Annotated in this window: 111 protein-coding genes, 2 tRNA genes and 1 pseudogene (1 of these 114 running past the window's edge); 56 read left to right on the top strand and 58 right to left on the bottom strand. The window is 64.5% G+C overall.

What is annotated here, in order from left to right; genetic code table 11:
* The 5 genes from FJ425_RS03355 to hslV all read right to left on the bottom strand — a co-directional run.
* Positions 1–73 carry the start of a DUF1402 family protein gene (locus FJ425_RS03355; RefSeq protein WP_140633671.1) on the bottom strand. Its footprint begins 887 nt before the window's first position, so only the first 73 of its 960 coding nucleotides appear in the window; it begins with the start codon at positions 71–73; its stop codon lies beyond the left edge, outside the window.
* Between the two features lie 540 nt (positions 74–613).
* The gene (gene hslU / locus FJ425_RS03350) at positions 614–1,924 is read right to left on the bottom strand and encodes an ATP-dependent protease ATPase subunit HslU (RefSeq protein WP_140633668.1); all 1,311 of its coding nucleotides are present in this window, start codon (positions 1,922–1,924) and stop codon (positions 614–616) included.
* Positions 1,925–1,928: 4 nt separating this feature from the next.
* Entirely contained in the window at positions 1,929–2,528 is a 600-nt protein-coding gene (locus FJ425_RS03345; protein WP_140633665.1) for a DUF2585 domain-containing protein, read from the bottom strand.
* 4 nt (positions 2,529–2,532) lie between these two features.
* Positions 2,533–3,057, bottom strand: a complete 525-nt coding sequence (locus tag FJ425_RS03340) for a GNAT family N-acetyltransferase (RefSeq protein ID WP_140721724.1) — start codon at positions 3,055–3,057, stop codon at positions 2,533–2,535.
* A 66-nt stretch (positions 3,058–3,123) separates the two neighbouring features.
* On the bottom strand, positions 3,124–3,675 hold the full coding sequence (gene hslV / locus FJ425_RS03335; RefSeq protein WP_140543275.1) for an ATP-dependent protease subunit HslV: 552 nt from the start codon (positions 3,673–3,675) through the stop codon (positions 3,124–3,126).
* 215 nt (positions 3,676–3,890) lie between these two features.
* Here hslV and hisB point away from each other — a divergent pair, with 215 nt between their 5' ends.
* The 11 genes from hisB (at position 3,891) to FJ425_RS03280 (ending at position 13,178) form a co-directional block, all read left to right on the top strand.
* The gene (gene hisB, locus FJ425_RS03330) at positions 3,891–4,487 is read left to right on the top strand and encodes an imidazoleglycerol-phosphate dehydratase HisB (RefSeq protein WP_140633659.1); all 597 of its coding nucleotides are present in this window, start codon (positions 3,891–3,893) and stop codon (positions 4,485–4,487) included.
* Between the two features lie 4 nt (positions 4,488–4,491).
* The gene (locus tag FJ425_RS03325; protein ID WP_140633656.1) at positions 4,492–4,965 is read left to right on the top strand and encodes a DUF2628 domain-containing protein; all 474 of its coding nucleotides are present in this window, start codon (positions 4,492–4,494) and stop codon (positions 4,963–4,965) included.
* 1 nt (position 4,966) lies between these two features.
* A complete protein-coding gene (hisH, locus tag FJ425_RS03320; protein ID WP_140633653.1) occupies positions 4,967–5,617 on the top strand; it encodes an imidazole glycerol phosphate synthase subunit HisH in 651 nt (216 codons plus the stop codon).
* Between the two features lie 2 nt (positions 5,618–5,619).
* Entirely contained in the window at positions 5,620–5,910 is a 291-nt protein-coding gene (locus FJ425_RS03315) for a DUF1330 domain-containing protein (protein WP_140633650.1), read from the top strand.
* A 3-nt stretch (positions 5,911–5,913) separates the two neighbouring features.
* Positions 5,914–6,660, top strand: a complete 747-nt coding sequence (gene hisA, locus FJ425_RS03310) for a 1-(5-phosphoribosyl)-5-[(5-phosphoribosylamino)methylideneamino]imidazole-4-carboxamide isomerase (RefSeq protein ID WP_140543270.1) — start codon at positions 5,914–5,916, stop codon at positions 6,658–6,660.
* Positions 6,657–7,496 (top strand): arginase family protein, encoded by an 840-nt coding sequence (locus FJ425_RS03305; protein ID WP_140633647.1) that lies wholly within the window; start codon positions 6,657–6,659, stop codon positions 7,494–7,496. Before hisA ends, FJ425_RS03305 begins: the two co-directional genes overlap by 4 nt.
* Positions 7,496–8,287 (top strand): imidazole glycerol phosphate synthase subunit HisF, encoded by a 792-nt coding sequence (gene hisF, locus FJ425_RS03300; protein ID WP_140633644.1) that lies wholly within the window; start codon positions 7,496–7,498, stop codon positions 8,285–8,287. The genes FJ425_RS03305 and hisF overlap by 1 nt, the downstream gene beginning before the upstream one ends.
* Before the next feature lie 9 nt (positions 8,288–8,296).
* On the top strand, positions 8,297–8,620 hold the full coding sequence (locus tag FJ425_RS03295; RefSeq protein WP_140633641.1) for a phosphoribosyl-ATP diphosphatase: 324 nt from the start codon (positions 8,297–8,299) through the stop codon (positions 8,618–8,620).
* A 72-nt stretch (positions 8,621–8,692) separates the two neighbouring features.
* Positions 8,693–9,652 (top strand): type I pantothenate kinase, encoded by a 960-nt coding sequence (gene coaA / locus FJ425_RS03290; protein ID WP_140543266.1) that lies wholly within the window; start codon positions 8,693–8,695, stop codon positions 9,650–9,652.
* A 246-nt stretch (positions 9,653–9,898) separates the two neighbouring features.
* Positions 9,899–11,449 (top strand): hypothetical protein, encoded by a 1,551-nt coding sequence (locus FJ425_RS03285; protein ID WP_140633638.1) that lies wholly within the window; start codon positions 9,899–9,901, stop codon positions 11,447–11,449.
* 130 nt (positions 11,450–11,579) lie between these two features.
* Positions 11,580–13,178 carry a hypothetical protein gene (locus FJ425_RS03280; RefSeq protein WP_140721722.1) on the top strand — a complete coding sequence of 533 codons (1,599 nt, stop codon included), beginning with the start codon at positions 11,580–11,582 and terminating at the stop codon, positions 13,176–13,178.
* 250 nt (positions 13,179–13,428) lie between these two features.
* Here FJ425_RS03280 and FJ425_RS03275 read toward each other — a convergent pair whose 3' ends face one another.
* The 5 genes from FJ425_RS03275 to FJ425_RS03255 all read right to left on the bottom strand — a co-directional run bounded on the left by FJ425_RS03275 (position 13,429) and on the right by FJ425_RS03255 (position 18,126).
* Complete coding sequence (locus FJ425_RS03275) at positions 13,429–14,604, bottom strand: glycosyltransferase family 87 protein (protein ID WP_246677864.1); 1,176 nt, start codon at positions 14,602–14,604, stop codon at positions 13,429–13,431.
* A gap of 113 nt (positions 14,605–14,717) precedes the next feature.
* Complete coding sequence (locus tag FJ425_RS03270) at positions 14,718–15,335, bottom strand: alpha-ketoglutarate-dependent dioxygenase AlkB (RefSeq protein ID WP_140633632.1); 618 nt, start codon at positions 15,333–15,335, stop codon at positions 14,718–14,720.
* 104 nt (positions 15,336–15,439) lie between these two features.
* A complete protein-coding gene (gene lysM, locus FJ425_RS03265; RefSeq protein ID WP_140721719.1) occupies positions 15,440–15,880 on the bottom strand; it encodes a peptidoglycan-binding protein LysM in 441 nt (146 codons plus the stop codon).
* A 115-nt stretch (positions 15,881–15,995) separates the two neighbouring features.
* Positions 15,996–16,433 (bottom strand): alternative ribosome rescue aminoacyl-tRNA hydrolase ArfB, encoded by a 438-nt coding sequence (arfB, locus tag FJ425_RS03260; RefSeq protein ID WP_140633630.1) that lies wholly within the window; start codon positions 16,431–16,433, stop codon positions 15,996–15,998.
* Positions 16,434–16,515: 82 nt separating this feature from the next.
* The gene (locus FJ425_RS03255) at positions 16,516–18,126 is read right to left on the bottom strand and encodes a phosphoenolpyruvate carboxykinase (protein ID WP_140721716.1); all 1,611 of its coding nucleotides are present in this window, start codon (positions 18,124–18,126) and stop codon (positions 16,516–16,518) included.
* Positions 18,127–18,467: 341 nt separating this feature from the next.
* Between FJ425_RS03255 and FJ425_RS03250 the strand changes: the two genes are divergently transcribed.
* The 15 genes from FJ425_RS03250 (at position 18,468) to FJ425_RS03175 (ending at position 37,665) form a co-directional block, all read left to right on the top strand.
* The gene (locus FJ425_RS03250) at positions 18,468–19,169 is read left to right on the top strand and encodes a response regulator transcription factor (protein ID WP_006201274.1); all 702 of its coding nucleotides are present in this window, start codon (positions 18,468–18,470) and stop codon (positions 19,167–19,169) included.
* 145 nt (positions 19,170–19,314) lie between these two features.
* Positions 19,315–21,099 (top strand): sensor histidine kinase, encoded by a 1,785-nt coding sequence (locus FJ425_RS03245; RefSeq protein WP_140546871.1) that lies wholly within the window; start codon positions 19,315–19,317, stop codon positions 21,097–21,099.
* Between the two features lie 13 nt (positions 21,100–21,112).
* Positions 21,113–21,574 carry an HPr kinase/phosphorylase gene (locus FJ425_RS03240; RefSeq protein ID WP_140633624.1) on the top strand — a complete coding sequence of 154 codons (462 nt, stop codon included), beginning with the start codon at positions 21,113–21,115 and terminating at the stop codon, positions 21,572–21,574.
* Positions 21,575–21,738: 164 nt separating this feature from the next.
* Positions 21,739–22,140: a PTS sugar transporter subunit IIA gene (locus FJ425_RS03230; protein WP_140546869.1), complete on the top strand. Its 402-nt coding sequence runs from the start codon at positions 21,739–21,741 to the stop codon at positions 22,138–22,140.
* On the top strand, positions 22,137–22,433 hold the full coding sequence (locus FJ425_RS03225; protein WP_095767997.1) for an HPr family phosphocarrier protein: 297 nt from the start codon (positions 22,137–22,139) through the stop codon (positions 22,431–22,433). Before FJ425_RS03230 ends, FJ425_RS03225 begins: the two co-directional genes overlap by 4 nt.
* 202 nt (positions 22,434–22,635) lie before the next feature.
* A complete protein-coding gene (gene ahcY / locus FJ425_RS03220; RefSeq protein ID WP_140686839.1) occupies positions 22,636–24,036 on the top strand; it encodes an adenosylhomocysteinase in 1,401 nt (466 codons plus the stop codon).
* A gap of 190 nt (positions 24,037–24,226) precedes the next feature.
* Positions 24,227–26,806 carry a PAS domain-containing sensor histidine kinase gene (locus FJ425_RS03215; protein WP_140721714.1) on the top strand — a complete coding sequence of 860 codons (2,580 nt, stop codon included), beginning with the start codon at positions 24,227–24,229 and terminating at the stop codon, positions 26,804–26,806.
* Positions 26,807–26,816: 10 nt separating this feature from the next.
* A complete protein-coding gene (tsaE, locus tag FJ425_RS03210) occupies positions 26,817–28,328 on the top strand; it encodes a tRNA (adenosine(37)-N6)-threonylcarbamoyltransferase complex ATPase subunit type 1 TsaE (protein ID WP_140721711.1) in 1,512 nt (503 codons plus the stop codon).
* Positions 28,325–29,047, top strand: a complete 723-nt coding sequence (locus tag FJ425_RS03205; protein ID WP_140721708.1) for a nucleotidyltransferase family protein — start codon at positions 28,325–28,327, stop codon at positions 29,045–29,047. The genes tsaE and FJ425_RS03205 overlap by 4 nt, the downstream gene beginning before the upstream one ends.
* Positions 29,044–32,163, top strand: a complete 3,120-nt coding sequence (gene addB / locus FJ425_RS03200) for a double-strand break repair protein AddB (protein ID WP_140721705.1) — start codon at positions 29,044–29,046, stop codon at positions 32,161–32,163. The genes FJ425_RS03205 and addB overlap by 4 nt, the downstream gene beginning before the upstream one ends.
* A complete protein-coding gene (addA, locus tag FJ425_RS03195) occupies positions 32,160–35,672 on the top strand; it encodes a double-strand break repair helicase AddA (RefSeq protein ID WP_140721702.1) in 3,513 nt (1,170 codons plus the stop codon). The genes addB and addA overlap by 4 nt, the downstream gene beginning before the upstream one ends.
* Positions 35,673–35,746: 74 nt before the next feature.
* The gene (gene trxA, locus FJ425_RS03190) at positions 35,747–36,070 is read left to right on the top strand and encodes a thioredoxin (protein ID WP_095767992.1); all 324 of its coding nucleotides are present in this window, start codon (positions 35,747–35,749) and stop codon (positions 36,068–36,070) included.
* Positions 36,071–36,201: 131 nt separating this feature from the next.
* Complete coding sequence (locus tag FJ425_RS03185) at positions 36,202–36,483, top strand: cupin domain-containing protein (protein WP_027166948.1); 282 nt, start codon at positions 36,202–36,204, stop codon at positions 36,481–36,483.
* A 54-nt stretch (positions 36,484–36,537) separates the two neighbouring features.
* Complete coding sequence (locus FJ425_RS03180; protein WP_140721699.1) at positions 36,538–37,302, top strand: sulfite exporter TauE/SafE family protein; 765 nt, start codon at positions 36,538–36,540, stop codon at positions 37,300–37,302.
* Between the two features lie 96 nt (positions 37,303–37,398).
* Complete coding sequence (locus tag FJ425_RS03175) at positions 37,399–37,665, top strand: type II toxin-antitoxin system VapB family antitoxin (protein ID WP_140633600.1); 267 nt, start codon at positions 37,399–37,401, stop codon at positions 37,663–37,665.
* A 196-nt stretch (positions 37,666–37,861) separates the two neighbouring features.
* Here FJ425_RS03175 and FJ425_RS03170 read toward each other — a convergent pair whose 3' ends face one another.
* The 6 genes from FJ425_RS03170 to FJ425_RS03145 all read right to left on the bottom strand — a co-directional run bounded on the left by FJ425_RS03170 (position 37,862) and on the right by FJ425_RS03145 (position 43,616).
* Positions 37,862–38,182, bottom strand: coding sequence for a VOC family protein (locus tag FJ425_RS03170; RefSeq protein WP_246673450.1), 321 nt, complete (start codon positions 38,180–38,182; stop codon positions 37,862–37,864).
* A 53-nt stretch (positions 38,183–38,235) separates the two neighbouring features.
* A complete protein-coding gene (locus FJ425_RS03165; protein ID WP_140633597.1) occupies positions 38,236–39,561 on the bottom strand; it encodes a folylpolyglutamate synthase/dihydrofolate synthase family protein in 1,326 nt (441 codons plus the stop codon).
* Between the two features lie 254 nt (positions 39,562–39,815).
* Complete coding sequence (gene accD / locus FJ425_RS03160) at positions 39,816–40,742, bottom strand: acetyl-CoA carboxylase, carboxyltransferase subunit beta (RefSeq protein ID WP_140633594.1); 927 nt, start codon at positions 40,740–40,742, stop codon at positions 39,816–39,818.
* Positions 40,743–40,837: 95 nt separating this feature from the next.
* A complete protein-coding gene (trpA, locus tag FJ425_RS03155) occupies positions 40,838–41,677 on the bottom strand; it encodes a tryptophan synthase subunit alpha (protein WP_140633591.1) in 840 nt (279 codons plus the stop codon).
* A 2-nt stretch (positions 41,678–41,679) separates the two neighbouring features.
* Positions 41,680–42,930: a tryptophan synthase subunit beta gene (gene trpB, locus FJ425_RS03150; protein ID WP_140721696.1), complete on the bottom strand. Its 1,251-nt coding sequence runs from the start codon at positions 42,928–42,930 to the stop codon at positions 41,680–41,682.
* Between the two features lie 26 nt (positions 42,931–42,956).
* Positions 42,957–43,616: a phosphoribosylanthranilate isomerase gene (locus FJ425_RS03145; protein WP_140633803.1), complete on the bottom strand. Its 660-nt coding sequence runs from the start codon at positions 43,614–43,616 to the stop codon at positions 42,957–42,959.
* A 110-nt stretch (positions 43,617–43,726) separates the two neighbouring features.
* Here FJ425_RS03145 and FJ425_RS03140 point away from each other — a divergent pair, with 110 nt between their 5' ends.
* A complete protein-coding gene (locus FJ425_RS03140; protein WP_140633585.1) occupies positions 43,727–43,942 on the top strand; it encodes a hypothetical protein in 216 nt (71 codons plus the stop codon).
* Between the two features lie 316 nt (positions 43,943–44,258).
* Here FJ425_RS03140 and FJ425_RS03135 read toward each other — a convergent pair whose 3' ends face one another.
* The 4 genes from FJ425_RS03135 to FJ425_RS03120 all read right to left on the bottom strand — a co-directional run bounded on the left by FJ425_RS03135 (position 44,259) and on the right by FJ425_RS03120 (position 47,649).
* The gene (locus FJ425_RS03135) at positions 44,259–45,017 is read right to left on the bottom strand and encodes a M48 family metallopeptidase (protein ID WP_095767984.1); all 759 of its coding nucleotides are present in this window, start codon (positions 45,015–45,017) and stop codon (positions 44,259–44,261) included.
* Between the two features lie 120 nt (positions 45,018–45,137).
* The gene (locus tag FJ425_RS03130) at positions 45,138–45,617 is read right to left on the bottom strand and encodes a DUF2852 domain-containing protein (protein ID WP_140633582.1); all 480 of its coding nucleotides are present in this window, start codon (positions 45,615–45,617) and stop codon (positions 45,138–45,140) included.
* Between the two features lie 116 nt (positions 45,618–45,733).
* Positions 45,734–46,876 (bottom strand): benzoate/H(+) symporter BenE family transporter, encoded by a 1,143-nt coding sequence (locus FJ425_RS03125; protein WP_140633579.1) that lies wholly within the window; start codon positions 46,874–46,876, stop codon positions 45,734–45,736.
* Positions 46,876–47,649 (bottom strand): alpha/beta hydrolase, encoded by a 774-nt coding sequence (locus FJ425_RS03120; protein ID WP_140633576.1) that lies wholly within the window; start codon positions 47,647–47,649, stop codon positions 46,876–46,878. The genes FJ425_RS03125 and FJ425_RS03120 overlap by 1 nt, the downstream gene beginning before the upstream one ends.
* Positions 47,650–47,862: 213 nt before the next feature.
* Between FJ425_RS03120 and infC the strand changes: the two genes are divergently transcribed.
* From infC to FJ425_RS03080, 8 genes are all read left to right on the top strand, one after another.
* Positions 47,863–48,399, top strand: coding sequence for a translation initiation factor IF-3 (infC, locus tag FJ425_RS03115; protein WP_095767981.1), 537 nt, complete (start codon positions 47,863–47,865; stop codon positions 48,397–48,399).
* Between the two features lie 124 nt (positions 48,400–48,523).
* Positions 48,524–49,171 (top strand): isoprenylcysteine carboxylmethyltransferase family protein, encoded by a 648-nt coding sequence (locus tag FJ425_RS03110; protein ID WP_140633573.1) that lies wholly within the window; start codon positions 48,524–48,526, stop codon positions 49,169–49,171.
* Positions 49,172–49,505: 334 nt separating this feature from the next.
* Positions 49,506–49,709: a 50S ribosomal protein L35 gene (gene rpmI / locus FJ425_RS03105; protein ID WP_027166935.1), complete on the top strand. Its 204-nt coding sequence runs from the start codon at positions 49,506–49,508 to the stop codon at positions 49,707–49,709.
* Positions 49,710–49,746: 37 nt separating this feature from the next.
* A complete protein-coding gene (gene rplT / locus FJ425_RS03100) occupies positions 49,747–50,148 on the top strand; it encodes a 50S ribosomal protein L20 (protein WP_140633570.1) in 402 nt (133 codons plus the stop codon).
* 146 nt (positions 50,149–50,294) lie between these two features.
* The gene (pheS, locus tag FJ425_RS03095) at positions 50,295–51,392 is read left to right on the top strand and encodes a phenylalanine--tRNA ligase subunit alpha (RefSeq protein ID WP_140546769.1); all 1,098 of its coding nucleotides are present in this window, start codon (positions 50,295–50,297) and stop codon (positions 51,390–51,392) included.
* The gene (locus FJ425_RS03090) at positions 51,389–51,826 is read left to right on the top strand and encodes a GFA family protein (RefSeq protein WP_140721693.1); all 438 of its coding nucleotides are present in this window, start codon (positions 51,389–51,391) and stop codon (positions 51,824–51,826) included. Before pheS ends, FJ425_RS03090 begins: the two co-directional genes overlap by 4 nt.
* Complete coding sequence (gene pheT / locus FJ425_RS03085; protein ID WP_140721690.1) at positions 51,823–54,231, top strand: phenylalanine--tRNA ligase subunit beta; 2,409 nt, start codon at positions 51,823–51,825, stop codon at positions 54,229–54,231. The genes FJ425_RS03090 and pheT overlap by 4 nt, the downstream gene beginning before the upstream one ends.
* Positions 54,232–54,270: 39 nt before the next feature.
* Positions 54,271–54,873, top strand: coding sequence for a nucleotidyltransferase family protein (locus FJ425_RS03080; protein ID WP_140721687.1), 603 nt, complete (start codon positions 54,271–54,273; stop codon positions 54,871–54,873).
* 231 nt (positions 54,874–55,104) lie between these two features.
* Here the strand turns inward: FJ425_RS03080 and FJ425_RS03070 are convergent, their stop codons facing one another.
* Positions 55,105–56,100, bottom strand: coding sequence for an aldo/keto reductase (locus FJ425_RS03070; RefSeq protein ID WP_140633558.1), 996 nt, complete (start codon positions 56,098–56,100; stop codon positions 55,105–55,107).
* Between the two features lie 96 nt (positions 56,101–56,196).
* Here FJ425_RS03070 and FJ425_RS03065 point away from each other — a divergent pair, with 96 nt between their 5' ends.
* Positions 56,197–57,087 (top strand): LysR family transcriptional regulator, encoded by an 891-nt coding sequence (locus tag FJ425_RS03065; protein WP_140633555.1) that lies wholly within the window; start codon positions 56,197–56,199, stop codon positions 57,085–57,087.
* 45 nt (positions 57,088–57,132) lie between these two features.
* Here the strand turns inward: FJ425_RS03065 and FJ425_RS03060 are convergent, their stop codons facing one another.
* Together FJ425_RS03060 and FJ425_RS03055 are read right to left on the bottom strand one after the other, a co-directional pair.
* The gene (locus tag FJ425_RS03060; protein WP_140633552.1) at positions 57,133–57,933 is read right to left on the bottom strand and encodes an aspartate/glutamate racemase family protein; all 801 of its coding nucleotides are present in this window, start codon (positions 57,931–57,933) and stop codon (positions 57,133–57,135) included.
* Positions 57,934–57,974: 41 nt separating this feature from the next.
* Positions 57,975–59,216, bottom strand: coding sequence for a D-amino acid dehydrogenase (locus FJ425_RS03055; RefSeq protein ID WP_140633549.1), 1,242 nt, complete (start codon positions 59,214–59,216; stop codon positions 57,975–57,977).
* A 252-nt stretch (positions 59,217–59,468) separates the two neighbouring features.
* Between FJ425_RS03055 and FJ425_RS03050 the strand changes: the two genes are divergently transcribed.
* Positions 59,469–59,756, top strand: a complete 288-nt coding sequence (locus FJ425_RS03050; protein WP_140721684.1) for a GIY-YIG nuclease family protein — start codon at positions 59,469–59,471, stop codon at positions 59,754–59,756.
* 160 nt (positions 59,757–59,916) lie between these two features.
* On the opposite strand, the gene FJ425_RS03045 is transcribed toward FJ425_RS03050, so the two are convergent.
* The 3 genes from FJ425_RS03045 to FJ425_RS03035 form a co-directional block, all read right to left on the bottom strand.
* A complete protein-coding gene (locus FJ425_RS03045; protein WP_140633543.1) occupies positions 59,917–61,086 on the bottom strand; it encodes a PLP-dependent aspartate aminotransferase family protein in 1,170 nt (389 codons plus the stop codon).
* A complete protein-coding gene (locus FJ425_RS03040) occupies positions 61,083–62,519 on the bottom strand; it encodes a pyridoxal-phosphate dependent enzyme (protein WP_140633540.1) in 1,437 nt (478 codons plus the stop codon). Before FJ425_RS03040 ends, FJ425_RS03045 begins: the two co-directional genes overlap by 4 nt.
* A 202-nt stretch (positions 62,520–62,721) precedes the next feature.
* Positions 62,722–63,120 carry a RidA family protein gene (locus tag FJ425_RS03035; protein WP_140633537.1) on the bottom strand — a complete coding sequence of 133 codons (399 nt, stop codon included), beginning with the start codon at positions 63,118–63,120 and terminating at the stop codon, positions 62,722–62,724.
* 170 nt (positions 63,121–63,290) lie between these two features.
* On the opposite strand from FJ425_RS03035, the gene FJ425_RS03030 reads away from it, so the two are divergent.
* Complete coding sequence (locus tag FJ425_RS03030) at positions 63,291–63,620, top strand: hypothetical protein (RefSeq protein WP_140542969.1); 330 nt, start codon at positions 63,291–63,293, stop codon at positions 63,618–63,620.
* Complete coding sequence (locus tag FJ425_RS03025) at positions 63,617–64,264, top strand: cysteine hydrolase (RefSeq protein ID WP_140633534.1); 648 nt, start codon at positions 63,617–63,619, stop codon at positions 64,262–64,264. The genes FJ425_RS03030 and FJ425_RS03025 overlap by 4 nt, the downstream gene beginning before the upstream one ends.
* A gap of 94 nt (positions 64,265–64,358) precedes the next feature.
* Here the strand turns inward: FJ425_RS03025 and FJ425_RS03020 are convergent, their stop codons facing one another.
* Entirely contained in the window at positions 64,359–64,712 is a 354-nt protein-coding gene (locus tag FJ425_RS03020) for a helix-turn-helix domain-containing protein (protein ID WP_140542967.1), read from the bottom strand.
* A gap of 112 nt (positions 64,713–64,824) precedes the next feature.
* On the opposite strand from FJ425_RS03020, the gene FJ425_RS03015 reads away from it, so the two are divergent.
* Complete coding sequence (locus tag FJ425_RS03015; protein ID WP_140633530.1) at positions 64,825–65,595, top strand: type 1 glutamine amidotransferase domain-containing protein; 771 nt, start codon at positions 64,825–64,827, stop codon at positions 65,593–65,595.
* A gap of 4 nt (positions 65,596–65,599) precedes the next feature.
* Here the strand turns inward: FJ425_RS03015 and FJ425_RS03010 are convergent, their stop codons facing one another.
* Both FJ425_RS03010 and FJ425_RS03005 read right to left on the bottom strand, forming a co-directional pair.
* Positions 65,600–66,940: an FAD/NAD(P)-binding protein gene (locus FJ425_RS03010; protein ID WP_140633527.1), complete on the bottom strand. Its 1,341-nt coding sequence runs from the start codon at positions 66,938–66,940 to the stop codon at positions 65,600–65,602.
* A gap of 477 nt (positions 66,941–67,417) precedes the next feature.
* Positions 67,418–67,603, bottom strand: a complete 186-nt coding sequence (locus tag FJ425_RS03005) for a hypothetical protein (RefSeq protein ID WP_140633524.1) — start codon at positions 67,601–67,603, stop codon at positions 67,418–67,420.
* Positions 67,604–67,913: 310 nt separating this feature from the next.
* Between FJ425_RS03005 and FJ425_RS03000 the strand changes: the two genes are divergently transcribed.
* The 4 genes from FJ425_RS03000 (at position 67,914) to FJ425_RS02985 (ending at position 71,152) form a co-directional block, all read left to right on the top strand.
* Positions 67,914–68,276, top strand: coding sequence for a septal ring lytic transglycosylase RlpA family protein (locus tag FJ425_RS03000; protein ID WP_140633521.1), 363 nt, complete (start codon positions 67,914–67,916; stop codon positions 68,274–68,276).
* Positions 68,277–68,714: 438 nt separating this feature from the next.
* A complete protein-coding gene (locus FJ425_RS02995; RefSeq protein ID WP_140633518.1) occupies positions 68,715–69,992 on the top strand; it encodes a polyhydroxyalkanoate depolymerase in 1,278 nt (425 codons plus the stop codon).
* A gap of 186 nt (positions 69,993–70,178) precedes the next feature.
* Entirely contained in the window at positions 70,179–70,796 is a 618-nt protein-coding gene (locus FJ425_RS02990; RefSeq protein ID WP_140633515.1) for a transglutaminase-like cysteine peptidase, read from the top strand.
* A 116-nt stretch (positions 70,797–70,912) separates the two neighbouring features.
* Entirely contained in the window at positions 70,913–71,152 is a 240-nt protein-coding gene (locus FJ425_RS02985) for a hypothetical protein (RefSeq protein ID WP_140633512.1), read from the top strand.
* A gap of 220 nt (positions 71,153–71,372) precedes the next feature.
* Here the strand turns inward: FJ425_RS02985 and FJ425_RS02980 are convergent, their stop codons facing one another.
* From FJ425_RS02980 to FJ425_RS02965, 4 genes are read right to left on the bottom strand one after another with little or no spacing between them, the layout of a single operon-like run.
* The gene (locus FJ425_RS02980) at positions 71,373–71,735 is read right to left on the bottom strand and encodes a helix-turn-helix transcriptional regulator (protein ID WP_140633509.1); all 363 of its coding nucleotides are present in this window, start codon (positions 71,733–71,735) and stop codon (positions 71,373–71,375) included.
* Positions 71,736–71,759: 24 nt separating this feature from the next.
* The gene (locus FJ425_RS02975; RefSeq protein ID WP_140633506.1) at positions 71,760–72,284 is read right to left on the bottom strand and encodes a Smr/MutS family protein; all 525 of its coding nucleotides are present in this window, start codon (positions 72,282–72,284) and stop codon (positions 71,760–71,762) included.
* On the bottom strand, positions 72,281–73,384 hold the full coding sequence (locus FJ425_RS02970; protein WP_140633503.1) for a murein transglycosylase A: 1,104 nt from the start codon (positions 73,382–73,384) through the stop codon (positions 72,281–72,283). Before FJ425_RS02970 ends, FJ425_RS02975 begins: the two co-directional genes overlap by 4 nt.
* Positions 73,385–73,407: 23 nt before the next feature.
* Entirely contained in the window at positions 73,408–74,115 is a 708-nt protein-coding gene (locus tag FJ425_RS02965; RefSeq protein ID WP_095767958.1) for a Tim44/TimA family putative adaptor protein, read from the bottom strand.
* Positions 74,116–74,316: 201 nt separating this feature from the next.
* Here FJ425_RS02965 and FJ425_RS02960 point away from each other — a divergent pair, with 201 nt between their 5' ends.
* Both FJ425_RS02960 and secB read left to right on the top strand, forming a co-directional pair.
* Entirely contained in the window at positions 74,317–74,811 is a 495-nt protein-coding gene (locus FJ425_RS02960) for an FxsA family protein (protein WP_140542957.1), read from the top strand.
* A gap of 487 nt (positions 74,812–75,298) precedes the next feature.
* A complete protein-coding gene (gene secB, locus FJ425_RS02955) occupies positions 75,299–75,802 on the top strand; it encodes a protein-export chaperone SecB (protein WP_140633500.1) in 504 nt (167 codons plus the stop codon).
* A gap of 199 nt (positions 75,803–76,001) precedes the next feature.
* Here secB and yidC read toward each other — a convergent pair whose 3' ends face one another.
* Genes yidC through rpmH form a run of 3 tightly spaced genes read right to left on the bottom strand, consistent with a single transcriptional unit; the run spans position 76,002 to position 78,349 of the window.
* Positions 76,002–77,831, bottom strand: coding sequence for a membrane protein insertase YidC (gene yidC, locus FJ425_RS02950; RefSeq protein WP_140633497.1), 1,830 nt, complete (start codon positions 77,829–77,831; stop codon positions 76,002–76,004).
* Between the two features lie 13 nt (positions 77,832–77,844).
* Positions 77,845–78,198, bottom strand: a complete 354-nt coding sequence (rnpA, locus tag FJ425_RS02945; protein WP_140633494.1) for a ribonuclease P protein component — start codon at positions 78,196–78,198, stop codon at positions 77,845–77,847.
* A 16-nt stretch (positions 78,199–78,214) separates the two neighbouring features.
* Positions 78,215–78,349: a 50S ribosomal protein L34 gene (rpmH, locus tag FJ425_RS02940; RefSeq protein ID WP_008833937.1), complete on the bottom strand. Its 135-nt coding sequence runs from the start codon at positions 78,347–78,349 to the stop codon at positions 78,215–78,217.
* Positions 78,350–78,624: 275 nt separating this feature from the next.
* On the opposite strand from rpmH, the gene FJ425_RS02935 reads away from it, so the two are divergent.
* Together FJ425_RS02935 and FJ425_RS02930 are read left to right on the top strand one after the other, a co-directional pair.
* Complete coding sequence (locus FJ425_RS02935) at positions 78,625–80,097, top strand: HAMP domain-containing sensor histidine kinase (RefSeq protein ID WP_246673448.1); 1,473 nt, start codon at positions 78,625–78,627, stop codon at positions 80,095–80,097.
* Between the two features lie 185 nt (positions 80,098–80,282).
* Positions 80,283–80,359, top strand: a tRNA-Arg gene (locus FJ425_RS02930).
* A 180-nt stretch (positions 80,360–80,539) separates the two neighbouring features.
* Here the strand turns inward: FJ425_RS02930 and FJ425_RS31920 are convergent.
* A pseudogene (locus FJ425_RS31920) lies at positions 80,540–80,908 on the bottom strand (VOC family protein); the annotation flags it as partial.
* Between the two features lie 230 nt (positions 80,909–81,138).
* Here FJ425_RS31920 and FJ425_RS02920 point away from each other — a divergent pair.
* From FJ425_RS02920 to FJ425_RS02910, 3 genes are all read left to right on the top strand, one after another.
* Positions 81,139–81,663 (top strand): hypothetical protein, encoded by a 525-nt coding sequence (locus FJ425_RS02920; protein ID WP_140542952.1) that lies wholly within the window; start codon positions 81,139–81,141, stop codon positions 81,661–81,663.
* 312 nt (positions 81,664–81,975) lie between these two features.
* Positions 81,976–82,557, top strand: coding sequence for a cation transporter (locus FJ425_RS02915; protein WP_140633491.1), 582 nt, complete (start codon positions 81,976–81,978; stop codon positions 82,555–82,557).
* A 2-nt stretch (positions 82,558–82,559) separates the two neighbouring features.
* A complete protein-coding gene (locus FJ425_RS02910) occupies positions 82,560–83,438 on the top strand; it encodes an alpha/beta hydrolase (protein WP_140633486.1) in 879 nt (292 codons plus the stop codon).
* 69 nt (positions 83,439–83,507) lie between these two features.
* Here FJ425_RS02910 and FJ425_RS02905 read toward each other — a convergent pair whose 3' ends face one another.
* Positions 83,508–84,038 (bottom strand): VOC family protein, encoded by a 531-nt coding sequence (locus tag FJ425_RS02905; RefSeq protein WP_140633483.1) that lies wholly within the window; start codon positions 84,036–84,038, stop codon positions 83,508–83,510.
* 112 nt (positions 84,039–84,150) lie between these two features.
* On the opposite strand from FJ425_RS02905, the gene FJ425_RS02900 reads away from it, so the two are divergent.
* Together FJ425_RS02900 and FJ425_RS02895 are read left to right on the top strand one after the other, a co-directional pair.
* Positions 84,151–85,032: a LysR family transcriptional regulator gene (locus FJ425_RS02900; RefSeq protein WP_140633480.1), complete on the top strand. Its 882-nt coding sequence runs from the start codon at positions 84,151–84,153 to the stop codon at positions 85,030–85,032.
* 320 nt (positions 85,033–85,352) lie between these two features.
* Entirely contained in the window at positions 85,353–85,883 is a 531-nt protein-coding gene (locus FJ425_RS02895) for a dihydrofolate reductase family protein (protein ID WP_140633476.1), read from the top strand.
* A gap of 123 nt (positions 85,884–86,006) precedes the next feature.
* Here the strand turns inward: FJ425_RS02895 and FJ425_RS02890 are convergent, their stop codons facing one another.
* The 3 genes from FJ425_RS02890 to FJ425_RS02880 are packed head-to-tail and all read right to left on the bottom strand — an operon-like array spanning position 86,007 to position 91,143.
* Positions 86,007–86,657 (bottom strand): 4'-phosphopantetheinyl transferase superfamily protein, encoded by a 651-nt coding sequence (locus tag FJ425_RS02890; RefSeq protein WP_140633473.1) that lies wholly within the window; start codon positions 86,655–86,657, stop codon positions 86,007–86,009.
* The gene (locus FJ425_RS02885; protein ID WP_246673447.1) at positions 86,654–87,133 is read right to left on the bottom strand and encodes a GNAT family N-acetyltransferase; all 480 of its coding nucleotides are present in this window, start codon (positions 87,131–87,133) and stop codon (positions 86,654–86,656) included. Before FJ425_RS02885 ends, FJ425_RS02890 begins: the two co-directional genes overlap by 4 nt.
* Complete coding sequence (locus tag FJ425_RS02880) at positions 87,130–91,143, bottom strand: Pls/PosA family non-ribosomal peptide synthetase (protein ID WP_246673445.1); 4,014 nt, start codon at positions 91,141–91,143, stop codon at positions 87,130–87,132. The genes FJ425_RS02885 and FJ425_RS02880 overlap by 4 nt, the downstream gene beginning before the upstream one ends.
* A gap of 949 nt (positions 91,144–92,092) precedes the next feature.
* Between FJ425_RS02880 and FJ425_RS02875 the strand changes: the two genes are divergently transcribed.
* Positions 92,093–92,503 carry a hypothetical protein gene (locus tag FJ425_RS02875; protein ID WP_140633468.1) on the top strand — a complete coding sequence of 137 codons (411 nt, stop codon included), beginning with the start codon at positions 92,093–92,095 and terminating at the stop codon, positions 92,501–92,503.
* Positions 92,504–92,579: 76 nt separating this feature from the next.
* On the opposite strand, the gene nuoB is transcribed toward FJ425_RS02875, so the two are convergent.
* The 11 genes from nuoB to FJ425_RS02820 all read right to left on the bottom strand — a co-directional run bounded on the left by nuoB (position 92,580) and on the right by FJ425_RS02820 (position 104,469).
* Complete coding sequence (gene nuoB / locus FJ425_RS02870) at positions 92,580–93,119, bottom strand: NADH-quinone oxidoreductase subunit NuoB (protein ID WP_140721682.1); 540 nt, start codon at positions 93,117–93,119, stop codon at positions 92,580–92,582.
* A 4-nt stretch (positions 93,120–93,123) separates the two neighbouring features.
* Positions 93,124–94,647, bottom strand: a complete 1,524-nt coding sequence (locus FJ425_RS02865) for an NADH-quinone oxidoreductase subunit C (RefSeq protein WP_140633797.1) — start codon at positions 94,645–94,647, stop codon at positions 93,124–93,126.
* Between the two features lie 20 nt (positions 94,648–94,667).
* Positions 94,668–96,119, bottom strand: a complete 1,452-nt coding sequence (locus tag FJ425_RS02860) for a hydrogenase 4 subunit F (protein WP_140633462.1) — start codon at positions 96,117–96,119, stop codon at positions 94,668–94,670.
* Entirely contained in the window at positions 96,116–96,778 is a 663-nt protein-coding gene (locus FJ425_RS02855) for a hydrogenase-4 component E (RefSeq protein WP_140633459.1), read from the bottom strand. Before FJ425_RS02855 ends, FJ425_RS02860 begins: the two co-directional genes overlap by 4 nt.
* Positions 96,778–97,734: an NADH-quinone oxidoreductase subunit H gene (locus FJ425_RS02850; protein ID WP_140633456.1), complete on the bottom strand. Its 957-nt coding sequence runs from the start codon at positions 97,732–97,734 to the stop codon at positions 96,778–96,780. The genes FJ425_RS02855 and FJ425_RS02850 overlap by 1 nt, the downstream gene beginning before the upstream one ends.
* Positions 97,725–99,743 (bottom strand): hydrogenase 4 subunit B, encoded by a 2,019-nt coding sequence (gene hyfB, locus FJ425_RS02845; RefSeq protein WP_140721679.1) that lies wholly within the window; start codon positions 99,741–99,743, stop codon positions 97,725–97,727. Before hyfB ends, FJ425_RS02850 begins: the two co-directional genes overlap by 10 nt.
* Entirely contained in the window at positions 99,740–100,051 is a 312-nt protein-coding gene (locus FJ425_RS02840) for a helix-turn-helix transcriptional regulator (RefSeq protein ID WP_140633450.1), read from the bottom strand. Before FJ425_RS02840 ends, hyfB begins: the two co-directional genes overlap by 4 nt.
* 306 nt (positions 100,052–100,357) lie before the next feature.
* Positions 100,358–101,254 carry an RNA polymerase sigma factor gene (locus FJ425_RS02835; protein ID WP_140721676.1) on the bottom strand — a complete coding sequence of 299 codons (897 nt, stop codon included), beginning with the start codon at positions 101,252–101,254 and terminating at the stop codon, positions 100,358–100,360.
* A gap of 49 nt (positions 101,255–101,303) precedes the next feature.
* Positions 101,304–101,624, bottom strand: a complete 321-nt coding sequence (locus FJ425_RS02830) for a hypothetical protein (RefSeq protein ID WP_246677863.1) — start codon at positions 101,622–101,624, stop codon at positions 101,304–101,306.
* Between the two features lie 163 nt (positions 101,625–101,787).
* On the bottom strand, positions 101,788–103,443 hold the full coding sequence (locus tag FJ425_RS02825) for an FAD-binding dehydrogenase (protein WP_140721673.1): 1,656 nt from the start codon (positions 103,441–103,443) through the stop codon (positions 101,788–101,790).
* Between the two features lie 39 nt (positions 103,444–103,482).
* A complete protein-coding gene (locus FJ425_RS02820) occupies positions 103,483–104,469 on the bottom strand; it encodes a Gfo/Idh/MocA family oxidoreductase (protein WP_140633441.1) in 987 nt (328 codons plus the stop codon).
* Positions 104,470–105,041: 572 nt separating this feature from the next.
* Between FJ425_RS02820 and FJ425_RS02815 the strand changes: the two genes are divergently transcribed.
* Together FJ425_RS02815 and FJ425_RS02810 are read left to right on the top strand one after the other, a co-directional pair.
* Complete coding sequence (locus FJ425_RS02815; protein WP_140633438.1) at positions 105,042–105,224, top strand: hypothetical protein; 183 nt, start codon at positions 105,042–105,044, stop codon at positions 105,222–105,224.
* 137 nt (positions 105,225–105,361) lie between these two features.
* Positions 105,362–106,102, top strand: coding sequence for a GNAT family N-acetyltransferase (locus tag FJ425_RS02810; protein ID WP_140633435.1), 741 nt, complete (start codon positions 105,362–105,364; stop codon positions 106,100–106,102).
* Between the two features lie 63 nt (positions 106,103–106,165).
* On the opposite strand, the gene FJ425_RS02805 is transcribed toward FJ425_RS02810, so the two are convergent.
* The 6 genes from FJ425_RS02805 to FJ425_RS02780 form a co-directional block, all read right to left on the bottom strand.
* Positions 106,166–106,498 (bottom strand): hypothetical protein, encoded by a 333-nt coding sequence (locus FJ425_RS02805; RefSeq protein ID WP_140633432.1) that lies wholly within the window; start codon positions 106,496–106,498, stop codon positions 106,166–106,168.
* 230 nt (positions 106,499–106,728) lie between these two features.
* A tRNA-Leu gene (locus FJ425_RS02800) sits at positions 106,729–106,813 on the bottom strand.
* 338 nt (positions 106,814–107,151) lie between these two features.
* Positions 107,152–107,772, bottom strand: coding sequence for a 2,3-bisphosphoglycerate-dependent phosphoglycerate mutase (locus FJ425_RS02795; RefSeq protein WP_140721670.1), 621 nt, complete (start codon positions 107,770–107,772; stop codon positions 107,152–107,154).
* 30 nt (positions 107,773–107,802) lie between these two features.
* Positions 107,803–108,624: a 4-hydroxy-tetrahydrodipicolinate reductase gene (gene dapB / locus FJ425_RS02790; RefSeq protein WP_140721667.1), complete on the bottom strand. Its 822-nt coding sequence runs from the start codon at positions 108,622–108,624 to the stop codon at positions 107,803–107,805.
* The gene (locus FJ425_RS02785) at positions 108,621–110,492 is read right to left on the bottom strand and encodes an ABC transporter ATP-binding protein (protein WP_140721664.1); all 1,872 of its coding nucleotides are present in this window, start codon (positions 110,490–110,492) and stop codon (positions 108,621–108,623) included. Before FJ425_RS02785 ends, dapB begins: the two co-directional genes overlap by 4 nt.
* Positions 110,493–110,612: 120 nt before the next feature.
* A complete protein-coding gene (locus FJ425_RS02780; RefSeq protein ID WP_140633419.1) occupies positions 110,613–111,632 on the bottom strand; it encodes a glucokinase in 1,020 nt (339 codons plus the stop codon).
* Positions 111,633–111,956: the final 324 nt, after the last annotated feature.

Here is a 111,956-nt window from a genome sequence, read left to right as displayed (position 1 = left end):
TGGTCGCGGCATCGGCGGTTGCCACCGCCGCCGCCAGGGCCATGCCGAGAAAAAGCAGGATAAGTTTCTTCATACGCCGCCGCCTTCGAATGCGCGGCAAACTAGGTAAAGCGCATGGCAGAGTCGAGAGAAGGCTTCGAGCTGTCAGCGAAAATGGTGGCCAGATGCTTCCATTTGGCCACACTTTGGATTGGAAGGGCGTTTTCAGGCGGGCCGGAAGCCGGGGCACCGGAGGGCCGTTTCGGGTCGGCTACGAGAGCCGGCCCGAACTAGTGGCACAACACAGGGATTTGACCGGTCGGCTCTGTTGCATTGGCAGGTGGCACGCGTTGGAGATTGGCCGAAACGCCCATCGCGATCGTCATTCCAGGGCGGAGCAGGAGCGAAGCTCCGTCGCGAAGACCCTGGAATCCATGCCGTTACCTTCGCCAAGGCGTGCAACGGAGCAGAATTCTGCACCGTGGCGACGCTTCCAAGTCGCGGCATTGATTCCAGGGTCTGCGCCGCGTCGCTTCGCTCCTTGCTCCGCCATAGAATGACGACGTTGGGGCGGCTTCAACCAATCCCCGGCGTTTGCGCTGATGTTCACTCCCTGTGTCGGGGAACTAGGAACTCAGAGGATGAACCGCGACAGGTCGGTGTTTCTAGACAGGTCGCCGACATGCTTCTCGACATAGGCGGCGTCGATGGTGACGGCCGTGCCGTGGCGGTCGGGTGCGTCGTAGGAAATCTCGTCCAGCACGCGCTCCATCACCGTCTGCAGGCGCCGGGCGCCGATGTTCTCGACGCTGGCGTTGAGGTCGACGGCGATGCCGGCGAGCGAATCGATGGCGTCGTCGGTGAAGGTCAGCTCGACGCCTTCGGTCTTCATCAGCGCGATATACTGCTTGATGAGGCTAGCCTCGGTCTCGGTGAGGATGCGGATGAAATCCGCCTTCTCCAGCGCGCGCAGCTCGACACGGATCGGCAGGCGGCCCTGCAGCTCGGGCAGCAGGTCGGACGGCTTGGAGACATGGAAGGCGCCCGAAGCGATGAACAATATATGGTCGGTCTTGATCGGCCCATATTTGGTCGCGACCGTGGTGCCTTCGACCAGCGGCAGCAGGTCGCGCTGCACGCCTTCACGCGACGGACCGCCCGAAATGTCGCTCCTGGCCGCGATCTTGTCGATCTCGTCGAGGAAGACGATGCCGTCATTCTCGGCCGATTCCAGCGCCCTGCGCACCACCTCGTCCTGATCGAGCAGCTTGTCGGACTCGTCGTTGACCAGCAGCGCATAGGAATCGCGCACCGTGGTCTTGCGGGTCTTGGTCCTGCGGCCGCCCATCGCCTTCGACAGCATGTCGTTGATGTTGAGCACGCCGACATTGGCGCCCGGCATGCCGGGAATCTCGAAGCCGGGCATGCCGCCGGTGCCGGTGTCGGCCACCTCGATCTCGATCTCCTTGTCGTCGAGCTCGCCGTCGCGCAGCTTCTTGCGGAAGGAGTCGCGGGTCGCCGGGCTCGCCGTCTTGCCGACGAGGGCTTCCAGCACGCGTTCCTCGGCGTTGATCTGGGCGCGCGCGGCGACGTCCTCGCGCATCTTCTCGCGCGCCAGGCCGATGGCGACCTCGACGAGGTCGCGCACGATCTGCTCGACATCGCGTCCGACATAGCCGACCTCGGTGAACTTGGTCGCCTCGACCTTGACGAAGGGCGCGCCGGCGAGCCGCGCCAGACGCCGCGAGATCTCGGTCTTGCCGACGCCGGTCGGGCCGATCATCAGGATGTTCTTCGGCATCACCTCTTCGCGCATCTGGCCTTCCAGTTGCTGGCGGCGCCAGCGGTTGCGCAAGGCAATGGCCACGGCGCGCTTGGCGTCCTTCTGGCCGATGATGAAGCGGTCGAGTTCCGAAACGATTTCGCGGGGAGAGAAGGTGCTCATTTACTCAAATTCCACTTTGCCACTGTTTGATGGACTCGAACGGATGCAGCAGCATGATCACGTTGAGCGTCAGATTGTCCCGGATGATGTAGCCCGTGCCGAGCTCGAAGATGAGCGCCAGGGCCACGATCACCCATATAGGTAGCTTTCGCGCCATCACAAATCCCAGCGCCATGAACAGCGTGTCGGACACCGAGTTGATGATCGAGTCGCCGTAATAGTTGAGCGAGATGGTGCCGGCGCGATAGCGGTCAATGATGAAGGGGCTGTTTTCGAGGATCTCCCAGCCGCCTTCGATGAGTACGACGAAGGCGAGCCTTAAGCCCACCGGCGAGCGCGGGAACAGCGCCCAGGCCAGCGCATAGAACAGGAAGCCGTGGATGATGTGCGAGAAGGTGTACCAGTCGGCGATGTGCTGAGAATTCTCCGAACTGTTGACCACGCCGTGCCAGAGCTTGACGTAGCCGCAGGTGCAGATCGGCGGGTGGCCCATGGCGTACAAGGCGCCTGCCTGGAAGATGATCAAAGCCAGCACGAGCAGCAGCCCCATGCGCCAGCTGTCTTCATAGGCCGAAAGCGTCTTGTCCCCTCCGGATGCGGTCATTCAATCAGTCCCCCAGATGTTCATCGTCGTCGGCCGCATCGACGGCCATCAGCACGACATCCCCATATTGCGAATGCCTGCGCCCGATCGCCCTGAAGCCGGCCTTCTCATAGGCGCGGATGGCGCGGCCATTGTCGGGATGCGGATCGATGATGACGCGCGGCGCGCCTTCCTCCAAAAGCTCCTCGACGAACTGGCGCACGATGGCCGAGCCATGGCCGACCCCGACCAGTTCCGGCGGGCCGATCGTGAGATCGATACCCACCGTGCCGAAGGGCTGGTCGGCATAGGGATGGTCGTCCTCCATATGCGGATCATAGCTCTGCAGATAGGCGATCGGCCTGCCGTCGAGCTCGACGACCAGCGGTTCCACCGAAACCGAATCGATATGCTCGCGGATCTCGGCGATCTCCTTGTCCGGAGCGTCCCACCATTGGGCGACATGCGGCTCGCGCAGCCAACCGGCGATCATCGGCAGGTCCTTTTCCGTGACCGGCCGAAAATCATATGTATCTGCTGGTTCGACCATGATCTTGTCCGAAAACCGGCGGCCACCTTTCGCTTTCGCGGTCCTTCGGTTCGGGGTCATGGTCGTTCAGGCGGCATCAAGCGTTTCGACGACGAAATTGTTGTTGGTGTAGACGCAGATGTCGGACGCGATCTGCATGGCCTTGCGGGCGATCTGCTCGGCATCCTTGTCGGTGTCGATCAGCGCACGGGCCGCGGCCAGCGCGTAATTGCCGCCCGAGCCGATGGCCATGACGCCATGTTCGGGCTCCAGCACGTCGCCATTGCCGGTCAGCGCCAGCGAGACCGACTTGTCGGCGACCAGCATCATGGCTTCCAGCCGACGTAGATAGCGGTCGGTGCGCCAGTCCTTGGCGAGTTCGACGCAGGCGCGCGTCAGCTGGTCCGGATATTGTTCGAGCTTGGCTTCGAGCCGCTCGAGCAGGGTGAAGGCGTCGGCGGTAGCGCCGGCGAAGCCGGCAATGACGCTGCCGTCCTTGCCGATCCGGCGGACCTTTCGGGCGTTGCCCTTCATGATCGTCTGGCCGAGGCTGACCTGGCCGTCGCCGGCGATCACGACCTTGTTGCCCTTGCGCACGCTGATGATGGTCGTGGCGTGCATGGTGAGTTCATTCGACATTTGAGCTCCGATGCGCGCTATCCCTTGAAAAGGCGATTGGCGCGGTACGAGTGAGTTTGATCGGTCATATGTATGCATAGGGCCAACGATTGCAAACCACCTCAGGCCCAGCCGATAGCGGCTGGAATGGCAACTGGCAATCGCCGGATCATGCTGATAGAAGGCTTTCGTTTTCAAGCCCTGGCGCCTCCAAGCAGGGCAACAAGGACAAAGCGATGACGCGTTCGGCCGAAGTCAGCCGCAAGACCAAGGAAACCGAGATTTCGGTCTCCGTCGACGTCGACGGCAAGGGAGAATCCGACATTTCGACCGGCGTCGGCTTCTTCGACCATATGCTCGACCAGCTGTCGCGGCATTCGCTGATCGACATGACGGTCAAGGCCAAGGGCGACCTGCATATCGACGATCACCACACGGTCGAGGACACCGGCATTGCGATCGGCCAGGCGCTGAGCGAGGCGCTGGGCGAACGGCGCGGCATCATGCGCTATGCCTCGATCGACATTGCCATGGACGAGACGCTGACCAGGGCGGCGATCGACGTGTCCGGCCGACCCTTCCTGGTCTGGAATGTGGGCTTTTCGTCGCCGAAGATCGGCACGTTCGACACCGAGCTGGTGCGGGAATTCTTCCAGGCGCTGGCGCAGAATGCCGGCATCACGCTGCATGTGACCAACCATTACGGCGCCAACAACCATCACATCGCCGAAACCTGCTTCAAGGCGGTGGCGCGGGCGTTGCGCGCAGCGCTTGAGCCCGATCCGCGCCAGCCCGACGCGGTTCCCTCCACCAAGGGGTCCCTGAAAGGATAGCCCTATGGCGATCTATGTCGTGATGGCGCCGCCGGCCGGCAACAAAGCCGAGGACGCAATTTTCGTGCGCGACAGCTTCACCTGGCTGGGTTTCCTGGTCGCGCCGCTCTGGCTTGCCTGGCACCGGATGTGGATCGAGGCGACCCTGACCTTCATCGTCATGGCGATCCTGTCGGGGGCTGGCGAAAGGCTCGGGCTCAAAGGAGCCGGATCGCTGCTGTCGCTGCTGGTCTCGCTCTATGTCGGCTTTGAAGGCCAGGGCCTGCGCATCGCCTCGCTGCGGCGGCGCGGCTGGCGCGAATGGGGCGTGATCGAGGCCGGCAATCTCGCCGATGCCGAGATGCGCCATGCGCTGGAAACCGGCGCGGAGAGCGAGGAGCAGTCAGCCCTGCCGCGCATCGTGCCGGACGCATCGCAGGCACGTCCGCCGCAGACAGGCATGGCGCTCGGCCTGACCCATACACCTGGAAGGCCCTGACATGCGGGTGGCAATCATCGATTACGGCTCGGGCAATCTGCGCTCGGCCACCAAGGCCTTCGAGCGCGCCGCGCATGAGGCGGGCCTTGCCGCGACGATCGAGCTGACGGCCGACGCCGAGCGCGTGCGTTCCGCCGACCGCATCGTGCTGCCGGGCGTCGGCGCCTATGCCGACTGCGCCGCCGGCCTGCATGCGGTGTCGGGCATGTGGGAGGCGGTGGAAGAGGTCGCGATCGTCAAGGGGCGGCCGTTTCTCGGTATCTGCGTCGGCATGCAGCTGATGTCGGAGCGCGGGCTGGAGAAGACCGTCACCAAAGGCTTTGGCTGGATCGCTGGCGACGTCAAGGAGATCACGCCGTCCGATCCGGCGCTGAAAATCCCGCAGATCGGCTGGAACACGATCGAACTCCAACGCAAGCACCCGCTGTTTTCCGGTATCGAGACCGGCCCGAAGGGGCTGCACGCCTATTTCGTCCATTCCTATCATCTGGACGCGAAGAACCCGGTCGAGATCGTGGCGACGACTGGTTATGGCGGCGCGGTGACGGCGGCCGTCGCCCGCGACAACCTCGCCGGCACGCAGTTCCATCCCGAGAAGAGCCAGGCGCTCGGCCTGGCCTTGATCACGAATTTCCTGAAGTGGAGGCCCTGACAATGAGCAAGAAGGGCTATTGGATGGCGATGATCGATGTCCGCGATCCGGACGTCTACAGGCGATATATCGAAGCGAACGCTGTCGCCTTCGCGAAATACGGCGCAAAGTTCCCGGTCCGCGCGGGACGCTACGAGAGCCCGGAAGGAGCGACCGGCAACCGTCACGTGCTGGTCGAGTTCGAGTCCTACGACAAGGCGATCGAATGCTATCATTCACCTGAATATCAGCATGCCTCGAAGTTCCGGCTCGCCTCTTCGACCGGCCATTTCGTCATTGTCGAGGGCGCCTGACCGATGATCCTGTTTCCGGCAATAGATCTGAAGGACGGCCAATGCGTGCGCCTGAAGCACGGCGACATGGCCACGGCCACCATTTATAACGACGATCCAGCGGCGCAGGCGAAAGCCTTCGAGGAGCAGGGCTTCGAGTGGCTGCATGTCGTCGACCTCAACGGCGCCTTCAAGGGCCAGAGCGTCAATTCGGCGGCGGTCGGCGCCATTCTGAAGGCGACGAAGAACCCGGTGCAGCTCGGCGGCGGCATCCGCACCTTGCCGCAGATCGAGGATTGGCTGGATCGCGGCCTGACGCGCGTTATCCTCGGCACCGTGGCGGTGCGCGAACCCGACCTGGTCAAGGAGGCCTGCAAGGCTTTTCCCGGGAAAATAGCGGTCGGCATCGATGCCAAGGGCGGCAAGGTCGCGGTCGAAGGCTGGGCCGAGGCCTCCGAGCTCGGCGTCATCGAGCTGGCGAAGAAATTCGAGGGCGCGGGCGTGGCCGCCATCATCTACACCGACATCGACCGCGACGGTGTGCTGACCGGCATCAACTGGGATTCGACCATCGACCTCGCCGAGGCCGTGTCCATTCCGGTGATCGCCTCCGGCGGCCTCGCCTCGATCGCCGACATCGTGCGCATGACCATGCCCGACGCGCAAAAACTCGAAGGCGCGATCTCCGGCCGCGCCCTATATGACGGCCGTATTGACCCGGCCGAGGCGCTGGCGATCCTGCGCGGCGAGCGGGCGGAGGCAAGAGCGTGAACATTTCGATCATCCTGGCGTCCTATGACAGCGGCCATTTCCACGGCGGCTGCGGCCAGGGCCCGGACGCGCTGATTTCGGGCGGGCTGGCCGAGGCGCTGAAGCTCGCCGGCCACGATGTCGAGGTGAGCGACATCGGCAAGGTGGTCGAGGACGAAGCCGAGCGCGAGATCGGTACCGGATTTGCCGTCTGCAACGCCGTTTCAGGCGAAGTCCGCATGGCGCTGGACAGGAAGCGGTTTCCGATCGTGCTGGCCGGCAACTGCCTGACCGCCGCCGGCGCCGTGGCCGGTGCCGGTGCCGACGCCATCATCTGGGCCGACCAGCATGGCGACCTCAACACGCCGGAAACCACCACAACGGGCTTTCTCGACGGCATGGCGCTGGCCACCGTGCTGGGCCTGTGCTGGCGATCGATAGCGGCGCAGATCCCGGGCTTCAAGCCGGTCGATCCGTCGCGCTGCGTTCTGGTCAATGCGCGCGACCTCGACAGCGCGGAAGAGGAACTGCTGGAAAAGCTGCCGATCATCCGGACCGAATGCCCGGACTGGAAGAGCGCCGCGCAAAGACTGAAGGCCGACGGCGCACGCCAGGTTCACATGCATGTCGACCTCGACGTGCATGACCCCGAGAAGCTGCAGGCCAATCGCTACACCACGCCCGGCGGTCCGGCGCCCGAGCAGCTGCGCACCGCCATGTGCGGTCTCGCCGGGCCGCTCGCCATCGCCGGGCTCACCATTTCCGCCTACGACCCGGCCTTCGATCCCAAGGGCGACGTGCCGCCGCTGGTCGGCGCGCTGGTGGTCGACCTGCTCTCGACGCTGGAGCGCAAGTGATGCTCAAGGCCCGCGTCATCCCCTGCCTCGACGTAAAAAACGGCCGCGTGGTCAAGGGCGTCAATTTCGTCGACCTCGTCGATGCCGGCGACCCGGTCGAGGCCGCCAAGGCTTATGACGCCGCTGGCGCCGACGAGCTCTGCTTCCTCGACATCACCGCATCGTCCGACAATCGCGAGACGATCTTCGACGTGGTTGCCCGAACGGCCGAGCAGTGCTTCATGCCGCTCACCGTCGGCGGTGGCGTGCGCCAGGTGGCCGACATCCGCAAGCTGCTCCTAGCCGGCGCCGACAAGGTGTCGATCAACACGGCGGCGGTGAAGAACCCGGATTTCGTCGCGGAAGCCGCCGATAAATTCGGCAATCAGTGCATCGTCGTGGCGATCGACGCCAAGAAGGTATCGGCGCAAGGCGACACCGGCCGCTGGGAGATCTTCACCCATGGCGGACGCGAGAAGACCGGCATCGACGCGGTCGAATTCGCGCAGCGCATGGTCGAGCGCGGCGCCGGCGAGATCCTTTTGACCTCGATGGACCGCGACGGCACCAAGGCCGGCTACGACATCGCGCTCACCCGGGCGATTGCCGACGCGGTGCGTGTGCCGGTGATCGCTTCCGGCGGCGTCGGAACGCTCGATCACCTGGTCGAGGGTATCCGCGACGGCCATGCGGGCGCGGTGCTCGCCGCCTCGATCTTCCATTTCGGCACCTACACCATCGCCGAAGCCAAGACGCATATGGCCAAAGCCGGCCTGCCGATGCGGCTGGACTCGGCCGCCCATCGGACTTAAACCGCTGCTATGGCTCAATTTTCACTCGCCGAGCTGGAAACGATCATCCATCAGCGCGCCCATTCCGGCGACGCCGACTCATGGACGGCGAAGCTGTTCGCCAAAGGCATCGACAAGGCGGCGCAGAAGCTCGGCGAGGAAGCCGTCGAGACGGTGATTGCCGCCGTCAAGGGAGACAAGAAAGCCGTCGTTTCGGAAAGCGCGGATCTTATATATCATTGGCTGGTCGTCCTTGGCATCGCGGGCATTCGGCTTGACGAGGTGCTGAAGGAGCTTGAGGGCCGAACCGGCCGCTCGGGTACCGCCGAAAAGGCATCCCGGCCCCAGGGCTGATCGAAAGAGAGAGCATGATGTCACCCGGCTTCGCACTTTTCGGCGGCACGCTCTAGGAGGGCAGGAAACCTGATGGACCAGCTGGCTCCGACCGAGAAGTATTCCCCTTATCGATTCTTCTCCGCCGAGCAATGGTCGCAATTCCGCGCCGACACGCCGCTGACGTTGACCGGGGACGAGATCGACCGGCTGCGCTCGCTCAACGACCCGGTCGACCTCGAAGAGGTCAAGCGCATCTACCTCTCGCTGTCCCGGCTGCTTTCGGCCCATGTCGAGGCAAGTCAGTTGCTGTTCCGGCAGCGCCAGGCCTTTTTCAACGCGCAGGACGTCGTCAAGACACCCTTCATCATCGGCATTGCCGGCTCGGTCGCGGTCGGCAAGTCGACCACGGCGCGCGTGCTGAAGGAACTTCTGGCGCGCTGGCCGTCGAGCCCGAAGGTCGACCTCATCACCACCGACGGCTTCCTGTTGCCCAACGAGATCCTGCGCCGCGAAAACCTCATGGAGCGCAAGGGGTTCCCCGAGAGCTACGACGTCGGCGCGCTGCTCAGATTCCTGTCCGGCATCAAGTCGGCGCAAAGCAGCGTCAGCGCGCCGGTCTATTCGCACCTGACCTACGACGTGATTCCCGGCGAGTTCGTCACCATCGACCGGCCGGACATACTGATCTTCGAAGGCATCAACGTCCTGCAGCCGGGCAAGCTGCCGAAGGACGGCAAGATCGTGCCGTTCCTGTCCGACTTCTTCGATTTCGCCATCTATATCGATGCCGACGAGAAGCTGATCCATCAATGGTACATCCAGCGTTTCATGCGGCTGCGCGAAACCGCCTTCCGCAACCCGGACTCCTTCTTCCACCGCTATTCGCAGCTCTCCGAGGATGCCGCGCGGGCCATCGCCGAGGGGCTGTGGGCCAACATCAACCTGAAGAACCTGCGCGAGAACATCCTGCCGACCAGGGCGCGGGCCGACCTCATCCTGCGCAAGGGCACCAACCACCTGGTCGAGGAAGTGGCGTTAAGGAAATTGTGACCCCTTAACGGCGCCTTAGGCAATCCCGACTAGCGTCGCCAGCCAAACTCCAGCGGGTGTCGGGAGGGAACCGGTGATCGATGCGGGCAATGCCGCGGGACGCGAGGTCCCGGTCTATTCACTGGTCATTCCGGACTTCAATGAAGAGGCCTTGCCGCCCCTGCTCGTGGCGTTGTGCAAGCCTGTCCTCGTGGGAGGCGTTCCCATCAACGCCAACGGCCCCCTCTGCCCCGAAGGACGGAGCCGATGACCGCCGTCCTCGACAGCCCGACGGCAGACGCGCCGATCAGCGACGCGCGCAACACGCGGACATGGACCGTGGTTTTTTGCCTTCTGGTGCTGGCGGCCGCCGTTCCCTGGCAGATGCGATGGGGCGTCATATCCGACACGAGCTGGGTGATCACCGTGTGCGAACGGATGCTTGCCGGATCACGGCTCTATGTCGATATTTTCGAAGTCAATCCGCCTTTCACGCTTTGGATGTTCATGCCGGCCGTGGCGCTCGCGCATAAGATCGGCATCTCGCCTGAAATCGCGGTTCATGCCTACAGCTATGCGATCTGCCTGGCGGGATTGGGCCTTGCCGCATGGATCGCCAGGCGGGCGGGTTTTGTCGAGAACCGCACCCTGTTTTCACTGCTGCCTCTTTTTCTGGCGCTGCTGGTCATCTTCCCCGGCAATGCCTTCAGCGAGCGGGAGCATCTCGGGATCGCGCTGTTTTTGCCGTTGCTCATGCTGACGGCCTGGCGCGCGGCGCCAATCGACGATCGAATGCCCAGCCTGCCGGTGGCCCTCCTTGCCGGATTGAGCGGCAGCATCCTGGTGCTGGTGAAGCCCTATTATGCCCTGGTCGTGCTCGTTCCGGCGCTCTACGCGGCCTGGAACCGCCGGTCGATCCGAACGCTTTTCGCCGTCGAGTACTGGACGATCGGCCTGATTTGCGTCGCCTATATCGTCGCCGTGCAGTATTTCCATCCGGAATTCCTAAGCGTCATCTACCCGGTGCTGGCCGACACCTACATGCGGATCCAGAATATGGAGGCGTTGCTGACGACCTATGGGCCGATCTACCTGATCGCGCTGCTGGCGCTGCGCTTTCTTCGCCCAGGATTGCCGTTGTCGCCGCTGATCATCGTGTTCACGCTTGCTTCGCTGGCTGCAACCGTGCCGCTGATCTACCAGGCCAAGGGCTGGGCCTATCACGCGTTTCCGGCCTTCAGCCTGATTCTGGCGGCGCTCCTGTTGAGGATGGCGCAAGCTGGCCCATCGACATACGAGTCGTCGGGCACGGCAACGGACCTGAGGCACAAGACGCTGCTGGCTGCCATCATTGCCGCCGCCGCCATCCCGTTCATGCAGACACAGAAGCTCAGTGCAGAGTTTGTCGCCAAGCTTAAGGCCGCGGCTCCTCAGCCGACCGTCGCGCTAGTCGGCGCCGACATCTCGGGGGGCCATCCGCTTACCCGGATGCTCGGCGGGACATGGATTTCACGCCATTGCAACGACTGGCTGGGTGAACAGGCGCTTTATCTTTCGGGCATCGCAAGCCGGGACGGCGACCAGGAGGCGGCATCCCACTACCGGCAGATCGCCGATCGCTACATCGAGAGCAAGATCGCCGAACTCGAGAACCAGAAGCCTGCCATGATAATCGTCGAGAAAATCGACAGGGACTGGAATGCGGAGCTTGCCCGGTGGCAGGACTACGTCAATTTCCTGCGAGGCTACCGGCAGATTGCCGAGAATGACGAACTTCAAGTGCTGCTGCGCAATGCAGGAACTGCCCAGGCAGAGTGATCCGCAGCCGTCCTTTTCGGGAGAGGTCGCGAGGAAAATTTTGAGCGGTGTCTGCCGGTTAAAGCGCGCTTAACTGCCGGTCCGTTAGAAACTAAGCCACAAACGCTGTACTGCTATTGAGGCTCCCGGCATGGATGCGCCATTGGTTGCTTCAGGCGAGCAGGCCGATCTGCGGCCCCGTCAGGCCGGAACTGCATTTCGTCTTGGCCTGCCGGCCGCCGCAACATTGTTGATCGCGCTCTATGCGATTGTCGTCTCGCGCGTCTTGCCGGGCAATGTCGACGTGTCGTGGCTGCTGACCGTCGGCGACCGCGTGCTGAGCGGCGAACGCCTATATGTCGACGTCGCCGAGGCCAATCCGCCCTTTTCCACCTGGCTCTATCTGCCATTCCTGATTCTTGAGCGGTTGACCGGGCTTTCGGCGGAGCTCTGGGTGGGGCTCGGCATGGTAGTGCTGGCAATCGGTTCGGTCTGGCTTTCAGCTCGAATCCTTGTACGTGCCGACCAAACGCTGACGCGATTCGTCTGGGCAGTTCCGGTTTTGGTGTTTCTTCTGCTTGCGCTGTCGCCGGCGGATTTCGGCCAGCGCGAACAAATCGCAGTCATCTGCCTTTTGCCTTGGCTGGCGCTGCTTGCGGCACGCGACCGGACAGCGGATTTCCGCGCCGGCAGCACGGCCGAGCGGCTTGCCGCAGGGCTTGGCGCCGCGATTTTCGTCATGATCAAACCGCCCTTCAGCGTGCTGGCGCTGGCTTGCCCGGTGCTGATCCTTGCCGCGCAGCGACGCTCGGCGCGGCCTCTGCTGACGACCGAGAATGTCTTCGGCGCTGTTTTGACCGTCGCCTATCTGGTCGTGCTTGTGATTTTCATGCAGCCCTTCTTCAGCGATGTCCTGCCTTTGCTGCGTGAGGTCTATTTGCCGATGCGCTTGCCGGTCGTCGACGTGTTGATGCTCTTGCCGGTGAAGATTTTCGTGGCCATGGCTGCGGCAACGTTGGCTATGGCCTACCCTGACCGGCCCCATCGCGATGCGAAGATTCTGCTGCTGGCAGGTGTTGGCTATGTCCCTGGGTTTGTCGTCTTGGGCAAAGGCTGGACCTATCAGGCGATGCCGTTCCTGACGCTCGGCATGTTGGCGTTTGTGCTCCAGTTCATCCGGTTGCGGCCACAGCGCGACCTGCCTGCGATGGCAAAGGCGGGTGTAGGGCTGGGTCTGCTTTTGTTCGTAACGACCGTCGCGCCACGGCAAGGCCTGGCATTCGTCGAACCGCGTGGCGATCTCGACGCGGCGACGGCCGCCATCAACCGGATCGCCGATCACCCGACCTTTATATCGATCGGCTCGGGGCTGCAGATCGGCAATCCGCTCGTCCGAATGACCGGCGCTCGCATGGTTGGGCGCCACCCGTCCGGCTGGATGGTCAATGATGCCCTAGTCCTAATCGAGTCCGGGCCGGATGCCGCGACCCGGCTTCGGCTCGAAGCCTTGCGGGCGGAATACACGCAGGCGATCGCCAGTGAGTTGACCACGAAACGGCCCGATATCGTTGCCGATGACGGAACCGCAGGACCGGACGTACCTATAAAGCTCCATCTGACGCAGCCGCACGCAACGGCGCCGTTGCGTGACAGCCCCTTGATCGCAAAGGCTTTGCGGGACTATCGTCTGCTCTATCAGAACGCCTCGGTAACCCTGTTCATCCGCAGCGATATCGCCGAAAACAATTAGGGCGGCACTGGTTAATCGAGATCAATTGGCGCTTGTCGGCGTCGCGCTTTTCCTGCCGCTGATGTCATAGATGGCGTGGTGCGCGCGGGGCGAGGTACGGGTGCTGCATCGCAACGCCGGAATTAGTCAGGCACGAGGACCCGCGACCGCCTCAAATCATATGGCCGCCATTCTTCATATTTCCTGCGGCGAACGGAGGGCTGCGGCGAAGCCGCCGAGCCTATCGCTGCGCACGGATCCTGGAATTGCTTCAGGCTAGGGACGGTTCTCCCGAGAGTTGAGTCTTCCGGCCTCTCGTCCGGATCGAATGCAGCATCCACGCGGCAAGAAAAAGCGGGATCAGGACAGCGACGCAATATCCGCCCCAAGTGAAAAAATGCGCGACGAAAGGCCCGAGCCAGCAAATCGCCAGGATCAGCCGAGGCGGCCTGGAAACCATCGCGGCGAGCATCGCCACCGCTACGGCCACACTGATCGTGTCGTAGGTGTAGCCATAGGGCGTGGCCAGGATTGCGAGGACAGCGGTAAGCACCACGCGTTCCTGATGGGAGACCACGCGGCCCGGCCGCCAGAGCCAGATCGCCGCGGCGATGGAAGCGATGGTTGCGACCGCCTGCACGCCATAGGCGGAGGTCACCCCGGCGCCGAAAGCTCTCGCCGTGAAGAACACCGTTATTGCGTTGTACTGATAGGGCTGCGGATAAGGCGCCTCCATGATCGCCGTCATCAAGGGGCGGGTTTCGGTCAGGAATAGGCGCCAGACATCGAAGCCAAAGAACAGGCCGGTGGCGAGGGCGATCACGACGCTGGTGCCGATGGCCGCGAGAATGGCGCGCCAGTTGCCGCTGGCTAGCAGGCAGAAGGGCACGAGAATGCCGAGATGCGGTTTGATCGTCAGCAGGCCGAACAGGATTCCGGCCAGCAGCGGACGCCTGGGCGCCACGGCAAGGCCTCCGATCAACAGCGCGGTGGTCAGCGCGCCGTTCTGGCCGAACACCGAGTTCCAGATGACGGCGGGGCTCAAGACAATCGCCAGTTCCAGGGCCGCTCCGAGCTTCAGCGGCCGGATCGCCAGCCACAGGCACAGCACGGTCCCGAACGTCCAGATCAGATAGGCGGGCAGAATCGGCAAGGTGGCAAGCGGAACGCCGAGCAGGAGGATGTTCGGCGGATAGCTCCATTCCTGATTTGGAAGGTCGGGTGAGAACATCGCGCGCAGCGCCGCGCGGTAGGCCTCCACGTCGAAGAGAACGGCAACGTGGCCCTCGATGGCCATGCGCGAGCCTGCCCAGAGGTTGGTGAAGTCCCAGTAGGGGAGCCTGTGCGACAGCGTGGAAAAGCCTCTGCTGTCCAAGGTCCACAGAAAGCTCAGGTAGAACCAAGTCATCCATGCGGCGATGATCGACACGACCGTGACGATGGCCACGTCCAAAAGGCTTCTGGTTCTGATCCAATCAGGTTGCATCGCGATCTCGGTTTCGCAACCGCGGTTGTAGCCCGGGTATGCTTAAGATCGCGTTGCCCCGACGCCAGGCATGCTCAGCCTGGCACCGTCACCCGCCGCAACGTCAGATTGATGCGGCCGCCATTCTTCAGCAGCGCCGATGTCGCCGGATAGATGCGGTCGACGCCGTGGAAGGCGAGGCGTCCTTCGCCGCCAAGCACGACGACGTCGCCGCTCTTCAGCCTGAACGACTTGGTGCCGCCTTCGCGCCTGTCCTGGCCGACCCGGAACAGGCAGTCGTCGCCCAGCGAAACCGATACCACGGGCGCGGCGAAATCCTGTTCGTCGCGGTCCTGATGCAGGCCCATTTTGGCATCCGCCGAATAGAAGTTGACCAGGCATGCCTCGGGCGGATGCGGATAGGCCGAGACCTCGCGCCATAATTCCAGCAGGGTTTCCGGGATCGGCGGCCAGGGCTCGCCGGTCACCGGATGCGTCGGCTGATAGCGATAGCCGCGCTCCTTGTCGGTCACCCAGCCAAGCGCGCCGCAATTGGTCATGCGCACGCTCATCTCCTTGCCGGTGCGCGGCATGGCCGGCACGTAAAGGGGTGCGGCCTGCACGACGCGCCTGATCTCCTCGACCAGCGCTTCCTGAGCAGGGCGCGCGAGGTAGCCCGGCATATGGCGGACGCCTTTGGGCAGAACGAGCATGGATCGATCCGGTTACCGATGCGGCTGACTGGCCGAGCATGCCACCGGCAAAAGAAAACGGCGACCCGAAAGCCGCCGTTTCCAGATTCCCGTGATATGGCCGGTCAAGCCTGGTCGATATCCGGTATGCGCAGCACCTGGCCGGGATAGATCTTGTCGGGATGCGCCAGCATCGGCTTGTTGGCCTCGAAGATGATGTTGTTCTTCGCGCCCTTCCCCTTGCCGTAGGATTTCTCGGCGATCTTCCAGAGGTTGTCTCCCTTCTGGACGGTATAGAGCGTCGGTTCCTTGGCCGGCGCCGCCGTGCCGGCCTCGGGCGCGACCTTCAGCTCGTCGGCTTGCACCTTGGAAACGCCCAGCGTGTTGCCGACGGCGATCACCGCCTTTTCGAAGACCGACTGATCGTTGACCGTACCCTTCAACACCGCAGTGTCGCCCTGGACGGTCACCTGGACGCCGTCCGTGCCCAGCTTGTGCGAGTCGAGTTCCTTCTTCGTTGTTGCAGCAATCGGAGCCTGCCATCTGCAACCCTGAATTGGAAGCAGCTAATCCAACCGTGCTTAGAGCGCTTCACCGTTTCACGGAAACGGCGAACCGCTCTGTCTCTTGTTTTGACGCAATTCCGGACGGAAAACCGCTCTCACTTTTCGTGGAATTGCTCTAATCGTTCTCGACTCGGCCGCGCAGCTTCTTCACCGTCGACCGGCCTGCCTTGCTCTTCAGGCGGCGCTCGACGGCGCCTTTGGACGGCCTGGTCTTCTTGCGCGGCGGCGGCGGCGGCTCGGCCGCCTTAGCGATCAGCGCGGTTAGCCGCGCCCGCGCGTCGGCGCGGTTCTGCTCCTGGGTGCGGAAGCGGCCTGCCTCGATGACGATGACGCCGTCCTTGGTGGCGCGCTGGCCGGCCAGCTTGATGGCGCGCTCGCGCACGCGCTCGGACAGGCCGGATGCGTTCGCCGCGTCGAAGCGCAGCTGCACGGCGGTCGCCACCTTGTTGACGTTCTGGCCGCCCGGACCGGACGAGCGGATGAAGTCCTCATGCAGGTCGCCAGGACGGATGACCGCTTCGCCGGAGATGATGATATCGTCGTCGCTCGCCATGCACGCACTCATGACGCGACGGCGGCAAAAAGAAAAGGCCCGGCGCGAGCCAGGCCCTGGAGGAAGACATTGGCAGTGACTGCTATTCAGCCGCTTCCTGCATCCGCGGCGCCGCGCCGAGGATGGTCGCGTCGACATGGCGTTCGAACTTCTCGAAATTGACGGCGAACATGTTGACCAGCTTCGCGGCCTGGCGGTCGTAACCGGCCTTGTCCGCCCAGGTCGAGCGCGGGTCGAGAATGGCGCCGTCGACACCGGGGACCGCCACCGGCACCTCGAAGCCGAAATTGGCGTCGGTGCGGAACTCGGCCGACTTCAACGAACCGTCGAGCGCTGCGCCCAGCAAGGCGCGCGTCACCTTGATCGGCATGCGGCGCCCGGTGCCGTAGGCGCCGCCGGTCCAGCCGGTGTTGACCAGCCAGCAGTCGACGCCGTGGCCGGCGATCAGCTCGCGCAGCAGATTGCCGTATTCGGACGGATGGCGCGGCATGAACGGGGCGCCGAAGCAGGTCGAGAACGTCGCCTCCGGCTCGGTGACGCCTTTTTCCGTGCCGGCAACCTTGGCGGTATAGCCCGACAGGAAATGGTACATCGCCTGCGCCGGCGTCAGCCTGGCGATCGGCGGCATGACGCCGAAGGCGTCCGCGGTCAGCATGATGATGTTCTTCGGATGCCCGGCGCGGCCGGTCTTCGAGGCATTGGGGATGAAATCCAGCGGATAGGCGCAGCGCGTGTTCTCGGTCAGGCTGCCATCGTTGAAATCCGGAACGCGGCCGGCGTCGAGCACCACGTTCTCCAGCACCGTGCCGAAGCGCTGCGTGGTGGCGAAGATCTCCGGTTCGGCCTCCGCCGACAGCCTGATCGTCTTGGCGTAGCAGCCGCCCTCGAAATTGAAGATGCCGTGCGGGCCCCAGCCATGCTCGTCGTCGCCGATCAGCGTGCGCGACGGGTCGGCCGACAGCGTCGTCTTGCCGGTGCCGGACAGGCCGAAGAAGACGGCCGCGTCGCCGTCCGCACCTTCATTGGCGGAACAGTGCATCGGCATCACGCCCTTTGACGGCAGCAGATAGTTCAGCATGGTGAAAACCGACTTCTTCATCTCGCCGGCATAGGAGGTGCCGCCGATCAGAACGATCTTGCGGGTGAGGTCGACCGCGATCACCGTTTCGGTGCGGGTGCCGTGACGCGCCGGATCGGCGCGGAAGGAGGGCAGGTCGATGATCGTAAGCTGTGGCACGAAATGCTCGATCTCCGCGGCTTCGGGACGGATCAAAAGATTGCGGATGAACAGCGAGTGCCAGGCGAATTCGGTGACGACCCGGGTCGGCAGCTTCAGATTGGCGTCGGCGCCGCCGACGAGGTCCTGCACGTAGAGGTCCTTGCCGGTTGCATGTGCCTCGAAATCCGCCAGCAGCGCTTCGAACTCACCCGGCGAGATCGCCTTGTTGTTGTCCCACCAGACCTGGCCGCCGGTCGCCTCGTCGCGCACGACGAATTTATCCTTCGGCGAACGCCCGGTGTGCTGGCCGGTCTCGGCGACCAGCGCGCCCTGCGCGGTCAACCTCGCCTCGCCGCGCCGGATCGCTTCCTCGTAGAGTTCGGCCGCGCCAAAATTATAGCGCACGATGCCCATTGTCTTCAGGCCGATCGCGTCGATGGCGCAGTCGGGGTTGCGTTTGCCGGCTTCCGACATCAAATTTCCTCTCTGGATTTGGCCGCATCTGACGGGTTACTTCCCGGAGCCCGCGCTGGGGCCGTCAGGTTCAGAACCAGAAAAGCCGAATGATATCAAATCATTAATCGATTTAAAAAATTTGAAAGTTGTTTAAATCGTTTATATATGCAAAAAACCGTAGAGGTTGCCCAAAGGATTGGCAGGCTCGGTTCGTCCAATCCCACTGTGGGTGCGATGGCGTGTGACGGCAGGCCGCCCGTGACTTCGGACAAGGCCCGTGCCACATTTTGTACCCAATTTGTCCTGCAAAAGCCCCTTCTCGACGACAGAAGGGACAGCTCATGAGGGAGCCGCTTGAAATGGCAACAATCGCGCTTGTCGACGACGACCGCAACATTTTGACCTCGGTGTCGATCGCGCTCGAATCCGAGGGCTATCGGGTCGAAACCTACACCGATGGCGCGTCGGCGCTGGAAGGCCTGGCGGCGCGACCGCCGAACCTCGCCATCCTCGACATCAAGATGCCGCGCATGGACGGCATGGAGCTGTTGCGCCGCATGCGCCAGAAATCGGACCTCCCGGTCATCTTCCTGACGTCGAAGGACGACGAGATCGACGAATTGTTCGGCCTCAAGATGGGCGCCGACGACTTCATCCGCAAACCGTTCTCGCAGCGCCTGCTTGTCGAGCGCGTGCGCGCCGTGCTGCGCCGCACCAGCGCCCGCGAGGCGGCGGCCAAGGCGCCCAGCCAGCAGGCCCGCTCGCTCGAACGCGGCCAGTTGGTGATGGACCAGGAGCGGCACACCTGCACCTGGAAGGGCGAGCCGGTGACGCTGACGGTGACCGAATTCCTCATCCTGCATTCGCTGGCGCAGCGCCCGGGTGTGGTAAAAAGCCGTGATGCGCTGATGGATTCAGCCTATGATGAACAGGTCTATGTCGACGACCGCACCATCGACAGCCACATCAAGCGGCTGCGCAAGAAGTTCAAGGCCGTCGACGACGACTTCGAGATGATCGAAACCCTTTACGGAGTCGGGTACCGGTTCCGCGAGGCATGAGATAGGCAGTAGGCAGTAGGGAATAGTCAGTAGTCAGTTTTGAATGATGCGAGCGGCCACTCATGCATAGCCGCGGTCAGCCAACATTATTCCTACTGCCTACTCACTACTCACTACTCACTAACCAAGCAGGGCCTGCTATTCGATGGCAGTGGAAGTAGAGCGAGGCAGACGGGCGGGCGCGGCAAGGCGTCCGCCGCGGATCGTGCCCGCCTTCGTTTCGAAAATCACGGTGCCGATGCGCCGGTTTCTCGGCCATCACATCTTCTCCAGCCTGACGCGGCGCATCCTGTTCCTCAACCTGGCCGGCCTCGCCGTGCTGGTCACCGGCATCCTTTACCTCAACACCTTTCGCGACGGGCTGATCGACGCGCGCGTCGAAAGCCTGATGACGCAGGGCGAGATCATCGCCGGCGCGATCGCGGCTTCGGCGACCGTCGAGACCGATTCGATCAGCATCGACCCGGAAAAGCTGCTGGAGCTGCAGGCGGGCGAAAGCCTGGGGCCTGGGTCGGACCAGCTCGACAACCTCGATTTCCCGATCAATCCCGAGCGCGTCGCGCCGGTGCTGCGACGCTTGATCTCGCCGACGCGCACCCGCGCCCGCATCTATGACCGCGACGCCAACCTGCTGCTCGATTCGCGGCATCTTTATTCGCGCGGCCAGATCCTGCGCTACGACCTGCCGCCCGTCGACGACGAACAGCCGGGCGTCGTGGAGCGAGTGGAGAAGTTCATCTTCGACTTCTTCCGCAACAAGGACCTGCCGGTCTACCACGAGCAGCCCGGCGGCAACGGCGCGGCCTTTCCCGAAGTGGTCAAGGCGCTGACCGGCAGCCCTTCGACCATCGTGCGGGTGAGCGAGCAGGGCGAACAGATCGTCTCCGTCGCGGTGCCGATCCAGCGCTTCCGCGCCGTGCTCGGCGTCTTGATGTTGTCCACCGAAGGCGGCGACATCGACAAGATCGTCGCGGCCGAGCGCAAGGCGATTCTGCGCGTGTTCGGGGTGGCGGCGCTCGTCACCGCGATCCTGTCGATGCTGCTCGCCTCCACCATCGCCAATCCGCTGCGCCGGCTTTCCGCCGCCGCCGTCAGGGTGCGGCGCGGCGTCAAGAGCCGCGAGGAAATCCCCGACTTTTCCGATCGTCAGGACGAGATCGGCAATTTGTCCATTGCCGTGCGCGATATGACGAATGCGCTTTACGCGAGAATCGAAGCGATCGAAAGTTTTGCCGCCGACGTGTCGCATGAGTTGAAGAACCCGCTGACGTCGCTGCGCAGCGCCGTGGAAACGCTGCCTTTGGCGAAAAACGATGCTTCTCGCGCGCGCCTGATGGAGATCATCCAGCACGATGTGAGGCGGCTCGACCGCTTGATCACCGATATCTCGGATGCGTCCCGCCTCGATGCGGAGCTGGCGCGCGACGATGCGGCGACCGTCGACCTGAAGAAGTTCATCACCGACCTCATCGCCGTCTCGCGCGAGACGACGCGCAACAAGAAGGCCGTCGAGATCGACCTCAAGGTCGCCAAGCTGCCGGCCGGCGCCAAAGGCTATTTCGTTGTCGGCCATGACCTCAGGATCGGCCAGGTCATCACCAACCTGATCGAGAACGCGCGTTCCTTCGTGCCGGACGAGCATGGCCACATAGCGATCTCTTTGGCGCGCGCGGGCAAGTTCAATATCATCACCGTCGACGACAACGGCCCGGGTATCCGCGCCGAAAAGATCGATCGCATCTTCGAGCGCTTCTATACCGACCGGCCGGCCGGCGAGGCGTTCGGCCAGAACTCCGGCCTCGGGCTGTCGATCAGCCGCCAGATCGTCGAGGCACATGGCGGCACGCTGACGGCCGAGAACATCCCCGGCACCAAGCCCGGCGAGATCAAGGGCGCGCGTTTCGTGGTGACGCTGCCGGCGGAAGGCTGATCGCCGAACCGACATGCCAGGCGCCGCCGCAAAGCCCCGCAACATCCATGGGACGGCCATACTGGTCGGCGAGCGCGGCGTGCTGATCACCGGGCCGTCGGGCGCCGGCAAGACGACGCTGGCGCTGGCGCTTGTCGATCATTGCCGCGCGCAGGGCCTTTTTGCCCGGCTGGTCGGCGACGACCAGTTGCTTGCGGCCGCGCATGGCGGCCGGCTGGTGTGCCGCACGCCGGCGAGCATCGCCGGCCTCGCCGAGGTGCACGGCATCGGACCGCGGCCGCTGGCTTTCGAACCGGCCGCCGTGATCGACCTTGTGGCGCGGCTTGTCGAACCGGCCGACATGACGCGTCTGCAGGACGAGACCACGGAGACGATCGGCGGATGCCGGCTGCCCCGCGTCGACATCGCCCAGCGAAATGTCACCGCCGCGCTGCCCATGCTGATGGCGCGGCTGTCGATCCAGCCTTTTTCATGATCCGCTCCGGTTTTTTTGCTGCGATGCGTCAAAATGGCCCGGGCCGCCGCAATTTTGGGCTTGTCAACCGGCCGTGCGTCGACAAGATAGCGCTCCCGCCGCCTGGAATGGCTGGCGAACATAAGATACGCCTGTGAAGCGGCGATGACGGGAGCCACCAGAGAATGATCGGACTCGTGCTCGTGACGCACGGTCAACTCGCTACCGAGTTCCGACATGCCGTAGAGCATGTCGTCGGGCCGCAAGACAGTTTTGAAACCGTGGCGATCGGCGCCGACGACGACATGGAGCAGCGCCGGGCCGACATCGTCGACGCGGTCGCGCGCGTCGACACCGGCGCAGGCGTCATCGTGCTCACCGACATGTTCGGCGGCACGCCTTCCAACCTCGCCATCTCGGTGATGGAATCCGGCCGCACCGAGGTCATCGCCGGCATGAACCTACCGATGCTGATCAAGCTCTCCTCGATCCGCAAGGGCGACAACATGGCAGCCGCGCTCGACGAAGCGCAAGCGGCCGGCCGTAAATACATCAACGTCGCCAGCCAGCTCCTGAGCAGCAAATGAACGCATCGGCGCCGCGGACGGATGAGGTGGTGCGGGAGTTCCCGATCATCAATCAGCGCGGCCTGCATGCGCGTGCTTCGGCCAAGTTCGTCCAGGTCGCCAGCGGCTTCGACGCCACCATCCATGTCGAGAAGGACGGCGTGAAGGTCGGCGGCACCTCGATCATGGGCCTGATGATGCTGGCGGCGAGCCCAGGCTATTCGATCCGCGTCATCGCCAGCGGCCCGGAAGCCGTGCCGGCCATGGATGCGTTGGAGCAGCTGATCGCCTCGCGTTTCGGCGAGGAAATCTAGTCACGCTTTTTGTTGGATGCATGTCGTCTTCCCAAAACCGTTCCGCGCTTTTGGACGACACGCAAGACATGCGCGCATAAAGATTTCTTTATGTCCCATTGTCGTGCGGCGACCGATCTGGTAGTCAAGCCGGCAACCGCGCCCTCCCATGCGCCTCCCGGCGTCGGCGCGCCTTGAGAAAAAATCACACCGGAGCACTGCCATGACGGGTAGCAAGGACTATGTGGTCGCCGACATCTCGCTTGCCGGCTGGGGCCGCAAGGAGATCGAGATCGCCGAAACCGAAATGCCGGGCCTGATGGCCTGCCGCGAGGAGTTCGGCGCCAAGAAGCCGCTGAAAGGCGCGCGCATCACCGGCTCGCTGCACATGACCATCCAGACGGCGGTGCTGATCGAGACGCTGAAGGCGCTGGGCGCCGACGTCCGCTGGGCCTCCTGCAACATCTTCTCGACCCAGGACCACGCGGCCGCGGCCATCGCCGAGGCCGGCATTCCGGTCTTCGCCATCAAGGGCGAGTCGCTGGAAGACTATTGGGACTACACCGACCGCATCTTCCAGTGGACCGATGGCGGTACCTCCAACATGATCCTGGACGATGGCGGCGACGCCACCATGTACATCCTGCTCGGCGCGCGCGCCGAGGCCGGCGAGGACGTGCTGTCCAATCCCGGCAGCGAGGAGGAAGAGATCCTGTTCGCCCAGATCAAGAAGCGCCTGAAGGCTTCGCCCGGCTTCTTCACCAAGCAGCGGGAAGCGATCCGCGGCGTCACCGAGGAGACCACCACCGGTGTCAACCGCCTCTATCAGCTGCAGAAGAAGGGCCTGCTGCCTTTCCCGGCGATCAACGTCAACGATTCCGTCACCAAGTCGAAATTCGACAACAAATATGGCTGCAAGGAATCGCTGGTCGACGGCATCCGCCGCGGCACCGATACCATGATGGCGGGCAAGGTCGCGGTGGTCTGCGGCTATGGGGATGTCGGCAAGGGCTCGTCGGCCTCGCTGCGCGGCGCCGGCGCCCGCGTCAAGGTCACCGAGGTCGACCCGATCTGCGCGCTGCAGGCGGCGATGGACGGCTATGAGGTGGTGACGCTGGAAGACGCTGCGCCCACCGCCGACATCGTCATCACCACCACCGGCAACAAGGACGTCGTCACGCTCGACCATATGCGGTCGATGAAGGACATGGTGATCGTCGGCAATATCGGCCACTTCGACAACGAGATCCAAGTGGCGTCGCTGCGCAATCTGAAATGGACCAACGTCAAGCCGCAGGTGGATTTGATCACCTTCCCGGACGGCAAGCGGATGATCCTCCTTTCCGAGGGCCGCCTGCTCAATCTCGGCAACGCCACCGGCCATCCGAGCTTTGTCATGTCGGCCTCGTTCACGAACCAGGTGCTGGCGCAGATCGAGCTCTTCAGCAAGCACGGCCAATACGAGAACCAGGTCTATGTGCTGCCCAAGCACCTCGACGAGAAGGTGGCGCGGCTGCATCTCGACAAGCTCGGCGCCAAGCTGACCGAGCTGTCCGGCGAACAGGCCGCCTATATCGGCGTGACGCCGCAGGGCCCGTACAAGCCCGAACACTACCGCTATTAACCAAAGCGAAATTATCTACCATATATTGAAGCCGGGTGGTTGACTTTCCATCCGGCTTTATTTTTTTGCGCCAATGATTCTTCACGCCGATTCCAGCAAGCGTTATTGTTGTGATTCGCGGTCCGGGGACATGTTGGGCCGGGGACGCATCAGGGCGGTCTTGCATTCAAGCGGCGAAGAGGACCAAGACATGCCGGGGGATTACCCGCCACGCGCGGGAAAGGCCGTTTCCGGCGGCCATGAGGATTCGAACGATGCCGGCCCCGGCGTGAGCCGCGGCGGTTTTCGTGCCGGCTCGCGGCTGGCCTTGCTGCTTGCGACCTCGACGCTTGCCGGCCCGCTGCTCGCCTTTGCCGCCCACGCCGAGACGGGCATTCCGGCAAAGGCCGCGGCGCCGGTCAGCACGCTCGAGGTCATGCAGCTCGCCATGTTCGTGGGCGTCATGGGCGCGGCACTGGTTTCGGCCATCTTCCTTATCCGCGAGCGCGCCCGCACCGCCTCGCAGAACCTGCAGCTCAGGGCCCGCATCGCGGACGTCAACGCTGCGCTGCAGCGTTCCGAGGCGCTGCTCAATCTGCGCGATCAGCGCCTGATCGTGTGGACGACGGACAACAAGAAACCCGAACTCATCGGCAGCCTGCCGCTGGAAAGCGGCGCGCCTGACGACAGGTCCGCCTTCCTCGCCTACGGCCGTTGGCTGATGCCGCGCTCGGCGGCGGCGTTGGAGCACGCGGTTGCCGCCTTGCGCGAGCAGGCGAAGACCTTCGATCTGGTCATCGAAACGCAGGCCGGCGTGCCGCTGGAGGTCCATGGCCGCAAGAGCGCGGCGCATGTGCTGGTGCGCTTCGTCTCGCTGTCGGAGACGCTGCGCAACCAGGCCAGGCTGAAGATCGAGAACCAGCGGCTCAGCGCCGACTACGACACCATGATAGGCCTGCTCGACGCGTTGAAGATGCCGGCATGGCTGCGTGGCGCGGACGGGCGATTGCAATGGGTCAACCGCGCCTATGCCGAGGCCGTGGAAGCAGGAAGCGCCGCCGCGGCCGTGCGCGACGCGACGGAATTCCTTGGCGGCCAGGCGCGCGATCAGATCGCCGAGCAGCACAAGTCGCGCCCGGTCTTCGAACAGACGCTTTCCACCGTGATCGAAGGCGATCGCCGCATGTTCGCGGTCACCGACTTCGCCGGCGCCGACGGTTCGGCGGGGCTCGCCTGCGACACCAGCGCTGCCGAGACGATCCGCGCCGAATATGAGCGGACCGTGCGCAGCCATGCCGACACGCTCGACCAGTTGAACACCGCCGTGGCGATCTTCGACACCGAGGAAAAGCTGCGCTTCTTCAACCAGGCCTTCCAGAAGCTCTGGGGCCTCGACTCGGGCTTCCTGCTCAGCGCTCCCTCCAACACGCTGCTGCTCGACAGGCTGCGCAGCGAAGGCAGGATCGCCGAGCAGCCGGAATGGCGGCGCTGGAAGGAAAACCTGCTCAGCGCCTATCGCGCCGTCGAATCGCAGGAACACTGGTGGCACCTGCCGGACGGCAAGACGATCCGCGTCGTGGCGAACCCGCAGCCGAAGGGCGGCGTCACCTGGGTGTTCGAGAACCTGACCGAGAAGATGGACCTCGAAAGCCGCTACCAGACCGCTGTGCGAGTGCAGGGCGAGACGCTGGATAATCTCGCCGAAGGCGTGGTGGTGTTCGGTCCGGACGGGCGGCTGAGGCTGTCCAATCCGGCTTTCGTCGCGCTGTGGGGGCTGACGGTGGAAGCGGTCAAGCCGAACGTCCATGTTTCGGCGATCCGCGACCTGTGCGACCAGCGTGCGGCGAACAGCCCCTGGGGCGGCTTCGTCGCCGCGGTCACCGGCTTCGACGACGAGCGCCGCGACCGCCGCGGCCAGATCGAGCTCGTCGACGGGACGGTGCTGAGCTACGCGGTGATCCACCTGCCCAACGGCCAGGTGATGATCACCTTCGTCGACGTCACCGACACCGTCAATGTCGAGCGGGCGCTGAAGGACAGGAACGAGGCGCTGGAGAAATCCGACCAGCTGAAGAACGAATTCGTGCAGCACGTTTCCTATGAGCTGCGCTCGCCGCTGACCAACATCATCGGCTTCACCGAGCTTCTGTCGCTGCCCGCGACCGGACCGCTGACGCCGAAGCAGCGCGAATATGTCGAGCATGTCGGCTCGTCGTCGTCGGTGCTGCTCACCATCGTCAACGATATCCTTGACCTGGCGACCGTCGATGCCGGCATCATGCAGCTCGACATCTCCGAAATGAACATCGACCGGACGATCGCCGCGGCCGCCGAGCTGGTCGCCGACCGGCTGGACGAGCACCGGATCAAGCTCGAGATCGATGCGGCGGAGGCGCCGGCGAGCTTCCATGGCGACGAGACCCGCATCCGCCAGATCCTCTACAACCTGCTCAGCAACGCGGCCAATTACGCGCCGGAGGCGAGCACGATCCGGCTTACCTGCCGCCGGCTGGCCGACGGCGTCGAGTTCTCGGTGCATGACGATGGCCCAGGCATGCCGCCGGACGTGCTGGAATCGGTCTTCCGCCGCTTCGAGCCGCGCGCCAATGGCGGGCGGCGGCGCGGCGCCGGGCTGGGGCTCTCGATCGTCAAGAGCTTCGTCGAACTGCATGGCGGAACCGTGCGCATCGAGACCGGCCAGGACAGGGGCACCACGGTGATCTGCACCTTCCCGGACAGGCCATCTGGAATCCCCGATACGCCGGCGGGCATCCGCGACGCGGCCGAGTAGCGCGACCCATATGGCAGGAACGGTGCTGGAGCGTTTTCTCGCCGACGAGGCGGCAACGGCAAGGCTTGGCGAGGACCTCGCCATGGCCTTGCGCGCGGGCGACGCGATCGCGCTGAAAGGCGATCTCGGCGCCGGCAAGTCGACGTTGGCCCGTGCGCTGATCCGGGCGCTTGCCGACGACGCCAATCTCGAAGTGCCGAGCCCGACCTTCACCCTGGTGCAGAGCTACGAGACGCGCGTTCCGGTGCATCATTTCGATCTCTATCGGCTGTCCGCTCCGGACGAGCTCGACGAGCTCGGCCTCGATGACGCGCTAAGCCAAGGCGCGGCGCTCATCGAATGGCCGGAACGGGCCGCAGACCGCTTGCCGGAAACGGCGCTGTGGGTCGATCTTGCCGAGCAGGGCGAAGGCCGCGTGGCGCGGCTTTCCGGGCAGGGACCAATCTATGACCGCGCCGCGCGATCGCTGGCGATGCGCGATTTCCTGGCCTCGGCCGGATGGGGCGACGCCAATCGCCGCCATTTCGTCGGCGACGCCTCCGCCCGCTCCTACGAGATCGTCGCGCTGCCCGGCCAAGCGCCGCGCGTGCTGATGAACTCGCCGCGGCTCGTGCTCGGGCCGCCGGTTCGCGACGGCAAGCCCTATGCGATGATCGCCCACACGGCGCAATCCGTCACCGCCTTCGTCGCCATCGACCGGGCGTTGCTTGGGGCCGGCGTCAGCGTGCCGGCGATTCATGCCCAGGATCTCGACCAGGGTTTTCTGCTCATCGAGCATCTCGGCTCGGAAGGTTTCCTCGGTCGCGACGGCCAGCCCATCGCCAAACGCTACGAGGCGGCGGCCGAATTGCTGGCCATGATGCATGGCAAGACTTGGCCTACGCGCTTGGAAGCGGCGCCCGGCGTGTTTCACGACGTGCCGCCTTTCGACCGGGAAGCCATGTTGATCGAGGCCGACCTTTTGGTCGACTGGTATGTGCCATGGATCACAGGCGAACCGGCAAACGACGCGTTGCGGGCAGGCTACCACGAGGTATGGAACGCGCTCCTCGATCGCCTGGCAGGCAGCGAATACACGCTGATGCTGCGCGACTTCCATTCGCCCAACATCATCTGGCGGGCCGAGCGCGTCGGCCTCGACCGGCTGGGCATCGTCGACGTGCAGGACGCGCTGATCGGGCCTGCCGCCTATGACGTCGCTTCCTTGGCGATGGATGCGCGCGTCACCGTCTCGCCCGAGATCGAGCGGCGGACGGTCGCGGCTTATGTCGCGGCGCGGCGCTCCGCCGGCGCTTTCGACGAGGCCGGCTTCGCCGAGGCCTATGCGATCATGGCCGCGCAGCGCAATTCGAAGATCCTCGGCATCTTCGTGCGGCTCGAAAAACGCGACGGCAAGCCTTACTATCTGAAACACCTGCCGCGCATCCGCGATTATCTGAGGCGGGCGCTGGCGCATCCGGCGCTTGCCGGCCTGAAGGATTTCTACATGGCCCACGGCCTGCTCGAGGAACGGGTCCCATGAAGCCGACGACCGCGATGGTGCTGGCTGCCGGGCTTGGCAAGCGCATGCGGCCGATCACCGACACGATGCCCAAGCCGCTGGTGAAGATCGCCGGCAAGACCCTGCTCGACTGGGGGCTGGACAGCCTGAAAGCCGCCGGCGTCGCCAAGGCCGTCGTCAATGTGCACTATCTGCCCGAGCAGATCGTCGCGCATGTCGCCCATAGGCGCGCACCGAAGATCGTCATCTCCGACGAGCGCGAGGCGCTGCTGGAATCGGCTGGCGGCATCGTCAAGGCGCTGCCGCTTCTGGGTGGCGAGCCCTTCTACATCATCAATGCCGACACCTTCTGGATCGACAGCGGTCAGCCCAGCCTCGAGCGTCTTGCCCTTGCATGGGACGCCGCGAGAATGGATATTCTGCTGATGCTTACCGATCTCGACTCAGCGACCGGGCATTGCGTCGGCACCGATTTCCTTGTTGCCCCTGGTGGAGCTCTACGGCGCTCGAAGGGCGATCCGGCGGGCCTGATCTATGCCGGCGCCGCCATCATCCACCCGCGCATCTTCAAGGATGCGCCCATGGGCTCGCATTCGCTCAATGTCTATTTCGACAAGGCGATCGCCACAGGGCGCCTGTTCGGCATGAAGATGAACGGACGCTGGATCACCGTCGGCACTCCGGACGCCATTCCGGCGGCCGAGGCAGCCGTGGCCGGCGCCCTAGCGAAGGCGGTATGAGCGGCACGCGCCGCGTCTTTTCCATTCCGCCCGGAGCGCCGTTCCTGCCGACGCTGGCGGGGGCGTTGCTCGACGGGCGCCTGATCCCCGGCTTCCGCTTCGACGGCGACCCGCTGGCGCTCGCCGACGTCACCATCTATGTGCCGACGCGCCGCGCGGCGCGGGCGCTGCGCGGCGCCTTCGTCGACGTTGTAGGAAAACGCTCCGCCATCCTGCCGACGGTGCGGCCGCTCGGCGAGTTCGACGAGGACGAGGCCGCCTTCGACGCGGAAGCGGCGCCGGCAATGGACCTCGCGCCGCCGATCGCCGCGCAGGAGCGGCTGCTGTTGCTGGCACCGCTGGTGCGCGCCTGGAAGGAAAGCCTGCCGGCGCACATAAGAGAGCGGTTCAACGAGGAATTCGTCGTGCCGACCTCGGCCGCCGACGCCATCTGGCTGGCGCGCGACCTTGCCCGGCTGATGGACGAGATCGAGACCGAAGGCACGGATTGGGCGAAGCTCGCGACGCTGGTCACCGGCAACCTTGCCGGATGGTGGCAGGTGACGCTGGATTTCCTCGGCATCGTCACCGACAACTGGCCGGAACTGCTCAAGGAGCGGGACCGCTCCAATCCAGCCGCGCATCGCAGCGCGCTGATCCGGCTGGAGGCGGCGCGGCTGAAGCGCACTCCGCCGGCCGGACCGGTGATTGCCGCCGGTTCCACCGGCTCCATCCCCGCCACGGCGGAACTGCTTGGCGTGATCGCCGGCCTGCCCAACGGCGCCGTCGTGCTGCCCGGGCTCGACCGCGACCTGGACGACGCATCCTTCGCGGCGATCACGGCGCCCGGCGCGCGCCCGGCAACGCTCGGCCACCCGCAATACGGCCTCGCCAAGCTGATCGGCGGCATCGGCATTCCGCGCCGGGACGTCGAGGACATCGTCGCCGCGCCACCGCCGCTTGCGTTGCGCGCCACCCTGGTCGGCGAGGCGCTGCGGCCGGCCGAAACCACCGAATACTGGACCGAGACACGGCCGCGCTTCACGGCACTCGACGTCGAACAGGCGCTTGGCGGCGTGACGCTGGTGGAAGCGGCGAACGAACGCGACGAGGCAGCGGCAATCGCAATCGCGCTGAAGCGCGCCGTGGAGGCTCCGGGCAAGCGCGCGGCGCTCGTCACCGGCGACCGCGCGCTGGCGCGGCGGGTTTCGGCCGAGCTTCTGCGTTTCGGCGTCGTCGCCGACGATTCCGGCGGCGCGCCTTTAGTCAACACACCGGCCGCCAGCCTGCTCAGGCTCGCGCTGAGCGCCGCCTTCCGGCCGGGCGATCCCGTCGGCCTGCTTGCCTTGCTCAAGCATCCGCTGCTCGGGCTCGGCCTCGAACGCCAGACCGTGCGCAAGGCGGCCGAGCTTATCGAGCTGGTGGCGCTGCACGGCGGCACCGGCCGGCCAGACGTCGCGTCGCTCGGCGCGCTTTTCGAGACGCGGCTGGCGGAGCTGAGCGGCGACACAAGGCAGCCTTTCTGGTTTTCGCGCCTGACCGTGCGCGGCATCGAGCAGGCGCGCGGAATGCTTAGCCGTCTTACCAATTCGCTCTTGCCGCTCACCGCGATCCGCGACGAGAAAGACGCCGACATCGCGACGCTGACACGCGCGAGCGTTGTCGCGCTGGAGGATCTGGGCCGCGCCGCCGACGGCGGCCTGGCGGAGCTCTACGCCGGCGATGCGGGCGAGAAACTTGCCGAGCTGCTGCGTGGGTTAGTGGCCGCGTCCTCGCCCTTCACTTTCGCCGCTTCGGAGTGGCCCGACGTAATGGAGGCGCTGATCGCGCCGGAGACGGTGAAGCCGGCGCAAGGCACCGATCGCAACATCGCCATCTGGGGCGCGCTGGAAGCCCGGCTGCAGAATGTCGACACGCTGGTCATCGGCGGGCTGAACGAGGGCGTGTGGCCGCGCAAACCCGAGAGCGACCGATTCATGTCGCGGCTGATGAAGACCGGCATCGATCTCGAGCCGCCGGAGCGGCGCATCGGCCTTGCCGCGCATGATTTCCAAATGGCGATGGGCGCCGGCGAAGTGGTGCTGACGCGCTCGGCCCGCTCCGGCGACGCGCCGGCGGTGCCGTCGCGCTGGCTGCAGCGCATCCTGACCTTCCTCGGCAAGGAGCCGGCGGCGGTACTGCGCGGCCGCGGCGACGCGCTGCTTGCTTGGGCGCGCGCGCTCGATGCCGGCGAGAAGAAGGATTTTGCCTCGCGCCCGCAGCCGAAGCCGCCGCTCAGCCTGCGCCCGCAGCATTTCTCGGTCACCGAGATCGAGACGCTGCGCCGCGACCCCTATGCGGTCTATGCACGGCGCATCCTCGGCCTGATGCCGCTGGAGCCTTTGATCCGCGATCCGGGCGCCGCCGAACGCGGCACGCTGTTCCACGAAATTCTGCATTTGTTCTCGCGTCGGGTCGAGGATCCGAGGGCTCCGAACGCGCTGGTCAGCCTCATCGACGCTGGCCGTGCCTGCTTTGCCGAGGCAGAGCTTCCGCCTGATATCGAGGCCATCTGGTGGCCGCGTTTCGAGAAGCTCGCCGAAAACATCATCGAATGGGAGCATGGCCGCGCCGATGCTGTTGCCAGGCGCTACGCCGAGGAGCGCGCCGAAAAGACCGTGGTCGGCCGCACCGGGGTGACGCTGTCCGGCTATGCCGACCGCGTCGACCTGCTTGCCGGCGGCATGGCCGACATCCTCGACTACAAGACCGGCTCCTCGCCCTCGAAAGCGCAGGCGCACACGCTGCTGTCGCCGCAGCTTGCGTTGGAGGGCGCGTTGCTCAGGCGCGGCGCCTTCAAGGAGCTCGGCATCCGCGAGCCCTCGCAGCTCGCCTTCGTGCGGCTGAAGCCGAATGGCGAGGTGTTCGAGGAATCGATCCTCGAATACAACCGCAAGCCGCGCACCGCCAACGACCTATCCGAGGAGGCCTGGGCGCGGCTGGAACGGCTGCTCTTCCACTATGCCGACCCGACCAGCGGCTATCTGTCACGCGCCCTGCCCTTCCGCGAGGGCGAGGCGGACGGCGACTACGATCATCTGGCGCGGGTGCTGGAATGGTCGGCCGGCGGCGCCAGCGAGGACGAGGCGGAAGGATGAAATATCCGATCCCCTCCGATACCGCCGCCAGCCAGGCGCGCGCCTCCGATCCCGCCTACTCCGCCTGGGTGTCGGCCAATGCCGGTTCGGGCAAGACGCATGTCTTGGCGCAGCGCGTCATCCGGCTCCTGCTCAACGGCACCGATCCGTCGAAGATCCTCTGCCTCACCTATACGCGGGCGGCGGCCGCCAACATGTCGAACCGCGTGTTCTCGACTCTGTCGGAATGGACGGCGCTGCCCGATACGGAACTGGCGATCAGGATCGCGGCGCTGGACGGCCGCGGCGCCGACCGCGACATGATGCGGCGCGCACGCCGGCTGTTTGCCGAGGCGCTCGAGACGCCGGGCGGGCTGAAGATCCAGACCATCCACGCCTTTTGCGAATCCGTGCTGCACCAGTTCCCGCTCGAAGCCAACATCCCGGCGCATTTCGAGATGCTCGATCCGCAGATGGAGGCCTCGCTGTTCGCGGACGCCCGCCGCGACATGATCTCGGGCGCAGGCGCCGGCGTCGAAGGGCTGGCGGAAGCCTTTGCCACCGTGCTGGAACGCGGCGGCGAGTTCGGGCTCGATACGCTGCTTGCCGAGATCGTCGGCAAGCGCGACGAATTGCGCGGTTTCATCGCCAAGTTCGGCAAGGATCGGGACTTCCGGCCGCTGTTCGCAGAATTCGGCTTCAGGCCTGAACAGACGGCCGAGGACATCGCTGCTTCGCTGTGGCCGCTGCCTGGCTTTTCGCCTGGCCAGTTCGCCGAATTTGCCCGCGCCGCCGAGGCAGCCGACGCCAAGCAGGTGTTGAACAATGTGCTGCCCTATGCGCAGAGCGCCTTTGCCGAGGCCGATCCGATCCGGCGGCTGCGCCTGCTCGCCAAAGCATTCCTGCGAGCGGACGGCGACCCCTACGATCCGCCCAAAATCTTCAGGAAGGCGCTGGTCGACCGCCTGCCCGACCTGCCGGACCGCTATTTGGTGGTGGCGAAGGCAATCCTCGACGCAACCGATCGGCTGGCGCTGTTCCGCATGCTGGAAGGGACAGCGGCAGCGCTCACCGTCGCTGGCTGGCTGATCGCGCGCTATGAGCAGTTGAAGCGCGGGCGGGGTTTCCTCGACTTCAACGATCTCATCACCCGCACGGTGAGCCTGCTGTCGCGGCCCGATGCCGGCCCCTGGGTGCAGTTCAAGCTCGACCAGGGCATCGACCACATCCTGCTCGACGAGGCACAGGACACCAGCCCGGACCAGTGGGAAGTGGTGAAGAAGCTGACGGAAGAGTTCTTTGCCGGGCTTGGCCAGCGCGAGGCGGTGCGCCGAACTGTCTTTGCGGTCGGCGACGAGAAGCAGTCGATCTATTCCTTCCAGGGCGCGGCGCCGGATTCCTTTGCCGAAAGCCGGCTATTGTTTGCCAGCCGCGTGCGCGACGCCGAGGCCGACTTCGCCAATCTCAAGCTCACCTGGTCGTTCCGGTCGAGCGACGACGTGCTGGCCGCGGTCGACCGCGTCTTCGCTGAACCGGGCGTCAGGCGCGGCATCAGCCACGATCCAGACCCTTTGACCCACAAGGCGATCCGCAATGACGCGCCGGGCTATGTCGAGGTGTGGCCCTCGGTCGGCGCCGAGATGGTCGAGGAGCCGGACGATTGGACGCTGCCGGTCAACCATGCCAGCGCGCCCGCGGTGCGGGTGGCCGAGCATGTCGCCACGACCATCCAGACCTGGCTGCGCAGCGGCGAGGTCATCGAAGGCAAGGGCAGGAAGCTGACCGCCGGCGACATCCTGGTCCTCGTGCGCAAGCGCGATCGTTTCGTCCATGCGCTGTCGCGCAGCCTCAAGAACCGGCAGATCCCGGTCGCCGGCGCCGACCGGCTGAGCCTGCCCGGCCATATCGCCGTGCAGGACCTGATCGCACTTGGGCATTTCCTGATCCAGCCGGAGGACGATCTTTCCCTGGCCGCCGTGCTGCGCAGCCCGATCTTCGAGGTTTCGGAGGAAAGCTTGCTGGCGCTGGCCGGCGGGAGGCCGAAGGGCCAGTCGCTGATCGCCTCGCTCAGGCAACATGCGGCCGAGGATGTGGCACTCGCCGCCGTCGTTAGCCGGCTCGACGGCTGGGCAACCGAAGTGGCCTTCAAGCCGGTGTTCGAATTCTATGCCGCGGCGCTGGCGCGCGACGGGTTGCGCCGCAAGATGACGGCGCGGCTGGGACCCGAAGCCGGCGACATCCTCGACGAGTTCCTGAGCTTTTGCCTGGCCGAGGAACGCACCGGCCTGCCGGGGCTGGAATCCTTCCTGTCGACGCTGGAAAATGCCGGTCCCGAGATCAAGCGCGAGATGGACCAGACGCGTGACGAGGTCCGCGTTATGACCGTGCACGCCGCCAAGGGTCTGGAGGCGCCGGTGGTTTTCCTGGTCGATGGCGGCTCGGCGCCGTTCAGCGACCAGCATCTGCCGCGGCTGATGCCCTTCGAGAGCTCGGGAACGCAGTGGAGGGGCAAAGGCTATCTGTGGCGCTCGGCCAGCGATGTCGCCAATGGCGTCTCGAAGGCGGCTTCGGTCCGGGCGCGCGAATTGGCAGACGACGAATACCGGCGGCTGCTCTATGTCGGCATGACCCGTGCCGAGGACCGGCTGGTCGTCTGCGGCTATCACGGCAAGCGGCAACCCAACCCCGGCACGTGGCATTCGATCGTCAGCCGCGCGTTGCTCGGCGCGCCCGAGAGTTCCGAGCGCCGGCATCCGGCGACCGCCGAGGTGGCGGTACATCGCTTCCACATGACCAGGCTGCCGCCGGTGGCATTGACCGGCATCGACGAGGCAGGGCCGTTCGAGCACACAGCGCCGCTGCCTGAAGACCTGTTCCGGCCGCTGCCGCCCTATGAGGAGCTGCCGCGGCCGCTTTCGCCTTCCGGCGCCTCGGCGCTGATCGACGAGGCGAAGGAAGCCGTCCCCGACACTCGCTCGCCGGTGCTCGACGCCGCCGCCGAACCCGGCTTTGCCATCATACGCGGTCTTGCCCTGCACAAATTGCTGCAGATGCTGCCCGGCATCGCGGAGGAGGAAAGGCAAGGCGCGGCCGAGCGTTACCTGGCGCGCGCTGGCGCCGGCTGGCCGGACGGCGAGCGCGACAAGGCGCTGGATGCGGTGCTCGCCATCCTGTCCGACAACCGCTTCGGCGCGCTGTTCTCGCCATCCTCGCGAGCTGAGGTGGCCGTCATGGGCAGCCTCGAGGTGAAGGGCAAGCTGCGCTCGATCTCCGGCAAGATCGACCGGCTGGCGGTCACGCCCGAAAAGGTGTCGATCGTCGACTACAAGACCAACCGACCGGCTCCCGGGAACCTGGCCGAGGTGCCGCCTGCCTATGTGCTGCAGCTTGCGCTCTACCGCGCGCTGCTTCAGCCGCTCTATCCGGGCCGCGAGGTGACTGCCGCGCTGCTGTTCACTGAGGCGCCGCGCCTGATCGAGCTGCCCGCCCCCGCCATGGATGACGCCCTTGCCCGACTCACGGCAGCGTGACACAAGAACTGCTTGAAGATCGCCGCCACTACCACCACATTTGGTGCAACCCGAGTTTTCGAAAGGATTTCAGCATGGCCACCGTCAAGGTCGACAAGGGCAATTTCCAGGCCGATGTGCTCAACGCCAAGGAGCCGGTCGTGGTGGATTTCTGGGCGGAATGGTGCGGCCCGTGCAAGATGATCGCGCCGGCGCTGGAAGACATCGCCAACGAGCTTGGCGCGAAGATCAAGGTCGCAAAGCTCAACATCGACGAGAACCCGGAGCTTGCCGCGCAGTACGGCGTGCGCTCGATCCCGACGCTGATGATCTTCAAGGGCGGCGAAGTCGCCGACATGAAGGTGGGCGCCGCGCCGAAGACCGCGCTGTCGCACTGGATCAACGGCAGCCTCGCCTGAGCCAATCTGAAGTTTTCAAGATCCAAGCCCGGCCATCGCGCCGGGCTTTTCTTTGGCGTCATGGCTCGTTGCGCTCTGGCTCTCGCCTGCGGGCACTCCGTGTTCTCTGTTCGCAGGAAAGGGAGAGCTCCATGACCGGAACCGCCAAGGCCACAGTTCACGTCGACAATGAGCGCGTCATCGTCACCGAATATCGCTTCGCGCCGGGCGCCAATACCGGCTGGCATCGCCATGGCCACGACTATGTCGTCGTGCCGCTGATGGACGGCAAGGTGAAGCTGGTGACCAAGGACGGCGAATCCTTCGCCGAGATGAAGCAAGGCGCGCCCTATTTCCGCCGGGAGGGCGTCGAGCACGACGTCATCAACGCCAATGACGGCGAATACGCCTTCATTGAGATCGAGCTGAAATAGGCCGGCCGTGATTGCCGGCTTGCACGTTTCCTTTCCGGCCTCGTGCGGGATGTCGTGACTGTAGCGCATCTCCTCGCCTTTGCCGGTTTTGCGGCCGTGGCCGCTTATGTCCAGACCCTGACAGGCTTCGCTTTCGGCCTGGTGATGATGGGCGCGATTGCGCTTGTCGGCTTGCTGCCGCTGCCCGACGCAGCCGCGATGGTCGGCATGCTGACCCTGGTCAACGCCACGCAGATGCTGATCCAGGGCGGCTGGCGCGAGATTGCGCGCCGGGAGCTGCGGCTTATCCTGGTCGCAAGCCTGCCTTCGCTGCTCCTGGGGTATGCTCTGTTGGAATGGCTGGCGGATACGCGGGCCGACCTGCTGAAAATCGGACTCGGCCTGGTCATCATGATGTCCAGCCTGCAACTGGCCATCAGGCCTGCCGGCTTGGCAAAACGGTCACCGGACGCGAGTTTCGTCGGCTTCGGTGTCGTTTCGGGCCTGATGAGTGGGCTGTTTGCGACCGGCGGCCCGCCGCTCGTCTATCATCTCTTTCGCCAGCCAATGCCGCATGTACAAATCCGCGAAACGCTGGTCACCGCTTTCGGCGCCGCGCAGGTGGTGCGGCTTATCCTGGTGGCGGCAAGCGGCAACCTGCCGGCCATGTCGCCTGTCGCGCTCGTCCTCGCCATACCGGCTGTAATGCTGATGACCTATTCGGCGCGCCGCTGGCCACCGTCATTGTCGCAAGGGACAATGCGAAAGATCGTCTTTGTCCTGCTCTTCCTGTCAGGGCTCTCGCTGGCGCTGCCCGCCGCTCTGCATCTTGCCGTTTAGGGCGCTCCAGGAAAGGCGGATGGTGGCTAGCAATCAATTGCCATTTTGATTGCGTGCTTCGGCGGGCCTATGTTTGGTCAAAACGGAGTTTCTCATATGGCCGAACCACGGCTCTCAGTCCGTAGCGCGAAAGCACGAGATCTTGCTCACCGACTTGCTCGTCGGGAAAATCGCTCCATAGCCGATGTGGTCGAACGCGCGCTTGAATCCTATGAAATCCGGGAAGCGGGACGCGAACCGGTGTCCAGTTTCTACGCTCGCCTGGCGACTGAGAGCGGCGCAGACATCGATCTGGACAAAATCATCCGAGAAGACCGCGAGTTGGCGCCGCCGGCAGAATTTGGACTGATCAACCAGCTATAGCGCACCGCGTTGAATCGGATGCAGGTGACGCCTCTAAGTCTTTGTTGATGCGTGTCGTTCTCCCAAAGCGCTGCTCACTTTGGTCGACATGCATTAGTCACCAGTCGGCGACATGGTCGCCGCCGGTGAATTGCGCGCTTTTGGCGGTGTATTCGAACAGCTCGATCTTCACGCCGTTGGGGTCGGCGAGCCAGGCCTAGTATGTGTCGTCGCAGGCGAGCTTTTTCGGCGTGACCGCGACGCCCTTCGACCGGATATGAAGGATCGCCGCATCGATATCTTCCACCTCGAGGCAGAAGTGGTTGATCTGGTTCGCCTCGCTGTAGCTGGATTCACGTTTCTCGAACACCTCGACATGGCTGCGGCCGCCGCAGTCGAGATAGAAGCCGAAGATCTTGCCGTCGCGCAGGAAATTGAACCGCGTGTCCATGCCGAGCACGTCACGATAGAAGCGACGCGTCGCCTCCAGGTCGTGCGCGAAGATGCAGACATGAGCGAGCTGCTTCACCTTGATCATGGCCGGTTCCTTTCGGCCCCCGCCGAAATCCGCGATGCTGTCCCGGTTTCGGCTCAGGTCGGCGGCGTGCCGTTCTGGGCCAGCACGGCGCCGGCGAAATAGAGAGAGCCGCCGATCAGGATGCGCGGCGCCGGGCCATCCCAAGAGTCGCGCAACAGCATCAGCGCGTTGGCGACGGAGCTGACCGGCTCGGCCGACAGGCCGGCCTCTTCGGCACGCAATGCCAGCTCGTCGTTGGGAACGCCGGCGTCGCTGCTGGTCACCGGCACGGTGTAGACATGGCGGGCAAGCCCCTTGAAGGCACTGAAATAGCCGGTCTGGTCCTTGGTGTTGATCATGCCGGAGATCAGGACCAGCGGCCTCGGGTTCTTTTCCTCCTGCTCGGCCAGCGCCTCGGCGACGACGATGCCGGCGCCGGGGTTGTGGCCGCCGTCCAGCCAGATCTCGGCGCCCTTCGGCGCCAGTTCGACCAGCTTGCCCTGGGTCAGCTTCTGCATGCGTGCCGGCCAGGCGACATGGGTCATCGCCCGCTCGGCGGCGCGGTGGCCGATCTCGAAGCCGGCCGCCTTGACGGCGGCGATCGCCGCCGCGGCGTTGGCGTATTGATGGCGCCCCGGCAGGCGCGGCGAGGGCAGGTCCATCAGCCCGTCCCCGTCCTGATAGACCATGCGGCCGTTTTCCTCGAAGGCGAGGAAATCCTGGCCATAAACCACGGTCGGGCAATCCAGCCGCTCGGCCGACTCGATCAGCACCTGAAGCGCGGTGTCGCTTTCCTGGGCGCCGATCACCACCGGGCAGCCGCGCTTCATGATGCCGGCCTTCTCGGCGGCGATCAGCTCGACCCGGTCGCCGAGATAGGCTTCGTGGTCCATCGATATCGGCATGATCACCGAAACCGCCGGCCGCTTGATGATATTGGTGGCGTCGAAGCGGCCGCCGAGGCCGACCTCGATAATCGCCGCCTCCGCCGGATGCTCCGAAAACAGGATGAAAGTGACGGCGGTGAGGATCTCGAAGACAGTGATCTTCTGGCCGCCGTTGGCCTCGGCGACACGCGCGATGGCCTCGGCGAAAATATCGTCCTCGACGAGCTTGCCGCCGCCTTCGGCCGCCAGCCGGTAGCGCTCATGCCAGTTCACCAGATGCGGCGAGGTGTGGACGTGGACAAGGTGGCCGGCGGACTCAAGCAGCGCGCGCGCGAAGGCGGCGCAGGAGCCCTTGCCGTTGGTGCCGGCAATGTGGATGACCGGCGGCAGCCGATCCTGCGGATTGCCGAGACGCTCGAGAAGCCCCGTGACGCGATCCAGCGAAAGGTCGAAGCCTTTCGGATGCAGCGTCATCAGATGTTCGATTTCGCGTTCGGCGGAAAGCGTTGTCATGATTGGAATCCTAGAGCGGTTCATCATCTCATGGAATGCAGAACCGCTCTCTCTTTTTTGTTGGCGCAATTCCGAACGGAAAACCGTTTCACATTTCCTGGAATTGCTTTGGCGGGCGGTTCCCGAAACCGGGAATCGGTTCGAACGAGCCGTGCGCAAATCAGAGGCTACAGCACGCAACAGGCGGCGCAACTCGCGGTTCGCGGCGAGCGATGTCGCGCCAAGCCGATATACCGCTTCAGGCCGACATCGCGTCAGGCTTGCGGCCGCGCCTCGGCATTGACCACCGCCGGCGGCAGGATCTCCGGCTCCAGCGGCTTCTCGGCCTCCGGCATCTTGAGCAGCATCTTCAAGAGACGGGAAATGGTCCTGCGCATCTCGAGGCGCGACACGACCATGTCGACCATGCCGTGCTCCATCAGATACTCCGCGCGCTGGAAACCGTCGGGCAGTTTTTCGCGGATGGTCTGCTCGATGACGCGGGGTCCGGCAAAGCCGATCAGCGCCCCAGGCTCGGCGATGTGAACGTCGCCCAGCATGGCGTAGGAGGCGGTGACGCCGCCGGTGGTCGGGTTGGTCAGCACCACGATATAGGGCAGGCCGGCTTCCTTCAGCCGGTCGACGCCGATCGTAGTGCGCGGCAATTGCATCAGCGACAGGATGCCTTCCTGCATGCGCGCGCCGCCGGAAGCAGCGAACAGGATCAGCGGCCGCTTGCGCTGCAGCGCGACCTCGAAAGCATGCACGATGGCTTCGCCGGCGGCCATGCCGAGCGAGCCGCCCATGAAGGCGAAGTCCTGCACCGTGACGATGACCGGCAGCCCGTCGATGGTGCCGGCCCCGTTGAGGATCGCATCCTCGAGGCTGGTCTTGGCCTTGGCTTCCTTCAGGCGGTCGGTGTAGCGCTTCTCGTCGCGGAACTTCAGCGGGTCCTGGACGACCTTCGGGTTTTCCAGCACCTCGTATTTGCCGTCGTCGAAGAAATATTTCAGCCGCTCCTTGGCTGAGATCTTCATGTGGTGGCCGGAAGCCGGGATGACGAACTGGTTGGATTCGAGATCCTTGTGGAAGACCATCTCGCCGGTCTCGGGATCCTTGATCCAGAGGTTTTCCGGCATGTCGGTGCGCCGGCCGAGCATCGAATTGATCTTCGGGCGGACGTAATTGGTGATCCAGTTCATGACTTCGGCTCCTGTCCTGGAAAGGACTTCAAGCAATTCCAGGGATAGTCTGTGGCGGTTTTCCGGCCGGAATTGCTCAAGAACAAATAGTCGGGCTATTCGGCCGCAGCAAGGCGGGCCGAACGGACGCCCTGGGCAAGACCGCTGACCAATGTGGCGACGGCTTCGGCGGGATCGGCTGTTTTCTCGCCCTTGGGCCCGAGCACATTGGCGACCGCATTGACAATCGCGGTGCCGACGACGACGCCGTCGGCATTGGCGCCGATCACACGCGCCTGCTCGGCGGTCTTGACGCCGAAGCCGACGCAGACCGGCAGGTCGGTGTGGCCCTTAATGCGGTTGACAGCCGCGGCTACCTTGCCCGTGTCGGCCAACGCCGAGCCGGTGATGCCGGTCATCGAGACGTAGTAGACGAAGCCGGAGGTGTTTTCCAAAACCTTGGGCAGGCGCTTGTCGTCGGTGGTCGGCGTCGCCAGGCGGATGAAGTTGACGCCGGCCTTCAGCGCCGGAACGCAGAGCTCCTCATCCATCTCCGGCGGCAGGTCGACGACGATCAGTCCGTCGATGCCGCTCGCCTTGGCGTCCGTGAGGAAGCGGTCGACGCCGTAGATATAGATCGGATTGTAATAGCCCATCAGCACGATCGGCGTCTCATTGTCGCCGGCGCGGAAGTCGGCCGCCAGCTTCAACGTCTTGACCAGGGTCTGGCCGCCCTTCAGCGCGCGCAGACCGGCGGCCTGGATCGCCGGGCCGTCGGCCATCGGGTCGGAGAAGGGCATTCCCATCTCGATAATGTCGGCGCCGGCGATCGGCAGCGCCTTCATGATCGATAGCGAGGTGTCGTAGTCCGGGTCGCCGCCCATGAAATAGGTGACCAAAGCCGGGCGGCCTTCGGCCTTGAGCTTGGCCATACGCCGGTCGATGCGGGTGGTCATTGTCAGATCTCCATGCCCAGCATGTTGGCCACAGTGTGCACGTCCTTGTCGCCGCGGCCGGACAGATTGACGATGACGATCTGGTCCTTGTCCATTGTGGGCACGATCTTCATCGCATGCGCGATGGCATGCGCCGATTCCAGCGCCGGGATGATGCCTTCGACCCGAGTGGTGAGCTGGAAGGCTTCCAGCGCCTCGTCGTCCAGGATCGGCTCATACTGGACGCGACCGGAATCACGCAGCCAGGAATGCTCGGGACCGACGCCCGGATAGTCGAGGCCGGCCGAGATCGAATGGCCGTCGAGAATCTGGCCGTCCGAGTTCTGCAACAGATAGGTGCGGTTGCCGTGCAGCACGCCGGGCTTGCCGGCATTCATCGAGGCGCAATGCTCGACGCCGTCGAGGCCGCGCCCGCCAGCCTCGATGCCGGTGATGCGGACATCCTTGTCGTCGAGGAAGGGATGGAAGAGGCCGATGGCGTTGGAGCCGCCGCCGACGGCGGCGACGATCACGTCCGGCAGCCGGCCTTCCTGCTCCAGAATCTGGGAGCGGGCTTCCGTGCCGATCACCGACTGGAAGTCGCGCACCAGCTCCGGATAGGGATGCGGGCCGGCGGCGGTGCCGATCAGGTAATAGGTGTCCTCGACATTGGTGACCCAGTCGCGCAAGGCCTCGTTCATGGCGTCCTTCAGCGTGCCGTGGCCGGCCGTGACCGGCCGCACCTCGGCGCCGAGCAGCTTCATGCGGAAGACGTTGGGGCTCTGGCGGGCGACGTCGGTGGCGCCCATGTAGACGACGCAAGGGTAACCGAAGCGCGCCGCGACGGTGGCCGAGGCGACGCCATGCTGGCCGGCGCCGGTCTCGGCGATGATGCGCTTCTTGCCCATGCGCTTGGCGAGCAGGATCTGGCCGAGGCAATTGTTGATCTTATGCGAGCCGGTGTGGTTCAGGTCCTCGCGCTTGAAATAAACCTTTGCGCCGCCCCCAAGGCCCTTGGCCGAGGAAACCTCACGAAGATGCTTTGTGAGGCCCTCGGCGAAATAAAGCTTCGACGGCCGCCCGGCATAGTGGGTCGACAGGTTCTGCAGCTCGGCCTTGAACTCCGGATCGGTCTTGGCCTTGTTCCACTGCTCTTCGAGATCGAGGATCAGCGGCATCAGCGTCTCGGCGACGAAACGGCCGCCGAAAATGCCGAACATGCCCTGCTCGTCGGGTCCGGTGCGGAAGGAATTGGGCATTGCCGGCTTGTTCATCGCCGATCTCCTGATGTGAATTGCATTCAGGCGGCGCGGTCGTCGCGCGCGGCCCTGGCGGCCCGGAAAAACTGCTCGATCAGCGCCGGATCCTTGACGCCCGGAGCGCTTTCCACGCCGGACGAAACGTCTATTCCGGGCGGATTGGCCTGTCTCAGGGCATCGCCGATATTGGCGGCGTTGAGCCCTCCGGAAAGCATGTATTCGAGCCCGGCGTCAAGGCCGGCAAGGATGCGCCAGTCGAAGGCGACGCCGTTGCCGCCAGGCAGTTGCGAGCCCTTCGGCGGCTTGGAATCCAGGAGGAAGCGATCGGCGATGCCGATAAAGGGTTTTATGCGATCGATATCCGCCGCCTCGCTGATGGGCAGCGCCTTCATCACCGGCAGGCCGTAACGCGCCTTGATCTCGGTAACGCGCTCAGGCGTTTCCGAACCATGCAATTGCAGCATATCGGGCTGCATTTTCGCGACGATCTCGTCGAGAAAGGCATCATCGGCGTCGACGCTGACGGCTGCCGCCAGGGCCTTGCCGCGTGCCGCTTGGCGCAAACGGCCGGCCTCGGCGGGCTCGACATAGCGCGGGCTCTTGGCGAAGAAAATAAAGCCGACATGGCTGGCGCCGCCGGCAAGCGCGGCGGCCATCGCGGCGTCGGTCTTCAATCCGCAGATCTTGATGTCGAGCGTCATGGCGCGGGCTTGGCACGAAACGGCTAAAGAGTCGAGAAAAAGCATGCTGTTGCCGGTTCTGCGGAAAACACTACGTTCATATAGAAACCACAGGCGGGAGCAGGATAATCATGGCCGACCGGACCGTCGCCGAACTCAAGCAGAAGATCGCGCAGGCGCGCGAGGTGATCGTGCATCTTATGGACAAAGCCGCCTTCAACGGCGCCGAGGCGCACCGCGCGCTGGAATATTTCGGAAGCGATGCCTTCGACCGGGATTTTCTGCCGTGGCCGCATACCGAGGAAGGGCTGCGGCCGGAAGAGCTGAACGCGGCGAATGATGATTGAGGGCTTTCGCCGGCGAGGAAACCGCGCGGTCGTCATCCTAGGGCGGAGCGACGCGAAGCGGCGCGCAGACCCTAGGATCCATTCCGTTACGCCGGCCGAATAGTGCCGCGGTCGAGAATAAAATGCCTTTCCGAGACGCCTACCTCAATGCAAAGCGACTTTTGGACCGTTGCGGCGCTCACGCGTCACGGCATGGATTCTAGGGTCTGCGCGCGTCGCTTCGCTCCTTGCTCCGCCCTAGAATGACGACGCTGAGATGACTCGGCTAATCTCCAGCGTTGCTCGGCTAGCGGCGGCGCCCCGCTCGCTAGCCACCCTACTCAAACACAATCGCCTGCAGCGCCCCGCCGTTGCGCTTCAGCCAATCCTTGCAGCGGTCGGTATCCGGGCAGAGTTTTTCGCACAGCTTCCAGAATTTCGGGCCGTGGTTCATCTCCTTGAGATGCGCCACCTCATGCGCCACAAGGTAGTTAATCACCGCCGGCGGCGCCATCATGATGCGCCACGAGAAGGAGAGATTGCCCTCCGAGGTGCATGACCCCCAGCGGCTGGAGGTATCCTTATACCTTATCGCTTTGGCACGCTTGCCGATCGTCTCGGTGTGCTTGATCACCAGCCTCTCGATTTCCTTCTTGGCCTCGCGCTTGAGGTAATCGCCGATGCGGCGCGGCAAATGGATGCGCTCGCCATGGACGATCAAGAGCGGGCCGCGATCGTCGCGCGCGACGGTGACGGTGCCGCGCCTCGAGGGCTCGTGCACGATGCGGTGCGGCACGCCGCGGATCGGGATCCGGATGCCGGGGCGAACCTGCGGCCTCGTCGGCACCTTGGCCAGCCGCTGCTCCAGCCAGTCCTGGTGGCGGTCGAGGAATTTCTCGACCTCGCCGCGGCGCAGGCCGGGCGGCACCGTGACGCGCAGGCCCTGGCCGCCGGAATCGATGCGCAGCGTGAGCCGCCGGGCCCTGGCGCTCTCAACGATCTTGAGCGGCAGCGTGCGGCCGGCGACGCAATGCTCGCGCTCGACGACAGGCGTGGGCTTTGGCTTGGTCAGATTGCGAAGGAAGCCGAGGGTCATGGCTGGACGATACGCGATTCGAAAAAAACGGCCAGTGGAGGGAAGCTACATAGGGAACAAAAAAGAAACGGCGCCGCTAAACGCGACGCCGCATATCATACCGAGACGTGTCGCCGGATCTCAGTCGTCGAGCAGGTTGGTACCTTTACCACCCTCCGGACCCGCCTTCTCGTTCGAGCCGGTCGAGGTTGGCGCGGTCGACTTGTTGCGGTTGGCCATGAAGCGGTCGAACTCTTCCTGGTCCTTGGCTCGGCGCAGTTCGCGGGCGTACTCGTCGAACTCGGAGAGCATCTCGTCGAGCTTGCGGCGCTCCTCGGCGAGGCGCTCCAGCTCCTTCTCGCGCCAATCGTCGAAGGCGACGTTGCCGGTGCGGGCCGAGCCGTGGCCCCAGCGGGCCGCCTTCTCGGAGCGACGACGGCAACCGGCGAAGATGCCGTCTGTGGTGCGGTTGACGTCGCGCTTGAAGCCTTCCAACCGATCGCCCCAGATGATGTAGGCGAGCATGGCCAAGCCGAGCGGCCAGAACACCATGAAGCCGATGACCATCAGCGCGATGGTGGCCGGCGTCCAGGCCGGACGGATCAATGCACTTGTGTTCATTTTCTCCCAATCCTTCCATTGGAGACAGCCAAACCGGCTGCGTGGAATCGAAATGGGAAGGCGAAATCGGCGATTCAAGGCAAACCCCGCCAAAACCGGCGAAGCATCTGAAATGATTATCGCTTTTTGAGCTTCTCGAGGAAAAGCACCGCCATTCCGGCGACGAGCCCCCAAAATGCGGCGCCGACGCCGAAGAGCGTGAGCCCCGAAGCCGTCGCGGCGAAGGTGACGGTGGCCGGCATGCGTTCGGCCTCGTCCTTCAGCGCGATCGACAGCGCGTTGGCCAAGGGCGCCGTCAAGGCGAGCCCCGCGACCAGCACGATCAGGCTTTGCGGCAGGACGGCGAAGATCGCCACCAGCGAGGCGCCGAAGATCGCGAAGATGAGATAGGCGAGCGCGTAGAACGGCCCGGTCTTCCAACGTTCGGCCGGGTCGGGATGGACATCGGGGCCGGTGCAGATAGCGGCCGAGATCGCCGCGAGATTGGTGGTCGCGGCGCCGAACGGCGCCGAGAGCAGCGAAAATAGACCGGTGACGCCGATCAGCGGACCGGGCTCCGGATGGTAGCCCGCGGCGCGCAGCACCGCGAGACCGGAAAGGTTCTGCGAGGCCATGGTGACGAGATAGAGCGGCAGGGCAAGGCCGATGATCGCCGATGCGGTGAATTGCGGCGCAATTAATGTCAATGTCGACAGTTCCGGCGCCGGCAGGTTGCCGACGCGGCCGGTGAGGAAAGCGGCGAGGCCGCCGCCGATCAGCACCACCAGCACCGATAGAGCCGGATTGAACAGGCGGATGATGAAGAAGGCGGCGATCAGCGGCAGGATCAGCCAAGGGTCGGCGGGAATAGCTTTCACCGCATTGACGGCGAAGCTGACAAGGATGCCGGCCAGCATGCCGGACGCGACCGAGGCCGGGATTTTCGCGATCAGCCTGGTCAACGGCTTGAACAGGCCGGTGGCGACCAGAAGGACGCCGGTGACCATGAAGGCGCCGACGGCCTGCGGCATCGTAAACCCGCTGGAGGCCGCGATCAGCGCCAGGCCGGGCGTCGACCAGGCGGTGATGACCGGCATCTTGGTGCGCCAGGAGAGCCACAGACATTCAACGACCATGGCCAGGCAGATCGCGGTCACGCCGCTCGCAGTCTCGATCTGCGTGGCGCCGACCGCCTTGGCGGCGGCGATGACCAGGGCCAGCGTGCCGCCGAAGCCGACGATCGCCGCGACGAAGGCGGATATCGGGATGGAGATGCGCATTATCCGGCCGCCCGCTTGACCATGTCGCCTACGGCCCGCTTGAGCATGTCGAGATCCTCGGGGCGGGACAGGCGATGGTCGCCGTCCGGGATCAGCGACAGCGTCACATCGTCGGCCGGCAGCATGGATGCGAGCTTCAAGGCATGGCCGGACGGCACGTCCGGGTCGGCCAGGCCCTGCAGGATGTGCACCGGGCAATGGGTGTCGATCGGCCCGGTCATCACCCGGTTGGCGCGGCCGTCCTCGATCAACGCGCGCGTGTAGATATAGGGCTCGTCCGAATAGTCGGACGGCTCGGCGAAGAAGCCTTTTTCCTTCAGATCCTGCCGCTGCGCGTCGGTCAGCACCGGCTCGATCAGCTCGACGGTGAAATCAGGCGCCGGGGCGAGCAGCACCAGGCCGGCAATCCTCGTGTCGCCCGCCTTGCGCAATTCCTGCGCCATGCGCAAGGCGATCCACGCCCCCATCGAGGAGCCGACCAATACCTGCTTGCCCTTGCTGAACCGGCGAAAGACGGCGAGGCTCTCGGCCAACCACTTCGAGATCGTACCGTCGGCGAATTCGCCGCCCGACTCGCCATGGCCGGAATAGTCGTGGCGCAGACAGGCGCGGCCTTCGCTCGCGGCCCAGGCGGCAAGCGTCTGCGCCTTCGTGCCCTGCATGTCGGACTTGTAGCCGCCGAGCCAGACCACGCCGGGCGTCGCGCCCGGCATCTGCCTGACGGCGATGCCCGACCCGTCCACATCGATGAAAACCGGAGCGCTGGCGGCCATGAGCTTGTCCTTCCCGCCGGTCTTTTGGCACAGGCGGTGGTTCAACGAAAAGTGCTCGCGGCGTTTCTTTGCTTGGTGCAGACAATTACCAGGCAGCAGGTGATTTTGCGGCGCGGCTATGCTATTGACTCACGCCCCGCGCTCCCCACATAGGCGCGTCCACCTACTTTTGTCTAAAGAACCCAGAACGAAACGGCCGAGGAGACCACGACCATTCGCAGACCTTTCAAAGCAGCGGCACCCACCAAGGACGGGCCGCGCTCCAACCGAGACATCCGGGTGCCCCGGGTCCAGCTTATCGACGCCGACGGCCAGAACCGAGGCGATGTTTCCATCAACGACGCGTTGCTGCTGGCCGAAGAGGCCGGGCTCGATCTCGTCGAGATATCGCCCAACGCGGTGCCGCCCGTCGTCAAGATCCTCGATCTCGGCAAGCTGAAATACGCCAACCAGAAGAAGGCGGCCGAAGCGCGCAAGAACCAGAAGGTCATCGAGATCAAGGAGATCAAGATGCGCCCGAACATCGACAGCCATGACTACGAGACCAAGATGAAGGCCGTGCGGCGCTTCTTCGAGGAAGGCGACAAGGTCAAGCTGACGCTGCGCTTCCGCGGCCGCGAGATGGCGCATATGGAGCTCGGCATGCAGCTTCTGAACAAGGTGCGCGAGGAAGTTGCGACGATCGCCAAGGTCGAGGCGGAGCCGAAGCTCGAAGGCCGTCAGATGATGATGGTTCTGGCGCCGCGCTAAATCCCGCCAAAATTAGGGTGCAAGGCGTCCCGACGATCGGCGGGGCGCCTGTTTTCTATCCGATCGCTCTCAAACTCGACGATCGGGTAGCCGATCGCGAGCAAATCGACGATCGGGTTTGGTCATGACCGATGAAGCGAAGTCCGAGCCCGCGGGGCAAACAGAAAGCCTTGGCGGCTATCAGCACATGCGCCGGATCGTGCTGGCGGTACTGATCGTAGTGCTGTTCTGCGCATTGCTGTTCGGCCAATCGAGCTTCCCACCCGAGACCTTGATGCATGAGTCGATCGAGATGTTCGGCGTGCTCTTGATCTTGCTCGGCATTGTCGGGCGGCTGTGGTCGACGCTCTATATCGGCGGGCGCAAATCGGCCGAGGTGGTCACCGGCGGCCCCTATTCGATCACCCGCAACCCGCTCTATCTGTTCTCGACCTTGGCTGCCGCCGGCGTCGGCGCGCAGATCGGCTCGTTCAGCGGCATAATCCTGTTTTCGCTTCTGTGCGCCGGCGCCTTCCACATCGTCATCCTGCGCGAGGAGCGTTACCTGAAGGAACTGCTCGGCGCGCCCTACCAGGGCTATCTGGCCAAGGTGCCGCGCTTCTTCCCGAACCTTGCGCTCTACCAGGAAGGCGATACCGGCAGCTTCAGGCCGCGCCTGCTCTTGAACACGCTGCTCGACGGCCTGGTGTTCCTGGTGGCGCTGCCCGCCTTTGAGTTGATCGATGGCATGCAGCAGTCGGGGATGCTGCCGGTGTGGTTCACGCTGCCTTAGGGTGGCCGATATTCAGGTGAGGCCGGCCTGCGAACAGCGCTTCCTACGCTTCCGGTGCTCACGTACTTGAACGTACGCTCCGCTCCGGTTCTCGGAATTCGCCGTTCTCGGCTCGGCCTGACCTGAATCTCGGCCACCCTACCGGCGGATCGGCAAACGGAACGGCGCGTTAGTTGAGGTGTTGCACGCCGGCCATCTTTGATCTATAGGACCGCCGTTCCAAGAAAACCGCCCGGCAGGGCATGCCGTGGCGGTTTCATTTGCTTTTCGGGCTTTGGTCGGCCCGAAGCGAGACAAGAAGCGCGATGGTGCGCCACCAATACGGAGTAGCAAAATGCCCAAGATGAAGACCAAATCGGCCGCCAAGAAGCGGTTCAAGATTACTGCCACCGGCAAGGTGCTGTCGGCTGCCGCCGGCAAGCGCCACGGCATGATCAAGCGTTCCAACAAGTTCATTCGCGATGCCCGCGGCACGATGGTTCTGGCTGAACCGGACGGCAAGAAGGTCATCAAGAATTTTCTGCCGAACGGCCTCTGAGCATTTCGGTCTGGACAGCGTTTAAGGAGATCATGACATGGCACGCGTAAAGAGAGGCGTTACCGCCCACGCCAAGCACAAGAAGGTCTTGAAGGCCGCCAAGGGCTTCTACGGCCGCCGCAAGAACACCATTCGCATCGCCAAGCAGGCGCTGGAGAAGTCGCTGCAATACGCCTACCGCGACCGCAAGAACCGCAAGCGCTCGTTCCGCGCGCTGTGGATCCAGCGCATCAACGCCGCGACCCACGAGCATGGCCTGACCTATGGCCGTTTCATCGACGGCCTCAACAAGGCCGGCATCGAAATCGATCGCAAGGTCCTTTCGGACATGGCCATCCACGAGCCGCAGGCTTTTGCCGCGCTGGTCGCCAAGGCCAAGGTCGCGCTCGAATATCTGAAGAACACCACGCCGAATGCTTTTGAGAGCGCTGTCGCCTAAGCCAGCGCTTCCCAAGCATACGCAATTCTGATTTGGGGAACCCGCGCTGGCACGGCTGGCGCGGGTTTTTCTTATGTCTGATGTAACCAAAAATGGCGACGACGAAACCGAAATGGTGGCAGTCGCCCGACCGAGAGAGCTTCGCCGTGAACGCCACTGCTGGAAATCTTGAAGCCCTGGAAGGCTCGTTGCTCGCCGAAATCGCGGCGGCGGCGGACGAGGCCGCGATCGAGGCGGTGCGCGTCTCTGCGCTGGGCAAGAAAGGTTCGGTCTCCGAAATGCTGAAGACGCTGGGCGCGATGAGCGCCGAGGAGCGCCAGGTGAAGGGGCCGGCGATCAACGGCCTGAAGAACCGCGTCACCGAAGCGCTCACCCAGCGCAAGGCGGAACTGAAGGATGTGGCGATCGCGGCCCGGCTCGCGGCTGAGAAGGTCGATGTCACGCTTCCCGTTCGCCAGTCGCCGGCCGAGCGCGGCCGCATCCATCCGATCAGCCAGGTGGTCGACGAGATCGCGGCGATCTTCGGCGACCTCGGCTTCGCCATCGCCGAAGGCCCGGATATCGAGACCGACTATTACAATTTCACGGCGCTGAATTTTCCTGAGGGACATCCGGCGCGCGAGATGCACGACACCTTCTTCTTCCAGCCGGACGAGAAGGGTGAGCGCAAGCTGTTGCGCACGCACACCTCGCCCGTGCAGATCCGCACCATGGAGAAGCAGAAGCCGCCGATCCGCATCGTCATCCCCGGCAAGACCTACCGGCAGGATTCGGACGCTACGCACTCGCCGATGTTCCATCAGGTCGAGGGGCTGGTGGTCGACAAATCAGCCAATGTCGCCAACATGAAGTGGGTGCTGGAGGAGTTCTGCAAGGCCTTCTTCGAAGTGCCGTCGGTCAAGATGCGCTTTCGTCCGTCCTTCTTCCCGTTCACCGAGCCCAGTCTCGAGGTCGACATCCAGTGCGACCGCTCGCGTCCGGGTGAAGTGCGCTTCGGCGAAGGCTCGGACTGGATGGAGATACTGGGCTGCGGCATGGTGCATCCCAACGTGCTGCGCGCCGGCGGGCTCGATCCCGACGAATATCAGGGCTTTGCCTGGGGCATGGGCATCGACCGCATCGCCATGCTGAAATACGGCATGCCGGACCTGCGCGCCTTCTTCGACGCCGACGTGCGCTGGCTGTCGCATTACGGCTTCCGGCCGCTCGACCTGCCGACGCTGTTCGGGGGGCTGTCGACATGACCGCACTCCACACCGGGGGCTGTCGCTGCGGCGCGGTGCGGTTCGAGGCCTCGGCCGAGCCGCACCACATCAGCTATTGCCATTGCGGCGATTGCCGGCGCGCCAGCGGCGCGCCGGTGTCTGCCTTTGTCGGCTTCATGGCCGATCAGGTCGCGCTCAACGGCAAATCGCTGAAAAGCTATCGCAACGGCCCGGTGGAGCGCACGTTCTGCGGCATCTGCGGCTCGCCGATCGCCTATCTCGATCAGCGGCTCGACAACCAGATCTATTTCATGCTCGGCGCCATGGACATGCCGGCCTATTTCAGGCCGACCGTGCATGCGCATGTGCGCGAGCAACTGCCCTTCCTGCACATGCCCGACGCGCTGCCGCGCGAGCTGAAGACCAGCGTGCCCAGACCTGATGGGCAAGGACCGAACGGAACAGAAGCATGAAATTCACCCTCTCCTGGCTCAAGGACCATCTCGAGACCGACGCCTCGCTTGCCGAGATCGTCGAGCGGCTGACGGCGATCGGCCTTGAAGTCGAGCATGTCGACGACAAGGCCGGCCTTAAACCCTTCGTCATCGCCAAGGTGCTGACCGCCGTGCAGCATCCCGATGCGGACCGGCTGCGCGTGCTGACCGTCGACACCGGCGACGGCAAGCCGCCTGTTCAAGTCGTATGTGGCGCGCCCAATGCCCGCGCGGGCCTGATCGGCGCTTTCGCGGCGCCGGGCACCTATGTTCCCGGCATCGACGTGACGCTCTCGGTGGGCAAGATCCGCGGCGTCGAAAGCCACGGCATGATGTGCTCGGAGCGCGAGCTGGAAATCTCAGACGAGCATAACGGGATCATCGATTTGCCTGAGGATGCGCCGGTCGGCACCAGCTTCGCCGCCTACGCGCATCTCGACGATCCGGTCATCGAGATCAATCTGACGCCGAACCGCCCGGATGCGACCAGCGTCTACGGCATCGCGCGCGACCTCGCGGCGAGCGGGCTTGGCCGGCTCACCGGCGGCGGGATCATGCCGCATGCCGGCGAAGGCCTGTGCCCGGTCAAGGTCACGATCGAGGCGCCCGAGCTCTGCCCCGGCTTCGCGCTGACGCTGGTGAAGGGCGTCAAGAACGGCCCGTCGCCGAAATGGCTGCAGCAGCGGCTGATCGCCATCGGGCTCAGGCCGATCAGCGCGCTGGTCGACATCACCAACTATGTCACCTTCGACCGCGGGCGGCCTCTGCATGTCTTCGATGCCGCCAAGGTCGCCGGCAACCTCGTGGTGCGGCGCGCCAAGGACGGCGAGAAGGTGCTGGCGCTGGACGGCCGCGAATACACGCTGACGCCGGAAATGTGCGTGATCGCCGACGACAATGGCGTGGAATCGATCGCCGGCATCATGGGCGGCGAGCATTCGGGCTGCGACGAGAACACCACCGACGTGCTGGTCGAATCGGCGCTCTGGGATCCGATCGCCACGGCCCGCACCGGCCGCGCGCTCGGCATCATCACCGACGCGCGCTACCGCTTCGAGCGCGGCGTCGATCCCGAGTTCATGGTGCCGGGCGTCGAGCTGGCAATCAAGCTGGTGCTCGATTTCTGCGGCGGCACGCCTTCTGAAATCGAGGTTGCCGGCTATGCCGGCCACAAGCCGAAGATCGTCTCCTTCCCGCTGTCGGAAGTGAAACGGCTGACCGGCATCGAGGTGCCGAGAGAGGAAGCCCTTGGCATCCTGACCCGGCTCGGCTTCGAGCCGAAAGGACTGAGCGACGTCGTCAAGGTGGAGGTGCCGTCCTGGCGGCCGGATGTCGACGGCAAGGCCGACCTGGTCGAGGAGGTGATGCGCATCCATGGCGTCGACAACATCTTGGCCCAGCCGCTTACCTCGCATGACGCGGTCAACGGCAAGATCCTGACCACGCTGCAGGTGCGTACCCGCGCCGCCAAGCGCGCGCTCGCCGTGCGCGGCATGATGGAGGCCGTCACTTGGTCGTTCATCCCCGCAAGACACGCCGAGCTGTTCGGCGGCGGCCAGACGGCGCTCAAGCTCGCCAACCCGATCGCCGCAGACATGTCCGACATGCGGCCGTCGCTGCTGCCGGGGCTGATCGCGGCCGCGCAGCGCAATGCCGACCGCGGCATCGGCGATGTGGCGCTGTTCGAAGTCTCGGGCACCTATGAGGGCGATGGCGCCGACCAGCAGCGGCGCGTCGCCGCCGGCGTGCGGCGCGGCACGGCCAAGCTCGACGGCTCGGGCCGCAGCTGGTCCGGCAATGCCGGGCCGGTCGGGGTGTTCGACGCCAAGGCGGACGCGATCGCCGCGCTCGAAGCCTGCGGCGCGCCGGTCGACCGGCTGCAGATCGAGCCCGGCGGCCCAGCCTGGTATCATCCCGGGCGCTCGGGCACGATCAAGCTCGGCCCCAAGACGGTGCTCGGCACGTTCGGCGAGTTCCATCCGAGGACGCTGGACGGCGTGGACGCGTCAGGTCCGATCTGCGGCTTCGAGGTTTTCGTCGACGCCGTGCCGGAGCCGAAGGCCAAGCCGACGCGCACCAAGCCGAAGCTCGAGCTCTCGCCCTTCCAGGCGGTGAAGCGCGACTTCGCCTTCGTCGTCGACAAGACGGTCGAGGCCGGCACGCTGGTACGGGCGGCTTTGGCCGCCGACAAGAAGCTGGTCACCGGCGTTTCGGTGTTCGACGTGTTCGAAGGCGCTTCGCTGGGGGCGGCCAAGAAGTCGATTGCCATCGAGGTCTCGATCCAGCCGGTCGAAAAGACGCTGACCGACGAGGATTTCGAGGCGCTCGCAAAACGCATCGTCGAGAACGTCAACAAGCAGACCGGCGGCGTGCTGAGGGCGTAAGGCATTGCGCAGCGATGGCGAATCGCTCTCCAAAGGGCGATGCACTATCTCCGCTATTCCGGCCTTCCCTTCGAGGAACAGCGCGCTGCCTTCCTGGCCATCATCGCGGCCGATCCGCTGCTGGATGAGACGCTGGCGCGTGTGCGCCAACTCGCGCTACCGGATTGGCTGGTGGTTTCCGGCGCGCTCTACAACAGCGTCTGGAACCATCTGACCGGCAAGCCGCCGGGCTACGGCATCAAAGATGTCGACCTGTTCTACTTCGACGACGCCGACTTGTCCTACGAGGCCGAGGATGCCGTGATCCGCCGGGCAGCAGAGCATTTCGCTGGGTTGGCGCTGCCGGTCGAGGTGCGCAATCAGGCGCGGGTGCATCTATGGTATCCGGCAAAGTTCGGGCAGGAGTGCCCGCGCTATGCCAGCGCGAGCCAGTCGGTGAGCTATTTTGCGTCGAAGACGCATGCGGTGGGGGTGCGGTACGGCGCCGACGGAGCCTTGGAGCTGGTGGCACCGTTCGGGCTCGACGATCTTTTTTCGTTTCGCATCACGCCGAACCGGGGGCCGGATAATCAGCGGACGCACGAAGCGAAGGGGAGAAGGGCGCAGGAGTATTGGCCGGAGATTAGTGTGGTGGCTTGGTAGGGGTGCAGGGATAAGATACGGCGGCGCGAGGCCCCCCTCTCTGGCCTGCCGGCCATCTCCCCCTCAAGGGGGGAGATCGATGTCGCGTCCGCTTTCGCTAATAATCGAGGCAGGAAGGGCGCAGGCGCCCAAGCTGCCAATCTCCCCCCTTGAGGGGGAGATGTCCGGCAGGACAGAGAGGGGGCCTCGCGCCGACCCTTCAAGGGGGCGCCGAAGCGCCCCTTTCAACTATCACCCATTCACCAGCGCCAGCAGTTCCTCCGTGTAGCGCTTGCCGACCACCTTGTCGGGCGACAGCGCGTCACCGATCGCCGCGACCTCGGCCGCGCTCAGCTCGATATTCGCCGCCGCCGTGTTCTGCTCAAGGTGGCGTATCTTCCTTGCGCCGGGGATCGGGACGATGAAATCGCCCTGGTGCAGCACCCAGGCGAGCGCCAGCTGCGCCGCTGTCACGCCCTTCTGCGCCGCCATCTTCTCCAGCACTGCGATGACGGCGTTGTTGGCTTCCATCGCCTCGGCCTTGAAGCGCGGCAAGGTGAGGCGCCAGTCGCCGGCGCCGAGTGCGTCCGGCTTGGCGATCGCGCCGGTGAGCAGGCCGCGGCCGAGCGGGCTGTAGGGGACGAAGCCGATGCCGAGCTCGCGGCAGGCGTCGAACACCTCATCCTCGGGATCGCGGCTCCACAGCGAATATTCGCTCTGCACCGCGGCGATCGGGTGCACGGCATGCGCCCGGCGCAGCGTCGTGCCGCTCACCTCCGACAGGCCCAGCGCCCGGACCTTGCCTTCGCGCACCAGGTCCGCCATGGCGCCGACCGTATCCTCGATCGGCACGTTGGGGTCGACGCGGTGCTGGTAATAGAGGTCGATCACGTCTGTATCGAGCCGCTTGAGCGAGGCTTCGGCCACCGCCTTGACGTGCTCGGGGCGGCTGTCGACGCCGATCATGCGGTCGGTGCCCTCGCCGTGCTCGGAAATCTTGAAGCCGAATTTGGTGGCGATCGTTACCTTGTCGCGCACCGGCTTCAGCGCCTTGCCGAGCAGGATCTCGTTCTCGTATGGACCATAGACTTCGGCCGTATCGAAGAAGGTCACGCCGATCTCGACGGCGCGGCGCAGCGTGGCGATCGCTTCCGCCTCCGGCTGGCCGCCATAGCCGAAGCTCATGCCCATGCAGCCGAGGCCGACGGGGAAGACTTCGAGTTCAGTTCCAAGTTTGCGGGTTTTCATGGCGCATCTCCTTGTTGCGATGGGGGAGAGATAGCGCCTCGCAATGCGTTCGATAATTCTTTCTCTTTTGTACGGGTTGCTCTATAAAATAGAACGATGAATCGGACGAACCTCTCGCAACTCGCCGTGCTGGCCGCGGTTGCCCAATGTGCCAGCTTCCGCGGCGCCGCCCGCGAACTCGGCATCGCGCCTTCCGCGGTCAGCCATGCGGTGTCGAGCCTGGAAGCACGGCTCGGCGTGCGGCTGCTGGCGCGCAGCACGCGCAGCGTCGCGCCGACCGAGGAAGGCGCGCAGCTTCTGGAACGGCTGCGCCCGGCCCTGTCCGAGATCGACCTCGCGCTGGAAACGGCGGTCGAGGCGCGCGACCGGCCGGCCGGCAATCTCAGGCTCAGCGTGCCGCGCACCGCTGCGCATCTGGTGTTGACGCCGCGGCTCGGCGCCTTCGCCGCCGCCTATCCCGACATCGTGCTGGAGATCGTCATCGAGGATCGCTTCACCGATGTGGTCGAAGGCGGCTTCGACGCAGGCGTCAGGCTCGGCGAAAGCCTGCAGCGCGACATGATCGCGGTGCGCATCGGGCCCGACATCCGCGGCGCGGCGGTCGCCGCGCCGTCCTATTTCGCTTCCATGCCGAAGCCCGGTCATCCGCGCGATCTCGCAGGCCATCGTTGCATCCGCTTCCGTTTCTCCAGCGGCATCCTCTACCGCTGGGAGTTCGAGAAGAACGGCGAGGAAATCGAGATCGCGGTGGAAGGACCGCTGATCCTCGACGAGGACCATCTTATCGCCCAAGCGGCAGTCGACGGCGCCGGGCTTGCCTTCGTCTTCGAGGATTATGTCAAGGCGCCGCTCGCCGAGGGCAGGTTGATCCGCGTGCTGGAGGACTGGTGCCCGTCCTTCGACGGCTTCTTCGTCTATTATCCGAGCCGCCGGCAGATGCGGCCGGCGCTCAGGGCGTTCGTGGATTTCTTCAAGGTGAGCGGGTAGCCACCCTCAAGTGGGCGGGCGGCAGCGCCAGTCCCATTCCGGCCGCTACGGTAGCGCAAACAACCGTCCGCCGGCCGGCACGACGTCATCGATGCCGGCAAGCCGCAGGCAGTGCCAGGCCATGGCGTGGTTGGAGGAGGTGACGGGAATGCCGATGCGCCGCTCCAGCTCGGCGACCGCTTCGGCGACGCGCAGGCTGGTGCAGGAGATGAAGATCGCTTCCACGCCCGGCACGGCGGCCATGCGCTCGGCCGCCGCCTCGATCGAGGCCAGCGAGATGCGGGCCGCCTCGCGGTCGTCGCGCCGGTCGAAAGTGGCGACGGCTGATATGTCGAGGCCGCGGCCGGTGAAGTAGCGGACCAGGCCCTGGTTGATCTCCGGCGCATAGGGCGTGAGCAGGCCGATGCCCCTGGCGCCGAGCGCCTTGAAGGCGGCCAAAGCGCCGGTGACCGGGGTGGTGCAGGCGACGCCCGGCCGCGCCTTGCGGATCTCGGCGAAGACGGCGTCCTCGCCGAGCGTCATGGTGGCCGAGGTGCAGCCGAAGCCGACGACATCGAGCGGGATGCTGGGCAGGATGAGGTCGACGGTGGGCGCGATGCGCGGGCCGATGGCGCGCAAAGTATCGGGCGTGATGTCGTTGTCGTTGAAGAGGCGGGCCTCGTAGAAGGCGACGCCCGGAATGCGGATCAGGGCGCGGAACTCATGCTCCAGCGTCTGGTCGGTGGCGAGGATCGCGAGCCCGATCGCCGCGCGCGAGGCGAGGCCGCCGTCGATCTCCGACGGAAGGACGCCCAAATCGATCGGCCCTGGCGATTGAGGGCGGGTAGCGGCCGCGCTGACAGACATGGCATTCCCTTTCCTGGTCGATCCCCTCCGGGATCATGCTCTCAGTTCAAAATTCCGTCCATCGAGATCGCCGGCTTGCGGCCGGCGATCAGGTCGGCAGTGATGCGGGCCGAACCATGCGACATGGTCCAGCCGATATGGCCGTGCCCGGTGTTGAGGTAGAGGTTGCTGAGGCGGCGCCGGCCGAATTCGGGCAGATTGTTGGGCGTCATCGGCCGCAGGCCCGCCCACATCTCGGCGCGGTCGTAATCGGCGCCTTCGGGATAGAGCTCCTCGGTCACCCCTTTCATGAAGGCGAAATCGGCCGGTTTGTGGCTGGTGTCGTAGCCGGCGAACTCGGCCGTAGCGGTGACGCGCAGCCGATCGCCGAAGCGCGACACGGCGACCAGATTGTGCTCGTCGATCGCGGCGATGGTGGGCGGCGCCGGACGGTTGCCGATCGGAATGGTCAGCGAATAGCCCTTGATCGGATAGATCGGCAGGCTGATGCCGACGGTGCTCGCGATCAGCGGGCTGTAGGAGCCGAGCGCCAGCACATAGGCATCGCCCTTGATGCTTCCCTTGTCGGTCAGCACCCGGGAGACATCGTCGCCGGACGTCTCGATGCCGGTGATGGTCGTGCCGGTGCGGATCTCGCCACCGCGCTCGGCCACCTTCGCGGCCAACGCCCGGGTGAATTTCGCCGGATCGCCGGTCTCGTCGGTCGGGCAATGGATGCCGCCGGCGATTTTTTCCTTGGCGGAAGCCAACGACGGATCGAGGGCGACGATGGCGTCGCAGTCGAGCACCTTGATCAGCTGGCCGTCGGATTCGAGCAGCTTCATATGCTCGACGCCTTTGTCGAGCGCCTGCTGGCTGCGATAGAAATAAAGGATGCCGCGATCATTGCGGTCGTAGTCGATCGCCTCGTCGGCGACGACCTCGTGCAGGACCGATTGCGAATAGACCGCCAGCCGATGCTTGAGTAGCGTGTTGCGCCTGGCCTTCCCGGCCGTGCATTCCATCAGGAACAGCCACGACCAGCTGTAGAGCCGCGGATCGGCCGAAAGCCTGAAGCGCAGCGCCTGGTCTTTCAGCACCAGCGATTTCAAGAGGATCATCGGCGCCTTGGGCGACGACCAGACAAAAGAATGCCCCGGCGCGATCATGCCGGCATTGCCCCAGCTGGTCTCCGCAGCGACCTGTTGCTGGCGCTCGAGGATGACGACCTGGTGCCCGTCCTTCTGCAGCTGATAGGCCGTGGTGACGCCGACCACGCCGCCACCCAACACGACCACGCGCATGGCGCCTCCGGAGATCGCAGTTGGGGGCAGTTTAGAGCGTGGATGGCGGCGTGCAATGGCACACATACCGAGAGGTCAGCGGGACAGCGCGTCTCTCGCGGGCAGGACGATCGCAAATGGCGCTTCGTCATTCTAGGGCGGAGCAAGGAGCGAAGCGACGCGCGCAGACCCTAGAATCCATGCCGTGACATTGGCCATAGAATGCAACGGTCCAGAATAGCGGGTGGTAATGGCGCCAGCTAAGATCCCCACATGACAGGCTACGTCTACATGACCGCAAGCCAGAAAGGCGGCACGATCTATATCGGTGTCACCAACGACCTTGCTCGCCGGATGCCGGAGCACAAGACTGGCCAAGGCTCCAGCTTCACCAGCCGCTACGGTGTGCAGCGTCTGGTCTGGTACGAGGAATACTTCGACATCGCCGATGCCATCCAGCGTGAGACGTCATTGAAACGTTGGCCACGCCGGTGGAAGATCGAGCTGATCGAGAAGACCAATCCGGAATGGTTCGAGCTGTTTCGCGGGATCGGCTGGTGAACCGTTCTAAACCGTGGCGGCTCTCAACCGTCACGGCATGGATTCTAGGGTCTGCGCGCGTCGCTTCGCTCCTTGCTCCGCCCTAGAATGACGAAGGACAAGGCTGGCAGGCCAGAGGGGGCGCGAAGGATTACCACGATGACGTGGTATCTGCGAGTTCTCAGGTCTGCAACGCCTGCTCGAGATCCGCGATCAGATCATCGCCGTCCTCGATCCCACACGACAGCCGCACCAGCGAATCGGTGATGCCTATCGCCCCACGCTTTTCCGCCGGGATCGATCCGTGCGTCATCAGCGCCGGGTGCTCGATCAGGCTTTCGACGCCGCCCAGGCTTTCGGCCAAAGTGAAGAGCTGGGTGCGTTCGAGGAAGCGTTTTGTTCCCGCCAGGTCGCGGTCGAGGTCGACCGAGATCATGCCGCCGAAGGCGTGCATCTGCTGGACGGCGATGGAATGCTGCGGGTGGCTGGCGAGGCCGGGATAGATGACCCGGCGGACATCTTTTCGCGTTTCCAGCCATTGCGCTATTTTCAGGCCGTTGGACGAGTGACGCTCCATCCTGAGCGCCAGGGTTTTTATACCGCGCAGCGCCAGAAAACTGTCGAACGGGCCGGAAATGGCGCCGATGGCGTTCTGCAGGAATTTCAGCTGGGCGGCGAGGTCCTTGTTATCGCCGACGACCGCCACGCCGCCGACCATGTCGGAATGGCCATTGAGATATTTCGTCGTCGAGTGCACGACGATGTCGATGCCGAGCTCCAGCGGGCGCTGGATATAGGGGCTGCAGAAGGTGTTGTCGGCGACGGTGAGCAGCCCCTTGCACCTAGCAAGCGCGGCGATCGCTTCGAGGTCGACGATGCGCAGCAGCGGGTTGGTCGGCGTCTCGACCCAGAGCAGCTTCGTGTCCGGGCGGATCGCCGCCTCGATCGCGGCGAGGTCGGTGAAGTCGGCAAAACTCACCTCAAGGCCGGCGGAGCGCTTGCGCACCCGCTCCATCAAGCGGAACGAACCGCCATAGATGTCGTCGGTGGCGACGATATGGGCGCCGGCATCGAGGAGCTCGAGCACCGTGCCGATCGCCGCCAGGCCGGAGGCAAAGGCGAAGGCGGCCGAGCCGCTTTCGAGGTCGGCCACGGCACGCTCGAAGGCGAAGCGCGTCGGGTTCTGGCTGCGGGCGTATTCAAAACCCTTGTGCACGCCGGGCGACTGCTGGCCGTAGGTGGAGGTGGCGTAGATCGGCACCATCACGGCGCCGGTCAGCGGATCGTGGCTCTGGCCGCCATGGATGGCGCGGGTGGAAAAGGCCAGGCGGTTCTTGCCGTTCGAAGTCATGTTGCGCGGCGCCTCAGATGGTTGATCAGGTCTATACGAGTTATCAGGCCGATGAACTCTTCGCCATCGAAGACGATGGCGACCTCGTTGCGGTCGAAGACAGGCAGCAGCGCGTCGAGCGTCTGATTGGCCTGCAGCGTGTGCAGGTTGGAGGTCATGGCCGTGCGCACCGGCGCGTTGAAACGGTCCCAGCGGCCGTCATAGGGTCCATCGACCTTGGCTAAAATATCGCTCTCGTCGACGATGCCGACCAGCCTGCCTTCGTCCAGCACCGGCAGCTGCGAAACGTCGGAGCGGCGCATGCGGCCATAGGCGTTGAGCAGGGTTTCCTCCGGGCCAACGGTCACAATGTCGCCGGTGCGCGGCGAGCGCATGACCAGGTCGCGCAAATCGCCATGCTGTTCCTGGTCGGCAAGGCCCTGCTCGGCCAGCCAGATATCGTCGAAGACTTTCGACAGATACTTGTTGCCGCTGTCGCAGACCAAGGTGACGACGCGTTTTGGCGACGTCTGCTCGCGACAGTAGCGAAGCGCTGCCGACAGCAGCGTGCCGGAGGACGAGCCAGCCAGGATGCCTTCCCTGGACAACAGATCGCGCACCGCCAGCATGCTCTGCTTGTCGGGAATCGAATAGGCCTTTTTCACCAGCGACAGATCGGCATTGGGCGGCACGAAATCCTCGCCGATGCCTTCGACCGTCCAGCTGCCGGCCTCCTCCATCTTGCCGGTCTTGATCAGCGGCGCCAGCACCGAGCCGACCGGGTCGGCGAGCACCATCTCGGTCTTGGGCGAGTGTTTCGCAAAAAAGCGGCCGAGGCCGGTGAGCGTGCCGCCGGAGCCGACGCCGACCACTACCGCGTCGACATCGCCATCGAGCTGCGCAAAGATTTCCGGGCCGGTGGTGGTCTCATGCGCCAGCGGGTTGGCCGGGTTGGCAAACTGGTTGGCATAGAAAGCGCCGGGCAGCTCGGCGGCGATCTTCTCGGCCATGTCCTGGTAGTATTCGGGATGGCCCTTGCCGACATCGGAGCGGGTCATGCGCACCTCGGCGCCCAAAGCGCGCAGATGCTGGATCTTCTCGCGCGACATCTTGTCGGGCACGACGAGGACGATGCGGTAGCCTTTCGGGATGCCGACCTGGGCGAGGCCGAGGCCGGTGTTGCCGGCGGTCGCCTCGACGATGGTGCCACCGCGCTTCAGGCGTCCCTCCTTCTCCGCCGCCGCGATCATCGAGAGCGCGATGCGGTCCTTGATCGAGCCGCCAGGATTCTGGCTTTCGAGCTTGATGAACAGGCGGCATTTGCCGGTGTCGAATTTGGTCAGCTCGACGACCGGCGTCTGGCCGATCAGGTCGAGCACCGAAGCGTAAGGCGGACGCAATCTCGACAGGTTGATGTGCGCGCCCTTCGGCGCCGCTTTTGTCTGCTCGCTCATCTTGAGTGCTCCATCGAAGCAGTTCGAGGCGGATGTCGGCAATCCCGCGCGTGGGCCGCGGGAATCCATTCCGGTTTCGCGGATCGCGCGCCCTGTCTTGTCCAGCCCTTTTCATCAGGAAAGAAGATAGATCGTGCCAATCCAGCGGCGAGTGGAGGAATGGAATTTCACGGCCGCGTAGTGTGTCCCTTCAAGCGGGAGTCTACGCAATCGCCGCCTGGCCCTCGATCTCGATCAGGAAGTCCGGATTGCCGAGGCCGACAACACGCAGCGCCTTGATGATGGGCGGCGGAGCACGGTTGGCCCAGAACGCCATCCAGGCGCCAAAGCCCGGAGCGATATCCTGGTCGCCAACGATATAGACCGACAGGCTGACGAGATTCTCCAGCGTCGCTCCGCCAGCTTGCAGAACCTTGGCCAGATTGGCCAGCGCCTGCGTCGTCTGCGCAGCGAGGTCGCCCTTGCCGACGATGTTGCCTTCGGCATCGACGCCGTTCTGCCCTCCGACCAGCACGATGCGCGCGGAAGCAGGCAGCGACACGCCTTGCGAATAGGCGGGGTTGCTGTGCATGCCTTGCGGGTTCAACCTTTCGATGGTCATTCTCGTTCCTCCATGCCGGCAATGACCGGCCGCATTTTGCCTCAATAAAGCGACACGGAGGCCCAGCTTGAGGGCTTGTTCAACGCACCATGTCGTTCGTTGCCGATGCCTTTTCCATCATGCTAGCCGAACGAAGCGCGGGACGAACAGCGCGTGCCAAGGAGCGGCCGATGAAGATTCTTGCCTATGACAATTTCAAGCCCGGCGTCACGCTTGACGATCTCAGGCCCTATCTGCGCGACGAGGTCTCGAATGTATGGCGGCTGTGGAAGCAAGGCATCGTGCGCGAGAACTATGCACGCGCCGATGTCGGCGGCGTCATCATCGTTTTCGAGCTCGACAGCGTCGAGCAGGCCATGCGCTATACCGATGATTTCCCGCTCTCCAAAGCCGGGCTGCTGGAATGGCATTTCATCGCTTTCGACGCGCCGCTGCCGCTGGAATTCCTGTTCGACCCAACAGTCGATATCGCCAAACCCTGGGATCGGACGGCGGCATGATCCGCTCTGGCGAAGGCATCGAGATTCCGCAGCGCCTGGCCGAATGGTGCGATCCGCGCCGCATGGCGCTGATCGTCTACGACATGCAGGTCGGCATCTGCCGCCAGGTCGAAGGCGCCGCGGCGATCGTCGAACGCACCGGCACGGCATTGGAAGCGGCGCGCTCGGCCGGCATGCGGGTGGCATTCACGCGTCATTTGTCGCTGCCGAAAAAATGGATGGGCGCCACGCAGCTGCGCACCGCCATGGCCTGGCAGCGGCGCGATAGCCCCGACGCGGTCCAGCCATGGTTCCTGCGCGATGCCGAAGCGACGCGGATCGTGCCGGAACTCGCCCCGCGCGCGGACGAGGCGGTGTTCGACAAGCTGACCATGTCGGCCTTCGATTCCACCTCGCTCGGCTTTGCGCTGCGTGACTGCGGCGTTCGCGCGGTGGCGCTCGCCGGCATCGCCATGGAGATCGGCATCGAGCCGACCGCGCGCCAGGCGACCGACAACGGTTTCGTCGCCGTCGTGATCGAGGACGCCTGCGGCTTCGGCAACAGCGAAGCGCGCGACCGCTCGATGGCGACGCTGCGCTTTCTTGGCGAAGCCGTCGTCACCGATGTCGCGGGCTTCTGCGGCGCGCTTGCCGATGCCGCTTGATCTCAGGCCAGAGGCCTTGTTTCTACGCAATTGCGGACGGAAGGCTACGGCGAAGTCGCCGAGCCTAACCGCTACGCATTTTCCTGGAATTGCGCTAGGCCGCTGCTTCGATGTCGGTGCGGAAGCGCACGCCCTCGGCGCGGCCATGCAGGATGCCCCAGTCGTAGAGTGCCTGCAGCGCCGCTGCGAGGTCGCGGCCGCGCTCGGTCAGCGCGTAGCGCGCCTTGCCATCCGGCGAGGTTTCGAGCGTGACGAAGCCGATCTCGACAAGATCGGCCAGGCGCTGCGTCAGCATCTTGTCGGAAAGCGAAGGAATCAGCCGGCGCAGTTCGGAATAGCGCAGCGGTCCTTGCTTGATCCGCGCGATGATCACCGTCTTCCATTTGCCGCCGAGCGCGTCGAGCGCGAACTCGACCGGGCAGCCATAGAGTCTACCGCGTTGTGTCATGCGCCGATCCTAGGCAAGGGCCGCGCGCGGCAAAAGCGGAATTTACCCCGCCATATGGCCAGATTGCCGAGCCCGGCTTTGTCGGCGACGACTTCATAAAAGGGAGAGCAAAATGAGTGTTCGGGACCCCAATCCGGTCAATGCACGAAAGCCGAAGCGGGTGGCGATCGTGATCGCAAATCCGGCCGTCTCCACCACAACGGGGTGGCCGGTCGGCTTCTGGTGGAGCGAGCTCACCCATCCCTGGTTCGCCTTCACCGAGCGCGGCTACGAGGTCGAGATCTTTTCGCCCGACGGCGGCAAGTGCGAAGCCGATGCGCTGAGCGACCCGCGCGATCCGTCGGGCTATTCGGAGACCGATCTCATCTCGCTCGGTTTCATTTCGAACCCGAAGCTCCAGGCGCTGGTCGACGACACACGGCCGGTGGCCGAGATCGATGTCGCTCGCTTCGACGCCATCGTCGTCGCCGGCGGCCAGTCGCCGATGTTCACCTATGAACGCGCGACCGGTCTCCAGCAAACCTTCGTCGCTTTCCACGAGGCCGGCAAGGTGGCCGCCGCGCTCTGCCACGGCACCGCCATCCTGCGCTATGCCAGGCGCGCCGACGGATCGCTGCTTGCCGCAGGCAAGACGGTGACCGGCTTTGCCAATCTCGAGGAGGATTTCGCCGACAACGCCACCTGGGCAATGGGGGCGCTCGAACGCGGCAAGCATTTGATGCCGTGGCGGATCGAGGACGAGCTCAAGGCGATCGGCGCCAATTATATCCAGGCCGGGTTGTGGCGCGGCTTTGCCGTGCGCGACGGCAACCTGATCACCGGGCAGCAGAATTTTTCCGGCGCCGAAACCGCCCGCGTCGTCATCGAGGCGCTTGGCGGCTAGAGCCTTATCCGAGCAGTTGCTTGCCCAGCTTCGCGCATTGCACGCGGATGTCGGGAATGGCGTCGATCTCGAAGAAGGTGCCGCGCGTCAACGGTCCGATGGCGAGCAGCTTCGACGACACCGTGCCGTCGGCCGCGATCAGCTCGCATTTCGCGGTGACATCGAGGCCGAGGCGCAGCGGATCGGGACGCGCCAGGCCGCGCTCGACCAGCGACCGCACGACACCGTTCGACGTCCGCGAAATGTCGCGGACAATGCCCATGCAATCATAGAGGCGGACGACGTCCAGGGTCTCGACGTCCTGCGTGCCGCGCGGCTGGATCTTCACGATAAAGCCGCCGTTCGGTTCTATGTCTACCACCCTACCGGCGACGAGACGGATGCGGCCTGAGGCGACCGCCTCGGTGACGCGCGCATAGACTTCCGGCGCCATGCGGTGGCGGTGGATGTCCCACCAGGCCTTGGTGTGCTCGACGAAGCGGCGTTTGGCCGAGGACGGCCAATTCTGCCAGATCGTCTGGTTGAAGGGTCTGAGACCATCGACGACGTCGCGCCAGTCGCCGCCGGCTTTCTGGGTCTCGCGGATCAGGTTGCGGAACCAGCCGACGAAATAGGAAAGCTGGGTGCCGAGCGGAATATCGGCGATATCGAGCTTGATCGGATTGCCCTTGCGGTGCGGCGACGGCAGCAGGCCGCGCCGCGACACCGCGACGATCGAACCGCGATGGCCGCGCTGCTCCAGCGACAGGAAAGCGTCGACCATGCTCAGGCCGGTGCCGAGCAGCAGCACCTGGGCTTCAGGATCGAGCGCGGTGTCGGCCTCCGTCCCCATCCGGACGGCATGACCCTGGAAGGCGCCGGGCTGCTCGTCGTGACCGGTGGCCAGGACGGCAAGATGCGCGACGACGCTGGTGCCGTTGGCGAGTGCGACTTCGACGCCCGACGAGGTCGGCGCGGTCGACAGGCTCTCCTCGCGGATCAACCGCAGACGACCGGTGTCCCGCTCACGTTCCTCCAAGCCCTCGAGCACATCCTGCAGATAGCGGGCATAGAGGCTGCGCGGCGCATAGAACGGTCCCTGGTCCGGTCTGGCGAGGCCGCGTTCCAGCACCCAGCGCGCGAAATGGGTCGGGTCGTCGGCATAGGCGCTCATGCCGGAGGCGTTGACGTTGAGCACATGCGCCGAAAGCAGCGTCGAGTAAGCCATGCCCTGGCCGAAATGCGGCCGCTTCTCGATCAGCGTGACGCGCAGGTCCGGATTGGGCGACTTCAACAGATGCGCGGCCAGCACGACGCCGCTTGCGCCGCCGCCGACAATGATGATGGAGTTGCCGCGTCCAACCATGACCGCTAGCCGAAACGTGACGGAGCGATCAGCGCGGGGCGAACGCCGCGGGCGGCCTCAGCCGCAAGCCACGAACGATCGCCAGAACGGTCTTCAGAGGGTCGCGCATCGTTCTCTCACCTCCCAATGTTGATAAGATTACTATACTAACCGTGCCAAGCACGAAACCCGGGTTCCAATTCGGCCATCTTATGAAGCATGGATTTGCTCAGATGGGATGACAGGCGGATTTCTTGTTCGATCGGCACCCGGCGCCTTGCACTCCTTCGTCATCCAGGGCGGAGCGACGCGAAGCAGAGCGTAGACCTCAGAATGACGACAGAAGAGACGCTCAGCCAACGCGCAAGGGTGCTGCTTGCCGGCGAACGCGACCGCCTGCCGCCGCGCGACGGGAGCTTCTACTGGGCCTAGCAGCACTGGTCGCAATGGTCGGGTCGCAGACTCTTTCGCCAGCCGTCTCCGCCCCGACCGGCAAGGTCATGTGCGCGAGCGGGTCGCCCAGCGGAGGCCGACCACGCCGACCAGCATGGTGACGAGGCCGATATAGAGCCATTGCGTCTGCCCGGTCATGAAACTGCCCTTGATGAGACCGAGGCCTTGCAGCGACCACAGCGCACCCAGCCCTAGCACAATCAGCGCCAGCACAAACCTGATCAATCGCATCGGCTGGACCCTCTCCGGAAGTCGATCCTGAACGGCAATGGGGACACAATAAAAGACGTTGAGGAACCGAAGCAGTTCCGTCCCTCAGTACTTCAAATCTTGTGGGCCGATCTTGCCCAGAATGTCCCGTATGCCGGCCCGATATTCATTGAGAATACGCCTTAACGGGGCTGTGAATATCATGACAAACTGTTTCGCGGCGACTCCAAACGTGTGCTGCCGCCATGGAACTGCCAGATCAATGCCGCATTTCCCGCCTCATTCGGCACATATCGGCGGGGCGTATCTCTAACGGAGCCATCCCCAAAGCATGAAGAAAACCAACCAGACTGCGCTTGTCGCGGTAACGATCGCGGCTGGCCTGATGGCCGGCGCCTCATCCGCCTCCTCCGCCGCCGCGCAGTGCGGCCGCGCTTCCTGGTATGCGCTGCATTCCAGAACCGCCTCAGGGGAACGCATGAACCCCGCGGCACTGACTGCAGCCCATCGCTCCTTGCCCTTCGGCACCAAGCTTCGGGTCACCAACAAGAACAACGGCCGCAGCGTCGTCGTGCGCATCAACGATCGCGGTCCGTTCGTGAAGGGACGCATGCTCGATCTCTCCCGCGGCGCCGCCGGCCAGCTGGGCTTCATCGGTTCGGGCCATACCGCCGTCTGCATGGCGCGCGTCTGAGCCGCTCTTCGTCATTCCAGGGCGGAGCAGGAGCGAAGTTCCGTCGCGAAGACCCTGGAATCCATGCCGTTACCTTCGCCAAGGCGTGCAACGGAGCAAAATTCCGCACCGTGGCGGCGCTTCCAAGTCACGGCATGGATTCCATGGTCTGCGCCGCGTCGCTTCGCTCTTGCTCCGCCATAGAATGACGAGATTTGGACGGTTTCGACCAATCCCCGGCATGAGGGGCCGGACACATATCCTTCACATTTCGGCAGCGCACATTGAGCCGGCTCGCCCGCTTAAAGGCCGGTTTTCAACAGGTTGAACGAAAGATGCATTCGTCAGACAAAATGACGTATTGCATCGCAACAATATCTTGTTAACCTCGCCAGGAGACATTCAAGGCTCGGCGCAGTTCGTCGTCCTTTTGGTCGTCGGACGGCAGCGGGGTTCGCGATGTTCTACCAGCTCTACGAAATGAACCATGCGGCGTTGCAGCCGGCCCGCTTCTATGCCGACGCGGTGCGGCTCTTCTACTCCAACCCGCTCAATCCGGTTTCCCACACCCCCTTCGGCCGCTCGGTCGCGGCGACCGCGGAGCTCTTCGAGCGGACCACCCGTCGCTATGGCAAACCGCAGTTCGGCCTGGACAAGGCCGTGGTCGACTGGAAAAGCGTCGGCGTCACCGAAAAGACGGTCTGGTCGAAGCCGTTCTGCGACCTGATCCGTTTCGAGCGCGCGCTGCCCGCCGGCCGCAAGCCCGACCCGAAGCTTTTGATCGTGGCGCCGATGTCGGGCCATTACGCGACGCTGCTGCGCGGCACGGTCGAGGCGATGCTGCCCCACGCCGACGTGCACATCACCGACTGGGTCGATGCCCGCATGGTGCCGGCAGCGCAAGGCAGCTTCGATCTCGACGACTATGTCGACTACATCATCGAGATGTTCCACGCGCTCGGCCCCGACACGCATGTGATGGCGGTATGCCAGCCCTCCGTGCCGGTGCTGGCGGCGGTGGCGCTGATGGAAAAGCGCGGCGATCCCTTCGTGCCCTCCACCATGACGCTGATGGGCGGACCGGTCGATACGCGCCGCAACCCGACCGCGGTCAATCTTCTGGCCAAGGAAAAGGGCATCGACTGGTTCCGCGACAATGTCGTCATGCCGGCGCCGTGGCCGGTGCCGGGCTTCGGCCGCCCGGTCTATCCCGGCTTCCTGCAGCTCTCGGGCTTCATGAGCATGAACCTCGACCGCCACATCATCGCGCACAAGGACTTCTTCATGCACCTTGTGAAGCATGACGGCGACAGCGCCGAAAAGCACCGCGACTTCTATGACGAGTATCTGGCGGTGATGGACCTGACGGCGGAATTCTACCTGCAGACGGTCGACACCGTGTTCGTGCGCCACGCTCTGCCGAAGGGCGAGATGACGCATCGCGGCGAGCCGGTCGATCCGAAGGCGATCCGCAACGTCGCGCTGCTGACCATCGAGGGCGAGAACGACGACATTTCCGGCCTCGGCCAGACCCAGGCCGCGCATGATTTGTGCGTCAACATCCCGGCCGACAGGCATGCGCATTACGTGCAACCGGCCGTCGGCCATTACGGCGTCTTCAACGGCTCGCGCTTCCGCTCCGAGATCGTGCCGCGCATCGTCGACTTCATTTCCAGCTATGGCCGCCAGCACCGGGTGGCGGCGAAGCCGAGACTGGTCCGCTCCGCCAAAAGCTGAACTCCGGAGCCCATCATCAGCCTTGCCGCCACCTGGCGGCCAGCGTGTTGCAACCGCGCTTCTGTTGCGAAAGTGCCGCTACGGGATCGCGCAGGTAACCATCCCGCCAAACTGACCGTCGTCTCCAATTGACACGGACTGTAAATCGCCTTTAACGTTTCGTTAATAAAGAACAGGGCGGGGACAATGACTTCCTCAGCGATGACGCGGATTCTGCGCTTGTGTGCAGCCGCAGGATTGGCGATCTCTGCGCATTGGGCGGTGCCGGCCTGGGCGGCGGGCGCGATGGCCACGGGCGGCCTGACGTCGCAGCCGATCGGCCACTATGATTTCTGCAAATCGCGTCCGAGCGAATGCAACATCCGCCCGGTCAATCTCGGGCCGGCCATGATGACGGACGGCCTATGGCGCAGACTGGTCAGCGTCAGCGCCAAGGTCAATGCCGCCGTCAAGCCGCTGAGCGACCTCGATCACTACGGCAAGGACGAAGTCTGGGCCTATCCGGACGACGGCTATGGCGACTGCGAGGACTACGTGCTGGAAAAGCGCCGCCAGCTCTACCGCCTGGGCATGTCGCTGGCCGACCTTTTGATCACCGTCGTGCGCAAGCCGGACGGCGAAGGCCATTCGGTGCTGACGGTGCGCACCGACAAGGGCGACTATGTGCTCGACAACCTGACCGACAAGGTCAAAGCCTGGGACGCGACCGGCTACCGCTTCCTCAAGCGACAGGCGATCGACAACACCGGGCGCTGGGTCTCGATCCGCGACGGCCAGCCTGTGCTTGTGGGCTCGGTGCAGTAGGCAGAGCTGAGGGCTTCGCTCTCTCGAAGACATTATTGCGCATCTCTCCATGAACCTTTTCCGTCCGGCCGGCGACACACAGCCGTGAACGACAAACCCAACCATGGAGAATTTCAATGACTGCTTTCCTGCGAAACACCTTGCTTGCCGCCATCGCGGTGTCGGCCCTGACCGGATCGGCCCTGGCGGACGAGACCACCAAAAGCTGCGCCAAGACCAATCTCAACGAGCTGTGGAGCGGCCGCTGCTGCGGCGTCAACTCTTCGGCTTGTCTGGGTGGTGGTAACGGTGGCCGCGATCACAACAACAATGGCGGACGCGGTAGCACGAACGGCGCCGGCGTCGGCAAGCAGTGATTTCAGGAATAAGGGCTGTCCGCGGCCTAGCACACGGAAGCCGTGGCCCTCGCTGAACGTCACCGCGGCGCAGAACGATCTCTGTTCTGCGCCGCCTTGCCCTTCGCGCGAAACCGCGGAATGGATCCTCGGGCCTGCGCGTCCGCTTCGCTCCCGCTCCGCCCGTGGATGACGAAGTTCGGGCGGCGTCGGCTAGCCGCACCCGTTTCATCCGGGCAAACTATCCCCTCAGCGCAGCTCGGACCAATGCCGTGATCTTCCTCAGCTCCGCCTCATCGAGCCGCTCGATGCTCTCGGCCAAAAGGTTGGCCAGCTCGGTGGCCGCCGGCGACAGGCCGGATGTGTCGATCCTGACCCTCGGATGCGAGCTTTCGGCGAGGCGGGCAAGATCCTCGGCGTCGTCCCAGATGATGTTGAAATAGCCGATGATCTTCTGGATCAGTGTCCAGGTCGGCGCGCCGCGGCGGCCGTGCTCGAGCGCCGAAAGATAGGCGGCGCTGACGCCGATGGCCTTGGCCATCGCCTTCTGGCTGACGCCGCGCTCGGCGCGCAGCGTCCTGAGCTTCTCGCCGAACGGGGTCATGTCGGCTGGCTCATCGCCGAATCCTCATGACCGTATCCGCCGCAGCCGCACATAGAGCGCGCCCGAGCCGCCATGGTTGCGGGCAGCATGATCGTGGCTGGACACCAGATGCCGGAAGGCCGGCGTTGACAGCCAGGCCGGCACGGCGCGGCGCAATATGCCGTCGCCGCCCGAGGACGAACCCTTGCCGGTGATGATTAGCACGTAACGGATGCCGCCGGCATGCGCGCGGTTGAGGAAGGTGAGCAGCAGCGAATAGGCCTCGCCCTGCGTCATGCCGTGCAGGTCGACGCGGCCTTCGATCGGCAGCCGGCCTTTCTTCAGCTTGTGCAACGTCTGGTCGTCGAGCGAATGCGCCACATGCGGCGCCTTCGGCTTGGCGGCCACGGCCGCTACGCCATTGGCGGCGGGCCGGGGCGTCTCGGGCTTGGGCTCGACGATGTCGGGGATCTCGACGGCGGTTTTGCCCTTCAGCGGCCGCGCCGAGCGCGCCACCAGGTTCCACAGGATACGGTCGTCGTCGCTGAGATGATCGTCGCGGCGGCTCACGGGGTCGCTCCGTCCAGAAGCGCACGCGGCACCAGCGCATAGAAATCGGCCGCGTTGCGGACCACGCCGGCGACCTCGCCGGCGGCGTCGCCTGAGCCGGCGAAGAGATCGCCGCGCACCGGACCGGTGATGGCCGAGCCGGTGTCCTGCGCGATCATCAGCCGCTGGAACGGTTTTTCGTCGAAGGCGGTGAGCGTCGGCGCATCGATATAGAAGGGCGTGCCGAATGTGTGAAGCAGCCGGTCGACCGCGACCGAGCGACCCGGCGTCAGCGGCACCTTGGCGGCGGCGATCGGGCCGAGCGCGGCATCATCGACCGCGGCTTCGCGGAAGAAGATATAGGAGCGGTTCCGCCACAGGATCTCGTCGACCCGATCGGGATGCGCCTTGAACCAGGCGCGGATCGACTGCATCGTTACCTTTTCCAGCGGGATCTCGCCGAGATCGCTCAAGATCTTGCCTGGGCCGGTGAAGCGCTGGCCGGACTTTGCGGCATAGGTGACGCGGGCGAGCCTGCCGTCGGTCATCTTCAGACGTGCCGCGCCCTGCACGTGGATGAAAAACGCATCGACCTTCTCGGCGAGCCAGGCGATTTCGAGATTTCGGCCGGCGAGCGCGCCGCGCTCGATTTCGCCACGATCGAAATATTCAACCGGAACACCATCGGTCCGGCGGGCGAACGCCAGATAGGAATCCATGCCGGCCGGACGGTTGCCGTCGTCGATGTCGATGAGGTCGGCGGGGCGCGACAGCAGCGGCACGGTGAACCGCCCGGTCCTGACCGGCGAGGCTTCGACCTCGGGTTCGTAGAAGCCGGTGACGAGACCCGAGCCGTTTTCGGGCTGCACCAGCATCGGCACGAAATGCCGTTCGAAGAAGGATCGCGCCTCGGACGTGCTCGGCGCCGAAACGGCACGCGCCTCGGCATAGGCATCGGCAAAAGCATTGAAATCGACGCCGAGCGATCCGGTGCGGTAAGATTTTATCGGCGCGTGGCAGGCCGAGCGGCGAAATGCGGCGAAGGCCGCAGCATGGTCATCTTCGCCCCAGCCCGGAAGGTCGCTGAAGGATTTTATGCCGAATGCGGAAGAGAGCGGCACGACTGGGGCCCCGCCGCTTGATCTCAATCTTCTTCTTCGGTGGCGACAAGCTTCCAATTCGGGTCGCGCGAGCGGGTGTCGCGGGCGAAGGTCCAGACATCCTTGACCTCGGCCACCGTTTCAGGGTCGCCGTCGATGACGGCGCCGGCCTTGTCGCGGGTCGCCGAGATGAGCTCGGAGACGACGCGCAGCGTGATATGCGCTTCCGAGCCCTTCATTTCGGCGGCGACGATGTCGGCCTTGTCGATGCCGACGAAGGAGGACTGGATCTTCTCCGATTTGGCCTCGCGGTCGCCGATCGCGGCGACGAAACCGTCATAGACTTCGCGCGACAAAAGGTTCTTCAGCGTCTTACGGTCGCCGTCGGCATAGGCCATGACGATCATCTCATAGGCCATCTTGGCGCCGTCGACGAAGCCCTTCGGCTCGAAGGACGCATCATTGTCCTTGATGGAGCGCAGGCCCTTGTTGAGATCGGTGTCGGGCTTGGCGAAGGCGTCGATATCGGCATAGATCTCGGGCGCGGTTTCGCCCGGCGCGCGCTTACGCGGCAGCGACACCACATTTTCAGGCTTTTGCGCCGCATCGGCCTCGCGCGTGCGGCTCGCCGAATAAGGATCGAAGGGCGGGCGCTCATTTCCGGTGCGACGTCCAAGCACGTTGCGCAGCTGGAAAAAGATCACAACCGCCGCAATCAGAAAGAAAATCGTGCCGAAGTCGAAGAAACCCATATTTTCCGCCAACTCGATCCCTGTCCGTGCCGGACCGGCGTAACCCCTGGGGACCGCGGTCGCATAGCGTTCAACACCCAAAGCATATAGAACGGCAGGCGCAATCATTCAAATCAAAGGCAGCCATACCTATCTAAAGGCGCCAAGGCCAGCGGCGATTGTCCGCCAGCGCCGCAAAAGAAGAAAGCGATCGGTCAAGACTTGCGCATTTCGTTCATCCCGCTGTTCCTGCTCCTGCTGCCGCTGCTGGAGATCGCCGGCTTCGTCGTCGTCGGCCGCGAGATCGGGGCTTTGGCGACGGTCGGGCTGGTCATCCTTTCCAGCGTCGCGGGCAGCCTGCTGCTGAGGCTTCAGGGTTTTGGCGTCATGGCGCGGGTGCGCACGGAGATGGATGCCGGGCGCGACCCCAGCCGGCAGCTCGCGCATGGGGCGATGATCGTGCTGGCGGCGATCCTTTTGATCATCCCGGGCTTCATCACCGATTTCTTCGCCATTCTACTCCTGTTGCCGCCGGTGCGCGACTTCGCCTGGCGCCTGCTCAAGAACCGCATCGTCATGGCGACCAGCTTCAGCCGCGGCTTTTCGGCGCGCCGCCGCGATCACGTCATCGACCTCGACGACAGCGACTATTCTCGCGACGATTATCCGGACCGGCCGGACCACAATTCGCCCTGGCGGCGGCTGAAGAACGATTAGTCCCGGACGGGGATTTTGCCCGGTCGGCTCTGGCAGGCGGCATGCCTTGGAGATTGGCCGAAACGCCCCATCGCGATCGTCATTCCAGGGCGGAGCAGGAGCGAAGCTCCGTCGCGAAGACCCTGGAATCCATGCCGTTACCTTCGCGAAGGCGTGCAACGGAGCAGAATTCTGCACCGTGGCGGCGCTTCGAAGTCACGGAATGGATTCCATGGTCTGCGCGCGTCGCTTCGCTCCTTGCTCCGCCATAGAATGACGAGGTTGGGGCGGCTTCAACCTGTCGTTTGCGCTGATTTCACGGAAATGAACGGAAAATCTTGCACCAAGACAAACCGCAACCTTTCAAAATCCCTGTGACGGGGAACCAGTCCCGGACCTATCGCCCGACAGAGGCGGCAAAACTTGTTTTGTCCGGCCGAGCATGGTAGCGAACCCGCGATTTCAATCCGGTCAGCAATGCTGCCCAGGCAAAAGGACTTAAAGGCTCATGGCCAGCAACGATGACGCCGCGACCGGCGCCGCCAACGGCAACGGCACCCAAAGCCAGCCCTCGCTCAATGTGCTTGCGCAATATGTGAAGGACCTGTCCTTCGAAAGCCCCGGCGCGCCGAATTCGCTGCGCGGCCGCGACAAGGCTCCGGGCATCGCAATCAATGTCAACGTCAACGCCAACCCGCTCTCGGACAAGCAGTTCGACGTCAATTTGACGCTGAACGCCAAGGCCTCCTTCGACCAGGAAGTGCTGTTCAATGTCGAGCTGGTCTATGGCGGCGTCTTCGCCATCAGCGGCTTCCCGCAGGAGCACATGCTGCCGCTGCTGTTCATCGAATGTCCGCGGCTTCTGTTCCCCTTCGCCCGCCAGATCGTCGCCGACGCCACCCGCAATGGCGGCTTCCCGCCGCTGATGCTCGATCCGATCGATTTCGCGCAGATGTTCCAGCAGCGCATCGCCGAGGACCAGGCTGCGGCTGACAAGGTCCAGGTGAGCTGAGGCGAACAGCGCTACACCCTATCGAAAGCCCGGCTTCGCGCCGGGCTTTTTTTCGCTGCTTGCTCCGCCCTGGAATGACGCCGGGAACATGGCCACGGCCAATCTCGAAGGTTGACGGCTGCTCGCTGAGCCTGATCAACAAAAAACCCCGGACAAAACGATGCCGGGGTTTTTTTCGTCTTAGCAGTTCAGGAGCCGTCTATTCAGCCGGCGATGGTTTCTTGCGGAAAATCGATGTCAGATTGTCCCACAATTCGATCTTGGCGCCCTGGCGCTTCATGATCACGCCCTGCTGCAGGATCGACAGCGTGTTGTTCCAGGCCCAATAGATGACGAGGCCGGCCGGGAAGCTGCCCATCATGAAGGTGAAGATCACCGGCATCCAGGTGAAGATCGCCGCCTGCGTCGGGTCCGGCGGTGCCGGGTTCATGCGCATCTGCAGGAACATGGTGATGCCCATGACCACCGCCCAGGCGCCCATATGCGGCAGGAAGGCGGGCGCCGCGAAGGGCAGCAGGCCGAACAGGTTGAAGATCGACGTCGGATCGGGCGCCGCGAGGTCGTGGATCCAGCCGAAGAACGGCGCGTGCCGCATCTCGATGGTGATGTAGAGCACCTTGTAGAGCGAGAAGAAGACCGGGATCTGCAGCGCCACCGGCCAGCAGCCGGCCAGCGGATTGATCTTCTCGGTCTTGTAGAGCTCCATCATCGCCTGCTGCTGCTTCATCTTGTCGTCCGCGTATTTCTCGCGGATCTCGACCATCTTCGGCTGCACCTTCTTCATATTCGCCATCGAGGCATAGGACTTGTTGGCCAGGGGGAAGAAGATGGCCTTGACGACGACGGTGGTGGCGAGGATCGCCAAGCCGAAATTGCCGAAGAATTTGTAGAGCGTGTCGATGAGCCAGAACATCGGCTTGGTGATGAAATAGAACCAGCCCCAGTCGATCAAAAGGTCGAACTGGCGGATCTGCCGGTCCTTCGCATAGGCGTTGATGGTCGAGACTTCCTTGGCGCCGGCGAAGATTTCGGATTCGACCGTCGTCGACTGGCCGGGCGCGACGCTGATCGCGTCGGACAGGTAGTCGGACTGGTAGCTGTGGCTGTGCGGCCCGTCCTTGAACTCGAAATAGGAGAATTTCGGCTGGAAGGGCTGCTTCTCCGTCGGGATGAGCGTCACGGCCCAGTATTTGTCGGTGATGCCGAGCCAGCCATTGGTCGACTTGCTGGGCGTGTATTCCTTGTCCTTCTCGATCTTGGCGTATTTGTATTCCTGCAGCCCCTCGCTGCCGGTCACGCCGATCAGGCCCTCATGCAGCACATAGGTGCTGGCGACGGCCGGCTTGTCGAAACGGGTGACGCGCCCGTAATTGTAGAGCGAGACGGCGGCCGTTCCCGAATTCTGCACCGTGTCGGAAACGGTGAACATGTATTCGTTGTCGATCGAGATGGTGCGCTTGAACGTCAGGCCCTTGTCGTTGGTGAAGGTCAGCGTCACCGGCGTCGAGGGCGTCAGCGTCGGATTGCCGTCGACGCTCCACACCGTATCCGCGCCGGGCACAGTGCCGGTGGTGTCGTTGCCGACGAAGCCGATCTCGGCGAAATAGCCATTGGGCAGCGACGACGGGTTGAGCAGCTCGATCTCGGGCGAGTTCTTGTCGACCGTCTCGGTGTAGTGCTTGAGCCTCAGGTCGTCGAGGCGCGCGCCGGTCAGGTTGATCGAACCCTCGAGGCTGGGCGTGTCGATCTTGACGCGCTTGGTGGCGGCAATCGCCTGGTCGCGGCTGGCCGCGGTCACGCTATCGCTGCCGGGCGCGCTGGGGATGGCGCCGGCGGTCGGGGCCGGCGTTCCGGCCGCGCTTGGATTGGTGCCCTGCGCTTCCTTCTTTTGCGCCTCGGCGCGCTGTTGCTCGACGCGGGCCTGCTCGCGCTGCTGTTCCATGCGCGGGTTCATGTAGAACACCTGCCAGAGCGTCAGGATCAGCACCGACAGCGCGATGGTGATGAAGAAATTGCGGTTGTTTTCCATCGAAGCCTTTGGCCTATCGTGTTCCGCGCAGCCGGCGGGAGAGCTCGGCCTTCAACTGGCCGAACGGAATGGCAAGCACGTCTTCACGCCCGACGATGACATAGTCATTGCCGGGCGCCATGTCATCGGCGGCATGAACGCGCACGGCTTCCCTCAGCCGCCGCCGGACGCGGTTGCGCACCACGGCATTGCCGACCTTCTTGGTGACGGTGTAGCCGACGCGCGGCGCAAGGTCATCGCCGCGGTCGAGAACTTCAACGAGAAAAAGCCGTCCGCGGCGTTTCTCGCCGCCGCGCACAGCAAGGAATTCCGCGCGTTTCAGAAGCCGCCCGGGAGTTTTCCCCTGTGGCTTGCCGGGTGCGGGCAACGATCTCGTCTTTCGTTCAGGCGCTGAGCCGCTTGCGGCCGCGATTGCGGCGGGCGGCAACGACGCCACGGCCACCCTTGGTGGCCATGCGGGCACGGAAACCATGCCGGCGCTTACGCACGAGCTTGGACGGTTGGTAGGTACGCTTCATTTGTTTTAATACCGCGGGGTGCGGCCCTTCTTGATTCTGTCACTGTGTAACAGGAGCTTTGCCGGGCCGGCCTAGGCGCGATCGAAACCGCGCCGGGACGAATGGCCCGAGCGTGAGCGGGCTTATAGAAAGAAGGTCTTTGGAAGTCAATCCGCCCCGCCGCGAGGCATTTTTCGCCGAGCCGACGATGAAATTGGCAAAAAAGCCGCAAATCGCATAATCTTGGCCGATCAAGCCTTTGTGAACGCGCGTCAATGACGAGTGAAACTCTGCCCATGAACGAGAAGGCACAGCCGGCGGCGGCGAATTCGTCGCGCCGGGTGCCGTTGTCGCGCGGTCTGTCGACCAAGCTGCTTTTACTCACCATCGCCTTCGTGCTTCTGGCTGAAATCCTGATCTTCCTGCCCTGGATCGCCAGCTACCGGGTCAACTGGCTGAAGGAGCGCCTGAGCACGGCCGCCGCCGTGTCGATCGTGCTGTTGCAGGGCGAGCCCAACTCGCTGTCGCACAACGCCCAGAACGATGTGCTGATGGCGATCGGCGCCAAGGCGATCGCCGTGCGCGACGGCGGCGTCTCGCGGCTTCTGGTGGTCGCCGACATGCCGCCACAGGTCGACGCGCACATCGACATCGCCAATGTCGGCCTGATCAACGGCATGACCGGCGCGCTCGACACGCTGTTCTTCGGCGGCAAGCGCATGCTGCGCGTCTTCGGGCCGGTCGGCGACAGCGACAAGGAATTCGAGCTGATCATGCCGGACTACCGTTTACGCGACGCTATGCTCCGATACTCGCGCAACGTCGCCGTCGTCTCGCTGCTCATCTCGCTGTTCACCGCCATGCTGGTCTATGCCGCGATCGACCTGATCATGATCGGGCCGATCCGCACCATGACGCGTTCGATCCTGGCCTTCTCCGAGGCGCCCGACGATCCCGGCCGCGTCATCCGCCCCGCCGACCGCGCCGACGAGATAGGGGTCGCCGAACGCGAGCTGTCGCAGATGCAGGACCGGCTGCAGAAGATGCTGTCGGAGCAGAAGCATCTCGCGGACCTCGGCCTGGCCGTCTCCAAGATAAACCACGACATGCGCAACATCCTGGCGTCCGCGCAACTGATGTCGGATCGCCTGCGCCAGGTGAAGGACCCAACCGTGCAGGCCTTCGCGCCGAAACTTCTGCGCGCCCTCGACCGCGCCGTCTCCTATTCCGAAGGTGTGCTTCACTACGGCCGCACGCAGGAGCCGGCGCCGTCGCGCCGCCGCGTGCGGCTGCGCCAGCTGGTCGACGATGTGCACGGCCTGCTCGACATCGAGGACGGCATCGAGTTCATCAACGCCATCGAGCACGCCTTCGAGGTCGATGCCGATTCCGACCAACTGTTCCGGGTGCTCACCAATCTCTGCCGCAACTCCGTTCAGGCGATGGCCGCCGACACCGAAAGCGCGGTGGTGCGCCGGCTGGCGGTCGCGGCCGAGCGCCAGGGCAGCGTCAGCCGCATCACCGTCACCGACACCGGCCCCGGCCTGCCGCCCAAGGCGCGCGAGAACCTGTTCGCCGCCTTCCGCGGCTCGGCGCGCAGCGGCGGCACCGGGCTTGGCCTGGCGATCGCGCACGAGCTGATCCGCGCGCATGGCGGCACGGTTGAATTGGTCGAATCGATCGGCGGCCGCACCGTCTTCGCCGTCACCATTCCCGACCAGCCGGTGCGGCTCGACCAGGCCCGCAACGGTTTGCGCCGCCCGGCTTGAGCCCACCACCGCCTGCGGAGCCGCTTGTCGGTAGCGCGCCTCGATCAAAGCCGGCAAAACCACCTGCGACAAAACTTTTGCCGGATCGGCTTGCTTTTCGCAAATTCAGTCGTTAGGGAACACTCCACATCGCGGCCGGCCTTCTCGACCGGATCGCGGGGCCTGTGTCATGCACGGCCTGTTGCGCGCCCGTAGCTCAGCTGGATAGAGCACCAGACTACGAATCTGGGGGTCAGGAGTTCGAATCTCTTCGGGCGCGCCATTCCTATCAAGTTTCATCTCCCGCTTCCCGGATGTGTTGCCGAACGACCGGCTCTTGATCGCAGCTGGATGAATTTCCCGATTTATCCGCAGCTTGGCCATAGATTGTCTTAGACGGGCAACGCTCGATCACTGCCTGGGTGCGCCAGCGCCATACCTCTCGGCATGACAAGCCACAAATCTATCCTTTCCCATCCGGCGGCACGGACGATCCATCGCTGGCCAGGTTCTCGACATTGAGGTGACAGTTGACGATCTTCAACGAGCCACGGCGTTGCGCGGCCATTCCTTCTCGGGCCTATCCCAGTAGAGCTCGACGCCGTTATCGTCCGGATCGCGGAGATAGATCGCTTCCGCACCACCGTGATCGCTGGCGCCGATGAGTTGCACGCCCGCGGCGCGAAGGCGGCGGAGCGCGGCTCGCGTCGGATAGACGAAGGCAATGTGATGGGGGCCGGGTCGATCCTTCGGGCGGTGGCGAACCGCCCCGGCTTTCCCAAGTGTTGATCGCGAGGTGATGGTGATAGCCGCCGGCCGCGAGGAGGGCGGCAGATCGCGAGGTGCGCGACACAGGCGGAAAGCGGAAATACAACCACACCGCACGGGCGATGACGTCAGGCAGGCAACGGTGCGAAGGCAGAGCGGATCACGATGAAGACCTTCACGCCGCATGCTCAGATATTCTGTCAGCAGCCAGTCAATTTTGCGATTCCCCGGGAACATCTACGCGTCTGCCCCGTTTGCTTCGACCAATGTTGCCCCCAAACAGGAGTGACAGTCATGGCTTATCGGGAACACATCCACACGCCTATGACACCACGCGACATGCGTTGGGGCCTTCGGCAGGGCGCAATCGCAGGCGTGGTCGCAGGTATCGTGTTTGCTGCCTTCGAAATGATCGTCACCGCGATGATGATGGGGGCAGGGGCGTTCTTCATGCCTTTGCGCATGATCGGCGCTATCGCGCTGGGACCGGGCGCGCTCGATCCCGGCTATTCGCTCGTGACGGCAAGTGTCGCCGGCGTCATTGTCCATATGGTGCTCGCGATCATCTACGGGATGATCTTCGGTGAAATTGCAGCAATGTTGCGAGGGCCGGTCGCCATTATCGGCGCAGCCAGCCTCTTCGGCCTCGCCCTCTGGCTGATCAACTTCTATGTGATAGCGCCGACCTTGTTCCCGTGGTTCCTGCAATCGAGCCCGCTGGTGCAGTTCATCGCACATACTTTCTTTTTCGGTTCAGTGCTCGGCTATTATCTTTGGAAGTCGCACCAGAGAAGCGGGTTGGAAGAACCTGCGGTTTAGCGGGTCGCCTTGGGCTGGATTAGGCCCCGGGCGGGTCTCTTGAGCAACGGCATATATCTCGGCCGCCGGCGCGAAATAACGGCAGTCCCAGTCATTTCGGTGCTGGGCGCTGACTTTCCGGTATTTTCCGATCCGGTGAACGCGCCGCGTCTCCCGAGTGAATATGCTGGTTAGCTGCTCCATCCGCTGGGGCATCAAAAGCTGGAAGTCGCCGATGTTGACCAGTCCCGCTCACGGACGTGACACGATCAGGCACTCGCCTGCAGGAGCGGGCTCAAGCTTGCGCCCGGCGTATCACGGCTTTCGATGGAGATGATGGACAGCCATCTCCGGCGCGCCGTGCTGATCGTGGCGCTCCTCAATCTTGCGTATTTCGGAGTCGAGTTCGCAGTTGCGCTGTCGATCGGTTCCGTCTCCCTGTTCGCCGACAGCATCGACTTCCTTGAGGACACGTCGGTCAACCTCCTGATCTTCCTCGGCACGGCCTGGAGCCTCAGGTCCCGCGCGCGCCTTGGCATGGGTCTGGCCATCGTGCTGATGATACCTGCGCTGACGACGCTGTGGGCGATCTGGCTCAAATTCTCGCATCCCGTTCCGCCCGAGCCCGTGCCCCTCTCGCTTGCCGGCTCGGGCGCTCTTATCGTCAATCTGGCATGCGCGTTCATTCTTGTCCGTTTCCGCCATCACAAGGGGAGTCTCACCAAGGCGGCGTTCCTTTCCGCCCGCAACGACGCGGTCGCCAATGTTGCTATCATCATCACTGGGTTTGTTACGGCGTGGACGGGCTCCGTCTGGCCCGACGCGATCGTCGGGCTCGCGATCGGCGTCATGAACGCGGATGCCGCCCGCGAGGTCTGGGAGGCTGCGCGCGAGGAACACGCGGCCGAGGCCTAGCGATGACTGAGCAGGTTCTGCAACTCGCATCAGGGCGACGCGTGGGAGTTTTCGAGACAGGGAAGCCCAACGGTTCAGCCGTGTTCTACATGCATGGGTTTCCCTCGAGTCGCCTGGAAGTGAAGCTGATCGAGGATCAGGCCGCCGAAGCAGGCGTGCGGCTCATCGCGCTCGACCGGCCCGGTATCGGCAAGTCCTCGCCTGTGCACCGCTTCGGGATCATGCAATGGCCGGCAACAGTCGACGAGGTTGCCGATATGATGGCGATCCGGCGCTATTCGGTTCTTGGGTTTTCCGCCGGCGCGGCATTTGCACTCGCTTGCGCCGCAGCGACACCCGACCAGGTGGTGCGCTGTGTGCTGATCTCGCCGGTGGCGCCGGCGACCGTTCTTGCAACTGCCAATACCGGCATCACGCGGCTCGCATGGCAGATCCTTCAGATTACGCCTGATGCTCTCTTGTGCCCGCTTCTTTCGTTCAGCCTGCGTGGCATCGCTCATGCGCGTCCTGCTCAACTGGCGGACATGCTCGCCCACAATGCCGAGCGACTCGGCGTCGGCGACCGCGCTGCGCTGCAGGATGAGGCGGTGCGCCGGGCCTTTGCCGCTGCCGTCGCCGAAGGCTACGTTCAGGGGCCACGCGCCAACCAGGACCAGGCCATCGCCCTGGCGCATCCGTGGGGCTTTGACCTGGACCAAATCGACCTTCCCGTCCGCATTTATCACGGCGCGCACGACCAGATTATGCCTGCCGAGGCCGCGCGGGCTCTTGCCGCGGGCCTACGTCACGGAACATTGTTCATGCAGCCCGAAGGACACATATCCACGCTCGTCCGGTGTGCTGCGCCTGCGTTGAAGAGCCTGGGAGCCGAGCTTCGATAACCGCTCCTGGCGGCGCAAAGCGGACCTTCGTTGCGCCGCGCCAGCCTCTCGGCACGACAAGCCGCAGACTTATCTTTCCCCCTCCGGCGGCACGGACGATCCCTCGCTGGCCAGATTCTCGACATCGAGGGGACTGTTGACGATCTTCAACGAGCCATCGGCGTTGCGCGGCCATTCCTTCTCGGGCCTATCCCAGTAGAGCTCGACGCCGTTATCGTCCGGATCGCGGAGATAGATCGCCTCCGTGCCACCGTGGTCGCTGGCGCCGATGAGTTGCACGCCCGCGGCGCGAAGGCGGCGGAACGCGCGGCCGAGCGCGGCTCGCGTCGGATAGACGAAGGCAATGTGATGGAGGCCGGTCGATCCTTCGGGCGGCGGCGAACCGCCCCGGCTTTCCCAAGTGTTGATCGCGAGGTGATGGTGATAGCCGCCGGCCGCGAGGAACGCGGCCTCGTCTTCAAGCAGCCCTTGCAGGCCAAAGCCAAGCACACCGCAATAGAAAGCGAGCGATCGCTCAAGATCGGCGACCTTCAGATGAACATGCCCGACGCGGACGCGCGGGTCGATCGGTTCGCTGTCGGCATTGATCGGCCCTCTCATTGTTCAGCTCCCTGGCGCTGTCTTCCGATATCGAAAGCAGATTGCGGAAACTGTTTCGCCACAAGACGGCACAATCTGGAATCATCATGCATGATTCTGCATAATAGTTGGCATGCGCGTCGACGAGATCAGCGTCTTTGTCCAGGTGCTGGAGGCAGGCAGTTTTGCCGCGGCTGCCCGCAGGCTGCGCATGCCCGCCAGCACCGTGAGCGCCAAGGTGGCGGCGCTGGAACAGCGCCTCGGTACCGGCCTGATCCAGCGGACGACCCGTAAGCTCCGCGTCACGCCTGCGGGCCAGGCCTATTTCGAACGGTGCCGCGCCGGGCTTCGTGAGATCGAGGCAGCCGAGGCCGCGATCATGTCGGGGGCAAGAAGCCTGAACGGCCTGCTTCGGCTCACGGCGGCCGTCGACATCGCGCAAAGCCTGCTGCCGCCCATCATCGGCGCGTTTCGCGAAACGTTCCCGATGGTGAAAATCGAGCTGATCGTGACGGACCGGATCGTCGACATGATCGCGGAAGGCGTCGACCTCGCCATCCGCGTCGGCCCGCTGCGCGATTCGAGTCTGGTGACCAGGTCTTCCGTCACGGGGCCGTCGGGATTGTTCGCAAGCCAGCACTATCTCGACCGGCGCGGTGTCCCCGTTCATGTCGACGATCTCAAGCACCACGACCTGATTGGATTCGGCAAGCCTTGGGCCCACCCGCTGCCGCTGCTGATGGGCAGCCGGAAGATCGGCGTTGATCTATCGGGCGAGCTGACCTGCGATGACCTGTTGACGGTCAGAACCTTTGTCGCCATGGGGCTCGGCATCGGGTTCCTGCCGGCTTTTTTCGCGGACCAGCAACGGCTGGTGCGCGTGTTGCCGGCCCTGCATTCGCCCCTGACCGGACTCTATTTCGCCTACCCCGCCCAGAAGTTTGTTCCGGCGCGTGTCAAAAAGTTCATCACCTTCGCGGCAGCCAGCGTGAAGCGCCTGCACCTGCATCCGTGATCTTGGCGTTGCGCTGTATTGAGTAGCCAGGCCATTTTGTGTGCGGTGGGAAGCACGGGAGCCAATGTCATAGCCCTGCGACGAGCAGCAGCGCCCATCTTCACCTTCCGGTGCGCCCAATCAATTGTTCTGCACCGGGGGCGCAGCGTGGAAGTCCACGTGTCGGCCGAGCCTCGCTTGACAGCCAGGCCCGCCGGGGAGGTCGGAGTACCCGGCAGATATGCATCTCAAAAACCAATTGCAAAATAAAATCGGTCGGCCTAACCTGAACCGATTGCACAACGCAAGCAGATCGCGCGAATGCATATCAGGAACAGGCAATGGCCAAGCTCGTGTTCGGAATGAACCAGTCGCTGGACGGCTACGTCGATCACACGGCCTTCGGGCCGAGCCCCGCGCTCTTCCGCCATTTCATCGAGGAGGCCGAGCGTCAGGCGGGCAGCATCTACGGTCGCCGCATGTATGAGATCATGCGCTACTGGGACGACGAGCATCCTGAATGGGATGCCGAGCGACTTGCCTATGCGGCGGCGTGGCGGAACCAGCCGAAATGGGTCGTCTCGCGCTCGTTGAAGTCTGTCGGGCCCAAGGCCAGTCTTGTCGAGGGTGATCTTGAAGGCGCTATCCGCAAGCTGAAAGCCGAGCGCGACGGCGAGATCGAAGTCGCCGGCCCGGATTTGGCGCGAAGCCTCACCGAACTGGGCTTGATCGATGAATATCGGATCTACCTGCACCCCGTGGTGCTTGCTCACGGCAAGCCCTATTTCGCCGGGCCCCGGCCGCCGCTGCGCCTGATCGCTCATGATCGGATCGGCGAGGATGTGATCAGGTTGACCTACGTTCCTACCTGATCTCGCGACGTCCTCTGGTGCTGCACCAGACTGCTTATCCGAGGCTCGCAGTTCAGTTCGAATCTTCGGGCGCCATTCGTGTTCAACGTCCACTCTGAATGGTCGGGGCAGGGCTCGGCGCGCCTATTCCGCATAAGCCAGCGCCAGGATTCTGGGCGAGATGGTGAAGCGCACGGTCAACCGATTGCCGGATGAAGTGACCGCCTCGCCCGAGGTGAGATCGACGGCGATGTCCTCAAAGCCCAGCACCCGGCCGTCGAGCGGAAACGAGGCCTTGTAGACCGCTTCCTTGATCGCGAACAGAATGCGGCTGCCCAGGCGGGAATCAAGATCGCCCAGGCAGTCTTGCGGCGTTGCCACCATGTCTCGGAGGTCGTGCGGCAAAGGCAGGGCAGGCTCGATGTCGACGCCCACGCTTCTCATCGCGTCGGATCGCGCGGCGACCGCCACGGCAAGCTCGTCGTCATGCGCGATTGAACCGACGATACCTCCAGGCCAGATCGGGTTTCCCAATTGGCCCCGCAAGACGGCGAGATCCGCACATCTCAGCCGCCGCAGCAATTCGTGCGCGACCCGACGGCCCGCTCCAGTGGCGGCACGCGCCCTTTGTTCGCGCGTGGCGATGGAAGCGCCTTCCGCCGGCAGTAGGTATTGTTCGTCGCCGGCACGAACGAGACGGCAGCCGGTGACGAGGCCGGGCGGCGCGAGGCCGGCCAGCGCCTGCTCGACGGCGCTCTCGATGTCCGGTCGCGCGTCGTCCGGCCGTGTGATCACTTGCTGCTCAATTCGAGCACGGCAATCATCTCGCCATCCTCGTCCAGTCCCGTCTCGACGAAACCGAAGCCGGCATAGAGCCGGCGCGCCGCCTCGTTGTCCGGTTCGTAGCAGATCGAGACGCGGCGTATGTGGCCGAGCTGCGCGATCTCCTCCAGTGCCCCGGCAACCGCGGCACTGCCGAGGCCCTTGCCCTGTTCGCGGCGGTCGATCATGAAACGATAGATGATCGCCTCGTCATCGTCCTCCGGAGCGCTGTACATCAGGAATCCGACGACGCGCCCGGCCGCGACTACAGCGCGTGCGAGAGCCTCGTCATCCTCCCCGGCCTCTTGCAGCGAGTCTGCATTCGAGGCGACGAGGCCCTGCTGCTCGGGCGTCAGCTCGAGCGCCAGGATCGCCGCCCGGTTGTCCTCGCCGACGGGCCGCAGGACGACCGGGCGGTCGCCAGTCCGCGCTTGGGCGGAACGTTTCACTGTTTCTGCCCGATCTTGATTGCGCGCGCGTCGATCGGCGTCACCACGCCATAGAGCTTCGCCGGGTTGCCGCGCCACACGGTGTTGGGCTCCAGCACTTCGCCCTTCATGACGAAGCAATCGAGGTCCGCCACAGATCCCTCGCCCATTGCAACCGCGTAGTGGATGAAGGCGGCGGGGGCGAGCGTGCAGCCATTGCCGATGCGGATGTAGTCGGACTTAAACGCGCCTTCCTCCAGCGAATGCGCCTGGATGACGCAGCCCTCGTTGAGCGTCGCGTCGTCGCCGATCTCCACCAGCGACCGCTCGGTGATGATGCTTCCCCCATCATAGACGCGCCGCCCGACCTTCACGCCCACCAGACGCAGGATCAGCGGCCTGAACGGGGTGCCGGTGAATAGGCCCATGATCGGCGAGTCGGACAGTTTCCAATGGCGTTCGTGCCGCCAGAAGACCGGGTCGTAGATCGTGGCCATCCTGGGCTTCAGTCGGCGGAAACCGAGGCTGACACGTTCCAGGAAGACGTAGAACGGAATGCCGATCGCCGTGGTCAGCACCACCGCCACGAACAGCGCCGTCTGCTCCCAATCGTTATAGTAGTTGAGCGCCCTGTCCCAGATGGCGAGCGTCAGGAACAGGATCAGCCACTGCGCAGCCAAGAACAGCAATGCGGTGACCAGATTGTGGAGGTTCTTCAGCGGCAGCCGGCGGTGGCGCTCCTTGTCGGAGATCAATCCGAGAAGCTCCTTGTCGCGGTTGACCATGCGCGGGATTTCGAAGGGCGGCGACCCAAGCAACCCGACATTCTCGCGCACGGGACCATCGACCGGTACATGCACCTTGGTTCCGAGCAGGCAATTGTCGCCGGTGCGGGAATCCGGCGAATAGATAATGTTGTTGCCGAAGAAGTTGCGCTCGCCGATCCGCGTGTGCTCGAGGCGGAAGGAATTGGCGGACTTCTGCATGTTGACCATGAACAGGCCGTCGGACACCATCGTTTCCGAACCGATCTCGCTGAGCTGCGGGTTTTCATGCCGCTGGTTGGTGCCGAAATTCGACCCGGTCTGGTTCACCTTGTTCAGCCGCCAGCCGATGGCGCGCAGATAGTAGACGATGGCCGAGCTGTCGCCGAACAGCACGTTCAGCAGTCGCACGTTGCTGACCAGCTCCAGCATCGATTGCAGCCAGTAGTGGAAGCCGTAGAGCGAATAGTCTCGGCCGGGCTTCAGCATGAGGTTGAACAGCCGCGGCACGATGGCCGCCAGCAGCACGCCGCCGATGATGAAGCCCGCCAGCGTCACCGTGGTGCCGATCGCCACGATGCCGATGGTCTCCTGATAGTCGTCGCCGACATTCTCCCAGTAGGTGTGGAACAGAAGCGGGAACGGCGTGACGATGGCGAAGAGGATGAAGAGCTGGATCGCCTCGTAGATGATCCGGCGCGCGTGCGACAGCGGCACGTTGGGAACCGTGCAATAGTCCGCCTCGGTCGGAATCGCCGGCGATCCGTGCCAGCGCTCGCCGGCAGGGATCGCCTGTCCGCGATGCAGCGACGAAGCGTGGCCCAGCTGGGCGCCGTCGCCGATGCGGGTGTCGATGTCCAACGTTGAGCCGACGCCGACGAAAGCGTTGTGGCCGATGTCGAGCGGACCGGTGTGGATGTAGCCCGCCTGGGCGCGGAAGCCCAGGATCATGGTATCCTTGCGCAGGATCGAGTTGTCGCCGATGCTGATCAGGTCGGTGCAGACCGGAACGGAGCGGCACTCGATGACGGTGCGGTTGCCGAGCCGGGCACCGAGCAGGCGCAAATAGAGGCTATATAGCGGGCTGCCGCGGAACAGCACCACCGGCGCGCTGCGGACCAGTGTCTTGACGACCCAGAAGCGATAATAACGCCAGCCCCAGATCGGGAACGTCTCGGCCTTCCAGCGGCCGACCAGCAGCCATTTGGCGATGATGGCAAAACCGCTCAGCCCGAAGAAGACGCTGGCGGACAAAAGAACGCAGCGCAGATAGAGCTGCACCGGGTCGTCCAGCGCGTCATAGACCCAGTTGAGCCCGTCATTGATCGCCCAGAGCGAGCCATAGCTGTAGAGCGCGTAGAACATGAGCTGCCCAAATCCCGTGCTCCAATAGGCAAAGCTGGAAGCCCGATGCGTCAGCATCGGCTCGCTCGCCGCAACCGCGGCCATATGCGGCGCACGCAGGTGCTCGGCGAGCTTGGCGACCGTGGGATGCAGGTAGACGTCGCGCATCGAGGTCGTCGACCAGGCCTTGCGGGAGCGGATGCGCGCGCAGAACCTCGCCATTAACAGCGAGTTCGCGCCGAGGTCGTCGAAGAAGTGGTCTTCGATGGAGATGTCCTCGAATTTCAGCACATCCTGCAGCGTGTCGACCAGGAACCTCTCGTCCTCGTTGCGCGGGTCGATCATCGCATGGCCGGCCGCGACGCGCGCGCTGGTCGGCTTTGGCAGCTTCCTCAGATCGACCTTGTTGGAGACGGTCATCGGGATCGCGGGCAGCTGCTCCAGATAGGCCGGAACCATGTAGTCGGGCAGCCGCTGCTTGAGTTCGCGCACGAGCATGGTGCGATCCACACTGTCGCCTCCGCTCCTGGGGGCGTAATAGGCGACCAGTTCCGTGCGCTCGGGCTCGATCTCCCACGTCGTGACCGCCGCCTGCGCGATGCCCGGCTGTTCCAGCAGCACGGCCTCGATCTCGCCCAGCTCGATGCGGTAGCCGCGGATTTTCACCTGCGTGTCGATGCGGCCGTGATATTCGATCTCGCCCTTGTCGTTGATGCGGCCGAGGTCGCCCGTCCGGTAGATGCGGCCGCCGGGATTGTTCGGCAGACCGATGAAATCCTTGATGAATCGCTGTTCGGTGAGTTCCGGCCGGTTGAGATAGCCTACTGCCACGCCCATGCCGCCGATGCAGACCTCGCCCAGCCGGTCGCCGGTCAGCACGTTCGGCTTTTCGGGGTCGAGAATGGCTATCGAATAGGTGGGCAGCGGCCTGCCGATGGTCACCGGTTCGTCCGGCGTCAGCAAGCCCATGGTGGCGGTGACCGTCGCCTCGGTCGGGCCATAGGTGTTCAGGATCTGGCGGCCGGGCTTCGCCCAGCGCATCACCAGCTTTTGCGAGCAGGCTTCGCCGCCGACCAGGATCGTGCGCAGGCTGGGCGCGTCGCTCTCGATCGACGACAAAAGCGTCGGACTGGAGGCCATGCAGGTGATGTGATGCTCGCGCAGGAAGCTGGCCAGCTCCTCGCCCACGAGGGGTTGCTGGCCCGGCGCCGGCACGACCGTGGCGCCGGCGGCAAAGGGCACCCAGATCTCCTCCGAGGAGAAGTCGAAGGCGATGGTCATGCCCTGGTACACGCGGTCGCCCGGCTGGTAACCGTAGGATGCCGCTGCGACGCGGATGAAGTTGCAGAAGCTCTGATGCGTGATGACCACGCCTTTCGGCTTGCCCGTGGTGCCGGAGGTGTAGAGAATGTAGCAGGTCTGGTCCTGGCTGCCCTCCGGCAGGGGCGCCGTTTCCGGCTTGAGGGCGATTTCGGATTCCGCCGAGTCGATCGAGATATGCGGAACCGGCAGGCGCGCCACGCGCGCGGCATAACCGGAGACGCTGATCACCATCGTGACATTGGCGTCCTCGATAATCATCACCATGCGATCTTCGGGGAAGGCGGTGGCTAAAGGGACGAAGGCCGCCCCGGCCTTCATCACGGCAAGGATAGCGATATAGGTCTCGGCCGAGCGGTCCAGCAAAAGGCCCACCCTGTCGCCTGGCCTCACGCCGCGCTCGATCAGCAGATGCGCGAACTGGTTGGCCCGGCTGTTCAGCTCGCGGTACGACCAGGGCCGGCCGCCGGAAATCACCGCCGGTGCTGCGTCGAAGCGGCTCGCCAGATCGCCGAAGAAGCGGTCGAGCCTCTCATGCGGCTCGCCCTTATGGATGAAATCGGGGCCGATCAGGATCTGGTCGCGCGGTGGCGGTTCCGTCACTGTTTTGGCTTTGGGCGCGTTTTTCTTGGCGGGCTTGCTTGCTTCATTCAGAGACATTGGAGGACCCACGAGCTCGTGACGGCTCGCACTATGCCGTGATTGGCGAAAAGACAATTGGCTGACGATGATGGGCCAGTTGATTTGCCTTTGCGGCGGATTTGAGATGCGCCGCACTTTGATGCCGCCGCTTGGAGGCGTGCCGCCTTTTTCAAGGCGCCGCTGCCGTGACAAGCCCGAACGTTCTCGCTAGCCGATGATTGGCGCCGCGCCTGCCGAACTGAGCGATGTCAGCGCGCATGGCTCCAGGCCGTTGCATAAAGATCGCGTAGTGCTGACGGGTCGCCTCGTCGAATTCTGCCGGCGTCCCCGCGAATCCGTTCCAGAATCTGTCGAGGTCAACGCGTTCGCCGCCAAGCACGGGGATCGCCTGACAGACGTGAGCTCTCGTTCCGCCACTCGAAGTCATGGTTCTTGGCGTGAGAGATTGTGATGATCTCCGTAAAAATGGCCCTCCCCTGGCCTGCTATTGTTACGCCTGTGTTGCCGATCTTGGCGGAGACAGCAGCACAACTCCTGTTCTCAGGCTGGGGCCGGCGCGTATCTTGCCGGCCTGAGCCTGATGCTTTGTCTCGGCATTAAAATCGACTACTTACTCGCGCGATGCGGTTCAGCGAACCGTGTCCTCTTCTCGGGTTGAAGTCTTGGTGAACACTAGGAAATCTTTAAAGACTCCCTGATAGCTATATGCTCTATAGAATCGTTACGGACCTGGACCTCGGCATGTGCCGCCACATCTGCAGTCCAGCCAGGTCTTGGAGGATTGCATGCGGCGCGCCCCGTTACCGATGCATTTCAAGGTCGTGCTGAACATTTCAGCATTCGTCGCGTTGCTTGCAATCCTAGGTACGGTCACCATCTGGCGTCTGGTCCATCATTGGAAGGACTGCCCATGAACGATCCGGCCGGAGCAGAAAGGCGGCGATGGGCCAGGCGGAGCATCAGTCTCGCGGTCCGGATGGTCTTCCCGACACACGGGCTAAAGGAGGTGACGGAAGCGACTTTCGATTTGCGCGATATTTCCGAGGGCGGGGCGTCCCTCTTTGTGGGCAGTATCGCGACGCCGGATTTTTTTTACCTTCAGTTGGGACAAGATGCGGCGGAACTAATCGGTTGTTACACCGTGAATCGTACGGCGGACACTGTCAGCTGTCGCTTCAATCGGCTTCTCGACGCGCGGGAAATCGAGCGCTTGATCGAGGAAAGCCGTATGGTTCGTGAAACGCTTGATACACTGTTCGATTCGCAGGCGTCGGACGAGCTCGATTCGCTGTTTGAGAAGGCCGGCGAACTCTTCTCGTGAGATCGGCACCTGTCCGATCCAAACGCGGATGGGCAAGCTTGCGCACAATGCGTAACGCGGCCGCGCTGCCTGCTTCTCAGCTCTTGGCGAGGCCCGCCCTTCCGTTGGCGCCGTCGAGCAAGGCGATCAATCCCTTGAGGATCTCGATTGGCGGCGGCGGGCAGCCTGGAATGTGCAGGTCGACCGGCACCACGTCCGACACGCCGCCGACGACCGCGTAGCTGCCGGCAAAACAGCCGCCGTCCTTGGCGCAGCCGCCGAGCGCCACCACCCATTTCGGGCTAGGCATTGCGTCGAAGGTCCGCTTCAGCGCCTCGCGCATGTTCTTGGTGACCGGCCCGGTGACCATCAGCACGTCGGCATGGCGCGGCGAGGCGACGAAGCGGAAGCCGAAGCGCTCGATGTCGTAGAAGGCGTTGTTGAGCGCATGCATCTCGAGCTCGCAGCCATTGCAGGAACCGGCGTCGACCGCGCGGATCGACAGGCTCCTGCCGAGCCGCCTGCGGGCCGTGCCGTCGAGAGCGCGCGCCAGCTCGTCGACCGCCGCGTCGCTGACTTGCGGCGGTCGCTCGGTCAGGGGCGGACGGATCAGGCTTTCGAAGAGCAGCTTGCGCATGGTTCTAGAGGTCGTGGCCGGAATAGGAGCAGTTGAACGATTTGTTGCAGATCGGGAAGTCGGCGACGATGTTGCCCTCGACCGCCGCTTCGAGCAGCGGCCACTGGAACCATGACGGGTCGCGCAGGTGGCAGCGCTCGACCCAGCCGCCCTCGCCGATGCGCAGCCAGGCAAGGATGTCGCCGCGGAAACCCTCGACCAGCGCCATGCCCTCGCGCGGTCCAAGCGCGGCATTGTCGGCCGTGTCGATGTCGACTCGGATCGGACCGCCGGGAAGTCGCCCGAGAATTTGCTCGACCAGCGATAGACTCTGCTCGACTTCGCGCACGCGGATCCAGACGCGCGCGTTGACGTCGCCCTCCTGCAGCACCGGCACATCGAAGGCGAGCTGGTCGTAAGGCGCATAGCCTGGGCTGCGTCGCGCATCGAAATCGCGGCCCGACGCGCGTCCGACATAGCCGCCGGCGGCATATTGGCGGGCGAGCTCGACCGTGAGCCGGCCGGTCGCCACCGTGCGGTCCTGCAGCGAGGCGGTGTTGTCGTAGAGCTCGACCAGATGCGGGAAGCGCTGCCTGATCTCCGCGACCAGGGACCGGATGGCGCTCGCCCCCGCCTCGCTCAGATCGCTTGCCGTGCCGCCGGGCACGATGCGGTCGCGCATCAGGCGATGGCCGAAGGCGGCGTCGGCGGCGCGCAGCACGCGTTCGCGCAGCACGCCGCAATGGGCGTGCATGATCGCGAAGGCGGCGTCGTTGCAGATGGCGCCGATGTCGCCGAGGTGATTGGCGAGGCGCTCCAGCTCGGCCATCAGCGCGCGCAGCCATATCGCGCGCGGCGGCGGCGTGATGCCGAGCGCGGCTTCGACGGCGCGGGCGAAGGCCAGCGAGTAGGCCACCGTGCTGTCGCCCGAGGTCCGGCCCGCCAGCCCGGCCGCGCGATCCACAGATGCGCCGGCCATCAGGCCTTCGATGCCCTTGTGCGCATAGCCCAGCCGCTCTTCCAGCCGCACCACCGTTTCGCCGCCGGCCGTGAAGCGGAAATGCCCCGGCTCGATGATGCCGGCATGCACCGGCCCGACCGCGATCTGGTGCAGGCTCTCGCCTTCCGCCGCGAGGAACCGATAGGAGGCGGAGGCCGCCGGCGCGCCGGGCTGCGCCGCCAGCGGATGCGAGACGCCCCATTGGCCGTGGTCGAGCCAGCGACGGGTGTCGGGCAGGCCTTGCGGCGCCAGCCCGAACAGGTCAGCGGCGGCGCGTTCCAGCCGCAAGGCGGGCGGATGATATTGGCCGACCGACGGGCAGCGGCCGCCGCGGCAATCCAGGCTGATGACGCCGATGTCGAGCGCCTCGTCGAGAAGCGCCATGTGCACCTTGTCCGGCTCTCCCCACAGGCCGAGCAGGCTCCAGCGGCCATTGGCGAGTTGCTCGACGGCGAGGTTCCAGACTTTCGGGGCCACCACGGCGCGCGGCCAGGGGACGTGATGCTCGATCCGGCGATCGGCCTCGATGAGGTCGGCGAGCGCGGGCATGTTCTTCCTCGCCATGCGCATCACCCCAATATCCCGGCGACGTGCTGGAACCATGCGACCAGCGGCCCCGGCAGATAGATGCCGGCAGCGAACACCAGGGCGAGGTGCGAGTACATCGGCACGTAGGACGCCTCGACCGGCGCCATGCCGCCGCGCGGCTCGCCGAAGGCAAGCCCCGTCAGCCGCAGCAGCAGCGCCCCGAAGGCGATCAGCAGCCCCAGCACCAGCGGGATAGCCAGCCACGGATGCCTGGCGAAGGTCGAGCTGACGACCAGGAACTCGCTCATGAAGATGCCGAGCGGCGGCAGGCCGGCTATCGCTACGACGCCGATGACGAGCGCCCAGCCAAGCCCCGGATGGCTTTCGGTCAAGCCCCTGATCTCGGAGATACGCTGCGTGCCCTTGACCTGCGCGATATGGCCGACGGCGAAGAAGATCGCCGACTTGGTCAGGCTGTGCATGACCATGTGCAGCAGGCCGGCGAAGTTGGCGAGCGGGCCGCCCATGCCGAAGGCGAAGACGATGATGCCCATATGCTCGATCGAGGAATAAGCGAACAGGCGTTTGATGTCGCGGCGGCGGTAGAGCATGAAGGCCGCGAAGATCAGCGAGGTCAGCCCCATCGTGACCATCAGCGGTCCGGGGCCGATCGCCTGCGGGCTCGCCGCGAGCAGGAGCTTGAAGCGCAGCACGGCATAGAGCGCGACGTTGAGCAGCAGGCCCGACAGCACCGCCGAGATCGGCGTCGGGCCCTCGGCATGCGCGTCGGGCAGCCAGGCGTGCAAGGGGGCAAGGCCGACCTTGGTGCCATAGCCGAGCAGCAGGAAGATGAAGGCTACACTGAGCAGCGCGGGATCGAAATGCGCCGCCTTCTCGATCAGCACCGACCAGACCATGGCGTTGGTGCCCTCGCCGACGACCGGCTGGGCGGCCATGTAGACGAGGATGGTGCCGAACAGGGCAAGCGCGATGCCGACGCTGCCGAGGATGAAATATTTCCACGCCGCTTCCAGCGCCTCATGCGTGCGATAGATGCCGACCATCAGCACGGTGGTCAGCGTGGCGAGCTCCACCGCGACCCACATCAGGCCGATGTTGTTCGACACGAAGGCGAGGTTCATGCCGAACATCATGATCTGGTACATCGCGTGGTAGAACCTGAGGTTCGGCGCGGTCAGCCGGCCGGTCTCCAGCTCATGCGCGATATAGGAGGCGCTGAACACGCTGGTGGTGAAGCCGACGAATGTGTTGAGCACGATGAAGACGATGTTGAGATCGTCGACGATGAGATATTGCCCCGGCGCCGGCCGGTCGGTGACGAACAGCGACAGCGCGGCGAGCAAGGTGAGCAGGCTCGCTATCATGTTGACGATCGCCGTCATGCGGTAGTTCGGAAATGCCGCCAGAATGGCCGCGGCGCCCGCCGGAATGAAAAGGATCGCGGCCACGGCGTCGAAGGAAAACCCGCTCACCGGCGTTCTCCCCGGTAGTCGTCGAGCGCGCCGACATCGACCGTATCGAACCGCTCCCGGATGCGGAACAGGAAGACGCCGATGACGATGAAGGCGATGAGGATCGAGAAGGCGACGCTGATCTCGACCACCAGCGGCATGCCCTTGGCGCCGGTGGCGGCGAGCACCAGGCCGTTCTCCAGCGACATGAAGCCGACGACCTGGCTGACGGCGTTGCGCCTCGTCACCATCACCAGCAGCCCCAGCAGGATGATCGACAGCGCGAAGGCGAGATCCTCGCGGGCGAGCGGGTCGGCCTCGGGCGTCACCCTCAGCATCAGCACCATGGAAAGCGTCACCAGCCCGATGCCGGCGAGCATGGTCGGGCCGATGCCGACGGCGGTCTCGATGTCGCGATGGATGCCGAGCCGCTGGATGATGCGGTGCAGCCCGACGGGAATGACAATCGCCTTGAAGACCAGCGCGATCGCCGCGGTGATGTAGAGGTGGTGCGCGTCCTGGATATAGGCCTGCCATGCCACCGACAGCGCGAGCACGACCGCGTGCAGGGCAAAGACGTTGATCAGCGCGAACAGCCGGTCCTGGTAGAGCATCATGAAGGAGATCAGCACCAGGCTGCCGGCGAGCAGATGGGCGATGTCGAAGGTGATCCCGCTCATCACAGGCTCCGCGAGACGAACAGCAGGAGCGTGCCGAGCAGCGCCAGCATCAGTGCTGCGCCCAGGAAATCCGGCACGCGGAAGACGCGCATCTTGGCGACGGCCGTCTCGAACACGGCAAGCAGGAGGGCCAGCACCGCGAGCTTGCCGAGATAGGCGGCGGCGCCGATGGCCAGCGATTGCGGCCCCGCCCCGGCGTTCGCCAGTCCCCAGGGCAGGAAGACGCAGGCGATCAGCGACATGTAGAGCAGCAGCTTGATGAAGCTGGCGAGCTCGATCATCGCCAGATGGCGGCCGGAATATTCCAGGATCATCGCCTCATGCACCATGGTGAGCTCCAGATGCGTGGCGGGATTGTCGACCGGCATGCGCGCATTCTCGGCGATCGCCACCATCACCAGCGCGATCAGCGACATGCCGAGCGACACCCGCAGTCCGACCTCAGGCGAACCCATGAAGGCGGCGACCGTCGAAAGCTGCGTCGCGCCGGCCACCAGCGCCAGGCTGAACACGATGAGCAGCATCGCCGGTTCGGCGAGCGAGGCGATCATCACCTCGCGACTGGCGCCGATGCCGCCGAAGCTGGTGCCGACATCCATTCCGGCCAGCGCCTGGAAGAAGCGCGCGCTGCCGAGCAGCGCCACGATGGCGATGAGATCGGCGGCCCAGCTGAACTCAAGACCGGAGGCGAAGGTCGGAACCAGCGCCGCCGCGACCCAGGTGGCGGCGAAGATCAGATAGGGCGTCACGCGAAACAGCCAGGACGCGTTGTCGGCCAGCACGACCTCCTTGCGCATCAGCCTGACGAGATCGCGATAGGGTTGGACCACCGGGGGTCCCTGCCGCCGCACAAGCCTCGCCTTCACCTTGCGCACGAAGCCGATCAGCAGCGGCGCCAGCAACAGCACCGAAAACATCTGCACGCCCTGCACGGCCAGCTCGAGCATCAAGGCCATAGCGCGAGCACCAGGAGCAGGATGACGAGGTAGAGGAAGACCAGCGTCAGGTAGCGGCGGATGGTCAGGAACTGCAGGTGGTTCAGCCGCTCGGTGGCGAAATCGATCGCGCCGGCGATCGGCTGGTAGAATATCTCCCAAGCCACGTCATGCATATCCACCCTGAGGCGCGCCGGATCGAGGGAGCCCGGCGCCGGCATCTCCACCGTCTCGCGGGCGCGGAACGCGAAGCTGCCGAAGACGCGGCGAATGGGCTGCGCGAAGCTGACGGCGGTGTATTGCGCCGCCGGCACCGCATCCGCGAAACCGCACCCCCATGCAATGCCCCGGCGCAGCGCATGCGAGGCGAAGCGGTGAATGAAGAAGGCCGCGAGCGACGCCGAAATGGCGATGAAGCCGAACACCAGCAGGCCATTATAGGAGCTGCGGCTCTCGGCGATCGGCACGATCGACAGCCAAAGCTCAGCCACCTGCACCGGCATGCGGTCGCCGATAAGCGAAAGCGTCACCGATGACAGGCCGTCGATGACGAGGCCTGGCAGGATGCCTGCGAGCAGGCAGAAGGCGGCAAGCACGGCCATCGCCGCCAGTGACCAGCGGTCGACCTCATGCGCCCGTTCCACCGCCGCCGACCGCGCCCGGCCAAGGAAGGTGATGCCGAATGCCTTGACGAAGCAGGCCGCGGCCAAAGCCGCCGAAAGCGCCAGCAGGCCGCCGACCGCGGGCACGATGACCTTCAGACCCCATTGCGGCAGCTCGGGGCTGCGCAATATGGCCTGGAAGACCAGCCATTCGGAGGCGAAGCCGTTGAAAGGCGGCAGCGCCGAGATCGAGATGCAGCCGATGAGGAAGACGAAGCTGGTGACCGGCAGGCGATGGATGAGGCCGCCGAGCTTTTCCATGTCGCGTTCGCCGGTCGACGTCAGCACCGCGCCGGCGCCGAAGAACAGCAGGCTCTTGAAGAAGGAATGGTTGAGCACATGGAAAAGCGCCGCCGTGAGGGCCAGCGCCGCCGCCGACGGCATGGCGTTCGCCTTGAAGGCGAGCGCGAGCCCGAGGCTGGCGAAGATGACGCCGATATTTTCGATGGTCGAATAGGCGAGCAGCCGCTTCAGGTCGTTTTCCATCAGCGCGTGGAGGATGCCCAGCACCGCCGTCGCGCCGCCGATGAGAAGCACGGCAATGCCCGACCACCATGCCGGTTCGCCAAGCAGGTCGAACACCACGCGGATGAAGCCATAGATGGCGACTTTGGTCATGATACCGCTCATCAGCGCCGAGACGTGGCTGGGTGCTGCCGGATGGGCAAGCGGCAGCCAGGCATGCAGCGGCACGAGGCCGGCCTTGGAGCCGGCGCCGAGCAGCATGAGACCCAGCACCGCGCCTGCCGCGAGCGGGCCTGGGTGCGCAGCCCGCATCGCGTCGAACGCATAGGTCCCCGCCGGTCCTGCCAGTAGGCCGAAGGCAAGCAGCAGCGCCATCGTGCCGAAGCTCGCCATCACCAGGTAGATGGTGCCGGCGCGCCGGTTGGCCTCGTCGCGGTGATGCGCCATGACCAGCGCCCAGGAGGCGAGCGACATGAATTCCCAGGACAACAGAAAGCTGAAGGCGTCGTCGGCCAGCACGACGAGGTTCATGCCGGCCAGGAACGCCGGATAGAACGGCAGCACGCGATGCGGCGCGGATTCGTGCCGGCCGTAGCCAAGAGCATAAAGGCTGGTGACGGCGCCGCCCAGATTGACAACGACGAGGAAGAACGCCGACAGGCTGTCGAGGCGGAACCGGGCGCCCGTCCACGGCAGGCCGAGCGGCAAAGCGATGGCGGGCGCCTCGCCGGGGTTGCTGGCGAGATGGCCGGCGACGATCGCTAGCACGGCAGCTGAAATGACAAACGCGGCGCCATAGACCAGCCGCGTCGCGGCAGTGTGCCGGCCGGCGGCTGCGCCCAGTATAGCTGTTGTCAGAAGCGCGGCAGGGCCGCACAGCAGAAGCGCGACCGTCGAATTCACGGCCGGCTCCCGCTTCGTTCGGCCCCGTCGCCATGGGCTTCGGATGCCTTGGCCGGATCGAACCCGGCCTTCAGCCGCACGCCGCGTCCGCCGCCCTGGCTGACCGCGCCTTCCCCAATCAGCTCGATGCCGGCGATCTCGAGCGCCGCGATCAGCTTCATCAGCGAATCGACATTGCCCCGGATGATCGAGCCGCTCGCTTCCATGCGCTGGATCGTCGGCACCGACAGTCCGGACAATTCGGCAAGCCGGCGCTGATCGATGCCGAGCAGCGACCGAGCGGCGCGCAATTGCGGTGCGGTTATCACCGATGACTCTCTCGTTCAGTTCTCAGATATGAGGTGTCGGTGCTGTAGCCTACATTAAAATGTTCCATCGTCAAGGATTGATGTTTGAAACATCTATGTTGACGGTAGCTGGCCTGCCACAGCGCGGGATGAGGTCGGCCACAGTCCGGGCGGCGCGGCGAAGGTCGGGATTTCCGGCGGGCGAAGCTCCGGCACGGTGATGAGAACGGCGAACACGCGGTTCGAGAACGCGTACAGCCGCTCGAGCCGGAGGGAAACTCGGTCCGGTCGTGGGAACAGAAAAGCAGTGTTAGCGCGGTGTCGGCGTCATGCCCGCTCGCCTGGGGCGAACAGGATGTCAGCCTCGGCGACACAATAAGGGACGTGCCGGAAATCGCGGATGCGCACGACCTCATCGCCGCGCCAATCGATCAGCATGAAGCCGCGCACCGCATCGTGCGCCTGCGGGTTGCCGATCAGGATCGCCGGCTGGCCGTCGACGAAGCCGAGCGACAGGGCCCAGTCGCCGAGGCGGTCGTAATTGCCGAAATAGGTCGAGGCTTCCTTCTTGCCGTTGAGGCGGGCGCGATTGAGGACGTCGACCTGGATGTCCTCGGCGATCAGCGTCCTGACCCCGTCGAAGTCGCGTTCATTGAACAGGTCGATGTAGCGGCGCAGCCGGCGCTCTTCTTCGGGATCGAGCCTCGGCACCGCCACGTCGTCCGGTGCCGAGGCCAGCGCCTTCAGCTCCGCCCGGCCGCGATGCAGTGCCGCCTTCGTGGCGGCTACAGTCGCGCCCGTCACCTCGCAAGTCTCATGCAAGCTGAGGCCGAGCACATCGACCAGGATCACGGCGCTGCGCTGCGCCAGCGTGAGCCGCATGAAGCTGCGCAGGCTTGCCGCCGCCGCCAGTCTCGCCCCGGCGTCGGCGGAGAGATCTTCTATTTCGGTCATGTCGGCCTCGGTCATGCGCGAGCGCTCCCGTTGGCGGCGGCGCAGATGATCCTGCGCCGCATTATGGGCGATGCGGAACAGCCACTGCTCGGGACGCTCGACCGTGGCGCCGCCATCGTGAGCAGCAAGCGCTTTCACCACCGCCTCCTGCATGATGTCCTCGCCCTCGATTGCCGAGCCGGCCATGCGGGCGGCATAGCGGTGCAATTTGGGCCGCAGGCCGACAAGCATGGCCTCAAGCGCAGCGCGGTCGAATTTCGCTGTGATCATCGTCCTCGTTCTCTCAGTCGGCGGCTCGCCGGGCGATACCGTGCCCCGGTCAGGCCGGCACGGTCTCGTCGGCGTTCGCCAGCATATGATAGTTGCCGACGATCTTCGCCGGCGACCGGACCAGCGGTGTCGAGCGCCGCTCGGCGTGATCGGCGCCGAAGGCCTTGAAAGCGTCGAGTCCGGTCAGCGCCGAACTGTCTTCTTCATAACCGACGATGTGGACGAATTCGCCGTTGTCGAGCTCAAGCACGAGATAGCGCACGAATTGCGGCTTCGTTTCATCCAGCGCCTCGAACACCTTTGCCACCAGCGCCCGGTTCTCGGCGATGCTGGCGTCCTTCACGCCGTAGCGGATGAGATTGTAGGTCATGGTCGTCTCCTTCGGTTGGTCAAAGGGAGACGTTTCGGATGGGTGAAAAGGATTCGCAGGTCGCGAAAAATCTTTTTTGAAAACGCGGGCAAAATACGCGTTCGCCGCGATCCTTCGCGCCTCCTCTGTCCTGCCGGCATCTCAATTATGGCATAGCTTCTTCTCAGGCGACCGCCTTCGCCGCCGCCCGCCCGGCACTACGCCCCGAAAAAATGCAGCCGCCGAGGAATGTGCCTTCCAGCGCCGCATAGCCATGCACGCCGCCGCCGCCGAAGCCGGCGACCTCGCCCACCGCATAAAGCCCTGGCACCGGTTGCCCATCGGCGTCCAGCACGCGGCTGTCGAGATCGGTCTCCAGCCCGCCCAGCGTCTTGCGGGTCAGGATGTTGAGGCGCACCGCGATCAGCGGGCCGTTCGTCGGATCCAGCATCTTGTGCGGCTTGGCCGTGCGGATCAGCTTGTCGCCGAGATAGGCGCGGGCGCCGCGCAGCGCGGTGACCTGAGCGTCCTTGGAGAACGGATTGTCGAGCTGCATGTCGCGGGCGCGAATCTCGCGCTCGACCTGGGCGACGTCCAGCAGCGGCTCGCCGCCGGCCAGCGCGTTCATGCGCGCCACCAGTTTCGCAAGATCGGCCTCGACGATGAAATCCTCGCCCTTTTCCATGAACGCCTTCACCGGGCCGGGAATGCCTGAGGTCGCGCGGCCCAGCACCTGCCGCCAGCTTTTGCCGGTGAGGTCGGGGTTCTGCTCGGAGCCCGACAGCGCGAACTCCTTCTGGATGATCTTCTTGGTCAGGATGAACCAGGAATAGTCGAAACCGGTGCTCATGATGTGGCTGAGCGTGCCCAGCGTGTCGAAGCCCGGATAGAGCGGCGCCGGCAGCCTTCTGCCGCGCGCATCGAGCCAGATCGAGGAGGGGCCGGGCAGGATGCGGATCGCGTGCTCGGTCCAGATCGGCGCCCAGTTCCTGATGCCCTCGACATAGTGCCACATGCGGTCGCGATTGATGATCGACCCGCCGGCCGCTTCGGTGATCGCCAGCATGCGGCCGTCGACATGGTCCGGCACGCCGGTGATCATCCGCTTCGGCGGCGCGCCCAGCCGCTGCGGCCAGTTCTGGCGCACCAGCTCGTGGTTGCCGCCGATGCCGCCGGAGGCGACGATCACCGCTTGCGCGTGAAGCTCGAAATCGCCGGCCATGTCACGAGAACTCTTGCGGCCGCGCTCCACCGTGCTTTGCTGCAAGATGTCGCCACGTACGCCGCTGACCGTATCGCCGCCGCGGACAATCTCGGTGACCCGGTGACGGAACCTGAACTCGACCAGCCCGCGCTTCTGCGCCTCGCGCACGCGCAACACGAAAGGCTCGAGCACGCCGGGCCCGGTGCCCCAGGTGATGTGGAAGCGCGGCACCGAATTGCCGTGGCCGACGGCATTGCCGCCGCCGCGCTCGGCCCAGCCGACGATGGGGAAGAATTTCATGCCCCGCTCGATCAGCCATGAGCGCTTCTCGCCGGCGGCGAAGCCGACATAGGCCTCCGCCCATTTGCGCGGCCAGAAATCCTCCGGCCTGTCGAAGGCGGCCGTGCCCATCCAGTCCTCGAGCGCGAGGTCGTGGGAATCGCGGATGCGCATGCGCCGCTGCTCCGGCGAATCGACCAGGAACAACCCGCCGAACGACCAGAAGGCCTGGCCGCCCAGCGACTGTTCCGGCTCCTGGTCGACGATGATGATTTTCTTGCCGGCCTCTGCCAACTCCGTCGCGGCGACGAGGCCGGCCAGCCCCGCGCCGACAATGATCACGTCCGCGTCAGCCATTTTTCCTCCCAGAACTAGCCGGCAACTTATTGCAAAGCCTCAGACGGGCTCCCAGCCGTCTTTGTCACCGGCGCGGAAGATGGCGTCGATGACTTTCTGGTTGAGCACCGATTCCTCCAGCGTGAAGACGCGGTCCTTGCCGCCTTGCGCGGCACGCACGAAGGCCTCGCATTCCAGCCGGTATTGCTGCGTGCCCGGGAAGCGGAATACCTGCGCCTCGCTGTGGTTCTGGTTGTGCAGCTCGATGCGGTGGTGGTCGTAGAGACCGGCATTGAACGGGGCGAAAACCTCGATGAAACCCTTCTCGCCGTGGAACACCATCACCTGCCGCGCCGCCATCTGCGTCGACAGGTAGAAGGACAGCTCGAAATCGCCGAAATCGGCTCGGATCGAGGAATAGATGTCGGTGCCGAAAGTCTTGTCGCGCTCGATCGTCGCCTGCACCCGCAGCGGCTCCTTGCCGGTCGAAAAGCGCGTCGACACGGTCGGATAGACGCCTATGTCAGGCAGCGCGCCGCCGCCGAGATCGAGCTGGTTGCGCATGTTGTTGGGGTCGACATTGTAATAGGAAAACGCGCCCTGCACATGGCGCAGCCGGCCGATGGCGCCGCTTGCGATCAGGTCGCGCACCTTGATCCATTGCGGGTGATAGACGACCATGAAGGCCTCGCAGACCAGCACCTTCTTCTCATCGCGCAGCTTGCTCAGCGGCGGAATGTCCTTGGCGTCGAGCGCCAGCGGCTTCTCGACCAGCACATGTTTTCCGGCCTCGATTGCTTTTGCCGTCCATTCGACATGCTGGGAGGTGGGCAGCGGGATGTAGACGCCGTCAACCTCCTTGGAGGCGAGCAGTTCCTCATAGGAGCCGAAGGCATGACGGGCGCCGAAACGCTCGCCCAGCGCCTTGGCTTTCGACAGGTCGCGGCTGGCGATCGCCGACAGGACGCCGTTCTCCGAATCCACGATTGCCGGCAAAAGCTGCTCGCGACCGATCTTCGCCGTCGACAGAACACCCCATCGGAACATCACGCTTCTCCGTGTCGGTTTACAGGCGACGAGGTTTGCCTGAAATCGGCGGAAAAGCCAATGCGTGAGGCAGCGCGCCGTTCCTCGCCCCACGCAGTGGGCTACGGCATGCACACATTTCCAAGCGGCTGGTCTTTGGCGATAGCCTGCTTGTCAGCTTGGCGCATGCATTGTCTTATGTAGCGCTGGTCGACCCCCACTCCGTCTCGGCTTCGCCGAGCCACCTCTCCCCGATCGACGGGGTAGAGGAAAGGCGCCAAGCTTTTTGCCGTCAATGCCAGTCCAGCAACGCTCCCCTCCTTTCCCTCCGGAGGGGGGAAAGGTGGCGCTGCGAAGCAGCGACGGATTGGGGGAACCACCTGGCAATCAACGCCTTGGCCTGATCGGTCACGCCAGTCTCAGAAGATGTGTGCATAGCTTAGACAAAGTGGGGAGAGCTGACCGCGCAGCGGACGAGAGGGGGCAGCGCTGCCCTTTGCGATGCAGCAGATCGTCGTCCGTTAACCGAATCGGAAGGAGATGTTTAACGCTTCGTCTCTATGTCCGGCCCGGGGAGGCACAACAGAGCGAGCATGATGAACGACAGCCCTGAAAAGCGAAACGAATGGCGCGCCATCTTTTACGTGCAGGCGCGCGTCGCCATCCTGTTTGTGCCGGTTGTGCTCAGCCTTCTCCTCATCGGCATCTTGGCCGGCAATGAGCGCAAATCCGTTCCCGATGCCGTCGATCCGACCGTGACGAGCTCGGTGAAATAGCCGTTCGGCTGATCGACGGCTTTCACCCGGTAAACGCTTTCGCTCAACAAAGGCATGATCATGCGTGTTCCGCGGGATCGTGCGCGCGTTCAAAGTCGACGCTGGACCAATGCCGTCGAATCGTTAAGCTGTGCCCGATGACCGCTGACTGGCTCCGTACGGACTATCGCACGCTGTTTCGACTGGGCCGCGACGGACGGATTGCCGGCGAGAACGATCCAGAATGTTCACCGGGGCCGCTGCTCTGGCTGGCGGGCTGCGCCTCCGGCAACATCTTCGGATTGCACGCCGATCTGCCCGACGACCTGGCGGGCGAGCTAGAGGGGCTCCTCGCCACCGAGCCGCCGTTCATGCATCCTGCAACACCAAGACATTTTGAACTCTACCTAGCGCTCCTCGGCGGCGGTGACCATGCGCGGCACAATTTTGGTTTGATCTACGACCTGCCGCACGACCATCCCTATGCCAACGGGGTGCAGCTTGTCGGCAGCGACTCCGATGATGGCCAGGCTATAATCCGCTCCTGGAAGGCGGAAGGCGTGCCGGAAGCCCTGTTCGAACTCGGCTTCCGCGAGGTGGCGGACTTTTGGGCGCCATGGTGTGCGGCTCTCGTCGGCGGGGATGTCGCTTCCATCGCCTTTGCGGCCCGGCTGGCGGACGCGGGCGCCGAACTCGGCCTGGCGACGGTCAAAGCCTTCAGGGGGCGAGGCCTTGCCGCCTGCGCGACAGCTGGATGGTCCCGGTTGCCAGCACTCCGTTCTCGCACCTTGTTCTACAGCACGGACCGAGACAATGTCGCATCGCAGCGCGTCGCTGCCCGCCTCGATCTCAGGCTTCGGGCGGCCAGCTTGCGGATCAGCGAAGGCAACCAGGCATAGCGAATCGCTCGCAAAAAAGATCGAGCGTTTAAAGTGAAGGGGCCGGCCGGCTTGCCCGCACTCTCAAACAAACTTCGGGATCGGGCCGTTCTGCGGCGTCGTGTCTTCGCCGAGATCGATGAACACCTCGTCGACAAAGCACCAGCCCCAGCCTTCCGGCGGGTCGTAGCCCTCGATGATCGGATGCTGCGTGGCATGGCACAGCACGATCGGCAGGTGGTGCGGGTTGACATGAAAGCGCTCGATCAGCGTCTTCGCGCAAGCGTCGGTTTCGGAATCGAGAGCGAGATGGGGAAGCCCGCTGCGGCGCAGAAAACCCTGAAGCCGCAGCACGTCGCCATTGCCGGCTCGGGCTTGACACGAGAATCCTGCCGAGACGCGGGTCATATAGTGCAACGGAGCAGAATTCTGTGACCGCTGCAACGCCTCGACGTCACGGCATGGATTCCAGGGTCTGCGCGCGTCGCTTCGCTCCTTGCTCCGCCCTGGAATGACGAAGTTCGGAAGCTTACGGCTAATCGCGAACGTTGAGACTTGCACCCCGTTGGCAGTCGGGATCAAATGGCGACCCCTTCGCTCTCGGAGCTCCGGGATGGCCTGCCATCCGAAGCTCGAAGAGCGAAGGATGGTGCCCAGAAGAGGACTCGAACCTCCACTCCTTGCGGAACACGGACCTGAACCGTGCGCGTCTACCAATTCCGCCATCTGGGCTGGTGGGCGCTCATGTAAGCGGGCAAACGGTATGTGTCAACGCGCTTTTTTCGTCAGCGTTGGCGCTGCCTCTCATTGCCGTTCTTGCAACGCTGGCGATTGGCGAAACCGGCGGCGGGAGCTTCCCTCTCCCCGTCACTATACGGGGAGAGGATGCCGGCAGGCAGGTGAGGGGCGGCGCTGGCGCTGGTCGGGTGGGGTTCCGGTTCTCGCTTTGAGCCCGGACGAGTTAATCGCCGAAGCCGGCGCTGCCCCTCATTGCCCTGCCGGGCATTTCTCCCCGTATAGTGACGGGGAGAAAGGGCTGGCCGAGGCGCCGGCGCCCTTCTTGCAACTCCTCAGCCCTCCAGCACGTCCTTCTTTGCCACGGTTGAATCGGCATTGAGCTTGTAGATGACCGGCACGCCGGTGCCGAGCTCGAGCTTGACGATCTCCTCGCCCGACTTGCCGTCCAGCGCCATGATCAGCGCGCGCAGCGAATTGCCGTGCGCGGCGACCAGCACGGTCTCGCCGCGCAGCACATGTGGCTGCACCTCGTGCAGGTAATAGGGCCATACGCGCGCGCCGGTATCCTTCAGGCTTTCGCCGCCGGGCGGCGCGATGTCGTAGGAGCGGCGCCAGATATGCACCTGCTCCTCGCCCCATTTCTTGCGCGCGTCATCCTTGTTGAGGCCGGAGAGGTCGCCATAGTCGCGCTCGTTGAGCGCCTGGTCGCGGATCGTCTTCAGGTCGCTCTGGCCGACGATGTCGAGGATGTGCTGGCAGGTCACCTGCGCTCGCTTCAAGGCAGACGTGTAGGCGATGTCGAATTTCAGGCCGCGCGCCTTGAGCTTCTCGCCGGCGGCAAGCGCCTCGGCGGTGCCCTGCTCGGTCAGCCCGACGTCGCGCCAACCGGTGAACAGGTTCTTCAGGTTCCATTCGCTCTGGCCGTGGCGCACGAGCACGAGAGTTCCCGACATGTTTGCTCCTATGGAATGTTTGGATAGGGATCAGCTCAGGCCGAGCACGTCCCGCATGGAATAAAGCCCCGGCTTCTTCGCGCGGGCCCAAAGCGCGGCCTTCACCGCGCCGCGGGCGAAGATCGCCCGGTCCTCGGCATGGTGGGACAGCGTGATGCGCTCGCCGGTGCCGGCAAGGATCACGCTGTGGTCGCCGACGACGGAGCCGCCGCGCAGCGTGGCGAAGCCGATGGAGCCGGCCTTGCGCACGCCGGTATGGCCGTCGCGCACCCGCACGCTGTTGCCGGCAAGATCGATGCCGCGCCCTTTGGCAGCAGCCCCGCCGAGCAGCAGCGCCGTGCCGGACGGCGCGTCGACCTTGTGCCGGTGATGCATTTCCAGGATCTCGATGTCGAAATCGTCGGCGTCGAGCGCCTTCGCAGCCTGCTCGACCAGCACCGCCAGAAGATTGACGCCGAGGCTCATATTGCCGGATTTGACGATGGTGGCATGGCGCGCGGCGGCGGCGATTTTCGCATCGTCGTCGGCCGAGCAGCCGGTGGTGCCGATGATATGGACGATGCGCGCCTGCGCGGCATAGCCGGCGAATTCGACGCTTGCCGCGGGTGCCGTGAAATCGAGCACGCCGTCGGCCTTGGCGAAGGCCGGCAGCGGATCGTCGACGATCGGCACGTTGATGATGCCGATGCCGGCGAGCTCGCCGGCATCCTTGCCGAGATGGGCCGAGTCCGGCCGCTCGACCGCCGCGGCGACGCGCGTGCCGGGCATTGTGTGGATGGCGCGGATCAGCGTCTGGCCCATGCGGCCGGCGGCGCCCACCACCACCAGGCCCATATCGCCGGCTTCACTCATGCGCTTCTCCTGACGGTCTTCTTGGCGCGGCTGCGCGATGCGGGAGTTTGGGCCGAAGTCTGGCTTGCCTTGACGTCGTCGACAAGCCCCAGCCCCTTCTTGCCCTGTATCCGGTGGAAGCGGGCATAGATGCTGTGCGGGTCGGCCATCAGCGTCGCATGCGTGCCTTCCTCGGCCAGCCGTCCCTCCTCCAGCACGATGATACGGTCGGCATTGACCACGGTCGACAGCCGGTGTGCGATCACGATGGTGGTGCGGCCTTCCATGACATGGGTCAGCGCTTCCTGCACACGCGCTTCCGCCTCGTTGTCGAGCGCCGAGGTCGCTTCGTCGAGCAAAAGGATGGGCGCCTGGCGCACGATGGCGCGGGCGATCGAGACGCGCTGGCGCTGGCCGCCCGACAGCGTCGCGCCGTTCTCGCCGACCGGCGTGTCGTAGCCTTGCGGCTGCTGGCGGATGAAATCGTCGGCGGCAGCCTGTTTCGCCGCCTGCTCGATCTCGGAGTCGGTGGCGGAGAGCCGGCCGTAGCGGATGTTGTCGCGGATCGTGCCTTCGAACAGATAAGGCGCCTGCGAGACATAGGCGATCGATTGGCGCAGCGACCGCTTCGTCACCTTCGAGATGTCCTGGCCGTCGACTTCGATCGAGCCCTGGTCGACGTCGTAGAAGCGCTGCAGCAGCGCCACCAGCGTCGACTTGCCTGCGCCCGAGGCGCCGACGATCGCCGTCACCTTGCCGGCGGCGGCGGTGAAGCTCAGGTCCCGCAGCACCGGCATGTCGGCGCTGTAGCCGAACGTCACATTGTCGAAGCGCACCTCACCGGTGGTGATCCTGGCCTCGACCGCGTCGGGCGCGTCGCCCTGCTTCGGCTCGAGGTCGAGCAGCTCGTAGATCATGCGCGCATTGACCAGCGCGCGTTCCATCGTGACCTGCATGCGCGCCAGGCGCCGCGCCGGATCGTAGGCAAGAATCAGCGCGGTGATGAAGGAAAACACCGCGCCGGGCGGCTGGCCCAGCACCAGCGCCCGGTAGCCGGAATAAGCGATGACGGCGGTAACCGCGAGGCCGGCCAGCATGTCCGAAATCGGCGACAGCCGTTCGGAGACGCGGGCGATCTTGTTGCTGCGTTGCTCGGCGGTGTCGGCCATGATGCCGATGCGGCGCGCCAGCTCGTCCTCCATGGTGAAGGCCTTGACGATGGCGATGCCTTGCGTGGCCTCCTGCACGGATCCGCTCAGCCGCGAGTTGATCAGCACGGATTCGCGGTTGATCTTGCGCACCCGGCGCGTGATGTAGACGACCGCCCAGATCAGCGGCGGCCCGATCAGCAGCGAGCTGAGCGACAGCACCGGATCCTGGTAGACCATCAGGCCGACGAGGCCGACCAGGGTCACCGCGTCGCGGGTGATGGAAATCAACGTCAGCGACAAGAGATCACGGATGCCGCCGACATTCTCGTCCATCTGCGCCGCCAGGCGGCCGGAACGCGTGTCGTTGAAGAAATCGACGCCGAGCTTCATCAGATGGTCGAAGATGCGCTTCTGGTAGCGGGCCACCAGATTGTTGCCGATCGTGGCCAGGGCTATCGCCTGGCCGTAGCCGGCGAAGCCGCGCACCAGAAAGGCGCCCATGAAGCCGGCGCAGATCCACACGATCGCGTCGCCGCGCCGTTCGTAGAAGATCTCGTTGACCATCGGGGCCATGACCCAGGCCGAGAAGGCGGTCGCGCCCGAAACCAGCAGCGAGCAGACGATGACGACCGCATAGGACCAGCGATGGTCATAGCCGTTTTCGGCGACGATACGGCGCAGCACCGCCGTGACCTCGGCGGGCCGGCTTTTTGCCTTGTTTGGATTTTGAAGTGTCAAATCGGAAGCGCTTCGTGGGTTCTCGTAAACGTCAGGACGCCTTTTTCGCACCCTCTTAGCGCCCCGGCTACGGCTTGCCTATGGCGAAACTTCGTCGCGCCGTCCCGAGCGCCGGCGCGATCACGCCCGCCAGTGCCGCCCCGCCGTCCGCACGCCGAACAGCGAAGGCGTCCTGGCATAGGCGGCAAGCCCGAGCAGCGCCGCCAGCGGATGGGTTATGACGTAGACCGGCATTTCGCGCATCAGCGCGCGGTGCGGCGCCTTGTCCTCGAAGGCGGCGCGGAAATTGCCCGCTTTGAGCGCCGGCACGATTTTTTGCGCGATGCCGCCGGTCAGGAACACGCCGCCGCGGCCCATGAACACCAGCGCCAGGTCGCCCGCGGTGCGGCCAAGGCAGGTGACGAACAGCGCCAGCGCCTCTTCGGCCACCGGATCGGACTTCGAAAGCGCCGCCGCGGTGACCTCGGCCGGCGAGGTCAAGGGAGTCGGCTTGCCGTCCGTCCTGGCCACGGCGCGGTAGACGTTGACGAGCCCACGTCCGCACAGGATCTGCTCGCCGGATATGCGGCCCTCGAGCTTGTCGATATGCGGGAATACTTCGAAGTCGCGCGGCGTGCGCGGGCCGATATCCATATGCCCGCCCTCGCCCGGCACCGGTATCCAATGGTCGAGCGCATAAATCAGCCCGGCGACGCCGAGACCCGTTCCGGGACCGAGCACGACCCGGCTCGCATTGGGTTCCGGGGTGCCGCCGCCGATCTTTTCCATGTGCTCTTCGCCGAGCGCCACCACGGCCAGCGCCTGCGCCTCGAAATCGTTGAGCACGACCACCTCGCCCAAGCCCAGATTGGCAAGCATCTGCCGGGGCCTCACGACCCAGGGGCAGTTGGTGAGCGGGATCTCGTCGCCATCGACCGGCCCGGCGACCGCCAGCACCGCCGAGTTCGGCTGGACGGACGAGCGGTCGAGCACCGCCGCCTGGATCGCCTCGTCGATGGTCTTGAAATTCGCCGTCTGGACGATCTGCGGCTCGGTGGCCTCCGAATTGGCGTCGAGCACGATCGAGAAGCGCGCATTGGTGCCGCCAATGTCGCCGATCAGGACCGGAAACCGCAGTCCCTTCTCGTCTTCGCCTGCCATGCTCTTGATCGTCCTCGCTGCGGCGCCGCTGCGCCGTTTCAATCGATTGACTAGCGCATGACCCCGCAAAGGGGAAGCCCGCTTGCGCCTTAGCGCAATTCCAGGAAAAGTGTGAGCGGTTAGGCTCGGCGCCCGCGCCGTAGCTTTCCGTCCGGAATTGCGTCAAAGCGAAGAGATAGGGCGTTTCGCCGCTTCGTGAAACGGTGGAACGCGTTAGTTCTCCGACACAGGGATTTTGAAAGGTTGCCGTTTGTCTTGGTGCAAGATTTTCCGTTCATTTCCGTGAAACCAGCACAAACCGCCGGGGATTGGTTGAAGCCGCCC

This window comes from Mesorhizobium sp. B2-7-2, assembly GCF_006440775.1.
GTDB lineage: Bacteria > Pseudomonadota > Alphaproteobacteria > Rhizobiales > Rhizobiaceae > Mesorhizobium.
Note: the sequence above shows the minus strand (reverse complement) of the source record. Positions and strands in the feature narration are given on the sequence as shown.

Excerpts from the sequence above, each read along its gene's own strand:
- hslU (WP_140633668.1), bottom strand. The coding sequence starts at position 1,924 with ATGAGCACCTTCTCTCCCCGCGAAATCGTTTCGGAACTCGACCGCTTC.
- FJ425_RS03345 (WP_140633665.1), bottom strand. The coding sequence starts at position 2,528 with ATGACCGCATCCGGAGGGGACAAGACGCTTTCGGCCTATGAAGACAGC.
- FJ425_RS03340 (WP_140721724.1), bottom strand. The coding sequence starts at position 3,057 with ATGGTCGAACCAGCAGATACATATGATTTTCGGCCGGTCACGGAAAAG.
- hslV (WP_140543275.1), bottom strand. The coding sequence starts at position 3,675 with ATGTCGAATGAACTCACCATGCACGCCACGACCATCATCAGCGTGCGC.
- hisB (WP_140633659.1), top strand. The coding sequence starts at position 3,891 with ATGACGCGTTCGGCCGAAGTCAGCCGCAAGACCAAGGAAACCGAGATT.
- FJ425_RS03325 (WP_140633656.1), top strand. The coding sequence starts at position 4,492 with ATGGCGATCTATGTCGTGATGGCGCCGCCGGCCGGCAACAAAGCCGAG.
- hisH (WP_140633653.1), top strand. The coding sequence starts at position 4,967 with ATGCGGGTGGCAATCATCGATTACGGCTCGGGCAATCTGCGCTCGGCC.
- FJ425_RS03315 (WP_140633650.1), top strand. The coding sequence starts at position 5,620 with ATGAGCAAGAAGGGCTATTGGATGGCGATGATCGATGTCCGCGATCCG.
- hisA (WP_140543270.1), top strand. The coding sequence starts at position 5,914 with ATGATCCTGTTTCCGGCAATAGATCTGAAGGACGGCCAATGCGTGCGC.
- hisF (WP_140633644.1), top strand. The coding sequence starts at position 7,496 with ATGCTCAAGGCCCGCGTCATCCCCTGCCTCGACGTAAAAAACGGCCGC.
- FJ425_RS03295 (WP_140633641.1), top strand. The coding sequence starts at position 8,297 with ATGGCTCAATTTTCACTCGCCGAGCTGGAAACGATCATCCATCAGCGC.
- coaA (WP_140543266.1), top strand. The coding sequence starts at position 8,693 with ATGGACCAGCTGGCTCCGACCGAGAAGTATTCCCCTTATCGATTCTTC.
- FJ425_RS03285 (WP_140633638.1), top strand. The coding sequence starts at position 9,899 with ATGACCGCCGTCCTCGACAGCCCGACGGCAGACGCGCCGATCAGCGAC.
- FJ425_RS03280 (WP_140721722.1), top strand. The coding sequence starts at position 11,580 with ATGGATGCGCCATTGGTTGCTTCAGGCGAGCAGGCCGATCTGCGGCCC.
- FJ425_RS03270 (WP_140633632.1), bottom strand. The coding sequence starts at position 15,335 with ATGCTCGTTCTGCCCAAAGGCGTCCGCCATATGCCGGGCTACCTCGCG.
- arfB (WP_140633630.1), bottom strand. The coding sequence starts at position 16,433 with ATGGCGAGCGACGACGATATCATCATCTCCGGCGAAGCGGTCATCCGT.
- FJ425_RS03255 (WP_140721716.1), bottom strand. The coding sequence starts at position 18,126 with ATGTCGGAAGCCGGCAAACGCAACCCCGACTGCGCCATCGACGCGATC.
- FJ425_RS03250 (WP_006201274.1), top strand. The coding sequence starts at position 18,468 with ATGGCAACAATCGCGCTTGTCGACGACGACCGCAACATTTTGACCTCG.
- FJ425_RS03245 (WP_140546871.1), top strand. The coding sequence starts at position 19,315 with ATGGCAGTGGAAGTAGAGCGAGGCAGACGGGCGGGCGCGGCAAGGCGT.
- FJ425_RS03240 (WP_140633624.1), top strand. The coding sequence starts at position 21,113 with ATGCCAGGCGCCGCCGCAAAGCCCCGCAACATCCATGGGACGGCCATA.
- FJ425_RS03230 (WP_140546869.1), top strand. The coding sequence starts at position 21,739 with ATGATCGGACTCGTGCTCGTGACGCACGGTCAACTCGCTACCGAGTTC.
- FJ425_RS03225 (WP_095767997.1), top strand. The coding sequence starts at position 22,137 with ATGAACGCATCGGCGCCGCGGACGGATGAGGTGGTGCGGGAGTTCCCG.
- ahcY (WP_140686839.1), top strand. The coding sequence starts at position 22,636 with ATGACGGGTAGCAAGGACTATGTGGTCGCCGACATCTCGCTTGCCGGC.
- FJ425_RS03215 (WP_140721714.1), top strand. The coding sequence starts at position 24,227 with ATGCCGGGGGATTACCCGCCACGCGCGGGAAAGGCCGTTTCCGGCGGC.
- tsaE (WP_140721711.1), top strand. The coding sequence starts at position 26,817 with ATGGCAGGAACGGTGCTGGAGCGTTTTCTCGCCGACGAGGCGGCAACG.
- FJ425_RS03205 (WP_140721708.1), top strand. The coding sequence starts at position 28,325 with ATGAAGCCGACGACCGCGATGGTGCTGGCTGCCGGGCTTGGCAAGCGC.
- addB (WP_140721705.1), top strand. The coding sequence starts at position 29,044 with ATGAGCGGCACGCGCCGCGTCTTTTCCATTCCGCCCGGAGCGCCGTTC.
- addA (WP_140721702.1), top strand. The coding sequence starts at position 32,160 with ATGAAATATCCGATCCCCTCCGATACCGCCGCCAGCCAGGCGCGCGCC.
- trxA (WP_095767992.1), top strand. The coding sequence starts at position 35,747 with ATGGCCACCGTCAAGGTCGACAAGGGCAATTTCCAGGCCGATGTGCTC.
- FJ425_RS03185 (WP_027166948.1), top strand. The coding sequence starts at position 36,202 with ATGACCGGAACCGCCAAGGCCACAGTTCACGTCGACAATGAGCGCGTC.
- FJ425_RS03175 (WP_140633600.1), top strand. The coding sequence starts at position 37,399 with ATGGCCGAACCACGGCTCTCAGTCCGTAGCGCGAAAGCACGAGATCTT.
- FJ425_RS03170 (WP_246673450.1), bottom strand. The coding sequence starts at position 38,182 with ATGATCAAGGTGAAGCAGCTCGCTCATGTCTGCATCTTCGCGCACGAC.
- FJ425_RS03165 (WP_140633597.1), bottom strand. The coding sequence starts at position 39,561 with ATGACAACGCTTTCCGCCGAACGCGAAATCGAACATCTGATGACGCTG.
- accD (WP_140633594.1), bottom strand. The coding sequence starts at position 40,742 with ATGAACTGGATCACCAATTACGTCCGCCCGAAGATCAATTCGATGCTC.
- trpA (WP_140633591.1), bottom strand. The coding sequence starts at position 41,677 with ATGACCACCCGCATCGACCGGCGTATGGCCAAGCTCAAGGCCGAAGGC.
- trpB (WP_140721696.1), bottom strand. The coding sequence starts at position 42,930 with ATGAACAAGCCGGCAATGCCCAATTCCTTCCGCACCGGACCCGACGAG.
- FJ425_RS03145 (WP_140633803.1), bottom strand. The coding sequence starts at position 43,616 with ATGACGCTCGACATCAAGATCTGCGGATTGAAGACCGACGCCGCGATG.
- FJ425_RS03140 (WP_140633585.1), top strand. The coding sequence starts at position 43,727 with ATGGCCGACCGGACCGTCGCCGAACTCAAGCAGAAGATCGCGCAGGCG.
- FJ425_RS03135 (WP_095767984.1), bottom strand. The coding sequence starts at position 45,017 with ATGACCCTCGGCTTCCTTCGCAATCTGACCAAGCCAAAGCCCACGCCT.
- FJ425_RS03130 (WP_140633582.1), bottom strand. The coding sequence starts at position 45,617 with ATGAACACAAGTGCATTGATCCGTCCGGCCTGGACGCCGGCCACCATC.
- FJ425_RS03125 (WP_140633579.1), bottom strand. The coding sequence starts at position 46,876 with ATGCGCATCTCCATCCCGATATCCGCCTTCGTCGCGGCGATCGTCGGC.
- FJ425_RS03120 (WP_140633576.1), bottom strand. The coding sequence starts at position 47,649 with ATGGCCGCCAGCGCTCCGGTTTTCATCGATGTGGACGGGTCGGGCATC.
- FJ425_RS03110 (WP_140633573.1), top strand. The coding sequence starts at position 48,524 with ATGACCGATGAAGCGAAGTCCGAGCCCGCGGGGCAAACAGAAAGCCTT.
- rpmI (WP_027166935.1), top strand. The coding sequence starts at position 49,506 with ATGCCCAAGATGAAGACCAAATCGGCCGCCAAGAAGCGGTTCAAGATT.
- rplT (WP_140633570.1), top strand. The coding sequence starts at position 49,747 with ATGGCACGCGTAAAGAGAGGCGTTACCGCCCACGCCAAGCACAAGAAG.
- FJ425_RS03090 (WP_140721693.1), top strand. The coding sequence starts at position 51,389 with ATGACCGCACTCCACACCGGGGGCTGTCGCTGCGGCGCGGTGCGGTTC.
- pheT (WP_140721690.1), top strand. The coding sequence starts at position 51,823 with ATGAAATTCACCCTCTCCTGGCTCAAGGACCATCTCGAGACCGACGCC.
- FJ425_RS03080 (WP_140721687.1), top strand. The coding sequence starts at position 54,271 with ATGCACTATCTCCGCTATTCCGGCCTTCCCTTCGAGGAACAGCGCGCT.
- FJ425_RS03070 (WP_140633558.1), bottom strand. The coding sequence starts at position 56,100 with ATGAAAACCCGCAAACTTGGAACTGAACTCGAAGTCTTCCCCGTCGGC.
- FJ425_RS03065 (WP_140633555.1), top strand. The coding sequence starts at position 56,197 with ATGAATCGGACGAACCTCTCGCAACTCGCCGTGCTGGCCGCGGTTGCC.
- FJ425_RS03060 (WP_140633552.1), bottom strand. The coding sequence starts at position 57,933 with ATGTCTGTCAGCGCGGCCGCTACCCGCCCTCAATCGCCAGGGCCGATC.
- FJ425_RS03055 (WP_140633549.1), bottom strand. The coding sequence starts at position 59,216 with ATGCGCGTGGTCGTGTTGGGTGGCGGCGTGGTCGGCGTCACCACGGCC.
- FJ425_RS03050 (WP_140721684.1), top strand. The coding sequence starts at position 59,469 with ATGACAGGCTACGTCTACATGACCGCAAGCCAGAAAGGCGGCACGATC.
- FJ425_RS03045 (WP_140633543.1), bottom strand. The coding sequence starts at position 61,086 with ATGACTTCGAACGGCAAGAACCGCCTGGCCTTTTCCACCCGCGCCATC.
- FJ425_RS03040 (WP_140633540.1), bottom strand. The coding sequence starts at position 62,519 with ATGAGCGAGCAGACAAAAGCGGCGCCGAAGGGCGCGCACATCAACCTG.
- FJ425_RS03035 (WP_140633537.1), bottom strand. The coding sequence starts at position 63,120 with ATGACCATCGAAAGGTTGAACCCGCAAGGCATGCACAGCAACCCCGCC.
- FJ425_RS03030 (WP_140542969.1), top strand. The coding sequence starts at position 63,291 with ATGAAGATTCTTGCCTATGACAATTTCAAGCCCGGCGTCACGCTTGAC.
- FJ425_RS03025 (WP_140633534.1), top strand. The coding sequence starts at position 63,617 with ATGATCCGCTCTGGCGAAGGCATCGAGATTCCGCAGCGCCTGGCCGAA.
- FJ425_RS03020 (WP_140542967.1), bottom strand. The coding sequence starts at position 64,712 with ATGACACAACGCGGTAGACTCTATGGCTGCCCGGTCGAGTTCGCGCTC.
- FJ425_RS03015 (WP_140633530.1), top strand. The coding sequence starts at position 64,825 with ATGAGTGTTCGGGACCCCAATCCGGTCAATGCACGAAAGCCGAAGCGG.
- FJ425_RS03010 (WP_140633527.1), bottom strand. The coding sequence starts at position 66,940 with ATGGTTGGACGCGGCAACTCCATCATCATTGTCGGCGGCGGCGCAAGC.
- FJ425_RS03005 (WP_140633524.1), bottom strand. The coding sequence starts at position 67,603 with ATGCGATTGATCAGGTTTGTGCTGGCGCTGATTGTGCTAGGGCTGGGT.
- FJ425_RS03000 (WP_140633521.1), top strand. The coding sequence starts at position 67,914 with ATGAAGAAAACCAACCAGACTGCGCTTGTCGCGGTAACGATCGCGGCT.
- FJ425_RS02995 (WP_140633518.1), top strand. The coding sequence starts at position 68,715 with ATGTTCTACCAGCTCTACGAAATGAACCATGCGGCGTTGCAGCCGGCC.
- FJ425_RS02990 (WP_140633515.1), top strand. The coding sequence starts at position 70,179 with ATGACTTCCTCAGCGATGACGCGGATTCTGCGCTTGTGTGCAGCCGCA.
- FJ425_RS02985 (WP_140633512.1), top strand. The coding sequence starts at position 70,913 with ATGACTGCTTTCCTGCGAAACACCTTGCTTGCCGCCATCGCGGTGTCG.
- FJ425_RS02980 (WP_140633509.1), bottom strand. The coding sequence starts at position 71,735 with ATGACCCCGTTCGGCGAGAAGCTCAGGACGCTGCGCGCCGAGCGCGGC.
- FJ425_RS02965 (WP_095767958.1), bottom strand. The coding sequence starts at position 74,115 with ATGGGTTTCTTCGACTTCGGCACGATTTTCTTTCTGATTGCGGCGGTT.
- secB (WP_140633500.1), top strand. The coding sequence starts at position 75,299 with ATGGCCAGCAACGATGACGCCGCGACCGGCGCCGCCAACGGCAACGGC.
- yidC (WP_140633497.1), bottom strand. The coding sequence starts at position 77,831 with ATGGAAAACAACCGCAATTTCTTCATCACCATCGCGCTGTCGGTGCTG.
- rpmH (WP_008833937.1), bottom strand. The coding sequence starts at position 78,349 with ATGAAGCGTACCTACCAACCGTCCAAGCTCGTGCGTAAGCGCCGGCAT.
- FJ425_RS02935 (WP_246673448.1), top strand. The coding sequence starts at position 78,625 with ATGAACGAGAAGGCACAGCCGGCGGCGGCGAATTCGTCGCGCCGGGTG.
- FJ425_RS02920 (WP_140542952.1), top strand. The coding sequence starts at position 81,139 with ATGGCTTATCGGGAACACATCCACACGCCTATGACACCACGCGACATG.
- FJ425_RS02915 (WP_140633491.1), top strand. The coding sequence starts at position 81,976 with ATGATGGACAGCCATCTCCGGCGCGCCGTGCTGATCGTGGCGCTCCTC.
- FJ425_RS02910 (WP_140633486.1), top strand. The coding sequence starts at position 82,560 with ATGACTGAGCAGGTTCTGCAACTCGCATCAGGGCGACGCGTGGGAGTT.
- FJ425_RS02905 (WP_140633483.1), bottom strand. The coding sequence starts at position 84,038 with ATGAGAGGGCCGATCAATGCCGACAGCGAACCGATCGACCCGCGCGTC.
- FJ425_RS02900 (WP_140633480.1), top strand. The coding sequence starts at position 84,151 with ATGCGCGTCGACGAGATCAGCGTCTTTGTCCAGGTGCTGGAGGCAGGC.
- FJ425_RS02895 (WP_140633476.1), top strand. The coding sequence starts at position 85,353 with ATGGCCAAGCTCGTGTTCGGAATGAACCAGTCGCTGGACGGCTACGTC.
- FJ425_RS02875 (WP_140633468.1), top strand. The coding sequence starts at position 92,093 with ATGAACGATCCGGCCGGAGCAGAAAGGCGGCGATGGGCCAGGCGGAGC.
- nuoB (WP_140721682.1), bottom strand. The coding sequence starts at position 93,119 with ATGCGCAAGCTGCTCTTCGAAAGCCTGATCCGTCCGCCCCTGACCGAG.
- FJ425_RS02865 (WP_140633797.1), bottom strand. The coding sequence starts at position 94,647 with ATGCCCGCGCTCGCCGACCTCATCGAGGCCGATCGCCGGATCGAGCAT.
- FJ425_RS02855 (WP_140633459.1), bottom strand. The coding sequence starts at position 96,778 with ATGAGCGGGATCACCTTCGACATCGCCCATCTGCTCGCCGGCAGCCTG.
- FJ425_RS02850 (WP_140633456.1), bottom strand. The coding sequence starts at position 97,734 with ATGGCCTTGATGCTCGAGCTGGCCGTGCAGGGCGTGCAGATGTTTTCG.
- FJ425_RS02835 (WP_140721676.1), bottom strand. The coding sequence starts at position 101,254 with ATGATCACAGCGAAATTCGACCGCGCTGCGCTTGAGGCCATGCTTGTC.
- FJ425_RS02830 (WP_246677863.1), bottom strand. The coding sequence starts at position 101,624 with ATGACCTACAATCTCATCCGCTACGGCGTGAAGGACGCCAGCATCGCC.
- FJ425_RS02825 (WP_140721673.1), bottom strand. The coding sequence starts at position 103,443 with ATGGCTGACGCGGACGTGATCATTGTCGGCGCGGGGCTGGCCGGCCTC.
- FJ425_RS02820 (WP_140633441.1), bottom strand. The coding sequence starts at position 104,469 with ATGTTCCGATGGGGTGTTCTGTCGACGGCGAAGATCGGTCGCGAGCAG.
- FJ425_RS02815 (WP_140633438.1), top strand. The coding sequence starts at position 105,042 with ATGATGAACGACAGCCCTGAAAAGCGAAACGAATGGCGCGCCATCTTT.
- FJ425_RS02810 (WP_140633435.1), top strand. The coding sequence starts at position 105,362 with ATGACCGCTGACTGGCTCCGTACGGACTATCGCACGCTGTTTCGACTG.
- FJ425_RS02795 (WP_140721670.1), bottom strand. The coding sequence starts at position 107,772 with ATGTCGGGAACTCTCGTGCTCGTGCGCCACGGCCAGAGCGAATGGAAC.
- dapB (WP_140721667.1), bottom strand. The coding sequence starts at position 108,624 with ATGAGTGAAGCCGGCGATATGGGCCTGGTGGTGGTGGGCGCCGCCGGC.
- FJ425_RS02780 (WP_140633419.1), bottom strand. The coding sequence starts at position 111,632 with ATGGCAGGCGAAGACGAGAAGGGACTGCGGTTTCCGGTCCTGATCGGC.